Here is a 111,308-nt window from a genome sequence, read left to right as displayed (position 1 = left end):
TGCGCTTCGGCGTGATGCGCCTGCATGAAGCCCAGAAATCCCAGAACGTCGGCCTGATAGGCGGTGAGGGTGTTGCGCGCGGCGCCGTTGAGCGCCCGCTCGTGGTCGAGCCAGCGCCCCATCGCGTCGGTCAGCGCGGGCGAAATCACGATAGCCAGCGCCGCATCTGCCGCTCGAACACGCCGGCGAAGAAACCCATGAGGTCGGTGGCTTGCGCCGGGGCGAAGCGAGACGCGTCAGTAGCGCCCAGCAGTAGCATGCCGGGCAGGCGGCCCGGACCGAAATCGAGCCGGAGGCAGGCCTCGGACAGGATCTCCGGGGCGCGGGCGCCATAGGGCCCGGCCTCCTGCGGCTCGACCGCGCGCAGCGAGACCTGGCGCGGCGGCACGTTGCGGCCCTGGGTGACGTAATCGGCAACGAATCCCGGCTCGGCCACCGACAGCACGTCCGAGAGCCGCGCGATCGCGGGGTCGTCCTCGGGCCGCGCGGTTTCCAGCACCAGCCGGACGACATCCACCCGCAGCATGTCGGCCACCTCGCCGGAGAGGTCCTGCAGGAAGGTCTCGAACCGGGTGGCATCCATCATCCGCAGCACGGCGCGGTGGATCTGGTTGGTGCCGGCAAGATTCTCGTAGGCGGCGGCGATCACCGAGCGATGCGTGTCTTCGAGCCGGTCGAGCCGCGACTGCAGCCGCTCCATCGCGAGGCCGCGCAGATCGACCACGTTGGAGCCACGGGCCCCGGCATCGGCCTCGACCAGCGCCCGCATGATCGCCGGGTCGTCGAGCAGCCGGGCAGGGTCGGCGAGGATGCGCTCGCGCAGCCCGTCATCGGGGGAGGTGTCGTCAGTCATCTGGGCAGATCCGGGCAGTCGCATCGCCGCGAGCATAGCAGCCCCAGCGGGGCGATGCGCCCCGGTGTGGCGAAAATGCGGCGGGGCGCGGCGCGGAAGGCACAGCGCCCCGCTGGGTCATCAGACGATCTTCTGACCGGTCGAGGCCCAGTCCTTGAGGAAGGCGTCGAGGCCCTTGTCGGTCAGCACGTGGTTGGCCATGGCCTTGATCACCGCCGCCGGGGCGGTGGCGACGTCGGCGCCGATCTTGGCGGCCTCGGACATGTGGTTGGCGTTGCGGATCGAGGCGGCGAGGATCTGCGTCTCGAAGCCGTAGTTGTCGTAGATCTGCCGGATGTCGGCGATCAGCTCCATGCCGTCGAGGTTCAGGTCGTCGAGCCGGCCGATGAAGGGCGAGATGAAGGTCGCGCCGGCCTTGGCGGCCAGAAGCGCCTGGTTGGCCGAGAAGCACAGCGTCACGTTGACCATCCGGCCTTCGTCGGTGAGCGTCTTGCAGGCCTTGAGGCCGTCCCAGGTCAGCGGCACCTTGATCGCGATGTTATCGGCGATCTTGGCCAGTTCGCGGCCCTCGGCGATCATGCCTTCGGCGTCGAGCGCCACGGTCTCGGCCGAAACCGGGCCGTCGACGATCGAGCAGATCTCCTTGGTCACTTCCTTGATGTCACGGCCCGACTTCATGATCAGCGACGGGTTGGTGGTGACGCCGTCGACCATGCCCAGATCGTGGAGTTCGCGGATCTGGTCGATCTCGGCGGTATCGACGAAGAATTTCATGGGTCTCTCCCTGTCAGATGTCGCGCGCCCGTGGGGCGCAATGTGGTGACGCGGCGCCCCGGCGCGGGGCGGCTTCGCGCCCGGTCTAGCAAGCGACGCGGCGGTGGAACAGCGCCTTTCCCATATGGGGGCGACAGGCATCGGGATGAAGCCTGCGACGCGCTGCTCACTTGAAGCCCCGGCGCGCGCGGCGCATGTTGACGGCTCCGCCGCGCCAGAGGTGCCTGACAGCCCATGACCACGTCCCGCTTCGAGGAGGGCGCGCTGATCGGCGTGCTGACCACCCAGCCGCTCGACCGGGTGCTGGATTACCGCGCGCCGCGAGGCGGCTGCGCGCCGGGGGACCATGTCGAGGTGCCGTTCGGCCCGCGCAAGGTGAACGGGGTGGTCTGGGGTCCGGGCGCGGGCGATTACGACCCCGCCAAGGTCAAGAGCGCGATCCGCGTGCTCGACCTGCCGCCGATGCGCGCCGTGATGCGCGAATTCCTCGGCCGGGTCGCGGATTACACGCTCACGCCGATGCCGGCGATGCTCCGGTTGGCGACCCGCGCGCCTGGCCTCACAGACCCGCCGGGCATGCGCAAGATCTACCGGCGTGGCCACGGCCAGCCGGAGCGGATGACGCCGGCGCGCGCCCGGGTGCTCGACCTGCTGGAAGAGCATGACGGGCTGGCCTTTCTTCTGGGAGAACTGGCCGAGCTGACAGGGGTCGGCTCCTCGGTGATCAAGGGTCTCCTGACCTCCGGCGCGGTGATCGAGGAGGAGGCGCCGCGCGACGTGGCCTATCCAACCCTCGATCCGCACATGCCTGGCAAGCCGCTGACCGGCGACCAGGCGGCGGCGGCCGAGGCCCTGCGCGCGGGCATCGCGGGCGGGCGGTATGGCACGACGCTGCTCAAGGGCGTCACCGGTTCGGGCAAGACCGAGGTCTATCTCGAGGCGGTGGCCGCCTGTCTGGCCCGCGGCCGGCAGGCGCTGGTGCTGTTGCCGGAAATCGCGCTCACGGCGGAGTTCCTGACCCGGGTCGAGGCGCGCTTCGGCGCCAAGCCCGCGGAGTGGCATTCGGGCGTCACCACCACCGAGCGGCGGCGCTGCTGGAAGATGGTGGCCGAGAACGGCGCGCAGCTGGTGGTCGGCGCGCGCTCGGCGCTGTTCCTGCCGTTCCACGACCTTGGGCTCATCGTCGTCGACGAGGAGCACGACACCTCCTACAAGCAGGAGGACGGGGTGCTCTACAACGCGCGCGACATGGCGGTGCTGCGCGCCTCGCTCGAAAGGGCGCAGGTGGTGCTGGCCTCGGCCACGCCGTCGCTGGAGAGCTGGGTCAACGTGCAGCAGGGCAAATATGCCCGCCTCGACCTCGAAAGCCGCTTCGGCCCCGCCGTGATGCCCGAGATGCGCGCCATCGACATGCGCACGGAGGAGGTGCCTTCGGGCAGCTGGATCTCGCCCGCGCTCAAGGGCGCGGTGATGCAGCGGCTGGAACGTGGCGAGCAGTCGCTCCTGTTCCTCAACCGCCGTGGCTACGCACCGCTGACCCTGTGCCGCGCCTGCGGCCACCAGATCGGCTGCAAGCATTGCGACGCGCGGATGGTCGAGCACCGCTTTCTCAAGCGGCTCATGTGCCACCAATGCGGCGAGACCGCGCCGATGCCCGAGACCTGCCCGAACTGCGAGGTGGCGGGCAAGCTCGCCGCCGTGGGGCCGGGGGTGGAGCGGATCACCGAAGAGGCGCAGGCGCTGTTTCCCGACGCGCGGGTGACGGTGCTCAGCTCGGACCTGTTCGGCTCGGCCCGCGCGCTCAAGGCCCGCATCCTCGAGATCGCCGAGGGTGCGGCGGACATCGTCGTCGGCACCCAGCTCGTCGCCAAGGGACACAATTTTCCCAAGCTGACGCTGGTGGGGGTGATCGACAGCGATCTCGGGCTGCAGGGCTCGGACCTGCGCGCGGCCGAGCGGACGTTCCAGCTGATGCGGCAGGTGGCGGGGCGCGCGGGGCGCGCCGAGGCGCGCGGCACCGCGCTCTTGCAGAGCTTCCAACCCGAGCATCCGGTGATCCGCGCGATCCTGTCCGGCGACGAGGAAGGGTTTTGGGCCGCCGAGGCCGCCGCGCGCCGCGCCGCCGGCGTGCCGCCCTATGGGCGGATGGCCGGCATCGTGATCTCGTCCCCGGACATGCAGCAGGCCTTCGATCTCGGCAATCGGCTGGCCCGGCTCGACGCGCCGCTGCGCCGGATCGGGGCGCAGCTGTTCGGACCGGCCCCGGCGCCCATCGCCCGGGTGCGCGGACGGCACCGGGTGCGGCTTCTGGTCAAGGCGGAGAAGACCGCGCCGCTGCAGGCGGCGCTCGCGCAATGGGCGGCGCAGGTGAAGGTGCCGGCCAATGCCCGGCTCGCCATCGACATCGACCCGCAAAGCTTTCTGTGACCCGTTGACCGGGCCCTCCGCGCCGGAAAAGGATCGGGCGGGGAGGGGCGGATCATGGACGACGACGCGAGAATCGAGGCGTTTTATGCGCGCGAAGGGCGCTGGAAGGCGGAGAAATCGGCGCTCAGAGCGATCCTGCGCGATACCGACGGTATCGAGGAGGTCTGGAAGTGGCGCGCGCCCTGCTACACCTGCGCGGGCGGCAACACCGCCATGGTCGCGGGCTATGCCGAGCGCTGCGGCATCTCCTTCTTCAAGGGCGTTCTGCTCTCCGACCCCGAAGGCATGCTGGTGGCGCCGGGGCCGAACTCGCGCGCGGTGCGGATGATGGTGTTTCGGGATCTGGCCGACATCGCGGCGCGCGAGACGGTGCTGCGCCGCTACATCACCGAAGCGGTGGAGCTCGACCGCGCCGGGCGTCGGGTGGTGCTGCCCAAGGACGATATCGACCTCCCCGAGGAGCTGGTCGCGGCGCTCGACGCGGACCCCGCCCTGGCCGAGGCCTTCGCCGCGCTGACCCCGGGGCGGCAGCGCGGCTATGCGCTGACCATCGCGGGTGCCAAGCAATCGGCGACGCGGTATGCCCGCATCGAGAAATGGACGCCGCGGATCTTCGAAGGCAAGGGCATCCACGACCGCTGACCCGTCGCGGCCGCGCCGCCTGCCGAACCCCCCGCCGGCGATTTCGGTGCGCATGACCTCTCGCCAAGCGGCGCGGCAGACCGTAATGCTTGCGCATGACACGTATTCCGATGCCGCTTTCCGAGGCCCGGACCCTGCCGATCTGGCGCAGGCCTGTGGCGCTCCTCTTCCTGATGGCAATGGCCATGCCGGTGGCCTTCGCCACGTGGTCGGCGCTCCTGAACAACTTCGTCATCGAGGCAGCGGGCTTCGACGGCTCGGATATCGGTTGGCTCCACACGGTGCGCGAAGTGCCGGGCTTTCTCGCCATCGGGGTGATCGCGATCCTGCTCTTCGTGCGCGAGCAGTCGCTGGCGCTGATCTCGCTGGGGCTGCTCGGCATTGCCACCGCGCTCACCGCGCAGTTCCCCTCGATGGGCGGCATCCTGACCATCACCATGCTCTCCTCGATCGGCTTTCACTACTACGAGACGGTGAACCAGTCGCTGCAGCTGCAATGGCTGCCCAAGGACCGCGCGCCGCAAATGCTGGGCTGGCTGGTCTCGGCCGGGGCGGGGGCGACGCTGGTGGCCTATCTGGCGATCGTGCTGACCTGGGAGAGCCTCGGGCTGTCCTATGATTTCGTCTACATGGTCTCGGGCGGTTTCTGCGCCGCGGTGGCGCTCTATTGCTGGTTCGCCTTCCCGGCCTTCCGCGAGCCGCATCCCCAGACCAAGAGCTTCGTGCTGCGCCGCCGCTACTGGCTCTACTACGCGCTGCAGTTCATGGCCGGCGCGCGGCGGCAGATCTTCGTGGTCTTCGCGGGTTTCATGATGGTCGAGAAGTTCGGCTACGACGTGCATGAGGTGACGGCGCTGTTCCTGATCACCCTGCTGACCAACATCTTCGGCGCCCCACTGATCGGGCGGGCGGTCGCCCGCTGGGGCGAGCGCAAGGGGCTGATGGTCGAGTATGCCGGGCTGATGGGCGTGTTCCTCGCCTATGGTGGGCTCTACTGGTTCGGCTGGGGCGTCGCGGTCGCCGCCGCGCTCTACGTGATCGACAACGTGTTCTTCGCGTTGGCGCTGGCGCTCAAGACCTATTTCCAGAAGATCGCCGATCCGGGCGATATCGCCCCGACGGCGGCCGTGGCCTTCACCATCAACCACATCGCCGCCGTGTTCCTGCCGGCCGCGCTGGGCTATCTCTGGCTGGTCGCGCCGGATGCGGTCTTTTTGCTGGCCGCCGGCATGGCAGGGGTGTCGTTCACATTGGCGCTGATGATCCCGCGCCACCCGGCGCCGGGTCGCGAGACGGTGTTCGCGCGGGCTCGGCTTCCGGTGGCGGCCGAGTAGAACTCGGCGCCGTCAGTGCCTATATCGCGAGCCAATACACCAGACGAGGAGAAGGCAATGTTCGGCCTGAGTTCGACCAAGACCGAGATGGTCACCCCCGAGAACGCGCTGCCGGGCCGCCCGGAGCCGATCCCCACCGCCACCACCCATACCGTGCTGGGCACGGCGCTCGACCCCGAGGCCCCCGAGGGGTTCGAGGTCGCGATGTTCGGCATGGGCTGCTTCTGGGGGGTTGAGCGGATCTTCTGGAAGCTGCCGGGCGTGCATTCGACCATGGTGGGCTATGCGGGCGGCTACACGCCGAACCCGACCTATGAGGAGGTCTGCACCGGCCGCACCGGCCATAACGAGGTGGTGCGCGTGATCTATGACCCCGCGAAGACCAGCTATGACGAACTGCTGCGGGTCTTCTGGGAGAACCACGACCCGACCCAGGGCATGCGGCAGGGCAACGATCGTGGCACGCAGTACCGGTCGGGCATCTATACCTTCAGCGAGTTGCAGAAAGAGGCGGCCGAAGCCTCGCGCGAGGCGTTTTCGCTGCGGCTGACCGAGGCCGGCTACGGCGCGATCACAACCGAGATCACCGACGCCCCGGCCTTCTACATGGCCGAGGATTACCACCAGCAGTATCTCGACAAGAATCCCGCCGGTTACTGCGGGATCGGCGGCACCGGCGTGACCTGCCCGATCGGCGTGGGCGCCTGAACGCGCCCGGGCCCGGGGCATCGTCCCGGGTCTGATCGGTTGATGTTGAAGGGGGCGGCGATTGACCGCCCCCTTCGCCTGCGCCTATGCCGCGCGAGGCCCCTTGTTCCGGAGAACCCCGATGCCCGTCTTCACCGCGATCACCCAGCTCGACGACCAGCGCCGCGGCGAACGGCTGGCGGAGGCGCTCGAGGAGCTTGAGCCCACGCCCTACGGCACCGGCGTGTTCGAGATCGAGGATGGCTCGGGGCTGTTCGAGGTGACCGCCTATTTCGAGGAGACGCCCGACGCGGTCGAACTGGACCTGCTGGCGGCGAGCCATGGCGCGCGCGGCTTCGTCGTCTCGGAGGTGCCCGACGAGGATTGGGTGGCCAAGGTGCGCCGCGATCTCGCCCCGGTCGAGGCGGGGCGGTTCTTCGTGCATGGCAGTCACGACGCCGACAAGGTGCCGCAGGGCAGCATCCCGCTGCTGATCGAGGCGGCGATGGCCTTCGGCACCGGGCATCACGGCACGACGCTGGGCTGCCTGAAGGCGCTCGATGCGCTGGCGAGCGAAGGCGCCGCACCGGCGCGGGTCGTCGATATCGGCTGCGGAACCGCCGTTCTAGCGATGGCGGCGGCGCGGGTCTGGCCCGAGGCGCGGGTGATGGCGTCGGACATCGACGAAGTGGCGGTCGAGGTGGCCGAGGCCAATCTCGCGGCCAACGGCATGGAGGGGCAGGTGGAGTGCCTCGAGGCGGCAGGCTTCGAGCATTCCGCGCTCGAGGCGGCGGCACCCTTCGACCTCGTCTTCGCAAATATCCTCAAGGGACCCCTCGTCGCACTCGCGCCCGAAATGGCGCGAAAAGTGGCGAAAGACGGGCGGGTGATCCTGTCGGGCATCCTCAACGAACAGGCCGATGCGGTCGAGGCGGTCTATGTGGGGCAGGGCTTTGCGCGCGCCGCCCGTACGAGCCATGGCGAATGGACCACCCTCGACATGCGGCGCGACTGAGGCGCGGTGGGGCGGTCATGTGGCGGGCTGCCGGGTTTTCGCCGGAAAGTGGGTCGCCTGCCACATTTTCGCCATGATGCGGGTCTAATCTTGACACCGTGAGGTGGGGGCACCTTGCCAGGATCGCCGACCATGACTTGCGTCTCGCCGAGCTTTGAAACCCGTCTTCGCAAGATCGACTGCCAGCAGCGCCGCACCGCGGGCGAGCCGGAGTGCTACGTTCTCGAGGACGATCTGGTCGTGGTGATGCCGCGGCGCGAGGGCAATGCCGCCCTGGCTGCCCTGATTCTCGTGATACTTCCGATCATGTCGGCGCTGGGCGCCAAGAGCCTGCTGATGGCGCGGCTCGACGCCGTGGCGCTGGGCGAGATGCTGTCGCGGCTGGATGGCTCGGGCCCGTTCGGCCGGGCGGTGGCCTGGGCGCTGCAGCCCGATGTGCTCACCGGGCTGCTGGCGCGGGGTCTGGCGGGGCTCCTCGGCTGAGGGCCCGCCACAGTCCGCCTCAATCGGCGGTGTACATGCCTTCATAGATCGGCGTCAGCGTCTCGTGCTCGAAGAGCGAACTGACGCTGGTGCCGTTCCAGATGTTGAGGATCGCCTGCGCGAACATCGGCGCGGTCGGCACGATGCGGATGTTGGGCGCGTTCTTCACCGCCTCGGTCGGCTCTATCGAATCGGTGATCACCAGCGATTTCATGACCGATTTCTCGATGCGGCTGACGGCGGGGCCGGAGAGCACGCCGTGGGTGATGTAGCTGTGCACCTCGGTGGCGCCGGCCTCCATCAGCGTCTCTGCCGCCTTGCACAGCGTGCCGGCGGTGTCGCAGATGTCGTCGACGATGATGCAGGCCTTGCCCGAGACGTCGCCGATCACGGTCATCTCGGCCACTTCGCCGGCCTTTTCGCGGCGCTTGTCGACGATGGCGAGCGGCGCGCCGATGCGCTTGGCCAGCTCGCGCGCGCGGGCGACGCCGCCGACATCGGGGCTCACCACCATCACGTCGTCGCGGCGGTCCTTGAAGTGGTGCGCGACGTCGAGCGCGAAGATCGGCGCGGCGTAGAGGTTGTCGACGGGAATGTCGAAGAAGCCCTGGATCTGGGCGGCGTGCAGATCCATGGTCAGCACCCGCTCGATCCCGGCCTCGGCGATCAGGTTGGCGACCAGCTTGGCCGAGATCGGCGTGCGCGCCTTGGCGCGGCGGTCCTGGCGGGCATAGCCGAAATAGGGGATCACGGCGGTGATGCGCGCGGCCGAGGACCGGCGCAGCGCGTCGGCCATGATCAGCAGCTCCATCAGGTTGTCATTGGCCGGGTTCGAGGTCGGCTGGATGATGAACATGTCCTCGCCGCGGACGTTCTCGTAGACCTCGACGAAGATCTCCTGGTCGTTGAAGCGCTCGATCCGGGCGTCGACGAGGCCGACATTCATGCCCCGGTGCATCGACATGCGACGGGCGACCGCGCGGGCCAGGGTCTGGTTGGCGTTGCCGGCAATCAGCTTCGGCTCGTTCAAGGTGGGCATCAAGGGGCATCCTCGGCAGGCTCGGGCCGCCTCGCAGCGGGCGGCGGAAAGATTGACACCGCCTAGCACAGCCCTAGCATGGCGCAAACCTGCCCGATGGGGGTGGCGTGCGAAGAGGGGCTTCATGCCGAAAATCGACTACTTTTTCGCGACATTGTCGCCCTATGTCTACATCGCAGGGACCCGGCTCGAGGAGATCGCCGCCAAGCACGGGGCCGAGATCGTCTACAAGCCCATGGACGTGATGGCGCTGTTCCCGCGTTCGGGCGGGCAGCTTCCCAAGGACCGGCATCCGAGCCGGCTCGAATATCGTCGCCAGGAGATGCGCCGCCAGGCCAAGAAGGCGGGCCTGCCGCTCAATCCGCGTCCGGCGTTCTGGCCCACCAACGGCGCGCCCGCCGCCTATGCGATCATCAACGCCCAGCGGGCGGGTGGCGGCGACATGGGGCGGCTGGTGCACGCGATCACCCGCGCCTGCTGGGCCGAAGAGAAGGACATCGCCGTCGAGGAGGTGATCCGCGCCGCGCTCGAGGAGGCGGGCTTCGACCCCGGCCTGGCCGAGAGCAACATGATGGGCGCGGCCGACGAATACGCGCAGAACCTCGAGGAGGCGGTGCAGCGCGGCGTCTTCGGCTCGCCCTTCTACATCACCGACACCGACGAGCGGTTCTGGGGGCAGGACCGGCTGTCGGATCTCGACCTGCACCTGTCGGGGCAGCTCTGAGCGGCCTCAGCCGAGCAGCGCCAGGAAACGGTCGACCTGCTCGGCGCCCAGTGACCAGTCGCAGACCAGCCGGGCGGTGAGCCGCTCGGCCGGATCGCCGGTCATCGGATCCCCATCCATGACGTAGAAATCCGCGCCGCCATCGCTCAGGCGGCGCAGCGTGGCGCGCGGCAGGGTGACGAAGACGAGGTTGGCCCCGGCCGGGTAGAGGATCTCGGCCTCGCCATGCGCGCGCAACCCGGCGACGAGGCGGGCGCAGGCCTCATTGGCGCGGCGCGCGAGATCGAGCCACAGGTCGTCGTCGAGATAGGCCTGCATCTGCGCCGAGAGAAACCGGTGCTTGGAAAAGAGATGGCCGCCGCGCTTGCGCCGGATCTCGAAATCGCGGGCGAGGTCGGGGTCGAAGAACACCGCGGCCTCGACGCCGAGGCAGCCATTCTTGGTACCGCCGAAGCTCAGCGCGTCGATGCCCGCCTTCCAGGTCATCTCGGCCGGGCTGCAGCCCAGCGCCGCGATCGCGTTGGCGAAGCGGGCGCCATCCATGTGCACCTTCTGGCCGCGCGCATGCATGATCTCCGACAGCGCGGCGATCTCGGCGAGGTCGTGGACCGCGCCGGTCTCCGTCACCTGGGTGATGCTCAGCGGGCCGAGCTGGGCATTGTGAAAGCTGCGCGCCCCCTCGGGCAGCAGCGCGCGCTCCAGTGCTGCGGGCGTCATCCGCCCGTCGGGGGCGGGCACCAGAGTCAGCTTGGCGCCGCCGGTATAGAATTCGGGCGCGTTGCCCTCGTCATGCTCGACATGGGCGTGCTCCGAGCAGAACACCGCGTCCCAGGGGCGGGCCATGCACCCCAAAATCAGCGCATTGGCCGCGGTGCCGGTGGCGACGAGATGCACCTCGGCCTGCGGCGCCTCGAAGATGTCACGGATGCGGTCGCGCACCCGCGACATCGCGCTTTCCGAGCCATAGGCGCGCTGGTGGCCGTCATTGGCGCGCGCGATCGCCTCGAGGATTGCGGGGTGGGCGGGACCGGCATTATCGGAGGCGAACTGCATCAGACGGGCTCCTCGATGATATGGTCCTCCCAGTCGTCGTCATCGACTTGGGTTTCGGGTACGGTGCGGCCTGCCATGGACACGCCCGCGCGGTGCACGGCCTGACGGTCGCCGGAGATCAGATGGTGCCAGCCGTAGAGCGGGCGCCCCTCGGCGCGCAGCCGGTAGGCGCAGGTTGCGGGCAGCCAGTACATGGTCTCGGCGATCTTGTCGGGGGTGAGCACGATGCATTCGGGCACGTATTTGTGCCGGGTCGCGTATTTCGTGCACAGGCAGGTCGCGCCGTCGAGCAGGCGGCAAGCGACACGGGTCAACGCGACCTCTCCGGTGTCCTCGTCCTCGATCTTGTTGAGGCAGCACTTGCCGCAACCGTCGCAGAGCGCCTCCCACTCGGCGCGATCGAGCTCCTCGAGAGGCAATTGCCAGAAACGTTCACGCATCGGCCAGAACCTCACGGGCGCGGGCGCAGTCGGCCTCCATCTGCGCGATCAGGGCGTCGAGCCCGTCGAACCTTTCCTCGCCACGCAGGTATTCGACCAGCGCCACCGAGATTTCGGCGCCGTAGAGATCGCCCTTGAAGTCGAACAGGAAGGTTTCGCAATTCGGGTGGTTCTCGCCGAACATCGGACGGGTGCCGATCGAGGCGGCGCCGTCATAGGTCCCGGCATGCGGGCCGGTGAGCACGTCGACCTTGACGGCATAGACGCCGAAGCGTGGCAGGTGCAGCCCGTCGATGGTCATGTTCGCGGTCGGAAAGCCCAGCTCGCGGCCGCGCTTCTCGCCATGGATCACCTCGCCTTCGAGCCGGTGCAGGTGACCGAGCATGGCGGCGGCGTCGCGGGGGCGGCCCTCGGACAGGGCGCGGCGGATCGCGGTTGAGCTGACCTCGCCCGCGTCGAGCGCGACGAGCGGCGAGACGGTGACGCCGAAGCCATGCGCGCGGCCCAGCGCCTCGAGCATCGCGGCATCGCCGGCGCGGCCCTTGCCGAAGCGGAAATCGGCGCCGATCACGACGTGGCGCAGGCCGAGGCCCTCGGCGATCACCTGGTGGGCGAAGCCCTCCGGGGAAAGCGCGGCGAGGCCCGCATCGAAGCGAAGCTCGAACAGCCGCTCGACACCGATCTTCTCGAGCCGGTGGGCGCGGGCGGTCCGGTTCATCAGCCGGAAGGGCGGGGCATCGGGCGCGAAATACTCGCGGGGATGCGGCTCGAAGGTCATCACGCCCAGGGGCGCACCGAGTCGCGCGGCCTCGGCGCGGGCGAGGTCGATAACCGCGCGATGGCCGAGATGCACGCCGTCGAAATTGCCGATGGAGGCGACGGCGCCGCGGTCGGCGGGGGGAATGTCGGTGAAATCGCTGAAGCTGCGCATGGCGCCTTGCGTAGCGGCGGGGCGGGGCGCGCGCAAGCAGGCGCGCGCCCGATAGGTCTAGCGCAGGAAACCGATGGAGAAGGTCGGGGCCTGCCCCTCGTCGCGCAGATAGGCGGCGAGCTTCTCGGCGTCGGGCTGGCCGCCCGACCGGGTCGCGGTCTCGGCGGCGGCGAGGCCGCCGGTGATGAACAGGCAGTCGAGATCCTCGCCAGCCGCACCCGACACGTCGGTATGCGGCCCGTCGCCGATGCAGATGATCCGCTCGTCGGCGATGCCCGGCGCGATCTCGTGCAGCCTGCGGCGCGCGAGGTCGTAGATGGGCGGGTGCGGCTTGCCGAAATAGAGGCTTTCGCCGCCCATCTCGGAGTAGAGCCGGGCCAGCGCCCCGGCGCACCAGACCCGCTCCTCGCCGCGATCGACGATGATGTCGGGGTTGGCGCAGAGCAGCTTCAGGCCGCGCGCCACCGCCGTCTCGAAGGCGGGGCGGTAGACCTCCGGGTCGGCATGCTCGTCCTCGGGGCCGCAGCAGACGATGCCCTCGGCCGCGTCGAGATCGACGCGCGCCACCTCGACCGGATCCTTGATGATCCGCAGCGGCTCGAAGAAGGCCTCGTCACGCTCGTCGCCGATGAACCAGACTTTCTCGCCAACCGCGCCCTGATACATCGCGGCGCGGGCCGAATCGCCTGAGCTGGCCACGCTGTCATAGCAGTCGCGCGGCACGCCCAGCCCCTCGACCTGCGCCTCCACGGAGGCGCGCGGCCGCGGCGAGTTGGTGACGAGGATCACCTTGCCGCCCGCCGCCCGGAAGCCGCGCATCGCGGCCACCGCCTCTTCATAGGCCCGCACGCCGTTATGCATGCAGCCCCACAGATCGACGAAGGCGGCGTTGTAGCTGCCCGAGATGTCGGCGAAACGCTCGATGATCCGCGTCATCCGGATCAGGCCTTCAACACGGGGATGATCTGCTTCTTGCGGCTCATCACGCCGGGCAGCACGACGCTGTCGCCCGAGACGGTGGCGTCGAAGCTCTTCTCGGCGATCGCCTTGACGGTGTCGTTCTGCACCAGCAGCGTCGCCTGCTCCTTCAGGATGTCGACCACGAAGAGCAGCACCTCGTCGGCGCCATCCTCGGCCGCGACCTTGGGCATCGCCTCGAGAAGCGCGTCCTTGCGCGACAGCACCTGGTCGGGGGAGGTGGTCTCGAGCACGCTCACGCGCAGCTTCTTGCCGTCGACGGTGGTCTCCTTGCTGTCCATGCGCAGCAGCTCCGCTTCGGAGAAAGCCGAGACGTCGGACTTGGCGGCGAACATCTCGCCGGCATAGTCGGAGACATCGATGCCGAGATCCGCGGCCAGCCGCTCGGCCAGCGCCTTATCGGCGGGGGTGGTGGTCGGCGAACGGAACTCGAGCGTGTCCGACAGGATGCAGGACAGCATCAGGCCCTTGATGCCCTCGGGCATCTCGGTGGCCACATGGCCCATCAGGTCGTGCATGATGGTCGCGGTGCAGGCCAGCGGCTTGATAGTGATGTCGATCGGGCCCTTGGTCTCGATGCCGCCGAACAGCTTGTGGTGGTCGATGATCGCCTGGATGTCGGCTTGGTTGATCGAGGCCGGCAGCTCGGCGGGGTTGTTGGTGTCGACGATGACGACCTTCTGGCCCGGCTCGACGTCGTCGATCACCTGCGGCAGCTCGAAGCCCCAGCGCTCTGCCACGAAGGCGGCCTCGGTGTTGGGCTGGCCCAGCAGCCGCGCTTCGGCCTCCTGGCCCTGGCGGTTCAGATACCAGGCCCAGATCAGCGGCGAGCCGGTGGAATCGGTGTCGGGCGCCTTGTGGCCGAAGACGAGCGTGGTCATGGGATTATCCTTCGGGAGGTCGATGAAACTGTCGCGCGCCTTATAGGCAGGGCCGCGCGCCTTGTCACCCGCCCGGAGGGGCCGGCAAGGGGCGGCGCGGTCCCCCGCGCCGCCCCCCGTCTCACCGCGCCGGCTCCGCGCGCGGGCGTTTGGTGACCAGCGCCCGGATGCGCGGCCAGAAGCCGCCCGCCCCCGTGGCGCGGGGCGCGGCCGGGGGGTCGTCCCTGGCGGCGCGCAGCATGGCCAGGCCGGTGCCGACATGCGGCGGGTTCAGATCGAGCCGCTCGGGCGCGCCCCGGCGCATGCGGGGGCGTTCCTCCCAGGGGGGCGGGGCTGTCGGGCTGGGCGCGGTGGTCGACGATGTAGAAAGGCGGATGCATGATGTGTTCCTTATTCATCCTTGGGTTGAGTTTCCGGGCATGGAGAGGCCTTGCCCGGCGGCTGAAACGGCCATGACTTTCCCGGCCGGCGACGCGGGCTGCGCGTCGTCGGGTCGGGAAGACCGGCACGGGTGCGGGCTCGCCCCTAGAGGGGTGAGGCGCGCGGGGGGTGGGCGATCGGAGCGCCGCTGACGCCATGATGCCGCTGCGACCGCCCGAGGGCGGTGCGGCGGAATCGGAGGCGTTGCGAGGCGGGTCGCGCAAGGCGACGGCCGGCGGCGACCGGATGATCGGCCACGACGATACGGGGGGTCATGGACTGGGCCCTGAAACTGGCAAGATCAACAGGCGGAGGCGGGGGCAAACCGGCCTTCCGCGACAGGCGGCGGCGCGGCATTCAGCCGTGTGAGAAATAACCTCGAGTCATAAGCCGCTCTCCCAATCCGGGGTTGTCCTGCGCGCCATCATGCACGAACAGGATGCGCTGAGAACCCCCTTTTTCGACTTACTTACGCGGGCGCGCGAGATGTGACATTTCCGCGCCGCGCGATGCTTGACAGGGGCGTGAGCGCTCCTTACCTGTCTCGTCGTTGGCACTCACCGAGGGAGAGTGCTAATGCCCCGCCGGGGCATGAGAACATACATACTGCTGAGGAGCTGCAGAGATGGCATTCAAACCGCTTCACGACCGGGTCCTGGTGCGCCGCGTCGAAGGTGAAGAAAAGACCAAGGGCGGTCTGATCATCCCCGACAACGCCAAGGAAAAGCCGGCCGAGGGCGAAGTGATCGCCTGTGGCGAAGGCGCCCGCAAGGACAGCGGCGAGCTGATCGCCATGGCCGTCAAGGAAGGCGATCGCGTCCTGTTCGGCAAGTGGTCGGGCACCGAAGTCACCGTCAACGGCGAAGAGCTGCTGATCATGAAGGAAAGCGACATTCTCGGCATCATCGCCTGAGATCGCTGACTTCAATCACCCCATTCAAGATCAAGGAGCACTGACATGGCTTCCAAGGACGTCAAGTTCGACACCGATGCCCGCAACCGCATGCTCAAGGGCGTCAACACCCTCGCCAACGCGGTGAAGGTGACCCTCGGCCCCAAGGGCCGCAACGTCGTCATCGACAAATCCTTCGGCGCGCCGCGCATCACCAAGGACGGCGTCACCGTCGCCAAGGAGATCGAGCTCGAGGACAAGTTCGAGAACATGGGCGCGCAGATGGTGAAGGAAGTCGCTTCCCGCACCAACGACGAGGCGGGTGACGGCACCACCACCGCCACCGTGCTGGCCCAGGCCATCATCAAGGAAGGCCTGAAGTCGGTCGCCGCCGGCATGAACCCGATGGACCTCAAGCGCGGCATCGATCTCGCCACTGCCAAGGTCGTCGAGGCGATCAAGGCCGCCGCGCGTCCCGTCAACGACAGCGACGAAGTTGCCCAGGTCGGCACCATCTCGGCCAACGGCGAAGCCGCCATCGGCCGCCAGATCGCCGACGCGATGCAGAAGGTCGGCAACGAGGGTGTCATCACCGTCGAGGAGAACAAGGGCCTCGAGACCGAGACCGAAGTCGTCGAGGGCATGCAGTTCGACCGCGGCTACCTGTCGCCCTACTTCGTGACCAACCCCGACAAGATGGTCGCCGAGCTCGAAGACTGCATGATCCTGCTGCACGAGAAGAAGCTCTCCTCGCTGCAGCCGATGGTCCCGCTCCTGGAGCAGGTGATCCAGTCGCAGAAGCCGCTGCTGATCATCGCCGAGGACGTCGAGGGCGAAGCCCTGGCCACGCTCGTCGTCAACAAGCTGCGTGGCGGCCTGAAGATCGCCGCCGTCAAGGCGCCGGGCTTCGGTGACCGTCGCAAGGCCATGCTGCAGGACATCGCGATCCTGACCGGCGGCCAGGTGATCTCGGAAGATCTCGGCATGAAGCTCGAGAATGTCACCATGGACATGCTCGGCACCGCCAAGAAGATCCGCATCACCAAGGACGACACCACGATCGTCGACGGCAACGGCGAGAAGGCCGAGATCGAGGCGCGCGTCGCCCAGATCCGTCAGCAGATCGAGGAGACCACCTCGGATTATGACCGCGAGAAGCTGCAGGAGCGTGTGGCCAAGCTCGCCGGTGGCGTCGCCGTCATCCGCGTCGGCGGCATGACCGAGGTCGAGGTGAAGGAGCGCAAGGACCGCGTCGATGACGCGCTCAACGCGACCCGCGCCGCGGTGCAGGAAGGCGTGATCGTCGGTGGCGGCGTCGCTCTGGTCCAGGCTGGCAAGTCGCTCGAAGGTCTGACCGGCGAGAACTCCGACCAGAACGCCGGTATCGCCATCATCCGCCGCGCGCTGGAAGCGCCGCTGCGTCAGATCGCCGAGAACGCCGGCGTCGACGGCGCCGTGGTTGCCGGCAAGGTCCGCGAGTCGACCGACCTGGCCTTCGGCTTCAACGCGCAGACCGAAGAATATGGCGACATGTTCAAGTTCGGCGTGATCGATCCGGCCAAGGTGACCCGCACGGCTCTCGAGGACGCGGCTTCGGTCGCCGGCCTGCTGATCACCACCGAGGCGATGATCGCCGACAAGCCGAAGAAGGACGAGCCGGCCGGCGCCGACATGGGCGGCATGGGCGGCATGGGTGGCATGGGCGGCATGATGTAATCTGCCGGATCACCACCGATCCAACGGGGAAGGGGGCCGCAAGGCCCCCTTTTTCCGTTTGCGCAAACCCTCTTGCGGCGGGTCCATGCGCACGGCATGGATCGGACGGCCCCGGTCGGGCCGCCGGGAGGCCGCATGCTGTTCTTCGTCACTCTCACCGTCGCGGGCATCCTTGCCGGGGCGCTCAACGCCATCGCGGGGGGCGGCACCTTCCTGACCTTTCCGGCGCTGGTCTGGCTCGGCCTGCCGCCGATCATGGCCAACGCCACTGCCACCATCGGCGCGCTGCCGGGCTATGCCAGCTCGGCCTGGGGCTACCGCGCGGATGTCGGTGCCGAAGGCGCGCTGGGACTGCGGGCGATCATCGGGCTTGGCGCCTTGGGTGGCCTGCTCGGGGCGGGCCTGCTGCTGGTGACGCCGGGCGCGGTGTTCGACGGGCTGGTGCCGTGGCTGCTGCTGGTCGCCACGCTGCTCTTCGCCGCCGGGCCGCGCATCCTGAATTTCGTGCGGGCGCGGGGGATCGGCCCGGCGGGTCCGGTCCTGTCGGGGGCCGCGGTGCTCGCGGTGTCGACCTATGGCGGCTATTTCAATGGTGGTCTGGGCATCCTGCTGCTGGCGATGCTGGGGATGATCGGCTTCGTGAACCTGCACGGCATGAACGGCCTCAAGGTGCTGCTTTCGGCGGTGCTCTCGCTGGTTTCGGCGGTGGCCTATGCCGCCGCGGGGCTGATCGACTGGCGCGCGGCGCTGATCATGGCGGTGGCCACGACGATCGGCGGCTATCTGGGCGCGCGCGGCGCCAAGCTCATCCGCATGGATCACCTGCGCATCGGCATCACCGGCGTCGGGCTGGTGATGACGGTGCTGTTCTTCGCGCTCTAGAGGATGATCGGCTCGAGCGGGTCGTAGCTTGGCGCGTCTGCGTCGCCCCAGGCCACCGCGGCGAGGCTGTCGGGCTTGACCCTGAGCATGGCCATCTCGTGTCGCGTGACCCAGCGGCGATGGCTGACGATCCCCTCCGGGTCGACCCAGTCGCCATCCGGGTCGCCCGAGACGATCTCGCAGCGGAAATAGAGGTCGACCTGATGGAAGCCGCGCCGCTCATGGTGAAACTCGTTGACCAGGCAGGGCGCGCCCACCGCGATCTCCAGCCCGCATTCCTCGCGCAGCTCGCGGGCGAGGTTGTCGGGCAGCGAGACATGCGGATCGACCCCGCCGCCGGGCGCGCACCACAGATCCTCGCGACCCTTGTAGGCATTGACCAGAAGCAGCCGGTCGCCACGCATCAGGATCGCGCGGACGGCAAGACGGACGGGGCGGGGCGTGGTCATGACGGGCAACATGACGCCGCCGTGAGGCGGGTGCAAGCGGGGCTGTGCGGGCGTCGACGCGCCGCTATGTAAATCACATGACCCGCCCCCTTGCCCTCGTGACCCTGTGCCTGCTGCTGCTGTCGGGCTGCGCCCGCGCCGCGCCCGAGCCGAGCGCAGATTGCGTGGTCTTCCTGCACGGGCTGGCGCGCACTGATCTGAGCCTCGCGCCTATGGCCGAGGTGCTCGAAGCCAATGGCTACGCGGTGGTCAACCGCGGCTATCCCTCGACCGAGGCGCGGATCGAGGAGCTGGTCGATGCGGTGCCCGAGGACGTGGCGGCCTGCGGCGACCGCCGGGTGCATTTCGTCACCCATTCGATGGGCGGCATCCTCGCGCGGCTCTGGCTCACCGATCACCGCCCCGCGCGGATGGGCCGGGTGGTGATGCTCGCGCCGCCCAACAAGGGGTCCGAGCTTGTCGACGTCTTCGGCGGCTTCGAGCCCTTCGAGTGGATCAACGGTCCGGCCGGGCTGCAGCTCGGCACCGATCCGCAGAGCTTGCCCAACCGGCTCGAGCCGCTGCCCTCCTACGAGGTCGGGATCATCGCCGGCGACGCCTCTCTCAACCCGGTCTTCTCGGCGCTGATCGAGGGTCCCGATGACGGCAAGGTCTCGGTCGCCTCGACCCGGCTCGAAGGGGCGACGGATCACATCGTCCTGCCGGTCAGCCATACCTTCATGATGAACAACCCGCTGGTGATGGCGCAGGTGCTGGCGTTCCTGCGCGAGGGGCGGTTCGACCGCTCGCTCAGCCTTGGCAGCGTTTTGTTCGGCTTCGACTGACCGCTAGCTTGGGCCTTCGGTGCTGCGCCGGGCCTGCACCTCGCTGCCCAGATCCACGAGAGCGGGGCCCGGATCCTTGCCTTCGAGCCGGGCGCGGATCATCTCGGCGGCCCTGGCTCCCATTTCGAAGCGGTTGGTGCGCACCGAGGTGATCGGCGGCTCGGCCGCGCGCATCATTTCCAGATCGTTGAAGCCGCAGATGCCCAGATCGCCCGGCACCGCGCGCCCCAGCCGCATCGCCTCGAACAGGGCACCCAGCGCGAGGTCGTCATTGTTGCAGAACACCGCGTCGGTATCGGGGCGCCGTTCCAGCAACCCGCGCAGGAGCGCCGCACCCATGCCGACATTGGACGGCGTCTCGGTGGTCTCGCAGCGGTCGGCATCGAAGATCCCTGCCGCCTCGGCCTCGGCGCGGAAGCCGGCGAAGCGGCGACGGGTGCGCGGGTCCATCCGGGCGCCGAGAAAGCCGGGCCGGCGGTAGCCCTGCGCGATCAGGTGCCGTGTCGCCGCCGCCGCCGCGTCGTGATGCGAGAAGCCGACCATCATGTCGACCGGGTCTGCGCCGATCTCCATGACCTGCACCACCGGGCAACCGGCCCGGTCCAGCAGACGCCGCGCCGCTGCCGTCTGGTCGATGCCCGCGACGATCAACCCGGCCGGGCGCTGCCGCAGGAACACCCCAAGCAGGCTTTCCTCCGTGCCCGGATCGTAGCGGGTGATGCCGTACTGGACGTCGAAACGGCTCTCGGCCAGCCGGTCGTAGATCCCCGACAGCACGTCGGTGAACACCGCGTTGGTGGCCGACGGAATCAGCACGCCGATCACGTCGGAGCGGCCGGTCGCCAGTGCCCGCGCCGCCGGATCAGGGACGTAGCCCAGCGCCGTGACGGCGGCGTCGATCCGGGCGCGGGTTTCCGGCTGCACCGTGTCGGGCCGCCGCAGCGCACGGCTGACCGTTATCGGCGACACCCCCGCCTGTGCCGCCACCTCGGCCAATGTCACCCGCTTTGCCATGCCACGCTCCCTCTTGACGGATGACAGCGCTGTCATCTAATGATAGCGCTGTCATCGTAGCCGCGGGGAGCGGCTGCGACAAGGGAGGCGGCATGACGGTCAGGCGCGAACCGATCCTGGTGATGGGGGTGAGCGGCGCGGGCAAGAGCACCGTGGCGCGCGGCCTCGCCGACCGTCTGGGCGGCGTCTATGTCGATGCCGACGACCTGCATCCCGGGGAGAACGTCGCTGCCATGTCGCGCGGCGAGCCGCTGACCGACGCGATGCGCTGGGGCTGGCTCGACCGAGTGGCCGAGGTGGTCGAGCGGACCGAGCCTTTTGCCGTCTTCGCCTGCTCCGCGCTCAAGCGCGCCTATCGGACGCGGCTGCGCGATCATCTGGGCGATTTTCCCATCATCTATCTCGACGGCGACTACACGCTGCTGCGCGAGCGCATGGCGCGGCGCAAGGGGCACTACATGCCCGTCTCGCTGCTCGACAGCCAGTTCGAGGCGCTCGAGCCGCCCGTGCCCGAGGAGGGCGCGATCGCCGTTTCCGTCGCGCCGCCACCCGAAGAGGTGGTCGACGCGGCGCTGCGCGAACTTTCATCCCGCCTGCAGGGAGGGCCCGAGCAATCCGGTCAGGCAGGCAACACACCGAGGAGGACTTCATGACCAGAACTTTCACCATCACCCTCGCCGCCGCGCTGACGCTTTCGGGCGCGGCCGTGGCGCAGGATTACAGCTTCCGCTTCCAGTCCTCGGACCCGGCGGGCAACCCGAACTTCGCGCTCCAGAAGGAGTGGGCCGAGAGCGTCTCGGAGATGTCCGATGGCCGCATCGAGGTGGAGATGCTCCCCGTCGAATCGATCGTCGCCCATAACGAGACGCAGGATGCGATCGCGGCCGGCATTCTCGACGGCCACATCACCGACACCTCGTACTTCTCCGGCAAGGACCCGGCCTTCGGCCTGATCGCCAACCCCGTCGGCGCCTGGAGCGATCCGCAGCAGATGTTCGACTTCATGGAGGCCGGCGGCGCCGAGCTGATGAACGAGCTGGTCGAGCCCTACGGCCTGCACTTCATCGGTGCGACCACCCCAGGCCTCGAGGCCTTCGTATCGAAGGTGCCGCTCGAGGGCGTCGACGACCTCAAGGGGCTGAAGCTGCGCGCGCCCGAGGGGCTGGTGCAGCAGGTCTTCGCGGCCGCCGGCGCGGCGCCGGTGAACCTGCCCGGCTCTGAGGTCTTCACCTCGCTCGACAAGGGCGTGATCGACGCGGCCGACTACACCGTGTTCTCGACCAACCAGGCGCAGGGCATGCACGACGTCGCCCCGCACCCGGTCTATCCGGGCTTCCACTCGATGCCGCTGGTCGAGGTGTCGATGAACCTCGAGAAGTGGAACGCGCTGCCCGACGACCTCAAGCAGGTCATGGAAGAGTCGGTCAAGCAGTTCGCTCAGGACCAGGTCGCGGCGCTCAAGGCCGCCGACGAGGCCGCGGTCGAAGAGGCCAAGGCGGGCGGTGAGATCACCGTGCATGACTGGTCCGACGAGGAGCGCGCCAAGTTCCGCCAGATCGCCATGGGCGAGTGGGAGAAGGTGGCCGAGCGTTCCGAGAATGCGGGCCGGGTCTACGAGACGCTGACCAGCTACCTGCGCGAAAATGGCCTGATCGCCGAGTAACAGGCGCGGCACGAGGGATGGCGACGCCCGGGCCGCAGGTCCGGGCGTCTTCGCTTCAACCATGACGAGGGACAAGGGCAAGTGACCGAAGATCACACCGACATCGCGCCGCCCCGCGACGAGGGCGCGCCGATCGCCGAAGCGGGCTGGCTCGGTCGCGCCATCGACCGCGCCGGCATCGTCTTTGCGATCGGCATCATCATCGCCATGCTGATCCTGATCCAGGAAGTGGTGCTGCGCTACTTCTTCAACCGGCCGACGATCTGGGCGCACGAGACCACCGTGTTCCTCTCTGGGCTCGCCTTCATCTTCGGCGGTCTCTACTGCACGGCCCGCGACCGGCACATCCGGGTGGTGCTGATCTACGACATCCTCGGGCCGCGCATGCGCCGCGCCTTCGACGTGGCGATCTCGATCATCTGCGGCCTTTCGGCGGCGATGTTCACCTGGGCCGCCTGGATCATGGTCAGCCGCGCCGCCTTCACCCCGACCGGTGATTTCAGGCTCGAACGCTCGGGCAGCGCCTGGGACCCGGTCTATCCCGGCGCGATCAAGATTTTCCTCATGCTCGTGCTGGGCATCATGACGGTCCAGTTCGCGATCCTGGCCGTGAACTACGCGCGGGGGCGCCGCTGATGGATTTCTTCGGATCGATCCAAGGGCTCGGGATCGAGGGCGCGACCGCGCTGATGTTCGCGATGCTGCTGGTGCTTCTTGTCACCGGCATCCCGCTGGCCTTCGTCACGCTGCTGGTGGCGCTGGTCTTCGCGCTGGGCTGGTTCGGCCCGATGGCCGTGCCGCTGATCACCAGCCGGGTCTATTCTTTCGTTTCCAGCTTCGTCTTCGTCTCGGTACCGATGTTCGTGCTGATGGCGGCGATCCTCGACCGCTCCGGCATTGCGCGCGACCTGTTCGACGCAATGCGGCTCGTCGGCGGGCGGCTCAGGGGCGGCATCGCGATCCAGACCATCCTGGTGGCCGTCATCCTCGCCGCGATGTCGGGGATCATCGGCGGCGAGGTGGTGCTTCTGGGCCTGATCGCGCTGCCGCAGATGCTGCGGCTCGGCTATGACCGCAACCTCGCCATCGGCGTGGTCTGCGCAGGCGGCGCGCTGGGCACCATGGTGCCGCCCTCGATCGTGCTGATCATCTATGGCCTGACCGCCAACGTCTCGATCGGCGACCTGTTCACCGCGGCCTTCGTGCCGGGGCTGATGCTGGCGGGCTTCTACGTGGCCTATGTGCTGATCCGCGCCTATCTCAACCCGGCCATGGCGCCGGTGGTCGAGGGGCCGCGCGCCACCACGGCCGAGAAGCTGCGGTTGCTGAAGGGTCTGTTCCTGCCGATCCTCGTCGTCATCGGCGTGCTCGGCTCGATCTATGGCGGCATCGCCAGCGTGACCGAGGCTTCGGCGGTCGGCGTGCTGGGCGTGACGCTGTCGACCATGATCCGGGGCGAGTTCACCTTCGGCCTGATGCGCGATGCGGCGCTACAAACGCTTCAGACCGTGGGCATGATCGTCTGGATCGGCATCGGCGCGACCGCGCTGGTGGGCGTGTTCAACCTGATGGGCGGGATCAAATTCGTCTCGGCGATGATCACCGGCATTTCGGACGAGCCGGTCATCGTGCTGCTGTTCATGATGGCGCTCCTGTTCGTGCTGGGCATGTTCCTCGACTGGGTCGGGATCGCGCTGCTGACCATGCCGATCTTCGTGCCGATCATCACCTCGATGGGCTACGACCCGGTCTGGTTCGGGGTGGTGTTCTGCATGAATATGCAGATGAGCTTCCTGTCCCCACCCTTTGGACCGGCCGCCTTCTACCTCAAATCGGTAGCGCCGCCCGAGATCTCGCTGGGCGACATCTTCCGCTCTCTGCTGCCCTTCATCGGCATGCAGGCGCTCGCCGTCGCGGTGCTGATCATCTTCCCGGCGATCGCCATCTACTGAGGCACGCCGCGCGGATGTGATGGCCCGCCCCTTGCCAGGCAGGGGGTGGGCCCTTTCTATATGTGGTACCGCAACGCCGAGGCGCCACCATGGACATCCACCTCGAAAAGATCGACGCGGCCCGCAACTGCTATCGCTTCTACGAGATCAGCCTCGCGCCCGATCTCTTTGCCGAGGCGGCGCTGGTGGTGCGCTGGGGCCGGATCGGCGGGCGGGGTCGGGTGCGGGTGGCCGGCTCGGGCTCGCTGCGCGAGGCGCAGGACATGGCGACCCGGCTGCTTCGGCTCAGGCTGCGCCACGGCTACGCGCTGCGCTGAGCCTCAGCGCCGAAGCCTCAGGGCCAGAGCGCCCAGAGATAGACGCCGTAGCCCGCCAGGAGCGCCGCACCCTCGCGGCGCGAGATTCGCAGCCCGGTCCAGGCCAGCGTCACCACCGCGAGCGATGCGGCGATCATGACCAGGTTGTCGAAGGTGAGGATCTCGGTCGGCACATCGCCGGGCGATACCATGGCGGTGACGCCGGCGATGCCGAGGATGTTGTAGATGTTGGAGCCGATGATGTTGCCGAAGGCCATGTCGGCCTGCTTGCGGATCGCCGCCATCACCGAGGTGACCAGCTCCGGCAGCGAGGTGCCGATGGCCACGACCGTCAGGCCGATCACGGTCTCGGAAATGCCGAGGCTGCGCGCCAGCGTGGTCGCTCCCTCGACCAGCAGGTAGCCGCCGAGCACCACCAGCGCCAAGCCGCCCAGCGCGGTCAGGAGCGAAACGGGCAGGGAGGTCGTGCCATTCGGCGCCAGCGCGGGATCGGTGGCCTGCGCGGCCTCGGCCTTTTCGCGCACTGCGCCGCGGCTTTCCTGCCGGAAAGCCATGTAGATGTAGAGCGCGAGCGCCAGCACGAAGGCCAGACCGATGCCGAGGCCGAGGGACATGGTGGTGCTCAGCGCGGCGAAGCCCAGCGCCACCGCCACCATGACGCCGCCATCGCGCTTGAGCGCGGCGGACTGCACGGCGATCGGCGTGATCAGCGCGGCCGCGCCCATGATCAGCAGGATGTTGGCGATGTTGGAACCGACGACGTTGCCATAGGCGATGCCCGGCACGCCCTTGAGCGCCGCCTGCACCGAGGTGACGAGCTCGGGCGTCGAGGTGCCGAAGCCCACCAGCGTCAGGCCGATCACCAGCGGCGACACGCCCAGCCTCTCGGCCACCCGCACCGCGCCGCGCACCAGGAACTCACCGCCGAGCACGAGCAGCACCAGCCCTGCCATCAGCGACAGCCACATCTCCATCACGTTTCCCTTTTCACCGTCCCTTGGCCGCGTTCCGGCCCCGGCTGAAATGGGATGACAGGGAGGGGGACGACAAGCGGTCGTCGGTCACGGCGCGCAAATATATTCGCGCCATGACCGGTCGGGCAGGGTGATCAGGCGGCGCGCAGGCGCGCCGGCATCAGCCCGGTCTCCTCCATCGCCACGGCCCGGCCCTCGCGGATCGACATCTGTGCCGCGAGGCCCATGGCGACGGCGGCCCAGCCATCCTCGAGCGTGACCTCCGGGCGGCCGCGCTGGCCGCGCACCAGTTCGAGGAAGCGCGCATGCTGGTAGAAGGTCGAGCCATTATGGTCGCCCGCCTCCAGCAGCGCCGGGTCGACCGGGATTTCCCGGATCTCCGGGCCCTTGGGCTCGCGCGGGCTGACGATGAGCTGCGGCACCGGCGGCGCGCCCAGATGCTCGGGCCAGAACCGGCCTGGCCCCGGCACCAATGCTTCGATCCGGGCCCGCGGGCCGACCGCCGTCACCTCTTCCTGGTAGCGCGCGCCCTCGGCGAACATGCACAGCTCCAGCATGGCGCGGCCGCCGCGTGCGAAGTCGACGATGACATAGCCGTTGTCGAGCACGTCGGGGGCCACGCCCTCGTAGTTCTCGTCTTGGTGATTCACCGCCTGGCTGCCGGAGGCCATCACCCGCACCGGCTCGTCGCCCAGCGTCAGCCGCATCAGGTCGAAGAAGTGGCAGCACTTCTCGACGAAGGTGCCGCCGGTGTAGCGGTTGAAGCGGTTCCAGCCGCCGACCTTGTGCAGGAAGGGGAATCGGTGCTCGCGGATGGTCAGCATGCGGATGCCGCCGGTGGTGGCCTGCGCCTCCTTCAGAAAGGCGGCGATCGGCGGCATGTAGCGGTATTCCATCGCCACCCAGACCGGTGCCGGGTAGCTGTCGCGGAAAGCCGCGAGACGCGCCGTCTCGGCCGGGTCGGTGAAGAGCGGCTTCTCGACGAGGAGCGGCAGCGGTTTGAGCCGGGCGATCTCCTCCATCTGTTCGAGATGGCGGAAGTTCGGGCTGGCGATCAGCAGGCAGTCGAGCTCTTCGGTCGCCATCAGGTCGGCGACCGAGTCGCACATGCGGGCCTCGGGTGCCAGCGCCTGCGCCAGCATCGCCATCTCGGCGTCGGGCTCGAAGATGGCGGCGACCCGGGCGCCGGGCAGCAGCGCGATGTTGCGCAGGTGCTCCTGTCCCATCATGCCGCAGCCGATGATGCCGTAATTGGTGACCGTGGTCATGTGACCTCCCTCAGATCAGGCGCTGCACGTAATGGGCGCGCGCCGTGTCGAACCATGTGCGCGAGAATTCGACCGGGGCGGGGCCCTGCGCCCAGCTCAGCCGCTCGATGTAGCCGGTGATCGTGCCGGGGCGCAGCGTGAACGCCTCCGGCGCCCATTCGGGCACCGCGCCGACCGTTACCCGATCCTCGGCCCGGGTGATCCAGAAGCCGAGCCGGGTCTTGTAGTAGAGGTAGAGGGAGTCGCCCAATTTCTCCGGGTCGATCGTCCCGACCGCACCGTCGAGCCAGATCTCCTCGACCGCGATGATCGTGTCGTTGAGCCGCCGCAATCGGCGGATCCGACTCGCTTCCGACGCGGCGCCGAATTCCGGCAGGTCGGCGGGCTTCTGCATGCGCGCCAGATCCAGAAGCTGGGCACGCGGCAGCCCGCCCCCCTCCGGCAGCTCCAGCCGGAACATCGAATAGACGCTCTCGGCCCGAGCGTTGCGGCGCACGTAGTTGCCGGAGCCTTGGACCCGCTCGAGCAGCCCCTTCTCGGTCAGCTCGGCCAGCGCCTTGCGGAGCGTGCGTACCGAGGTGCCCAGCCGCGCCGCATAGTCCCGTTCGGGCGGCAGGCGTTCGCCCTCGACCAGCCGTCCCGACGCGATCTCGCGGATCAGGAGTTCGGCGATCTGCTGGTGCAGGGGCAGGGCGGCGGGGGCGTCTTGCATCGGGTCGAAAACCGGTGGCTCGAAATTGATGCACCATTGATTTGCATTTGGCGGGCTGCTAGGCAAGAGGAAATCGCCGCCCCCGGAGGAGCCCTGCATGACCGTCGTCCCCATCACCTCGCCCGATCTCGACGCGGTCGAGCTGTCGTGGTTCGCAGCGCTCTGCTCGGATGATTACCGGCTTCTGGGCAAGCCCGAGGGCGATCTGCGCTCCTCTTGGGCGCATTGCTCGGAGATCGTGAAGACCGCCGAAGCCCAGGGCTTTCGCAACATCCTCTGCCCGTCGTCGTACCAAGTGGGGCAGGACACGCTGAGCTTTGTTGCGGGCTGCGCGCCGATCACCTCCAAGATCAACCTGCTGGCCGCGATCCGCTGCGGCGAGATGCAGCCGATCATGTTGGCGCGCACCGTCGCCACGCTCGATCACATGCTGGAAGGCCGCCTGACGCTGAACGTCATTTCCTCGGATTTCCCGGGCGAAAAGGCCGAGAGCAGCTTCCGCTACCAGCGGTCGCGCGAGGTGGTGGAGATCCTCAAGCAGGCCTGGACCCGCGACGAGATCAACTACAAGGGCGAGGTCTACGACTTCCAGGGCCTGACCACTGACCCAGCCAAGCCCTACCAGGAAGGCGGCCCGCTCCTGTATTTCGGCGGCTACTCTCCCGACGCGCTGGAGCTGTGCGGCCAGCATTGCGACGTCTACCTGATGTGGCCGGAGAAGAAGGAAGACCTCGCCGACCGGATGCGGGCCGTGCACGCGGTGGCCGAGAAATACGACCGCACACTCGATTACGGCCTGCGGGTGCATGTCATCGTCCGCGACACCGAGGCCGAGGCGCGCGAATACGCGCAGCATCTCGTCTCCGAACTCGATGACGATCAGGGCCGCGCGATCCGCGAGCGCGCGCTCGATGCCACCTCGCTCGGCGTGTCGCACCAGGCGCGCAACCGCGAGCTCGCGGACATGGAGGGCTTCATCGAGCCCAACCTCTGGACCGGCGTCGGCCGGGCCCGCTCGGGCTGCGGCGCCGCTCTCGTCGGTTCGACCGACCAAGTCTATTCGAAGCTCGAGGAATACCGGAATATGGGCATGCGGGCCTTCATCCTGTCGGGCTATCCGCATATCGACGAGGCCAAGCATTTCGGCGCCCGCGTGCTGCCGATGATCAAGACCTGCTCGCTGCCGGAGGCCTATGGCCGCGTCCCGGCGGGCACCCCGAAGACGCCGCTCGGCGCAGGAGAACGACGCTGATGGATCGTATCGAGATTTCGCGCGACGTGGCGCTGAGCCGCCTCGTCTATGGCATGTGGCGCATCGCCGACGATTCCGACACCACGCCCGCCCATGTCCGGGCCAAGATCGACGCCTGCCTCGAGCAGGGCATCACGACGATGGATCAGGCCGACATCTATGGCGGCTACGGCGCCGAGGCGGTGCTGGGCGCGGCGCTGAAGGAGGATCCTTCGCTGCGTGACCGGATCGAGATCGTCAGCAAATGCGGCATCGTCGCGCCGATGGGTCGCCATGCCGACAAGACGGTCAAGCATTACGACACCTCGCGCGCCTATATCGAGCAGGCGGTCGAGACGAGCCTGCGCGACATGGGCACCGAGTATCTCGACCTGCTGCTGATCCACCGCCCCAACCCGATGATGGACCCCCGCGAAACCGGCGCCGCGCTGGACGGGCTGGTGGCCTCCGGCAAGGTTCGCGCCGTCGGCGTGTCGAACTTCCGCCCCTGGGACGTGGAGCTGCTGGAATCGGCAATGGAGACACCGCTCGCCACCAACCAGATCGAGATCTCGCTCAAGGAGCTGTCGCCCTTCACCAATGGCGATCTCGCCTTCCACCAGCGCCGCAATATCCCGCTGATGGCCTGGTCGCCGCTGGGCGGGGGCGACCTGATGACCGGGCAGGGGCCGGTGGCCGAGCGGCTCGATCGCATCGCCCGCGCCCAGGGCGTCGATCGCGCCGCCGTCGCGGTCGCCTTCCTGCTGGCGCATCCGGCGGGCATCCTGCCGGTGCTGGGCACCAACAATCTCGAGCGGATCGCGAAGATTTCCGACGCGCTCAAGGTCGAGCTCGACCGCGAGACCTGGTTCCTGCTCTACGAAGCCGGTCTCGGCACCGAAGTGCCATGAGAGCGGCGGCCGAAATCACCGGCTTCGTGCCGGACGCGGAGAACACGCGGCTCTTGCGCGATGCTTTCGGCCGCTTCGCCACCGGCGTCACCATCGTCACGGTAGCTGGCGAGGACGGTCCCGTGGCGATCACGGCCAACAGCTTTTCGAGCCTGTCGCTCGATCCGCCGCTGGTGCTGTGGTCGCCCGACAAGGGCTCGCGCCGCTTCGGGCATTTCGCCAACGCGACGCATTACGCGATCCACGTGCTGTCCGCCGACCAGGCCGATCTGTGCTTCGGCGTCAGCAAGGACGCCTGGAAGCTCGGCGACCACGACCTCGAGCGCAACGCCTCCGGCGTGCCGGTGATCCCCGGCGCGCTGGCCCGCTTCGATTGCACCCGCGAGGCCACGCATGACGGTGGCGATCACGTGATCGTGGTCGGCCGCGTCGACCGGGCCGAGCTTCGCGACGGCGCGCCGCTGGTCTTCTACGCCGGCAAGCCGGTGCGGCTCGCGCAGGACTGAGACACGCCGTCTCCGGGGGAGGAGCGGCGACCCGAGAGGGAAGGGGAGAGGAATGGGAGGAGTTCTGGCCGTGCTGGGGCCGCTTGGGCGGCTCAATGCGGCGCTCTGTACCGCGGGCCGCGCGATCGGCGTCGCGGCCATCGCGGTGATGGTGGCGGTGACGCTGCTGCAGGTCGTCATGCGCTACGTCTTCAACAACGCGCTGCCATGGCCCGACGAGGCGGCGCGCTTCTGCATGCTCTGGATGACCGGGCTGATGGCGCCGACCGCGCTGCGCCATGGCGGCTTCGTCGCCATCGACAGCCTGCTGATGGCGCTGCCGGTGCGGCTGTCGTCGCTGCTGTCGCTGATCCTGCTGTCGATCGCCATGCTGGTGCTGGTGATGGGGCTCAGCATCGGCTGGGCAGAGGTGAACGGTCTGGGCGGGCGTTTTGATACCGCTTCGCTCTATCTGCCGACCTCGTGGGGTTTCGACAGCTGGTACCGCATCCCGCGCAGCTGGATGATGCTGTCGCTGGTGGTGGGCTTCGCGATGCTGATCCTCGTCAATCTCGAGCTGATGCTGCGCGCCCTGATGGGGCTCTTCGGCGCGGCCGACCGGCTGCCCATGGTTCGTAATCCCGTGCTGGGGAGCGCCGAATAATGCTGGTCCTGTTCCTTCCGGTCTTCCTGTTCTTCCTGATGGTCGGCCTGCCGGTCTTCTTCGGCCTGCTCTTCGCCCCCGGCATCCTACTGTGGCTGAACGGTCAGGAGCGTGACCTCACGCTTCTCTACCGTAACCTCTACAACGGCATGGACAGCTTTCCGCTGATGGCGATCCCGTTCTTCATGCTCGCGGGCGAGCTGATGAATCGCGGCGGCATCACGCTACGCCTTGTCGAGTTCAGCCAGGCGATGATGGGCCATTTCCGCGGCGGCCTCGCGCATGTGAACATCCTGTCATCGATGCTCTTCGCTGGCCTCTCCGGCTCGGCCGTGGCCGACACCTCGGCGCTGGGCTCGATGCTGATCCCGGCGATGGAGAAGCAGGGCTACACCCGCCGTTTCGCCGCCGCGATCACCGCCGCCTCATCGGTCATCGGTCCGATCATCCCGCCCTCGGGCATCATGATCATCTACGCCTATGTCATGGGCGAGAGCGTCGCCGCGCTGTTCCTCGCGGGCATCGTGCCGGGCATGCTGGTCGGCGTCGGGCTGATGGTCCTGGTGAAGATCATGGCCGATCGCTACGACTTTCCGGTCGCCTCGCGCCGTCACAGCTGGGGCGAGCGCGGGCAGGCCTCGCTCAAGGCGTTCTTCCCGCTGCTGACGCCGGTGATCATCCTCGGCGGCATCCTGTCGGGCGTCTTCACCCCGACCGAGGCCGCCGCCGTGGCCGTGGCCTATGCGCTGATCATAGGGCTCTTCGTGCTGCGGACGCTGAAGTTCTCGGAACTCGGTGACGTGCTGTCCAAGGCAGGCATCACCTCGGCGGTGGTGCTGCTGCTGGTCGGCGCGGCGATGTCGTTCAAGACCGTGGTGTCGCTCTCCCACGCGCCGGAGATGCTGGCCGACTTCATCCTGACCCTGACAGAGAACCCGCTGCTGCTGCTGTTCCTGATCAACCTGCTGCTGTTCGCGGTGGGCATGTTCCTCGACGCGGGCCCGGCGATCATCATCTTAGGTCCGATCCTCGGGCCGGTGTTCACCGGGCTGGGCGTCGATTCGGTGCATTTCGCGATCATCATGTGCGTGAACCTGACCGTGGGGTTGGCGACACCACCGATGGGGCTGGTGCTCTTCGTCGCGGCCTCGGTCTCGGGCGAGAAGGTCGAGACCATCTCCAAGGCGATCCTGCCCTTCCTCGCGGTCGAGATCCTGGTGATCATGCTGATCACCTTCGTGCCCGAGATATCCATGACGATCCCGCGCCTGACGGGCTTCGCCGACTGAACGACGACAAGAACAAAGACGACCAGAGCAAAAGGGAGGACACCATGCTCAGCACCACATTCAAGGCCGCCGGCCTCGCCGCGCTTCTGGCCGGGACCGCGCTGCCCGCCATGGCGCAGGACATCAAGCTGCGCGCCACCGCAAACTCGAACGAGAACGACGAGGATTACGACGGTCTCGTGGTGTTCAAGAACTACGTCGAGGCGGCCTCCAACGGCGCCATCGAGGTCGAGATCTTCATGGGCACGCAGCTGTGCTCGAACGGCGCGGAGTGCCTGCAGGGCGTGGCCGACGGGTCGATCGACATCTACATCTCGACCTCGGGCGGCGCCTCGGGCCTGTTTCCCTACGTGCAGGTGCTCGACCTGCCCTACGTGATGGCCGACGACCGCGTGGCCGAGGCCGTGCTTTCGGGCGATTTCACCCGCACCATGCGCGACATGGCGCTGGAGGATTCGGGCGACTCGATCCGGCTGATGACGATCGGCAACACCGGCGGCTGGCGCAACTTCGCCAACACACAGCGCCGGATCGCGGAGCCCGCCGACATCGAAGGGCTGAAGATCCGCACCGTGGTCGCCGACCTGCCGCAGGAGCTGGTGCGCGCGCTGGGCGCCTCGCCGACGCCGATCCCGTGGCCCGAGCTGTTCACCTCGCTGCAGACCGGCGTGGTCGAGGGCACCAAGAACGGCATCACCGACATCATGTCGATGAAATTCCCCGATGCGGGCCTGCAATACGTCACGCTCGACGGCCACGCCTACATGGGCGCGCTGTGGTGGATGTCGAACCAGCGGTTCCAAGAGCTGCCCGACGACATGAAGCGCGTCGTGGTCGACGGCTTCTACCAGCTGCAGCAGGCCACCTTCGCCTCGCCTAAGCGCAAGTCGATCCAGGCCTATGAGGACTTCGTGGCCGGCGGCGGCGACCTCTACGTGCCGACGCCCGAGCAGAAGGCCGCGTTCGCCGAGGCGGCCCAGCCAGTCTACGAGTGGTTCACCGCCAATGTCGAAGGTGGGCCGGAAATCTACGAGGCGCTGACCGCCGCCGTGGCCCAGGCCGAGAGCGAGCTCGAGGCCGCCCGCGCCGCCGACATGGAATGATGCGCGGCCAATGATCCGAAGGGGGGCGGCACGCCGCCCCCTGACCCGGCCCCTTCGGGGGCCGTTTTCGCACCCCCACCACGCCGGAGACCTCCACCGTGCAGAACGCCCTCGCCCTGCCGCGCCTGACCGACTCCGCGCGGACGCTGTTTCCCGGACTGGCGCTGGCCGCGCTGGTGGCGATGGCGGCGCAATTCCTGTCCGAGCATTACGGCGCGCCGGCGATGCTGATGGCGATCCTTCTGGGCATCGCTCTTGCCTTCCTGTCCGAGGAGCCGCGCAGCGCGCCGGGCATCGCCTTCGCATCGCGGGGGTTGCTGCGGATCGGCGTGGCACTCTTGGGCGTGCGGATCTCGACCGGCATGGTGCAGGAGCTGGGGCCGGGCTTGCTGGGGCTGATCGCCGGCGGGGTTCTCGCCACCATCGGCGCCTCGATCCTCGCAGCATGGGTGCTGGGCCGCGACCGGCTCTTTGCCTTTCTGTCGGGCGGCGCGGTGGCGATCTGCGGCGCTTCGGCCGCGATGGCGATCTCATCCGTCCTGCCGAAGCGCGACGAGGGCGAGCGCGACCTGATCTTCACCGTGGTCTCGGTCACCATGCTCTCGACCCTCGCCATGATCGCCTATCCGATCCTCGCCGACCGGCTCGGCTTCGACGCCCGCCAGACCGGCGTGTTCCTCGGTGGCACGATCCACGACGTCGCGCAGGTGGTGGGGGCAGGCTACTCGGTCTCGGAGGAGACTGGCGACCTGTCGACCCTGGTCAAGCTGATCCGCGTGACCATGCTGGCGCCGATCGTGCTGGTCGCGGCGGTAGTGATGCGCAGCCGGACCCCCGAGGGGGCGACGCGCCCGCCGCTGGTGCCGGGCTTCGTGCTGGGCTTTCTGGCGCTGGCGGCGCTGAATTCGGCCGGGCTGCTGCCCGGCTGGTTCGCTGAGGCCGCGAGCGCGGTGTCGCGCTGGGCGCTGCTCACCGCCATTGCCGCGGTCGGCATGAAGACCTCGCTCAAGCAGCTGCTCGATGTCGGCGGCCCGGCCATCGCCATGGTCGCGGCCCAGACCGCTTTCATCGCCGTGGTGCTCGGCGTCGGGGTCGCGCTGATCGGCTAGGTGGTAATATTTGTTGACCGGACCCGGAGCGGGGTTCATCTTTCCCTAACGTAAAGTGAGGGAGGACACGATGCGTATTCAACGAGTGACGACCGCCTTGCTGATGGCGACCGCCTTGCCATTGGTGGCGCTGGCGCAGGGCAGCGATGACAGCCTGCAGAAGATGCGCGAATTCCGGACCACGGGTACCTCGCTCGACATTCCGCAGATCGAGCAGACCGGCGAAAAGGCCGAGCGGCTCAAGGCCATCCTCGAGAACATCGAGATGCCCGAGGGCTTCGAGATCGACCTTTTCGCGATAGTGCCTGACGCGCGCCACATGGCGCTGGGCAACTCGGTCCCGGTGGTCTTCGTCGGCACCCGCAAGGACAAGTTGTGGGCGGTGACCGATCGCGATGGCGACCGCGTCGCCGACGAGGTCAAGGAATTCGCCCCGGCGCTCGATCTCGCCGTCCCCAACGGGCCCTGCATGACCCCCGACGGCTTCCTCGTGCTGGCCGAGCACAACCGCGTGCTGATGTTCCCGGCGGCCGAGTTCTTCTATGAATCGCCCGACGTGGCAGTGGCCGAGGTGGTGCCGCAGGGCGAGCTGATCCCGGTCGCGGAAGAGAGCTTCAACCATGGCGCGCGGGTCTGCGATATCGGCCCCGACGGCATGCTCTACATCGCGCTGGGCCAGCCGTTCAACGTGCCCGCCAAGGAGAAGATGGACCTCTACAACGAGCAGGGGATCGGCGGCATCATCCGGATGAACCTCGACGGATCGGGGCGTGAGGTCTATGCGCGCGGCATCCGCAACTCGGTCGGCATGGACTTCAATCCCGCCAATGGCGAGCTGTGGTTCACCGACAACCAGGTCGACGGCATGGGCGACGACATCCCGCCGGGCGAGATCAACCGGATCACCGCGGCCGGGCAGAACTTCGGCTTCCCCTGGTATGGCGGCGGCACTACCCGCACCAACGAGTACATGGACGAGGAGATCCCCTCGGACGTGGTGAACCCCGAGGCCGAGTACACCGCCCATGCCGCCGATCTCGGCATGGCCTTCTACGCGGCCGACAGCTTTCCGGAGAAATACCGGGGCGGCATCTTCTCGGCCCAGCACGGGTCGTGGAACCGCACCGAGCCGGTCGGCGCCCGGGTGATGTTCACGCCGGTGAACGAGGATGGCTCGGCCGGTGAGCCGGAGGTCTTCGCCGAGGGCTGGCTGACCGAGACAGGCGAGTATCTCGGCCGGCCGGTCGACGTGGCGGTGATGAAGGACGGCTCGCTGCTGGTGTCCGACGACTTCGCCGGGGCGATCTACCGGATCTCCTACAGCGGCAGCGAGGGCGGCTCCGGCGGCTCGGCCATGCCGGGCGGTGCCATGGACGGCGCGATGCAGGGGAACATGGAAGGCATGGACGGCATGGGTGAGCACATGGAGGGCATGCAGGAGGGCATGGAGAACATGGAAGAGCACATGGACGACATGCAGGAAGGCATGGAGGGCGAGGCGGACGACGCTTCGAGCAACTGATCCACTTGCGCCCCCCGCGGCCATCGCCGCGGGGCCATCCCCGGAGAACCTGATGACGAGATACCTGATCGGGCCGATCCTGGCCGGACTCCTGCCCGTGGCCGCGATGGCCCAGGGCGACCCCCAGGCCGGCAAAACCGCGAGCGGGGCCTGCGCCGCCTGCCATGGTCGCGACGGCATCGCCATGGCGCCCGACGCACCCAACCTCGCCGGACAGCCGGCCGATTACCTCGCCGAACAGCTGCGCGCCTATCGCGACGGCGACCGGACGCATGAGCAGATGAGCCTGATCGCCAATGGGCTCGAGGAGGCGGAAATCGACGACATCGCCGCCTATTTCGCCGCGATCGAGGTCACGGCGACGATCCCCGACGACCCGCAGTGAGGGTCAGGGCGCGGTGCCCCCCGTTTCAGGGAAGGCATCGCGCCAGCGGGCGCGGAACAGCGCGCGCTTGTGCGTGTCGAGCGCGATCAGCAGCGCCGGGGTGAGCGCGATCGGCCGCTGCAACGTCTCGGCCGTGCCGCTGATCTCGAGCGCGGTGCCGTCCTCGCCGTCGAGCCGCACCAGAAGCCCCGCGCGCTCCAGCGCCGCGCGGCCCTCGGCCGAGAGCAGGAAGTCGAGGAACTGCGCCGCCGCGCGCGGCTGGCCGGCCTCGCGCGGGATCATCGCGGCGCGCGCCAACACGAGAGTGTAGTCCTGCGGCGCCACCACGCCGAGGCGCGGATCGCGGCGCGCGCGCACCAGCGCATAGGAGCCGAGCACGTTGTAGGCGACGAGGTAGCGCCCCTCGGCCACGCCGTCGATGATCTCGGCCGAGCAGCAGGTGGCCACGGCGCCCGAGCGTCCGAAACTTTCCATCAGGCCGCCGAAGGTGGTGGCCTCGAGCGAGTCCGCGAAGGCGAAGAGGAAGCCCAGACCCGAGCGCTCGATGTCATAGGTGGCGACACGGGTCCGGAACGGGCTCTCGGTCGGGCGCAGCAGGTCCAGGAGGTCGAAGCGCGATCGCGGCACCTGCGCGGGCGGCACGAGATCGCGGTTGTAGACCATCACCGCAGGCTCGCGGGTGACGCCCCACAACTCGTCGCGCCAGACCAGCGCGTCGGGCAGGGTGGCAGTCGCGGCAGAGCGGTGCGGCCGGGCGCAGCCCTCGTTGACCAGATCGACCATCTGATGGACTGCCGAGGAGATCACCAGATCCGCGCCGACCCGCGCCGCCGTGCAATCCGCTGCCTGCAGCCGGTAGAGCGCGTTCGACCCCCATTGCTCGTAGGCGACGTGCAGGCCCGGCCGGGTTTCGAGAAACCGCTCGATCACCGGACCCAGCACCGCGATGTCGGTGGTGGAGCGCAGCCGCAACGTCTCGGTCGCGGTGGGCGCCCCGAAGTCGCGGATCAGCTCCTGTCCCGCGGCGGGCGCGGCCAAGAGCGTCAGGGCGAGGAGCGCGGCGCGGATCATGCGCCCGCCTTCGGCAGCGAGAGCGCCGCCTCGAAGCCGTCCTCGCACAGGCCGAGCCTCAGCGTCCCGCCATGGCTCTGCGCCACCTCGCGCGCGATGGCGAGGCCGAGCCCGGCGCCCCCCGGCGCGTGCGACGCGAAGCGTGCCCCCATGCCTTCGAGGATCGCGGCGCCCGGTCCCGGCCCGGCATCGCGCACATAGAGCCGCACGGCCCGGTTGTCGCGCGCGACGCCGATCCGGATCGGCGCGCGGCCATGGGCGAGGGCGTTGGCGGCGAGGTTCTTGCCGGCCTCGACCAGCGACAGCGCGTCGCCCCGCACCACCACCGGCGCGGGCGGCAGTTCGAGCCGCATCATCGTCCCGCCCGGCATGTCCTCGAGCGCCTCGTAGATCTCCAGCGCGACGTCGCGCAGGTCGACCGCGGCGCGCGGTGCGGTGTCGGTGCGGTGGATGATCATCGCCCGGTCGAGCATCCGGTCGAGTAGCTGCGACAGCCCGATGCTGCGCTCGTGGATCCGCGCCAGAAGCCGGGCGCGGCGTGCGGGGTCCTGCTCCTCCTGCGCGTCCTGCGCCTGGGCGCGGATCGCCGCCACTGGCGTGCGCAGCTGGTGCGCGGCGTCGCCGATCAGGTTTCGCGTGGCGGCCACCTGCCGGTCGAGCCGACCCATGAAGCCGTTGAGCGCGCCCAGCACGGGTGCGATCTCGGTCGGCATCGGCAGGGTGATCGGGGTGAGATCGGTCGGGTCGCGCCGGGCCAGCGCCGCGCCCAGCCGCTGCAGCGGGCGCAGCGCCGAACGGGTGGCCAGCCAGGCAAAGAGCCCGATGGCGAGGCCGGCCGCCGCCAGAACTGCCAACGCGCCTCCGGCGATGTCGCGTGCCAATGCCTGCCGCGCCCTGAGCGTCTGTCCGACCATCACCCGCACCGGTCCGGAAAAGCTGCGCTCGGCAAAGCGGCGGGTGACCGCGACGTAGCGCCCCGGCTCGGCGCCGAGATCGCCGTCATAGAACACCGGCCCGCCGCCGGCGCGCCGCTCGGGCGGGGGCGGGGCGTCCTCCGAGCCGGTAAGCGTCGCGCCGTCCGGGCCGGTGACGCGGTAGCGGATCCGGTCCTCGGGGGCGAGCGCCAGCATCTGGAAGGCCGAGGCAGGCATGTCGACCAGCGCCGCGCCGTCGCGGATGGTGATCGCGGCGGCGATGTCGTTGGCCGCGCCCAGGAGCAGCCGATCATAGGCCTCGCGGGCCGCGCGCCCGCCATAGGAAAGCGCCACCGAGAGCACGACGACGCCGCCGAGGATCAGCACTGCGCCGACCGCCAGCGCCACCCGTGCCTTGAGCGACCAGGTCCGGCTTTCAGCCATCGAGATCGAGCCGGTACCCCAGCCCCCGATGGGTCTCGATCGACACCCCGGAGCCGGCCAGCTTCTTGCGCAGCCGCGCCACGTAGAGCTCGATCGTGTTGGTGCCGACATCGGCGTTCTCGAAGCCGAACAGCCCGTCGAACAGCCGGTCCTTGGGCATGATCCGGCCGCGATTGGCGATCAGCAGGTTCAGGAGCGCCAGCTCGCGCCGTGTCGCGGTCACCGCCGCGCCGTTGACCCGCAGGCTCTGCGCGCCGGGATCGAAGTCGAGCCCGCCCAGCACCATCCGGTTTTCGGCCCGCCCGGCCTCGCGGCGGGTGAGCGCCCGCAGCCGGGCCTCTAGTTCGCGCAGGTCGAAAGGCTTGACCAGATAATCATCCGCGCCGTCGTCGAGCGCCGCCACCCGCTCATCGACCGAGAATTGCGCGGTCAGCACCAGCACCGGGGTCCGGTCGCCGGCGCGGCGCCGCTCGCGCAGGAAGTCGCGGCCCGAACCGTCCGGCAGGTTGAGGTCCAGCACGATCGCCGCGTAGCCGGTGATCCCGGCGCAGGCATGGGCATCGGCCAGAGTCGGCGCGACGTCGCAGGCGAATCCCGCGCGGCCCAGGCTCGCGCTCGCGGCCTCGGCGACGTCCGGCGTGTCCTCGACGATCAGTATCCGCATGCGATCCTCCGGCTGCCCAGCATAGGGGCAGGGCGGCGCGGAAAGAAGCCCGCGCCGCCCGCATGACAGCTTGATGACAGCTTGGCGCGGCACAAGGGCGGACGAGGTTGCCGGAGAGCGCTCCGGACGGCCAAGACCACAGGGAGGACAGACATGACCACCACGTTCCGCCGCGGCCTGATCGCCGCCGCTCTTCTGGGCACCGCGCCCGCCGCGCTGATGGCGCAGGACTTCACGCCCGAGAACCCCGAATGCATCGCCCCCGCCAACCCGGGCGGCGGCTGGGACTTCACCTGCCGCCAGGTCGGCAAGACGCTGCAGGATCTCGACTTGATCCCCTCCACCATGCAGGTCGTCAACCTCGCCGGCGGCGGCGGCGGCGTGGCCTTTGCCGAGGTCGTCAACAAGCGCAAGGATGACAACGACCTGATCGTTGCGGCCTCTTCGGCCACCGCCACCCGGCTGGCGCAGAACGCCTATCCCGGCAACACCATGGACCAGGTGCGCTGGCTGGGCTCGGTCGGCGCCGATTACGGTGTGATCGCGGTCTCCGCCGACAGCGAGGTGCAGGACCTGCCGCAGCTGATGGAGATGATCAAGAACGACCCGACCTCGATCTCGATCGGCGGCGGCTCGGCCGTGGGCGGCTGGGATCACCTCAAGGTGCTGATCGCGGCGCAGGAAGCCGGCATCGAGGATGTGCGCGGCGTCAAGTACATCGCCTTCGACGGCGGCGGCGAGGCGGTGACGCAGCTGCTGGGCGGCTCGCTGCAGGCCTTCACCGGCGACCTGTCGGAATCGACCGGCTTCATCGAATCGGGCGACATCCGCGTCCTCGCCGTTCTGGCGCCCGAGCGGCTCGCCGGCGAGTTCTCGGAGATCCCGACCGCCAAGGAGCAGGGCATCGACGCGGTCGGCGCCAACTGGCGCGGCTTCTACGGCCCGGGCGAGATGTCGGACGCGGCCTATGACTACTGGTCCGGCGCGATCGACCAGCTCTATTCCAGCGAGGAATGGCAGGCGATCATGGAAGCCAACGGCCTCGCGCCGCTCGACCTGCAGGGCGAGGAATTCCAGGCCTTCGTGCAGGAATCGGTGAACGAGATCACCGAGCTGTCGAAAGAGATCGGCATCATCCAGTAACCGCCCCAAGGGGCAGGAACGGGGCGCCACCTACCGGCGCGCCCCGTTCCGCAATTCCGGGAGGGTCGCATGAGCGATCGCATCTTCGGCGGCATCGGTCTGATGCTCTCGCTTCTCTACATATGGCGCGCCACCCTGATCCCCGACAGCTTCATGTCCGACGCGGTCGGGCCGCGCGCCTTTCCCTATGGCATCGCCGCCGTCATGGCGCTGGCCTCGATCTGGTTCCTGATCAAGCCCGATCCCGAACCGGAATGGCCCCGCCTCGGCCGGCTGGCCGAGATCGGCTTCGCGGCGCTGGTGATGATCGCCTACGCGCAGCTGCTGCCCGAGTTGGGCTTCGTCATCTCGACCGCCTTCGCCGCCGCCTATCTGACCTGGCGGCTCGGCTCGTCGCCGCTGCAAAGCGTGCTGATCGGCGTCGGCACCTCGCTCGGGATCTACGCCATCTTCCATCTCGTCCTCGGGCTCAGCCTCGCCCGCGGGCCCCTGGGCTTCTGAAGGAGCGATCATGGAACTGCTCGCATCACTTGGCGACGGCTTCGCCGTCGCCCTCACCTGGCAGAATCTCGGCCTTGCGCTGATGGGCTGCTTTCTCGGCACGATCATGGGCGCGCTGCCCGGTCTCGGGCCGTCCAACGGCGTCGCCATCCTGATCCCGCTGGCCTTCACGCTGGGCCTTGGCGCGACGCCCTCGCTGATCCTGCTCACTTCGGTCTATTACGGCGCCATGTATGGCGGGCGGATCTCGTCGATCCTGCTCAACATCCCGGGCGACGAACCGGCGATGATGACCTGTCTCGACGGCTATCCGATGGCCCGCAACGGTCGCGCCGGCGAAGCGCTGGCGCTGTCGGGCGTCGCCTCCTTCGTCGGTGCCTTCTTCGCAACGTGGGGCCTCGTGCTGCTGGCGCCGCAGCTCGTGAAGGTGGCGCTGCTGTTCGGCCCGGCGGAGTACTTCGCGCTCTTTGCGCTCGCCTTCATGACGCTGGGCGGCGTGTCCTCGACCAACCAGGCGAAATCGGCCTTCGCCGCGGCGCTGGGCCTCGGCCTCGCCATGGTCGGCGTCGACACCCAGACCGGCGTGCCGCGCTTCACCTTCGGCGAGGTGCACCTCTATGACGGCATCGACTTCCTCGTCGCCATCGTCGGCCTGTTCGCGCTGTCGGAAGTGTTCATCTTCCTCGAGCATCGCGGCACCGACAAGGACGCCAGCACGGCGCCGAAGCTCGATATCGGCCGCATCACCCCGTCCTGGAAAGTGCTGAAATCCTGCACGCCGACGATGATCCGCACCACGATCCTGGGCTTCATCGCGGGCGTGCTGCCCGGCGCAGGCGCCTCGCTCGGCTCCTTCATCTCCTACTCGATGGAGAAGAAGCTGGTCGATCGCGACAACACCTTCGGCACCGGCGACCCGCGCGGCGTGGCGGCCCCCGAGGCTGGCAACAACGCCGCCGCCGGCGGCGCGCTCGTGCCGATGTTGGCGCTGGGCGTACCCGGTTCTGGCACCACGGCGGTGCTGCTGGCGGTGCTGCTGTCGCTCAACATCACGCCCGGCCCGCTGCTGTTCACCCAGAACCCCGACGTGGTCTGGGGCCTGATCGCGGCGCTGTTCATCGGAAACTTCATGCTGCTGGCGATGAACATCCCGATGGTGGGGCTGTTCGTGCGGGTGCTGATGGTGCCGCCGCGCATCCTGATGCCGATCGTCGCGATGGTCTCCTTCGTCGGCATCTACGGCATCTCCGGCTCCAGCTTCGACCTGATGGTGATGATCGCCTTCGGCGTGGCCGGCTGGCTGCTGCGCAAGCTCGACGTGCCGCTGGTGCCGGTGATCCTCGGCACGCTTCTGGGCAACGCCATGGAGGTGAACATGCGTCGCGCGGTGACCATCGCCGATGGCGACTACTCGGTGCTGTTCGGCTCTTGGCTGACCTTGGCGCTCTGGGCGGTCGCGATCGTCGGCTTCGTGCTGCCGATCTTCGTGGGTGGCGTGGTCAAGGCGCGGATGCGCGGCGCGGCCGAGCGCGAGGCGGCCATCACCGATTGATGGTCATTAGCTGGGCGGGGCAAAGAGCCCCGAACCGAGCAAGCGACAGGACAGGGGCCGCGCCGCGAGGCGCGGCCCCTTCGCGTTCAGCTCCCGCCCACGGCCCGCAGCAGCGCCTCCTGCCCGAAGGGCTTGGTCAGCACGCGCGCCTGCGGCAGATCCTCGGAGCCCGGCACGCTCTCGCGGCCGGTGGCGAAGATCACCGGAAGGCCGGGCTGCAGCGCCACCGCGGCGCGCGCCACGTCGAGGCCGGAGCGATCCGGCAGACCGACATCGATCAGCAGCCGATCGGCCGGGGCCTCTTCGAGGAGCGCCAGCGCTTGCGCGCCGGTCGCGGCCTCGCGCACCTCGGCGCCTGCGGCGGTCAGCATCTCGACCAGATCGAGGCGGATGAAGGTGTCGTCCTCGCAGACCACCACCCGCAGCCCGCCAAATCCCGGCCGCGCGTCGTCGGGCGCGGAGGGCGAGGCGGTCGTGGTCTCCGGGACGGAAGGCGACGCCGCCTCGGCGGCGTCGAGCAACTCGCGCAGCCGCCGGGCCAGCGTCTCGCGGCGATAGGGCTTGGGCAGCAGCTGGATGCCCCGGTCCAGCCGCCCGTCATGCATGATGGCGTCGCGCGAATAGCCCGAGGCGAACAGCACCGGCAGGCCGGGCCGCAGCTTTTGCGCCCGCTCCGCCATCTCGCGGCTGGTCACCTTGCCGGGCATGACGACGTCCGTGAGCAGCAGGTCGAAGGGGCGCCCCGCTTCGATCAGCTCCAGCCCGGCATCGGCATCGCCGGCCTCGATTACCTCGTAACCCAGCTCGCGCAGCATCTCGGCCGCGACAGCGCGGACGTCGGCGTCGTCCTCGACCAGAAGGACGGTCTCGTCGCCGCCGGTCACCGGCCCCGCGGCGCGCAGCGTCGCCGGCGCCTCGCTCCGGAGGGAGCGGGGCAGGTAGAGCCGCACGGTGGTGCCGCGACCCGGCGCGCTCTCGATCGCGACATGCCCGCCCGACTGCTTCACGAAGCCATAAACCATCGCCATGCCGAGCCCGGTCCCCTTGCCCTCGGGCTTGGTGGTGAAGAACGGCTCGAAGATCTTCTCGATCACCTCGGAGGTCATCCCCGCGCCTTCGTCGGTCACCGTAAGCCGGACATACTCGCCCGGCACCACGTCGGTCATCGCGCGTGCGGCTTCGGCGTCGATCATCGCGTTGTCGAGCGCGATGGTCAGGCGGCCCTGGCCCTCCATCGCGTCGCGGGCGTTGACCACCAGGTTGAGAAGCGCGTTCTCGAGATTGGCGGCGTCGACCAACGTATTCCACAGCCCGTCGGTGAGCCGGGTTTCGATCCGCACGCCTTCACCCACCGCCGAGCGCAGAATCGGCGCGATCTCGTCGAGCATCCGGCGCAGATCGACCGCGCGCGGCTCGAGCGGCTGGCGCCGGCCGAAAGCCAGCAGCTGTGCCGCCAGAGTGGCTCCGCGATCGACCGCGCGCATCGCCTGTTCGATCCGGGCGCGGCCCGGCGTGCCGGAGGGCAGCTCGCGTTGCGCCAGCTGCAGCGAGCCGGTGATCGCCTGCAGCAGGTTGTTGAAGTCGTGCGCCACGCCGCCGGCGAGGTTGCCGATGGCCTCCATCTTCTGGCTCTGGCGCAGCGTCGCATTGATTTCCTCGAGCGCCCGGTTGCGGTTCTCGACCCGCTCCTCGAGCGTGGCGTTCAGCTCGGCCAGCGCGGCCTCGGTCGCTCTGCGGTCCTCGATATCGGTGTTGGTGCCGATCCACTGCGCGATCCGCCCCTCGGCGTCATGCACCGGGACCGCGCGTACGAGGAACCAGCGCCAGACGCCGTCCACCCGCCTTATGCGGAACTCGGTTTCGTAGGTCTCGCCGCGCGCGATCGAGCTTTCCCAGACCGGCACGACCCGCGGGAGATCGTCGGGATGCACGATCCGGCCCCAATCCTCGCCGAGGAGCTGGCCGTCTTCGGTGCCGGCATAGGCGTGGATCGGGTCGCTGACCCAGTCGAGCATCCCGTCCGGTCGGGCGGTCCAGACATGGGCAGGCATGTTCTGCGCCAAGGTGCGGAACCGCTCCTCGGCATTGCGCAGCTCGGCCACCGCACGGTGCTGGGCGGTGACGTCATGTCCCTGCACCAGGATGCCGATGCTGCGGCCGTTCGGCCCGAACAGCGGCTGGTAGACGAAGTCGACGAAGATCTCGGTCGGCGGGCCGTCTTCGTTGTAGATGAAGGCCTGTACGTCGCGCAGCGTCACCGGCTCGCCGCTGCGATAGACGTTGTCGAGCAGGTCGAGGAAACCCTGATCGGCCAGTTCCGGCAGCGCCTCGCTGGCGCGTCGGCCGATCAGATCGCGATGCTCGCCCACGATCCTGCGATATTCGCGGTTGGCGAGACGAAAGACGTGCTCCGGCCCCGAGTGGATCGCGATGACGCTCGGGGCCTGATCGAACACGGTTTCGAAGAACCGGGTCGCCATGCCAAGCTCGAGGTTCTGCTGCGCCACGCTCTCGGCCCGCATCAGCACTTCGCCCTCGTCGAGATCGGCGCGCTTCGCGACCTCGGCCTCGGCCTGATGCGCCCGCATGTAGAGGTCGGTCACGTCGTGGGTGTTTTGCAGCAGGTACTGCACCCGGCCGTCATCGCCCGGGATCGGCGTATGGGTGGCGCTCCAATAGCGGTGCTCGATCTCTCCGCCCGCCTTGGCGATCGGGTAGGGGATGAAGGGCAGATGATCGGTCCGCCCGTTCTGGAAGACCCGTTCGAAGGAGGCGTGCAGCATCGCTTGGGCTTCGCCTTCGGCCGGAAACACGTCGGGCAGGTACTGGCCCACCAGCTGCTCCGGCTTGCGCCCCGTGACCTCGCAATAGGCCCGGTTCACCCAGACATAGCGCAGGTCGCGATCGATCAGCATGTAGGCTGTCGCGGCCGATTCGAAGACTGCGCTGATGTCGAGCGTCATCGGGAAATTCCTGCGATTGCCAGCCCGCCAGATATATCGGCATTGCGGCCGCGAGCAAGCCGGGGGCGGGTCTAGACGCAGCGGCCATCTGGTCAAGAATAATTACCAGTTGCGTTTACGTGGCTGAACCACAATGATCGAGGTGGCCGCGCGGGGGAGCGTCGGCCCGAGAATGACATTCTGGGAGGAGTTCATGACAGTTACCCCGAAGAAGACCGCGCAGGTGTCGCGGCGTTCGTTCCTGCGCAAGGGAGCCCTAGGCGCCGGCGTCACCGCAGCCGGCGGTCTCGCCGCGCCCGCCGTGCTCGCCCAGAGCCCGATCGTCGTGAAGCTGCAGACCTCGTGGCCGGCCTCGGACATCTGGCAGGAAATGGCGCAGGCCTATGCCGACCGCGTCGAGGCGATGTCGGGCGGCCGGCTCAAGGTCGACGTGCTGCCCGCCGGCGCCGTGGTCGCGGCGTTCCAGGTGATGGACGCGGTCAGCGACGGCTTGATCGACATGGCGCATTCGGTGCCGGTCTACTGGTACGGCAAGAACAAGGCCGCTTCGCTGTTCGGCACCGGCCCCGTCTTCGGCGGCTCGGCCGACACCATGCTGGGCTGGTTCTATGCCGGCGGTGGCAAGGAGTTCTACGCCGAGCTGATGGACACGATGGGCCTCGACGTCGAGGGCCTGCTCGGCTTCCCGATGCCCGCCCAGCCCTTCGGCTGGTTCAAGACCGAGGTCGCCTCGGTCGACGACATCAAGGGTCTCAAGTACCGCACCGTCGGTCTCGCGGCCGACCTGATGCAGTCGATGGGCATGTCGGTGGCACAGCTGCCGGGCGGCGAGATCGTACCCGCCATGGAGCGCGGCGTGATCGACGCCTTCGAGTTCAACAACCCGACCTCCGACAGCCGTTTCGGCGCGCAGGACGTGGCCAAGAACTACTACCTGTCGTCCTATCACCAGGCGTCCGAGAGCTTCGAGTTCCTGTTCTCCAAGAGCTTCCTCGAGAGCCTCGACCCCGACCTGCAGGCGATCCTGCGCCACTCGGTCGAAGCGGCGTCCACCGCCAACTCGGCGACCGCGCTCGACCAGTACTCGCGTGACCTTCAGAAGCTCTCCGAGAGCGGCGTGACGATCCACCGCACGCCGCAGGCGATCCTCTCGGCCCAGCTCGACGCGTGGGACGCGCTGATCCCCGAGCTCGAGCAGGACGAGTTCATGAAGCGCGTGCTCGACAGCCAGCGCGAATGGGTCGAACGCGTGACCTACTACACGCTGATGAACTCGCCGGACTACCAGCTCGCCTACGAGCACTACTACCCCGGCAAGCTGGCGCTCTGAGCCAAGCCTGACCGCCCGGCGGCGCGATTGCGTCGCCGGGCCCGCAACCATACGGGACGCGAATGCTCGGATACATCAAATTCGCCGACGCCCTTTCCGCCGCCTTCGGCAAGGTCTTCGGCTGGCTCATCGTGCTGATGACCTTCGGGGTCAGCTACGAGGTCTTCGTGCGCTACGTGCTGGGCTCCCCCACGCCATGGGCGCTCGACATCTCCTTCATCATGTACGGCACGCTGTTCATGCTCGGCGGCGCCTACACACTCTCGCGCGGCGGCCATGTGCGCGGCGACTTCCTCTACCGGCTCTGGCCGGTCAGGGTGCAGGCCGCCGTCGACGGACTGCTCTACATCCTGTTCTTCTTTCCCGGCGTCTTCGCGCTGATCTTCGCGGGCTGGAAATACGCCTCGCGCTCCTGGCAGTACGGCGAGGTTTCGGTCAACAGCCCCGCGGGCGTGCCGATCTACCAGTTCAAGACCGTGATTGTCGTCGCCGGCGTGCTGCTGGCGATCCAGGGGGTCGCGCAGGTCTTCCGCTGCATCTTGGCGATGCGCGACGGCGTCTGGCTGGCCGCGGCCGAGGATGTCGAAGAGACCGAGCAGTTGCTGATGAAGCAGATGACCGCCCCCAGCGATCACCCGGACATGAAATGACGCGCTGCCCCCGCGTTGAATTGATACGGAGCGCACGCACGTGACCGAACCGCAAATCGCCCTGATGATGCTGGGCGTCTTCATCAGCCTGGTCTTCCTGGGCTTCCCCATCGCCTTCACGCTGATGGCGCTCGGCATCGGCTTCGGCTATTTCGCCTATTACGATGCCGGCCGCATGTGGCGCGACTTCGACCGGCTCGATCCCGAGATCGCCAGCTGGTGGGAAAGCACCTCGTCCTGGATCGACGGCTTCTTCAACAACCGCGTCTTCGACCTCTTCATTAACCAGACCTACACGGTGATGTCGAACGAGGTGCTGACCGCGGTGCCGCTGTTCCTGTTCATGGGCTACATCGTCGAGCGCGCGAACATCGTCGACCGGCTGTTCACCACGCTCAACATCGCCTCCAAGAACGTGCCCGGCTCGATGGGCGTCGCCGCCCTCGTGACCTGCGCGCTGTTCGCCACCGCTACCGGCATCGTCGGTGCCGTTGTGACGCTGATGGGCCTGCTGGCGCTGCCGGCCATGCTCAAGGCGCGCTACGAGCCCTCCTTCGCCGCGGGCATCATCTGCGCCGGCGGTACGCTGGGCATCCTGATCCCGCCTTCGATCATGCTGATCGTCTATGCTGCGGCCTCGGGCGTCTCGATCGTCCGTCTCTATGCCGGCGCGCTGCTGCCGGGCCTCGTCCTCGTCGGCCTCTACCTGACCTACGTGGTCGGCCGCTCGATCCTCCAGCCCTCGGTCGCACCGCGCCCGACCAAGGAAGAAGTGCCGGACGTGCCGCTGGGCAAGCTGCTGTGGATGCTCTTCACCTCCTTCTTCCCGCTGGCGGTGCTGATCCTTTCGGTGCTGGGCTCGATCCTGTTCGGTCTCGCAACCCCGACCGAAGCGGCCGCGATCGGTGCGCTGGGCGGCATGGTGCTGGCGGTGATCTACCGCGCGATGACCTTCCAGCGGCTGCGCGAGAGCGTCTATCTCACGGTGCGCACGACGGCGATGGTGTGCTGGCTCTTCGTCGGCTCCTACATCTTCTCGTCGGTCTTCTCCTATCTCGGCGGCGAGCATCTGATCTCGGAATTCGTCTCGGGGCTCGACCTGACCCCGGTGCAGTTCCTGATCCTCGCGCAGCTGATCATCTTCCTGCTTGGCTGGCCGCTCGAATGGTCGGAGATCATCATCATCTTCGTGCCGATCTTCCTGCCGCTGCTGGAGATTTTCGGGGTCGATCCGCTGTTCTTCGGCATCCTCGTGGCGCTGAACCTGCAGACCTCGTTCCTGACGCCACCGATGGCGATGTCGGCCTACTACCTGAAGGGCATCGCACCGCCCGAGGTGCGCCTGACCCAGATCTTCAAGGGCATCATGCCGTTCCTTGGTATGGTCGTGGTCTCGATGGTGCTGGTCTACATCTTCCCGAACCTGGTCTTCGGCCTGCCGGAGCTGTTCTATGGGCGCTGAGATGACCACCAAGCCGATGCCCAAGGGCCATATCGCGATGCTCGATCTCTCGGCGCGCGAACTGCGCGACCGGATGGCGAGCGGCGCGCTCAATGCCACCGATCTGGTGCAGGCCTGCCTTGACCGTATCGCCGCGCTCGAGCCCGAGATCCAGGCCTGGGCCTGGCTCGACGGCGGCTACGCGATGAGCCAGGCGCAGGCGCTCGACGCGGCGCGCCGGGCGGGGCGGCCCACCGGCCCGCTGCACGGGCTGCCGGTGGCGCTCAAGGACGTGATCGACACCGCCAAGGTGCCGACGCAGAACGGCACCGCGCTCGACGAGGGCAGGGTGCCCGAGCGTGACGCCGCTCTGGTCGAGCGGCTGCGCGCCGCGGGCGCCATCATCATCGGCAAGACGGTGACGGCGGAACTGGCCTTTCTGCATCCCGGCAAGACCCGCAACCCGCACGATCCTGCCCGCACCCCGGGCGGCTCATCCTCGGGTTCGGCGGCCGCGGTTGCAGCGGGCATGGTGCCGCTGGCGGTGGGTACCCAGACCGGCGGTTCGGTGATCCGGCCGGCCTCGTTCTGCGGCACGGTGGGGTTCAAGCCGAGCTTCGGCGCGATCCCCCGCACCGGCGTGCTCAGCCAGTCGCCCAGCCTCGACACGGTCGGGGTCTTTGCCCGCAACGTCGAGGACGCGGCGCTTCTGGCCGAGGCGCTCTACGGCCACGACGCCAAGGACCGGGCGACCGTGCTCGCCCCGCCGCCGCGGCTGCATTCCGTCGCGATGACCAAGCCGCCGGTGCGGCCGACGCTGGCCTTCCTGCGGCTTCCGGGCTGGGACCGGGCCGACGCCGACACCCATGCCGCCTTCGCCGAGTTGGTCGAGGCGCTAGGTGAGCAGTGCTTCGAGACGGCGCTGCCGGGGATCTTCGACGAGGCCGCCGAGATCCGCGAGCGGATCAACCTCGCCGAGATGGCCAAATCCTACTTCGCCTACGAGAAGAAGGGTCGCGACGCGCTGTCGGAGGAGATGCGCGCGGCGCTCGATCGCGGCAAGGCGATCCTGGCGCGCGACTACATCGCCGCGCTCGACTGGTCCGACGTGCTCTATGCGGGGCTCGACGAGATCTTCGAGCGCTGCGACGCGATCCTGTGCCCCGCCGCGCTCGGCCCTGCCCCGCAGGGCCATGCCAGCACCGGCGACGCAATCTTCAACGGGCTGTGGACGCTCACCGGCATGCCGGCCGTGAGCGTGCCGATCCTGCAATCCGAGACCGGCCTGCCGATGGGCGTCCAGCTGGTCGGACGGCGCGGCGACGATGCGCGGCTGCTGCGCACCGCGCGCTGGCTCGAAGGGCTTCTGGCCGAGGAGGAGACCGAATAATGCTCAACCGTATCATGACGATCGTGGCTCTGGTCTTCTTCCTGAGCTTCCTGTGGATCCTGTTCTCGCATATCCCGCGCCTCGACCTGGCCGGGGTGCTGGGGGTGACGGTGGCGCTGGTGCTGTGGGACGTCTTCACGAGCTTCCGCGACAGCTGACCCGCCCCGAGGCGCAAACGAAAAGGCCCCCGCGCAGAGCGCGGGGGCCTTTGCCGTTCCGAGGGGCGGCGATCAGACGCCGTGGCCGTGCCAGGGGCCGTGCTTGTCCTCGATGCCGTCGGTCCGCTCGAAGCCGTGCTCGCCGAAATAGTCGCGCTGTGCCTGGATCATGTTGGCGGTGCCGCGCGCGGTGCGCATCGTGTCGAAGTAGCTCAGCCCCGAGGACAGCGCCGGCATCGGGTGGCCGTAGCGCGCGCCGATCGCGACCAGCTCGCGCAGCGCGACGTGGCCCTCGCGCAGATGCCGTGCGAAGACGGGCGCCAGCATCAGGTTGCGATCCTCGTCCTCGGCCAGCGCGGCCGCCATGTCGTCGAGCATCGCCGAGCGGATGATGCAGCCCTCGCGCCAGACACGGGCAATGGCGGGCAGCGGCAGCGCCCAGCGGAACTGCTCGGAGGCGGCGGCGATCATGTCGAAGCCCTGCGCATAGCACAGCACCTTGCCGGCGATCAGCGCCCGCTCCAGCATCTCGTCAGACACCTTGCCCTCGGGGATTTGCTGCGGCGCCGCGCCGAACAGATCCTCGCCTTCCTTGCGCGCCGCGACACGGCTCGACAGGTTGCGGGCCACGACGGCGGCCTCGATCGCCGGGATCGGGGCGGCGAGATGCTGTGCCTCGATCGCGGTCCAGCGGCCGGTGCCCTTCTGACCCGCCTTGTCGAGGATCAGGTCGATCATCGGCTGACCGGTATGCTTGTCGGCGGCCTTGGTGACGATCGAGGAGATCTCGATCAGGTAGGACTTCAGCGCGCCCTCGTTGAACCGCGCGAAGGCGTCGCCGATCGCGTCGGCATTGAGCCCGAGGCCGTCACGCATCACGCCATAGACTTCGGCGATCATCTGCATGTCGGCGTATTCGATGCCGTTATGCACCGCCTTGACGAAGTGGCCCGCGCCCTCGCGGCCCATCCAGTCGGCGCAAGGCTCGTCGCCGAACTTCGCGGCGATGGCGGTCAGGATCGGTGCGACCCGGTCCCAATGCGCCTTTTCGCCGCCGCCCATGATCGCCGGCCCGTGCCGCGCGCCGGCCTCGCCGCCGGAGACGCCGATGCCGAGGAACGGCTTGCCTTCGGCTTCGCGCGAACGGCGGTTGGTGTCGTGGAAGTTGGCGTTGCCGGCATCGATGATCATGTCGTCATCGTCGAGCAGCGGCCGCAGCGCCGCGATCTGCTCGTCGACGGGCTCGCCGGCCGGCACCATGAGGATGATCGCGCGCGGCTTGGCGATGGCGGCGACGAGTTCCTCGTAGCTCTCGGTCGGGATCACCCGGTCGGCTAGCTCTCCGGCTTCGGCATGAAAGGCGCGGGTCACGTCCGCGCGGCGGTTCCAGACCGCGATGGGGAAGCCCTTTTCGGCAATGTTGAGCGCCAGCGCGCTGCCCATGGTGCCAAGGCCGATGAGGCCAATCTTCGCTTTGTCCTGTTGTGCCATCGCGGCGCCTCCCGTTGCGGTATCGGGCCCGCTTTACCCGCGCGCGCGAACAGGAACAACCGAGCATCAGGCTCAGGCCACGGTGGTTGGCGCGAGGGCAGGGGAGGAGGAAGGAGGCGTCGTGGCAGCCCGTAGGGGAATCGAACCCCTCTTTCCAGGTTGAAAACCTGGCGTCCTAACCGATAGACGAACGGGCCACTCTGACGACGGAACCGGTTTCCCGAAAGGGACCTCGAACCGTAAACCGATGGCAGCCCGTAGGGGAATCGAACCCCTCTTTCCAGGTTGAAAACCTGGCGTCCTAACCGATAGACGAACGGGCCGCTCGTCGGTGAGCCGGTGTTTAGGGAAACCGCTCTGGCCCCGCAAGGGGAAAATAGACGATCCGTGAAATTGCCGTGGGGGAAAAACCGCCTGCGCTCAACGCGCCGGCGCGGCGTCGTCGAGCCGCAGCTGGACGGTGCGGCGGCCCTTCCAGATGTTGAGGTCGAGCTTGCCTGCGAGGTGGAAGCGCGCGCCGCCATGGCGCATCAGCGCGGCCCCCATCGGCCCGTCCATCGCGCCGAAGGCGATGCCGTCGAGCCGCGCCCCGAGACCATCGCCGAAGCCGATCTTGAGGTGGCCTTGGCCGACCTCGCGAACGTGCTGGATCGCCATGTCGGGAAAGGCGAAGCGCGGCGCCGGCGCGGCGGCGCCGAAGGGGCCCGCCGCCTCGATCCGCTCGATCAGTTCGAGCGTGGCGGCACCGGGCATCAGCACCGAATCGAGCCGCAGGTCGCGCGGCCCGCCGGCCCCCGCGCCCTGCTTCTCCAGAAGCTCGGCGAGGCGCGCCATCGCGGGTTCGATCATGGCCTCCTCGACGGTGAGCCCGGCCGCCATCTTGTGGCCGCCGCCACGAAGCAGCAGCCCCTCGGCCGCGACGCGGTGGATCGCGGCGCCTAGATCGATTCCCGGCACCGATCGGGCCGAGCCCTTGCCGATCCCGTCCTCGATGCCGATCACCACGGCGGGGCGGTTGGTCGCCTCCTTCATCCGCGCGGCCGCGATGCCGACCACGCCGGGATGCCAGCCCGCGCCGGCGGCCCAGGCGAGGGGCCCCTCGGTGCCGCGTGCCTCGGCCTGTTCGAGGGCGGCGTCGCGCACCCGCGCCTCGATCTCGCGCCGCTCGCGGTTGAGGTGGTCGAGCTTCTCGGCCAGAGCGGCCGCCTCGTGCGGATCATCGGTCGCCAGCAGCCTTGCGCCGAGGTCGGACTTGCCGATCCGGCCGCCGGCGTTGACGCGCGGGCCGAGCAGGTAGCCCAGATGATAGGCAGTGGGCGGCACGTCGAGTCCCGCCACGTCGGCGAGCGCCACGAGGCCGGGGCGCTGGCGGCGCGCCATGACCTGAAGCCCGGTGCGCACCAGCGCCCGGTTGACGCCGGTGAGCGGCGCCACGTCGGCCACGGTGGCCAGCGCCACGAGGTCGAGCATCGCCATCAGGTCCGGGCCGGGCCTGCCATCCTCGCGCAGTCGCCGGTTCAGCTCCACCAGAAGCAGGAACACCACGGCCGCGGCGCACAGATGCGCCAGATCGCCGCTCTCGTCCTGCCGGTTGGGGTTCACCACTGCCACCGCGTCGGGGAGGGTCTCGCCGCCCAAATGGTGATCGAGCACGACGACATCCGCGCCTTGCGCGGCGGCGATCGGCTCGTGACTCAACGTGCCGCAATCGACGCAGATGATGAGGTCGTGGTCCCGCGCCAGCCGCGCCATCGCCGGGGCGTTGGGGCCATAGCCCTCTTCGATCCGGTCCGGAATGTAGAGCGTGGCCTGCAGCCCCATCCGGCGCAGCCAGACCAACAGCAGCGCGGCCGAGGCACCGCCATCGACGTCGTAATCCGCGAAGATGGCGATCCGCTCGCGGCCCCGCACGGCCTGCATCACGCGATCCGAGGCGGAGCCCATGTCACGCAGAGACAACGGGTCGGGCAGCAGTTCGCGCAAGGTCGGGGAGAGGAAGCCGGCCACCGCCTCGGCGGCGACGCCGCGCCCTACAAGGGCGTGGCATAGCGGCAGCGGCAGGTCGCAGCCCTGGGCCATGGCCTGGGCGAGGCGGTCGGCCTCGGCGGCGGGACCGACCCAGCGGCGGCCGGTCAGCGAGGCGGAGACGTCGAGAAAATCGGGCATGGCGCGGGTGTCGCCCGAAAGCGGGCGCGATGGCAAGCCCGGAGACGATGCCGCCTGCTCACGCGGGCGCGATCCGCCCGTGCCGGTCTCCGAAGAGGCGGCGGGGGGGGTATGCCCCCCGCCGCGGCGTCGGTTCAGCGGCCGGGCTGGCTGCGGTCGATCGGGTTGCGGTAGAACATGCGCCTCACCGAGCCGGTCTTGGACCGCATCAGGATCGTCTCGGCGGTGAGGTAGCCGCCATCCCGGCGGATGCCCGGCACGAGGTTGCCGTCGGTGACGCCGGTGGCTGCAAAGATCACGTCCCCAGTGACCAGCTCGTCGCGCGAATAGATCCGGTCGAGATCCTCGATCCCGGCCTTGCGGGCGCGGCCCACCTCGTCGTCGTTGCGGAACAGCAGCCGGCCGTAGATCTGGCCACCCATGCATTTCAGCGCGGCAGCCGCCAGCACACCCTCGGGCGCACCGCCCGAGCCCATGTACATGTCGATGCCGGTCTTGGCCGGTTCGGCGCAATGCATGACGCCGGCCACGTCGCCATCGGTGATCAGCCGGATCGCCGCGCCGGTCGAGCGCAGCTCGTCGATCATCTCCTGGTGGCGCGGGCGTTCCAGCACGCAGACGGTGATGTCGCCCGCATCGGTGCCCTTGGCCTTGGCCAGCGCGGCGACGCGCTCGGCCGGGCTCATCTCGAGCGTCACCACGCCGGGAGCGAAGCCCGGCCCGACCGCGAGCTTGTCCATGTAGACGTCGGGGGCGTGCAGCATCGAGCCGCGCGGACCCATGGCAATCACCGTAAGCGCGTTCGGCATGTCCTTGGCGGTCAGCGTCGTGCCCTCGAGCGGGTCGAGCGCGATGTCCACCGCCGGGCCCTCGCCGGTGCCGACCTCCTCACCGATATAGAGCATCGGCGCCTCGTCGCGCTCGCCCTCGCCGATCACCACGCAGCCGGCGATGTCGAGCATGTTGAGCTGGGTGCGCATGGCGTTGACGGCGGCCTGATCGGCGGCCTTCTCGTCGCCGCGACCGATCAGCGGCGCGCAGGCGATGGCCGCGGCCTCCGACACCCGGGCGAGGCCGAGCGACAGCATGCGATCATGGAATTCGGGGGCTTGGGGCATGGGAGGCGTCCTCGGGCAATCGTGAGCGTTGCCTCGACCTAACCGGCCCTCCGGCGCGGTGACAAGCGCGCCGGGAGATGTTTGCGCAAACGGCGCGAGATGGGCGGCGGCGGGCTCGGGCGCCGCCGCCGGAATGGGCGTTTTCGGGGGTGGGGAAGGGGCGCCGCCCCTTTCCGTCAGACCTGCTCGATGCGGATCGCGACCGGCGCGCCCTGCACTACGCCGGTGGCCTCGAAGCCTGCAAGCGCGTCCTCGAGGGCGGCACGGGTCGTCTTGTGGGTGACGATCAGCACCGGGGCAGAGGTGTCCTCGTGGTCGTATTGCCGCATCCGGTCGATCGAGATCCCGGCTTCGCCCAGCACTCGCGCGACCTTGGCGAGCGCACCCGGTTTGTCCAGCAGACGCATCCGCAGGTAATAAGGGGCGGGCACCGCCGCCTGCGCTGCGCGCGCCGCGCGCAGCCCGGAGGCGGGCTGGCCGAAGACCGGCAGCCGGATCCCACGGGCGAGATCCATCACGTCGCCCATCACCGCGCTCGCCGTGGGGCCCGCGCCCGCGCCGGGGCCGCGCAGCACCACTTGGCCGATCGCGTCGCCCTCAAGCACCACCATGTTGGTGCCGCCTTCGAGCTGGCCCAGCGGCGAGGAGGCGGGCACGAGGCAGGGCGACATGCGCTGCTCCAGTCCGCGTCCGGTCATCTGCGCCACGCCGAGAAGCTTGATGCGGAAGCCCATATCGGCGGCGTGGTTGATGTCCTCGATGGTGATCGCGCCGATGCCCTCGAGTTCGACACCCGAGAAGTCGACCTTGGTGCCGAAGGCGATCGCGGCCAGCAGCGCCAGCTTGTGACCGGCATCGATGCCGCCCACGTCGAGCTGCGGGTCTGCCTCAAGATAGCCGAGATCGGCGGCCTCCTGAAACACCGCGTCATAGGGCAGCCCGGCGCTCTGCATCCGCGTCAGGATGTAGTTGCAGGTGCCGTTCATCACCCCCATCACGCGGGTCATCTCGTTGCCAGCCAGCGACTCGGTGAGCGCCTTGATGACCGGGATGCCGCCGGCAACGGCCGCCTCGAAGCGGATCACCCGGCCTTGCGCCTCGGCCCGCTCGGCCAGCGCCTGGCCGTGATGGGCGAGCAGCGCCTTGTTGGCGGTGACCACGTCCTTGCCGTTGTCGAGCGCGATCTCGACGACCGACTTGGCGATGCCCTCATGGCCGCCCATCAACTCCAGCACCACGTCCACGTCGTCGCGGGCGGCGAGAACGGCCGCGTCGTCCTCCCAGGCATAGGCCGAAAGATCGACGCCACGGTCCCGGGCGCGGTTCCGGGCCGAGACCGCGGTGATTTCCACCGCGCGACCGGCGCGGGCCGCGAGAAGTTCGGGATGCTCCTGCACGATGCGCACGACCCCTGCGCCGACGGTTCCGAGACCGGCGATTCCGAGGCGAAGGGGAGAGGTCATGGGAGGCTCCGGTCTGTCTTGGCTGCGCGCGACTGTTAGCCCGAGCGGGGGATCACTGCAACGCGGCAGGGGTCGTCACGCCCGCCTCGATGCGGGCGCGTGTCTGGGCGTCGATCACCGGTGCGCTGCGCAGCGCCTCGGCCCGCGCCGCGAGATCGCGCAGCCGGGCCTCCGGCAGCGCGGCGCCCGGGGTCCCGGAAACCTGCCGGCGGGACAGGGCCTCGGCGCGTTGTGCCAGCGCCGTGCCGCTGGCCTCGGTCAATCGCGGCGACGCCTGTGCGGCGTCGGCGCGTGCCAGCAGCGGCACGACGTCGACGAGCGGGGGCGGCGGACCGTGGCGTTCGGCCTCGGGCACGCGGGCGTCGATCTCGGGGAACTGGGCGCAGCCGGCGGCGAGCAGCAGCGGCACGAGGAAAAGGAGGCGGGGCATTGGGTTCCGGATCTGGGGCTGCGCTCAGGTTACGGGGCGCCGGCCGGGGCGGCAATGGCATCCCCGCGCGGGGGTGACGGCCGATGGTGGCCGGGCTATGCCCGACCGGGCAACAGCCGGGGACGGAATGATGGAGTTCGAATTGCGCGCGGCGCCCGCCCGCCGGGCGATGGCGGTCGGGGTGCTCTATGTCTTCGGCGGTCTCGCGGTTTACACCGCGCTGACGCAGGCCGACGGGGCGCTGTGGGTGGCTGCGCTGCTGGCGCTGGGTACCGGGGGGCTGGTAGCGGGCGAGGCGCTGCGCCGGGCGACGCGCCTCGTGCTGCGGCTCGACGAGACGGGGCTATCGGCCAGCGACGGCACCTTGCTAGCGGGCTGGCAGGACATTGCCGGGATCGACCGCGGCAGCTTCTCGCTCAAGCCGTCGAACGGCTTCACGCTGCGGCTGACGCGGCCGATGGCGCGGGGCTGGCGGCCGGGCATGTGGTGGCGGCTCGGGCATCGGCTGGGAATCGGCGGCGTGACCCCGGCGCCGCAGACCAAGGCGATGGCCGAGGCGATCGAGTCGCGGCTGGCGCAGCGGAGCGGCACCTAGCACCCCGCACCTAGTCCCCAGCACCTAGCACAGCGCGTCGGACACCGTCCCGGTCACGCTGTAGCAAAGCTGGCCGGCGAAGCGCAGCCGGGTCACGACCCGATCCTCGAAGGTGAAGGGCGCCAACCCGACATCGAAGATGGGGGTGTAGTCCGTCCAGGTTTCGACCAGCGTCGCCACCTCGAGATTCGGCATGTCGGGCAGCTCCGCCCGCACCTCGTTGAGCGCAGCATCGGTCAGAGCGGACACGCCGGTGCCCCGCGCCGTCGACCAGCGGACACGGTAGCTGCTGGTCGGCGCGTCATATGTGAAGACGCTGACCCGGATGCGCGGTGCCCGCGATTCCGGCATCAGGACGCCCTGCAGCGCGGAGATGCTGTTGACGAAGGTCGGCGTGATGTAACCCGACTCCCGGCTCAGCACGTCGCCGACCGTGTAGGCCGCGCGGGTATTGATCGATTTCGCGCGATAGGCGTCGAAGAACACCCAGCTGCCACCGAAGACCCAGAGCAGCAGCGGCATCATCAGCACCGCCTCGACCGTCATCGAACCCGCTTCGCGGTCGCGATCGCGCCAGAACCGCGCCAGCCCCGCACGGGCGATCTGCCAAGCCCGCCTCATGGTTCGACCACGAAGGCGGAGGCGGAGGTCAGCGCATAGGCGCCGCCCGACTGGCGGGGCAGCCGCGCGCCCAGCCCGCTGGTGGGGAAGTACGGATCGAACAGGGAGCAGGCACGCAGAAGCATCAGTTGGTTCTCCACTCCGGCGGTAAAGCGGCGCAGCGGCACGGTGATGTCGGCGCGGTCGACGCAATCCGCCTGTTCGGGGGGCGTGACCCAGGATCGAAGGTCGAGCGGGCGCATTTCGAGCCGCAGGTTGCTCGCACAGTCCGGCAGCAGCAGCGCGTGGTTGCAGATCGAGGCGCTGACCGTGGCGTGGTCGACCGGGGTGATCTGCCCCAGCCGGACCTCGCGCACGGTCAGGTCGAGGCCCCGATCCAGCATCACCTGGCGCAGCGTGACCATGCCCAGCTCGAAGCTCGACAGGATCACCAGCATCAGCACCGGGAAGATCAGCACGAACTCGACCGAGGCGGCCCCTTCGCTTGCGCGCAGCAAGGCGGGACGGCGCCGCAGCGCATGCAGGAAGCGACGCAGACCGGTCATTGGATCAGCCTCAGTGCGTTGATCTGGGTGGCGATCGAGGTGAAGGCGGAGGCGATCTGCAGCCCTTCGACGCGGTAGAAATGCGAGGGCGAGGAGGCGCAGCCGGCCATCGCCTCCATGGCGCCGGGCTCGTTGATCTCGAAGCCGATGGTGAAGATCACCACGCCCTTGGCCTTGGCCGCGGAGCAGATCTGGCTCAACCGGGTATCCTTGGTGATGGTCCAGTCGGTTTCGACGATCGAGGTCCAGGTGGCAAAGGTGGTGTCGAAGGCCGCAGTGCCTTGATCGAACTGCATCGCCCGCAGGTGATGGGCGTGCTCCCGCACTGTCATTCGGGCGAAGAGCTCGTTCCAGCGCAACCGGGTCGCAAGCGCCGGACGTGTCGCCACGATCGTACGATCCGATGCCCTGAAGTAGTCACCGGTCAGCCGCTTTACGTAGTAGTCGTTCGAGCCGAGCACCCAGACATCGGACAGGCCATTTTCACGGTAGGGCGACTTGAGCCGGTAATTGACGGTATTGGCGCCGTCGGTCATCACCACCAGCACCTTCATCCCCTGCGAGATGCCGAAGTCGCGCGGCCAGCCGGTCAGACCGGAGGCCAGACCCGTCACCGCGGAGAACTGGTTGAGCGCGGTGCGCACGGTCGGGTCGAGCAGCGCGGCACCCCAGTTCACGCCCATCTCGATCGAGGTCCAGCCTTCGGCGCTGAGCCCGGCGATCCGGTTCTTGAGCGCGGTGCGGCTGGTCGACCAGGGCAGCACTTCAAAGCCGTTGCCGGTCCGGCAGGTCGAGGACCGCATCCGCATGTTGGCATAGCTGCTGATCCCGCCCGAGGAGGGGGAGTAGCCGCTGCTGTCGAAATGCCCGGCCTGCACCAGCGGCAAAGGCGAGGCCACGGTGGTCAGGTAGGCGGTCGCGGGCAGATCCGCGCAATAGCTGAAGTTGTGCAGCCGGGGCATGCCGAGCGCGGTGGCGAGATCGAGCCCGAGGTTGACCTGGGTCGAGTAGGGCACCAGCGAAATCGCCAGATGGCCCGGTTCGACGGTGTTGAACATGGTGTCGATGAACTCGGCGCCGGCGGTCTTGAGGCGCGGCAGGCGGTTGTTGCTGTTCATCGAGCCGGAGACGTCGAGCACCAGCCCGATCTCGATGTCGTTCACCGATTCGGTGGCCGAGGCTGCCGCCGGGGCGGCCAGCGACGTCATGCCGGCGAATTTCAGCATCATGGTCGGCACCGTGGAGCGCGCCTCGGCCCGGACCGTGCGCATGTTGAGCGCTTGCACCACTTCGACCGCGCCGAGGCTGTCGGACATCCCGGCCTTGGCGACATAGTCACGCACCACCGTCTCTGGGTCGCGGGTCTGTTGCAGGTCGGCGGCGGCGAGGACCGCCCGGTCGAGCGTGGCCTGCAGCTCGGTACGCCGGGCTTCGGTCCGCATGATGTCGACGCCCAGGCCCCCGATCATCAGCATGATCACCATCACGAAGAGCGAGAAGACGATGATCGAGCCGCTCTCGTCGCGACCAAGCGTATCTGGGGCGCCCTCTTGGCGAGGGGGACGCTGCGGGCGGTTTCGGTGCGGGGCAGGGTGCCGGTTCACGGGCGTATTCTCCTTTCGGACGAGATCAGGGAACCGTGCCGAGATGGCCAATTTGCGGCGTGACTCCGGCGCGGGCGGGCCTTTCCCCCACGCCACGGCTTCCACTGCTGTCGATTATTGGGGGATTGGGTCTAGGATCGGGCAGGAGAGCCGGCGCCGGCCGGCCGCACAGGGAGACCAAGATGACCGAGCACAACCCACATCAACCCGAACCGGGATTCCGCGATTCCGTCGACATGATGTTCAACCGCGCCGTGGCGCTGATGGACCTGTCGCCCGGCCTCGAAGAGAAGATCCGCGTCTGCAACGCCACCTATACCGTGCGCTTCGGCGTGCGGCTGCGCGGCCAGATCCACACCTTCACCGGCTACCGGTCGGTGCATTCCGAGCATATGGAGCCCGTGAAGGGCGGCATCCGCTACGCGCCGTCGGTGCACCAGGACGAGGTCGAGGCGCTGGCGGCGCTGATGACCTATAAATGCGCTCTTGTCGAAGTGCCCTATGGCGGCTCCAAGGGCGGACTTCGGATCGATCCGCGCGACTGGGACGAGCATGAGCTGGAGCAGATCACCCGCCGCTTCGCCTATGAGCTGGCCAAGCGCGACCTGATCAGCCCTTCCCAGAACGTGCCCGCCCCCGACATGGGCACCGGCGAGCGCGAGATGGCTTGGATCGCCGACCAGTACGCGCGGATGAACACCACCGACATCAACTCCCGCGCCTGCGTCACCGGCAAGCCGCTCAATGCCGGCGGCATCCACGGCCGGGTCGAGGCGACCGGGCGCGGCGTGCAATACGCGCTGCGCGAGTTCTTCCGTCACCCCGAGGACGTGGCCAAGGCTAACCTGTCGGGCAAGCTGGCGGGCAAGCGGGTCATCGTCCAAGGCCTCGGCAATGTGGGCTACCACGCCGCCAAGTTCCTCTCCGAGGAGGACGGTGCCAAGATCACCGCCATCATCGAGCGCGACGGCGCCATCACACAGGAGAACGGCCTCGACGTCGAGGCGGTGCACCAGTGGATCACCAAGCATGGCGGCGTGAAGGATTACCCCCACGCCACGCATCATGCGGACGGCGCGGCGCTGCTTGAGGCGGAATGCGACATCCTGATCCCGGCGGCGCTGGAGGGCACGATCAACCTCGCCAATGCCGACCGCATCAAGGCGCCGCTGATCATCGAGGCCGCCAACGGCCCGATCACGGCCGGGGCCGACGAGATCCTGCGCGAAAAGGGCGTGGTCATTATTCCCGACATGTATGCCAACGCCGGCGGCGTGACGGTGTCCTATTTCGAATGGGTCAAGAACCTCAGCCATATCCGTTTCGGCCGGATGGAGCGCCGCGCCGACGAAGCCCGTGCGCAGGCCATCGTCGACGAGCTTGAGCGGCTGTCGGCTGACGAGGGGCTGGGCTGGAGCCTGTCGAAGAACTTCAAGGAGCGCTATCTCAAGGGCGATGACGAGCTGGAGCTGGTGCGTTCGGGTCTCGATGACACGATGCGCACCGCCTACCAGTCGATGCGCGAGATCTGGCACGCGCGCGATGACGTGCCCGACCTGCGCACCGCCGCGTATCTCGTGGCGATCGGCCGGGTGGCGCTGAGCTACCGTTCCAAGGGTCTCTGAACCGCGGATCTGCCCCAGCCCTTCCCCGCCGGCACCGGAATCGTGCCGCAATCGCCGGTTACCCTTCCGTTAATCAAAACGGAATCGGAGGCGGGGGCAGATGCGCCAGACGACCGGACCAGAACACCGCAGCGCGCGCCTCCGACGGGCGCTGCGGTGGCTGGGCCATGACAGCACCGGCTCGATGTCGATCGAGGCGGTGCTGTGGATTCCGCTTTTCACTTTCCTGCTGATGTTGGTGGTGGATGTTTCCAACATCTACCTCAAGCAGAGCGAAGCGCTGCGGATCGTGCAGGAGGGCAATCGCGCCCTTTCGGTCAATCGTCTGAGCTCGCCGCTGGAGGCGCAGCTCGCCATCGCCGAGCGGCTGGACGGGGCGGTGGCTGGCGCGAAGGTGACGACGGCGATCAGCGGCGATGTCATTGTCACCACCGTGAAGCTGCCGCTCAGCGCGATGACCTTGAGCGGCAGCCTGCCGCTCATCGGCAATACCGAGCTCACGCTCAGTTCGCGCCACCGGGTGGAGTACTGATCATGGCCCGCGGATGGGGATGCCTTGCGCTCCTGCGCCGTCTTCTCCGGGACGCGAGCGGCGGTGGCACGATGTTCGGGCTCTTCATCTTCGTGGCGATGGCGGCCATGGGCGGCGTCGCCATCGACGTGAGCCACGTCCATGCCGAGCGGGTCAGGCTGCAAATCATGGCCGATTCCGCCGCTCATGCGGCGCTGGTCGCTCGCCGCCGCATGCCCGCCGACGAGGCCAAGTTGGCAGCGGTCGCGATGGTGCGGGCGAACGAGGCCGACGCGCGGCGTGGCAACCTGGTCCTCGCCTCCGATATCGCCTTCGGCACCTTCGACTATGACACCGGCAAGTTCACCGCCGATCCGAGCAAGACCGACGCGGTGCGGGTCACCACCGCGCGCCGGGCTGCACGGGGCAACGCGGTGACGAGCTTCGTGACGCAGATCATCGGGATCGATAGCTGGGACATCTCCCGCGACGCGGTCTTCATCGCCTACAACCCAGGCTGCGCCGATCAGGGCTTTCTGGCCAATGGGGCGATCGACGTGCAGTCGAACAACGCCTATCTCAACGGCTTCTGCATGCACTCCAACTCCTGGGTTTCGATCAACAACAACAACAGCTTCGAGCCGGGCACGGTGCTGTCGATGCCTAATATCGACCAGCTGCGGATGCCCGCCTCGGGCTTCACCAAGAACGAGGGGCTGCAGGCGGCATTGCGGCCGGCGGAGGTCGAGATCCGCGAGCTGCGCGACCTGTCCGAAATCATCGCGCAGCTTGAGAGCTACGGCTCCTGGCACATGCCCGATTACGTGACCTCGGGCAGCGTGATCCAGCTTTCGGGCTCAAGCTTCGACCCCTCCCATTTCACGCCGGGCCGAATCCACCGGCTTGCCTGCAAGGGCAAAAAGGTGACGCTGGGCACGAAGGGGGCGCTCACCACGATCCGCAAGGCGGTGATCGTCACAGACTGCGAAGTGAGCCTCGGCTCGGGGCTCGCCTTCGAGGACGCGGTCGTCGCCACCACCGATACGAGCGTCAAGTCGATCACCGGCAGCGCCGGGGTGCGTCTCGGGCGCGTCGATGCCTGTCTGCCCGGCGGCAGCGCGCAACTCCTCACGATGGGCGGGGTGGACCTCCCCTCGGGCTTCAACCTGCATGGCAGCCAGGTCATCGCCAAGGGCGATATCAAGTTCAGCGCGAACGCCGTTGGGATCGGTGTGTCGCTGATCTCGGGCGGTCGGATCGACAGCACGTCGAACATGACCATGTATCGTTGTGCCGACGGTCTCGATGGCAACTTCCAGGTGGATCACTACCGGCTCGCGCTCTAGCCTCGGGCCATGGATTGGACCGCCCCGATCGATGCCTATTGCGAACGGCTGGGCCCCGGGTTCTGGGCCGAGCCGCTCAATCTCGTTTCCAACGCCGCCTTTCTGATCGCCGCGATCTGGTGCTGGCGCCGCGCGGGCGGGCTGGCCCTGCCGCGTGTACTGTCCGCGATCCTCTTCACCATCGGCATCGGCAGCGGGCTGTTTCATTCGGTGGCCAGCTTCTGGGCGATGCTGGCCGACGTGATTCCGATCGCGGTCTTCATCCTCGCCTATGTCTATGCCGCGAACCGCGCGTTCTGGCATTTGCCCGTCTGGGCCTCGGCGCTGGGCGCGGCGGCTTTCGTACCTTGGGCGATGATCCTGACGCCGGTCTTCGCTGCGCTGCCATTCTTTGCCATTTCCGCATTCTACTGGCCGGTGCCGTTGCTGATCGCGATCTACGCCGTAGCCCTGTGGCGGCGCTGGCCGATGGTGGGGCGGGGCATGGGGTTGGGCGCCGCGCTGTTGTGCCTGTCGCTGGTGTTCCGCTCGCTCGACGAAACGCTCTGCCCGGGCTGGCCCGCCGGCACGCATTTCGCCTGGCACGTGCTCAACGGGGTCATGCTCGGCTGGATGATCGAGCTGATCCGCCGGGCGCTGCTTGCGGGACCGACCCGCGCCCGCTAAAGCCGGGATCGACCAGACAGGAGAGCCCCATGTCGATCGATACCGACACCGCCCGGCGGGTGGCCAAGCTGGCCCGGATCCGGGTCGAGGAAGAGGCGCTGCCCGCGCTCGCCGCCGAGTTCAACACCATCCTTGGCTTCATCGAGCAGCTGCAGGAAGTGGATGTCGAGGGGGTCGAGCCGATGACCGGCGTGACGCCGATGCATCTCAAGCGGCGCGAGGACGTGGTGACCGACGGCAGCCAGCAGGACAAGGTGCTGGCCAATGCGCCCGATGCCCGCGAAGGCTTCTTCGCGGTGCCCAAGGTCGTGGAATGAGGGGCGGGAAATGACCGAACTGACCAAGCTGACCATCGCCGCCGCCCGCGACGCGCTGCGCAAGGGCGAGATCTCGTCCGTCGAACTGACCGGTGCGCTCAATGCCGCCGTCGACGGCGCGGACAAGCTCAACGCCTATGCTCACAAGACGCCCGAGATCGCCGAGGCGCAGGCCAAGGCGGCCGACGAGCGGCTCAAGGCCGGTGACGCGCCCGACCTGTGCGGCGTGCCACTGGGCATCAAGGACCTGTTCTGCACCGAGGGCACGGCGAGCCAGGCGGCCAGCCGCATCCTCGAGGGCTTCCGCCCGCAATACGAATCGACCGTGACCACGCAGCTCTTCCGCGACGGCGCGGTGATGCTGGGCAAGCTCAACATGGACGAGTTCGCCATGGGCTCGTCGAACGAGACCTCGGCCTACGGCCCCGCCGTGAACCCATGGCAGGCCGATGACGGCGTTGCGCTGACGCCGGGCGGCTCCTCGGGCGGCTCGGCCGCCGCCGTGGCCGCCGATCTGTGTCTCGGCGCCACTGGCACCGACACCGGCGGCTCGATCCGCCAGCCGGCCGCCTTCACCGGCATCACCGGGATCAAGCCGACCTATGGGCGCTGCTCGCGCTGGGGCATCATCGCCTTTGCCTCCTCGCTCGACCAGGCTGGGCCGATGACCCGCGACGTGCGCGACGCCGCGATCATGCTGCGCGCCATGTCGGGCCACGACCCGAAGGATTCGACATCGGCCGACATCCCGGTGCCCGACTTCGAGGCGATGCTCACCGGCGACATCCGCGGCAAGGTGATCGGCATCCCGCGCGAATATCACGTCGACGGCATGCCGGGCGAGATCGAGGCGCTGTGGAGCCGTGGTACCGAGATGCTGCGCGACGCGGGCGCTCTGATCCGCGACATCTCGCTGCCGCACACCAAATACGCCCTTCCGGCCTATTACGTGATCGCCCCCGCCGAGGCGTCGTCGAACCTCGCGCGCTATGACGGCGTGCGCTTCGGCCACCGCGCCAAGCTGGCGCAGGGCGACGGCATCACCGAGATGTACGAGAAGACCCGCGCCGAGGGCTTCGGCTCCGAGGTGCAGCGCCGGATCATGGTCGGCACCTACGTGCTCTCGGCCGGCTTCTACGACGCCTACTACAACCGCGCCCGCAAGGTCCGCGCGCTGATCAAGCGCGATTTCGACCAGGTCTTCGCCGAAGGGGTCGACGCGATCCTGACGCCGGCGACGCCGTCCTCGGCGTTTGGCCTCGGCGCGATGAAGGATGCCGACCCGGTGCAGATGTATCTCAACGACGTGTTCACCGTGACGGTGAACCTCGCCGGTCTGCCGGGCATCTCGGTGCCCGCCGGTCTCGATCACAAGGGGCTGCCGCTGGGCCTCCAGCTGATCGGCCGGCCGTGGGAGGAAGGCGATCTGCTCAACACCGCCTATGCGCTGGAGCAGGCCGCCGGTTTCGTTTCCAAGCCCGCGAAATGGTGGTAACGGGCGCAGTCGAACAGATCAGGGCCCGGAGTGTCGCCGTGAAACCGCTTGCTTCTCGAACCAAATTTCTGGTCCTGGCCTGCGCCGGGCTGACGCTGGCCGCCTGCGCGCCGCGCGTTCCCGACAGCGGGGCGGCGATGCGCGAGGCGCAGCTGACCGGTCGCTACCAGGACCAGCCGGCCACCTTCGGGGCGCCTGCGGGTGGCACCATCGCCAGCTCCGAGCTGGCCGCCGCCGGGATCGACCTCGACCGCCGTGGCGGTGTGCAGGCCAGCCCGACCAACGCCGCGCCGATCGCTTCTGGCGGTGCGGCGATCTCGGACGAGCAGAGCTTCGAAGCGGTCGCGAACCGCGAGACGATCCAGTCCGACGCCGAACGTCGTGCCCAGCAAGCGGCGGCCTACCAGGTGATCCAGCCGACCGCGCTGCCGCAGCGCACCGGCGAGACCGGGCCGAACCTCGTGGAATACGCGCTCAACGCGCCGAACAAGCGCGGGCAGGAGTGGTATTCGCGGTTCATCCTCGGGACCATGGGCAACCGGTTCGAGCGCAACTGCGCTTCCTACCGCTCGCCTGACGACGCGCAGCGCGACTTCCTGCTGCGCGGCGGCCCGAACCGCGATCCGAAGGGAATCGACCCCGACGGCGACGGCTTCGCCTGCGGCTGGGACCCGGCGCCCTTCCTCGCGGCGGTCGGCCGCTAGGGGCGATGCCCGAAGCGCTGTCACCGAATCACGGGCCGCGACGCCTTGGCGCGCGGCCCGATCTCGTGGTGATCCACTTCACGGCGATGGACAGCCACGAGGCGGCACTGACGCGTTTGTGCGACCCGGCGGCCGAGGTCTCGGCGCATTGGCTGATATCGGGTGCGGGCCGGGTCACCGCGCTGGTGCCCGAGGAGCAGCGTGCCTGGCACGCCGGCGCCGGGCGCTGGGGCATGGTCGAGGACGTCAATTCGCGCTCGATCGGCATCGAACTCTACAATCGTGGCGACCATCCCTTCGCGGGGCCGCAGATGGCAGCGCTCGAATCGCTGCTGTCGGAGGTCATGGCGCGCTGGGCGATTCCACCCGAGCGGGTGATCGGCCATTCCGACATGGCGCCGGGCCGGAAGACCGATCCCGGTCCGCGATTCGACTGGCACCGGCTGGCGCGGCACGGCCTGTCGGTCTGGCCCCGGCCGGAGCAGGGCGCGGCGGTCCCCTCGGCGCGGGCCTTCGACGAGCTGGCCCGCCGCTTCGGCTACACCGCCGCCGTGTCCCATGACCTGCGCCTCGCTGCCTTTCGCCTGCGATTCCGGCCACGTGCCACGGGGCCGGTGGATGCCGTCGACATGGCCCTCATCGCCGACCTCGCCGCGCGCTTTCCCGTTGACCGGGGCGTGACGGCGGCATAGGGCAGCCGGGCGCGGATGGCTGGATGGCCGCGGGCCTTCGGGCTCGAGGAAAGTCCGGACTCCACAAGGCACGGTGCCGGGTAACGCCCGGCCGGGGCAACCCGAGGGAAAGCGCCACAGAGAACAGTCCGCCCGGCATGTCCGGGTCAGGGTGAAACGGTGGGGTAAGAGCCCACCGCGGGACGGGCAACCGGACCGGCACGGCAAGCCCCACCGGGAGCAATGCCAAATAGGGACCTCGCGCGTGTGCTGATCCGGTTCGCCGGATATCGCCGCAGGGACGCCTGACCCCGAGAGGTCCGGGTTGGCAGCTTCAGATGCCCTGGCAACAGGGTGTCGAGATGAATGGTCATCGCCGGGGGCGACCCCGGGACAGAATCCGGCTTATAGGCCATCCGCGCATATCTTCCCGGCCCGTTTCGCGGTTGACAGCGCGAAGCGCGCGGTTAAAAGCCGGGGCTCAGACGTATTCACGCGGGCGCCGTCAACGCGCACGCCCCGCGAGCAGGAGAGACGACCATGGCGAAGCCGACGACGATCAAGATCCGCCTGAACTCGACCGCGGGGACCGGCCACTTCTACGTGACCAAGAAGAACGCCCGCACCATGACCGAAAAGATGGTCGTGCGGAAGTACGACCCGGTCAAGCGCGAGCATGTCGAGTACAAGGAAGGCAAGATCAAGTAATCTTGCCCGTTCCGACGGAATTGGAGGCCGTGTCCCGAGCGGGGCACGGCCTTTCTCGTTCCGGCATGGCTGGATCGATCGGTGATAAGGAAGCTCGGCCGACTGCCGGGAAGGACAGGAGCGAAGGGGGTTCCGCGAACGGGCTTGAAGGCCGACGCGGCGAGACGCGTGCACCTTTCGCTTCGCATTTCACGAGTGGTCCTGGCCGGGGCAGCGACACGTACTGGCGGGGTTGAGGCCATCATTGATGGAGCGAGCGATCGCTTTGCGGGCCGGGCCATGTCTGTGAAAAATAAGGCGCAAACGCAGGCCACCATGGCCCCGAACTCTCGTCTCGGACGTGGTGTCGATGATGAGGGGGGCTTGGTAGCGGAGGAGGGACTTGAACCCCCGACACGCGGATTATGATTCCGCTGCTCTAACCAACTGAGCTACTCCGCCTGAAGCGAGGCCGGAAGTATGACAGCGGCGCGGGGGCGTCAAGAGCGAAATCACGGGTTTCTCGAACCGCGTTCGATGACCGGGCGTTGTCTCGCCACAGGGGGCGTGGTTGAGTGGAACGCCCCGCCGCCGAGAGAGCTGCAAACCGAATGTCTGACCGCCCGACCGATACGGATTCCGCGGCCCCGCCGATGCCGGTGCTCTGGCTCCTGGGCAAGACCGGGGCCGGAAAGTCGTCGCTGGTGCGTGCCCTCACCGGGGTGGAGGCGGTCGAGATCGGCACCGGGTTCGCGCCCTGCACGCGAGGTATCGCGTCCTTCGACTTTCCCCCCGATCGGCCGCTGATGCGGTTCCTCGACACGCGTGGCTTGGGCGAGGCCGGGTATGACGCGACCGAGGATCTGGCGCGCTGCGAGGCGCAGGCCCATGTGGTGCTGGCCATGGCCCGGCTCGACGACCCGGCGCAGGGCGATCTCGAATCGGTGCTGCTCGACCTGCGTCGGCGGCGTCCGGACCTGCGGGTCATCGTGCTGTACATGGCGGCCGCCGAGCTGCCCGACGCCGCGACGCGGGCACGGGCCCGCAGCGCGATGCAGCGGCGGCTGGAGCGCGCAGCAGGCGGCTCGCTGCCTTGGGTCGAGATGTCGCTCGGCAGGGACGAGACGGCCGGTCTCGACGCGCTGTGCGAGCTGCTGGGGGAGACCATGCCCGCGGTGGCGCTGCTGCTCGGCGGCCGGTCCGGTGGCGACGGCTTCTCGGAGGTGCGCGCCGAGGTGCTGCGCTATGCCGGCGCGGCGGCGGCGGCCGATCTCGCGCCGGTGCTGGGTGCGGTCGGCGTGCCGGGCCTGCAGGCGGCGATGCTGCGCGCGCTCGCGCGGCATCACCGGGTGGACTGGACCGGGGCCCGGGCGGCCGAATTCGCCGCCGCGCTCGGGCTCGGAGCGGCGCTGCGACTGGGGGCGGGCTACGTCATCCGGCAGGCGGCCAAGCTGGTGCCGGTGGCGGGTCAGACGCTGGGCGCGGCGGCGGCAGGGGCGGCGAGCTTCGCCACCACCTATGCACTGGGCCGCGCCGCACATCGCTGGCTGGCCGGGGAGGCGTTGGGCACACCGGTCCCTGAGGCCGAGCTGCGCGCGCTCTACCGCGACGCGCTAGCCCGGGCGGGGCGGCGGTGAAGCGGCGGCCCTGGGCGCGGCTGCGCGGCGCGCTGCTGCGCTGGGACCGGCTGCTGATCGCGGTGTCGCTGGCGCTGCCCTTTATGGTGCCGTTCCTGCTCGGCTTCCTGTGGCTGACCGAGCATAACTGGCTGCTGCCCTATCTCGGCGTGTCGATCGCGGTGGCGGGGCTGGCCTTCGGGATGCGCTGGCTGGCCCGCCGGCGGCCCGGCGGCGGCCGCGCGACCTCGGCGCTGATGGAGGAGATGAAGGTCGAATCGGACCCGGTCTGGACCGATACCGAGCGCCGCGCCTTCCGCGCCGCGCGCAGCCGGATCGAGCGCGAGACCACCGAGCCTGTGGCTTGGGGCGAACTGCCCGATCTCGCGCTGTCGGTGATCGACGACATCGCCAAGGGGATGGGCCAGGCGGACCGCAAGGCGCTCGACTTCACGCTGCCAGAGGCGCTGCTGCTGACCGAACGGGCAGCGGCCCGCTACCGCGATCACCTGCGCCGCCACGTGCCGTTCTCGGACCGGGTGTCGCTGCACACCATCCACTGGATCTGGAAGCATCGCGGCCGGGCGCAGCTGGCGATGGAGGCGGCCTTTGCCGGGCACCGTGTGCTGCGCTTTGCCCTGAACCCGGCCAAGGGCGTGCTGCGCGAGGTCGAGTGGCTCATGGCGGGCGGCAACAGCGCCTATCTCGGCACCCAGATGATGGGCGTGCTACAGGCGGTGCTGCTCGAGGAGGTGGCCCATGCGGCGGTCGAACTCTACTCGGGACGACTGCGATTCTCGGACGCGGAGCTGCTGCAGTTCCAGCTCGACGAAAGCCGTGCCGACCGGGCGCGGCTGGCGCAGCCCGATGCGCCGCTCCGGGTGCTGGTGGTCGGACAGGTCAGCGCCGGCAAATCGACCCTGATCGACGCCCTGCTGGGTGAGGAGCGGACCGAGACCGACATGGCTCCCACGACCGAGGGGGTGATGGCCTATGAGGCCATGATCGACGGCACCGACTGCCTCCTGCTCGACACGCAGGGACTCGATGGTGACGAGCGGCGGCGGGAGGTGCTGCTCGAGGAGATGACCCGCAGCGACATCGTGCTATGGGCGCTGCGCGCCAATCGCCCTGGCCGGGCGTCGGATGCCAAATTGCTCGAGGCGTTCCAGGCATGGTTCGCCGAGCATCCCGATCGGCGTCGTCCGCCGCTCATCCTCGTCGGCATGGCCGCGGACCGGCTGGCGCCCGGCTGGCCCTATCCAGAGCACGAGCTGCCCGCCGAGGCGCGCGAACGGATCGGGGCGGCGATGGAGGCGATTGCCCAGGACATGGACGGGATGCGGCCGCGCCCGGTCTGCGCGGTCGAGCCCGAATGGAACATCGACGCGGTGCGCAGCGCGCTTTCGGGCGCGGTGAGCGAGGGGCTGCTGGTGCAGCGCAACCGTCTGCGGCTGGCGGCGGCGCGTCATGCGCGCTCGCACGACACCCAGATCGCGCGCTCGGGGCGCGGATTGTGGCAGGGGGCCAAACTGATCGGCGGGCGCCTGCTCAGGCGCATGGGCGGAAACGAAGACGCCCGGCCGGAGGCCGGGCGCCGTCGAGGCAAGGAGCCGGAGGCCCCGGACGATCACTCGCCGTAGGGCACCCAGATGTTCTTGATCTGCGTGGCGCGGTGCAGGAAGCCGCGGCCCTGACCGTCGCGGCCGGTCCAGTCGCGCGCGGCGCCGTCCTCGACCCAGCTCTGCTTGAGATTGCCGGCCGATGCCTCCTGGATCATCCGGCCGCCATCGCGGGTGCCGAAGTACCAGATCCCTTCCACGTCGTCATGCTCGGCCAGCGTCTTGGCCAGGACATCGCGCTCGCCGGCGACGATGTTGACGACCCCGCCCGGCAGGTCGGAGGTGTCGAACACCTGGTAGAGATCGGTCGCGGCGAGCGGGTGGCTCTGCGACGGGATCGCGACCACGGCGTTGCCCATGGCGATCGCCGGCAGCACGAGGCTGACGAAGCCCAGAAGCGGCTGCGCGACGGGGCAGGCGATGCCGATCACGCCCAGCGGCTCGTGCATGGCCAGCGTGACATGCGCGCTCTTGGTCTGGTGCACCGCGCCGTCGAACTTGTCGGCCTGCGCCGCGTACCAGAAGGTGCGGCGGATCGCGGTCTCGACCTCGGCCTGCGCGGCCGACTGTGCCGCGCCGAAGGAGACGAGCCGTTCCGCGAACTCGGCCTTCCGCGCCGACAGGTTCTCGGCGAGGTAGTAGAGCACCTGAGCACGGTTGTGCCCGGTGGCCTTGCCCCAGCCCTTGGCCTTGTGGGCCGCCTCGACCGCGTTACGGATGTCCTTGCGGTTGCCCAGCCCCGCGAGGCCGACCGGGCCGTCCGAACCCTGCACCGGGTAGGCGTAGCCCGAGTCGGGGCGGGCCTGCTTGCCACCGATGTAGAACTTGGCGGTGCGGTCGATCCGGGTGCCTGCGCCTTCGCCCGGGCCGCCGGGCTGACCGGCGGGGGCGGGCAGCGCCGCCTCGGGACGACGGGCCTGCGGCGCGGGATGGGCGAGATAGGCCATCATCCCTTCGCGCCCGCCCTCGCGGCCGAAGCCGCTCTCGCGGTAGCCGCCGAAGCCGGCACCGGCGTCGAAGACGTTGGTGCAGTTGATCCAGACCACGCCCGCCTTCACCTGCGCGGCGATGTCGAGGCAGAGGTTCACGTTCTCCGACCAGATCGAGGCGGCGAGGCCGTAGCGGGTGTTGTTGGCCAGCGCCACCGCGTCCTCGGGGGTGCGGAAGGTGGTCACGGTCGCGACGGGGCCGAAGATCTCCTCGGTCGCCAGCGTCGAGGCAGGCTCGACCTTCATGGCGATGGTCGGCGGGAAGAAGCAGCCCTCGGGGGCGGTGCCCTGCACCAGCTCCGCGCCTTCCTTCACGCCCTGGGCCACGAGCTCCTTGATCCGGTCGAGCTGCACCGGATGCACGATCGCGCCCATGTCGGTGTTCTTGTCGAGCGGATCGCCGACGCGCAGCGTGCGCATCCGCTTCTCCAGCAGCGTCTCGAAGCGCTTCGCCACGCTCTCGGCCACCAGCACCCGTGCGCCGGCGCAGCAGACCTGGCCCGCGTTGAACCAGATCGCGTCGACGACGCCCTCGACGGCGGCGTCGAGATCGGCATCGGCGAAGACCACGAAGGGCGACTTGCCGCCGAGCTCGAGCGTCAGCGACTTGGGCGTGCCGGCGGTCTCGCGCCGGATGCGACGGCCCACCTCGGTCGAACCGGTGAAGGCGATCTTGTCGAGCCCGTCATGCGCGACGATCGCGGCACCGGTCGCGCCGTCGCCGGTGACGATGTTGAGCACGCCTTCGGGCAGGCCGACCTCGGCCGCAATCTCGGCGAAGGCCAGCGCGGTGAGCGGCGTGTACTCCGCGGGCTTCAGCACCACGGTGTTGCCGGCGGCGAGCGCCGGGGCGACCTTCCAGGCCAGCATCAGCAGCGGGAAGTTCCACGGGATGATCTGGCCGCAGACGCCATGCGGACGGGCGCCGGGGAACTCGTCCTCCATGATCTCGGCCCAGCCGGCATGGTGGTAGAAGTGGCGCGCCACCAGCGGCACGTCGGCGTCGCGGCTCTCGCGGATCGGCTTGCCGTTGTCGAGGCTTTCGAGCACGGCGAGGAAGCGCGCGTGCTGCTGGATGTGACGGGCGATGGCATAGAGGTACTTGGCCCGCTCATGGCCCGGCAGCGCGGCCCAGCCGGGCTGGGCGCGACGGGCGGCCTGCACGGCGGTGTCGACATCCTCCTCGCTGCCCTGGGTGACCGAGGCCAGAAGCTCGCCCGAGGCCGGCGAGCGCACCTCGAACAACTCGCCCGGCGCGGTGAAGGCGCCGTCGATGAAGTGGCCGAAGCCCGCTTCGTTCTTCTTGAGCCAATCGCGCACCGTGGCGCTGTCCTCGGGGGCCTTGCCGTAATCCATGGTCGCGAGAATGTCCGTGATCGTGTTCATGACGCGCTCTCCCTCAGGCCAGCGAATGACGGTGGGCGGCGGCGTAGCGCCCGGTGACGTGGTGCTCGAGCTGACGCTCGATATCGCCCAGCATCGACGAGGCGCCGAGCCGGAACAGGTCGGGCTGCAGCCACTCGTTGCCGAGCTCTTCCTTCATCAGGTACTGCCAGGCGAGGGCGTCCTTGGCGGATTTCATGCCGCCGGCGGGCTTGAAGCCGACCTGCTGGCCGGTGACATCGCCATAGTCGCGCAGCGCGCGCACCATGGTGAGCGACACGGGCAGGGTGGCGTTGACGCCTTCCTTGCCGGTCGAGGTCTTGATGAAATCGGCGCCCGCCTGCATCGCCACCATCGAGGCCGAGTAGACGTTGCGCAGCGTGGCGATGTCGCCGGTGGCGAGGATCGCCTTCAGATGCGCCTCGCCGCAGGCCTCGCGCATTGCCGCGACCTCGTCGTAGAGCGCGGCCCAGTCGCCCTTGAGCACGTGCTCGCGGGTGATGACGATGTCGATCTCGTCGGCGCCCTGGTCGACGGTCCAGCGGATCTCCTCGAGCCGCAGATGCAGCGGCATGAGACCGGCCGGAAAGCCGGTGGCGACCGACGCCACGGGGATCGAGGTGCCGCGCAGCGCCTTGACGGCATGGGGCACCATGGTGGGATAGACGCAGACTGCGCCGGTGGTCAGGCCCATATCCTCGATCCCGAGGCCTTGGGCGATGCGCGGCGCCAGCGGCTGGCGGGCCTTTGCGCAAAGCCGCTGCACGCGGCCCTCGGTATCGTCGCCCGCCAGCGTCGTCAGGTCGATGCAGCGGATGGCATTGATCAGCCAGGCGGCCTGATGGGTCTTCTTGACCGAGCGCCGCGTGGTCAGCGTCGCGGCGCGGCGCTCCGCGGCCGAACGGTTGACGGAATGGCCCTCGAACATCGCCACGTCCAGCGGCGTGCCGAGGTTGCGGGCGTGGTTCGACAGGCTCTCGGGCTGGTCTGGCAGCGCGGCTGTGGTCATCGGTCGGGCTCCGGCCAAGTGGTGGATCCCGATTGTCTAACAGATAACGGTGACCTGCCTAGGGCGTCGCGACGGCACCTGTCGAAAGGTCAGGCGGCGTCCGGCTGCCGGGGCGACACCGCGGCGTCGCGCTCGGGCGGGGCGATCCCCTTCTTCGCGCAGCGTTTGGCATAGGCCACCTCCCAGTGCCGGTAGCCGCCCATCGCCGCCTGCTGCGCCATGACGAGCGTCACCAGCGCGCGCCGTGCCTTGGGCTTCTTCGCGAGCTTCGACAGCGATTTCTGCTCCTTGGTCATGGAGCAGCCGATGCAATGATCGTGGCGCCGGAACTTGCACACGCCGATGCAGGGGGAGGGCAGCTTGGGCATCGGCTACTTGGTCAGGATCAGCTTGCCGGCGCGGGTAATGCGTAGCGTGTAGTCCTGCCCGTCGAGCCGGATCCGTGCGCGGATCCCCTCATTGGTCAGGGCACGGGCATCGTGGACGGGGATGTCGACCTCCTCGGCACGGGTCGGGCGGGGCAGGGGATGCGGCGTCATCATGGTCATCGGAACCCTCGATAGCTGTGGCATGGCGGGCCCCGCCGGGGCTGGCTAGCGATCGAGGGTGAAGTTGACCAAATGAATCGGGTTTGTCAATCGAGCGGCTCATCCCGCGCGAAGCGCCATTCGGTCACCTGACGGAACGGTGCCTCGGGCGTGATGCGAAAGCTCGGAAAAGCGGGGTGGTGCGGCGCGTCGGGCCAGCGCTGCGCCTCGACCGCAAGCCCGGCATAGGGCGCGAGCCCTGCCGCGTCGCTGTCGCGTCCGTCATAGATTTGCAGCCCCGGCACCGTGGTCGCCACGCGCATCGTCACCCCGCCCCCCGCGAGTTCCATGACTTCGCGCAGCGGCGTGTCCTCCAGAGACAGGCAGAAATTGTGGTCGAGCGGCGGCGCGCCCGGTGTCAGGTCGCGCGGCGCCCGGAAATCCATCTCGCCGCCGGCGGTCGGGGCGATCTCTCCGGTCGGCAGCGATTCCGAATCGGTCGGCAACCAGTGCTCCGCTGCGACCCGCAGGCGATGGCCGGTGATGTCCGGGCGGCCGGTCAGGTTCCAGTAGCTGTGATTGACCGGGTTCATCAGGGTCGGCTCATCGGTTGTCGCGGTCAGCTCCAGCCGAAGCGTCGCGGGGGGCTGCAGCGACCAGCGGGCGATGATGCGGCGATTGCCGGGAAAGCCGTCCATGCCGTCGGGCAGATCGACCGCGAGGGTGGTGGCGTCTGCGCTCTCCTCGATCACGTCCCAGATCCGGAACTGCGTCCCATGCCGCCCCGAATGCAGGACCGCCCGGTGATGGTTGGCGCTGAAGCGGTATTCGGCGCCGTCGATGGTGGCCCGGGCCCCGGCGAGACGGTTGGCCACGGGGCCGATTATGGCGCCGAAATACTTCATCGCGCCGTCGTAGTCGGCCAGATCGTCCGAGCCGAGCGTCAGGTTGCGCTCCAGCCCGTCGAGCCGCAGGGCGCGCAGGATCGAGCCGCGCGTCAGCAGATCGACCGACAGCCCGTGCCCGGCGAGCGTAAGGCGGTGCACGCTGTTGCCGGTGCCATCGGTGGCGAAGGGGGTCACAGGATCACCCGGTGTTCTTTCTGCCCCGGCGCGGCGGCGCGGGTGCGGAAGGTGCGGCCCGAATCCGGGGCGTCGGCGATCTCTGCCTCCGACAGCCCGGCGGTGGCCGAGGTAACGAACATCGTCTTCATGTCCTCGCCACCGAAGGCCGGGCAGGTGAGTTGCGGCGCGGTTGGACAGTCGAGCGCCGCGATCTCGCGCCCGTCGCGGTCGTATCCCGCGACGCGGGAGGAGCCCCATTGCGCGTTCCACAGCATGCCTTCGGCGTCGATCACCGCGCCGTCGGGGTTGTGGCCCGACCGCTTGCAGTCGACGAAGACCTCCGCCTCGCCCACCGGCCAGCCCGCCTCATCGGTGCGCTGCCGCATGATCATCCCGGTCGGCGTGTCCGAGTAATGGAAGAAACCGCCTTCGGGCGGGAAGCAGATAGCGTTGGGGATCGTCATGCCCGAGCGGACCTGCCGCAGTTCGCCGCGATAGTAGCGGTAGAGCGCGCCGGCCCCGGGCTCGGTATCGATGCCCATGGTCGAGACGTAGAAGCCGCCATGGGGGTCGGCGCGACCGTCATTCGAACGGGTCACCGGGTTGGCGCTGTCGAAATCGCACAGCCGCTCCTGCGCGCCGGTCTCGATGTCGAGGATCACGAGCGCGGTATTGGTCGCGACCAGAAGCCGGTCGCGGTCGATCCAGCCCGCGCAGGAGGGCATGTCCTCGAAGGCCCAGTGCCTTCCGGGCGCGTGCAGCCTGCGACCCAGAATGTCGAACCAGAACAGCTCGGCGCGTTCGGGGTGCCACAGCGCGCCCTCGCCGAGCACGCAGGAGGTGTCGTCGAAGATCTCGAAATCGCCCGTGCTCATGCCGTGGCCTCGTCATAGGCGGTGACGATCTCCCGCGCCCGCCGCGCCACCTCTTCGACCGACAGGCCCGGCGTGTAGAGCGCGGTGCCCAGGCCGAAGCCGTCGGCGCCCGCCTTGATCCAGGCGCCGAAATTGGACGCGCCCGCGCCGCCCACGGCATAGATCGGGGTTTCGGGGGGATAGACCGCGCGCATCGCCTTGAGCCCGTCAGGTCCGATGAGGCTTGCCGGGAAGAGCTTGAGCCCGGTGGCGCCGGCCTTAAGCGCCGCGAACCCTTCGGTCGGGGTCATCACGCCGGGCCAGCTCTGCATCCCGGCCGCGATGGTGGCGCGGATCACCTCGGCGTCGGCATTCGGCGAGACGACCAGTTGCCCGCCGGCGCGCCGCAGCTCCTCGACCTGCTCGACCGTCAACACGGTGCCGGCGCCAATCAGGGCGCGGTCGCCGCAGGCCTCGGCCATGGCGCGGATGCTGTCGAAGGGGCGCGGCGAGTTGAGCGGCACCTCGATCACCGTGATGCCCGCCGCGATCAGCGCCTCGGCCACGGCCACGGCGTCGTCGGGGGTGATGCCGCGCAGGATGGCGATCAGCGGTCGGGTCATGATGACGTCCTTTGTTTCCAAGCGGCGGTGAGCCCCGCCAGTGTCGTCGCGGTGGCATTGGCCTGCGTGGCCGGCGCGCCCTGCGCCGCCAGCGCGCGCACGTAGAGCGAGGCCAGCCCGCCCGCACCGATCACGCCGATCTGCTGGCCCAGCCAGTAGGGCTTGGCCGCCGCCAACTCGGCGCCGATCAGCAGGCCCGAGAGGCGCGACCGGGCGCGGGCGCCGTCCTGTCCGTGCAGGATGTCCTTGGCGCGGATCGTGAATAGCGCCGAAGCCAACCGTTCCGGGCGCGAGAGCGTCTCGGCCACGGCGGCGTCGAAGGCGTCCTCGTCCCAGCCCTCGGCCGGGACCGAATGGCGCAGGACCGTGCGGGTCGCGAGGGCGGCGAACAATTCGCCGGTCATGAAGCTGCGGAAGCTCACCACTTCACCGGCGCTCAGATGCGCCCATTTCGAATGGCTGCCGGGCATGCACAGCACCCCGTCCCAGCCGGGGTTGAGCGCGAGGAACCCGGCCGCCTGCGTCTCCTCGCCGCGCATCACGTCGGCGGGGTCGGCCTGCGACAGGCCGGGGATGATCGACACGTCCAGCGCGCCGGGCACGCGGGTGAGGCTGGGCGACAGCGGCGGGCAGGGGACGCGGGTATAGGCGGCCTCGACCCAGCCCTGGCGCGCGCCGACCATGCCGCAGGCGATGATCGGGACAGTGCCGTAATCGAGCCAGCCCGCGCAGATCTCGCGCAGCGCCGCCTCGAAGGTCTCGGGCCCCAGTGAGCCCATGCCGCGGTCGGAGGTCCGCGCCTCGATCACCGAGCCGTCGCGGCGCATCGCCCAGCCGCGCAGGTTGGTCGTGCCCCAGTCGAGGGCGATCCAGTCGGGGCGGCTCATCCGGTCACGCTGACGCCGGCGTCGATCACCAGCATCTGGCTGGTCATCATCCGCGACGCTCCCGAGGCGAGGAACAGCACCCCGCCCACCAGATCCTCGGGCTGCATCATCTCGGGCAGGCATTGCTGCGCGCGATGCCGCTCCTGCGCCTCCGGCGTGGCCCAGAGTTCCTTTTGCCGTTCGGTCATCACCCAGCCCGGCGCCACGGCGTTGACGCGGATGCCTCGCGGCCCCCATTCGCGCGCAAGGCTGCGGGTCAGCCCCATGATCGCGGCGTTGGAGGCCACATAGGGGGCAAGGCGGGCCACCCCCATCAGGTAGCTGCCAGAGGACATGTTGACGATCGCGCCGCCGCCCGCCGCCTCCATCATCGGCGCGACCTTCTGCGCCGCGAAGAAATAGGGTTTGAGGTTGACCGCGAGGCAGGCGTCCCACTCGGCCTCGGTCAGAGCCTGCGCGTCGAAGCGCGTGTCGTCGGCGGCGTTGGAGACCTGCACCGTCACCGGGCCATGAGTGGTGGCGGCGGTATCGATTGCCGCCATCAGCGCGGGCGTGTCGGTCACGTCGCCCTGGATGAAGAGGGGGCGGTTGCCGGTGCGCGCTTCCATTTCCTCGACCGCCGCGGCCGCGTCGGCCCGGTCATAGAAGGCCACGCGCGCGCCTTGGTGCAAGAAGCCCTCGACCAGCGCGGCGCCGATGCCGCTTGCGCCGCCCGTCACGAAGACCGAAGCCTCCTTGAGGTCGGGATGGATCGCCTCTGCACCCCTCATCGTGGTCCCTCTTTGCTGCGTCGCGCCGCGCGTAGAGTGTCACCACACCCCGGTCGGGCACAAGAGGCCGTACCACATTTCGGACCACGGTTTCATATTGTGAGACCTAGTAGCAGAGCACCGTATCGGCGGCATCGGCCAGATCGATCAGGGCGTCGGGCATGGCGAAGGCGGCCGGATGGCCTTCGAGCAGCGCCTCGTCATAGCCGCGGGCCTTGGCCGACATGCCGGAGACACGGAACCGGGCCCCGGCCTCGGCCAACGCGACGAGATGCTCGCCGAGCCGGCCGGTACCCTGTCCCTCGATCCCGGCATGCTGGGGCGAGAGCAGGTGCACGCCGTCGGCTGCGAAGAACAGCGTCACGTCATGGCCCTTGCGCGCCGCCTCGAGCGCCACGAGGCAGCCCAGCGTCGCCTTGTTCGGCCCTTCGGGGCCGGTGTGTATGTGAACGAGAAATCGGGACATGGCAGCCTCCTTTGCGCCAAGACGGCATCTTCAGCAAACGACCGAGGCCGGCCGCCGGTCAAGCGGCGCGGACCGGACCCGCGAAACCGTGTTCGCGCGCTGCCCATAATTTACCGTTTGGAAAAAAATGAAACCGTGGCAGGCTCGGGGCAAGGGAACGCCACGGGGGACACTGCATGCCTGCCCAGCCACAGACCGGCCCGATCGCCGGACGCCTGCCCGCCGAGACGCTGGCCGCGAACTTCGCCGATCTGCACCCGCCGCTGAGCGCGCATGAGGCCCGGGTGGCCGCCGATCGCTGCTACTTCTGCCACGACGCGCCCTGCGTGACCGCCTGTCCCACGAGCATCGACATCCCGCTCTTCATTCGCGAGATCCAGGCCGGGCGACCGGAGACCGCGGCGCGCGAGATCTTCGAGGCCAACATCCTGGGCGGCATCTGCGCCCGGGTCTGCCCGACCGAAGTGCTGTGCGAGGGGGCCTGCGTGCGCGAAGCGGCCGAGGGCAAGCCGGTAGAGATCGGGCTCCTGCAGCGCCACGCCACCGACAGCCTGATGGCCCGCCAGGGGCATCCCTTCACTCGGGCGGCGCCCACGGGCCGGCGCGTCGCGGTGGTCGGCGCCGGGCCCGCCGGGCTGGCCTGCGCGCATCGGCTGGCACGATACGGCCACGAGGTGGTGATTTATGAGGGCGCGCCCAAGCCGGGCGGCCTTAACGAATACGGCATCGCCGCCTACAAGGCGGTGGATGATTTCGCCGCACGCGAGGCTGCCTGGATCATGGGGATCGGCGGCATCGAGGTGCGACACGGGCAATGGCTCGGCCGCGAGGTCACGCTGGAAGCGCTCAGGGCCGAATACGACGCCGTGTTCCTCGGCATCGGGCTGTCGGGGGTCAACGATCTCGTCGTGGAGAATCCGGCGCTGGAGGGGGTGCACGACGCCGTCACCTTCATCTCGGCGCTGCGCCAGACGCGCGATCTCACGACCCTTCCGATCGGCCGCGAGGTGGTGGTGATCGGCGGCGGGATGACGGCGATCGACTGCGCGGTGCAAGCGCGCGCGCTGGGCGCCGAGAGCGTCACGCTGGTCTATCGTCGTGGCCGCGACCGCATGGGCGCGAGCCGCTGGGAGCAGGATCTCGCGGCGCAGCGCGGCGTGCGGCTGCTGTTCGAGGCGGCGCCGGTCGCGCTCGAAGGCGAGGGGCGGCTGACCGGCGTGGTGTTCGAGCGGATGGCGGAGGGACCCGAGGGTCTTCGGCCCACGGGAGAGCGCTTCACACTGCCGGCCGACCAGATGTTCCGCGCCGTGGGACAGCGCATCGGTGAGACGAGTGGCGTCGAAACCGCTCATGGCAAGGTTGTGACGCAGGGTTGCGGCCGCACCACCATGGACAAGGTCTGGGCCGGCGGCGACTGTGCCGCGGGTGGCGACGACCTGACCGTCACGGCCGTGGCGCAAGGTCGGGATGCCGCCGAAGACATCCACGGCTCACTCACGGAATAGACAAATGGCATTCACCGGTATCTTCCTCCTGCCGCTTCCGGTCGACGATCAGGACCGCGCGCTGGCCTTTTATCGTGATACGATCGGCATGGAGGTCGCGCTCGATGCCGAGCTCGATGACGACTGGCGCATGATCATGATGCAGCTGCCCGGCACCCGCACCAAGATCCAGTTCGCGCGGCGCCACGAGCTGAGCTTCTCCGAGGAGGTGCCGGCGCTCTACCTCGAATGCGAGGATGTCGATGCCGAGGCCGCGCGGCTGAAGAGCGAAGGGGTGCGCTTCGTGTCCAACCCCACCGAGCTGCCTTGGAGCGATACCGAACGTTTCGCGATGTTCCTCGACAGCGAGCGCAACACCGTCGTGATGCACGCGGCACCACCGAAAGGATGACGAGATGGCCGACCTGACCACCCGGTTCCTGGGCATCGAGAGCCCCAATCCGTTCTGGCTCGCCTCGGCACCGCCTACGGATAAGGAATACAACGTCCGCCGCGCCTTCGAGGCCGGCTGGGGCGGGGTGGTCTGGAAGACGCTGGGGGCCGAAGGACCGCCGGTGGTCAACGTCAACGGCCCGCGCTACGGCGTGCTGCACGGGCCCGACCGCCGGGTGCTCGGGCTCAACAACATCGAGCTGATCACCGATCGCGATCTCGAGACCAACCTCGAGGAGATGGCGCGGGTCAAGGCGGACTACCCCGACCGCGCCCTGATCGCCTCGATCATGGTGCCCTGCGAGGAGGCGGCCTGGAAGGCGATCCTGCCGCGGGTGGCGGAGACCAATGCCGACGGGATCGAGCTCAACTTCGGCTGCCCGCATGGCATGAGCGAGCGCGGCATGGGCTCGGCGGTGGGGCAGGTGCCCGAATACATCGAGATGGTCGCGCGCTGGTGCAAGCAGTATTACGACCGCCCCGTCATCGTGAAGCTGACGCCCAACATCACCGACATCCGCAAACCGGCCGAGGCGGCGCGGCGCGGCGGTGCCGACGCGGTGTCGCTGATCAACACCATCAACTCGATCACGGCGGTCGATCTCGACCGGATGGCGCCCGAGCCGACGATCGATGGCAAGGGCAGCCATGGCGGCTATTGCGGCCCTGCGGTGAAGCCGATCGCGCTGTCGATGGTTTCCGAGATCGCCCGGGCCGAGGCAACCCGCGGCATGCCGATCTCGGGCATCGGCGGCATCACCACCTGGCGCGACGCGGCCGAGTTCATGGTGCTCGGCGCCGGCACAGTGCAGGTCTGCACCGCGGCGATGACCTATGGCTTCCGCATCGTCGAAGAGCTTTGCGCCGGCCTGTCGGACTGGATGGACGAGGAGGGCTACCGCTCCACGGCCGATTTCGTCGGCGCCGCGGTGCCGAACGTCACCGATTGGAAGAACCTCAACCTGAACTACGTCGCCAAGGCGCGGATCGACCAGTCGCTCTGCATCAAGTGCGGCCGCTGCTACACTGCCTGCGAGGATACCAGCCACCAGGCGATCGCGATGACCCCGGACCGGGTCTTCGAGGTGATCGACGCCGAATGCGTTGCCTGCAACCTGTGCGTCGATGTCTGCCCGGTCGAGAGCTGCATCGACATGGTGCCGATGGCACCGGGTAGCCTCGACCCACGGACCGGTCGCGTGGTGTCGGGCGAGCATGGCGACTGGACCACCCATCCCAACAACCCGATGGCGCAGGCCGCCGAATAGGTCTCAGAGGCTGATCTGCTGCCCCAGTTCGATCACCCGGTCGGAGGGCAGGTGGTAATGGTCATGCGCTGCCGAGGCGGTGCGGGTCAGGCCGATGAAAATCTTCTTGCGCCAGCGGGCCATGCCGGGCCGGTCCGACAGCAGCACGCTGCGCCTGTTGAGGAAGAACGAGGTGGCGTTGATGTCGAAGCGGAGCCGGCGGCGCAGCGCCCGGGCGATGTTGGGCGGGTCCATGTAGCCGAAGGTGACATGCACCCGGGTGATCCCCTCGGCCAGCGGCTCGACCACCAGCGAGGATTGCGCGTCGAGATGCGGCCGGTCGGCGATCGCGACGGTCACGACATAGGTACGCTCGTGCAGCACGCCGTTGTGCTTGATGTTGTGCAGCAGCGCCGGCGGCGCCATGACCGGCTCGGCGGTCAGGAATACGGCCGTGCCGTGGACGTGCCGCAGCCGGCTGGACCGGGAGAGCGACGTCACAAGCGATTCCATCGTCACGCCTCGCGCGCGCGAGCGGTCCTGCACGATGATCGAGCCACGCAGCCACGAGGCCATGATGATGCAGAGCACCACGGCGACGCCGAGCGGCACGTAGCCGCCATCCGCGAATTTGGTCATGTTGGCCGCGAACAGCGCCGACTCGACCACGAGGATCACTCCGGTCAGCGGCAGCGCGACGCCGCGCGACCAATGCCAGACCCGTCGCATCACCACATAGGCCAGCATGGTGGTGATCAGCATCTCGCCGGTCACTGCGATGCCGTAGGCGGCGGCGAGGCGCGAGGAACTGCCGAAGCTCAGCACCAGGATCACCACGCAGACCAGCAGGATGACGTTGATGCGCGGCAGGTAGATCTGGCCGCGCTGGGTCTCCGAGGTATGGCGCACCGCCATGCGCGGCAGCAGCCCCAGCTGCATCGCCTGGTAGGCGAACGAGAAGGCGCCGGTGATGACCGCCTGGCTGGCGATCACCGTGGCCAGCGTCGCAAGGCCGACCAGCCCCGGCAGCGCCCAGTTCGGGGCCAGCAGGAAGAAGGGATCGCGCGCCGCCGCCGGGTCCGACAGCACCAGCGCGCCTTGCCCGGCATAGCTCAGCAGCAGGCAGGGCAGCGCGATCCCGGTCCAGGCGAGGCGGATCGGCCGGCGGCCGAAATGGCCCATGTCGGCATAGAGCGCCTCCGCCCCGGTCACCGCCAGGAAGGCCGCGCCGAGGATCGGCACCACCGCGCCGCCGCCATGCCAGAGCAGCGTCAGCCCGGGCAAGGGGCTCAGCGCGGCGAGGATCTCGGGGTGACGCGCCACCGAGGCCGCGCCGAGGCCCCCGAGGGTCAGGAACCAGACCAGCATCACAGGCCCGAACCATCGCGACACGCCGCCCGTGCCGCCGCGCTGGGCCCAGAACAGGGCGCAGAGGATCAGCAGCACGGTCGGGATCACCCAAGGCGCGAAGTCCGGCGCGAGCAGGGTCACCCCCTCCACGGCCGAGAGCACCGAGATCGCGGGGGTGATCATCGCGTCGCCGAAGAACAGCGCGGTCCCGAGGATGCCCAGCGCCATCAGGACGCGGCCGCGCCGCCCGACCGCACGGGTCGCGAGTGCCAGAAGAGACAGCGTGCCGCCTTCGCCGTTGTTGTCGGCGCGGAGCATCAGCACAACGTATTTCAGCGTGGCGACCCCGACCAGCAACCAGATCAGGAGCGAGACCGTGCCGATGACGGCTTCGTCCGGGGGGATGCCCCGTTCGCCGCGCGCGGCGCTGAGACCCTCGCGCAGGGCATAGATCGGCGAGGTGCCGATATCGCCCACAACGACGCCGAGGGCGCCGAGGGTGAGGGCTGCGGTGGCGGAGGGGGCGGAGCCGCGCGGAGCGGCGTGTGTCGGGGCATGCATGGAAGCGGCCAAGATGACGATGCGCCTAGATGCGCCCGCCGAAGTTCGACTTCAAGGGCCGTGATGCGGAATGTCCAGAATGGCGCCGAATACGCGCTCCAGCCAGGCCTCGGCGCCGGGGTAGGGGTCGGTGTCGCCCATAATGGCGCGCACCTGCACTTCGAAATCGGCGTAGTGCTGGGTGAGCGCCCAGATCGAGAAGATCAGGTGGTGCGGGTCGACCGGGCCGATCCGGCCGGCCGCGGACCAGCCGGAGATCACCGCCGCCTTTTCGTCGACCAGCGCCTTCAGCTCGCCCTCGAGAACGGGCCGCGCGCGCGGCGCGCCCTGCAGGATCTCGTTTGCGAAGAGCCGGCTTTCGCGCGGGTGGTCCCGGCTCATCTCCAGCTTCTTGCGTACATAGCCCATGATCTGCGCGCGCGGCTCGCCCTCGGGGTCCATCGCGCGCAGCGGGGCCAGCCATAGCTCCAGCAGATCCTGGAGGATCGCCAGATGCAGCGCTTCCTTGGAGCGGAAGTAGTAGAGCAGGTTCGGCTTGGACAGGCCCGCCGCCTGCGCGATCCGGTCGAGCGTCGCGCCGCGAAACCCGCGCGCCGCGAAGACCTCGAGCGCGGCTTCGAGAATGGCGGCGCGGTTGCGCGCCTGAATCCGGGTCTGCGGGGGGGTGTCGGTCATCGCCGCTCCTGCCGATCGGGCGGACCGGACCGCCAGCTGCCACGTTTCGCATCGTTTCGCGCGCGGCGTCGCCTGGTGCCACCCGAAACTTGACTGACGTCGCGGCTTTGATAGCGTGATTTTGACCGAGCGGTCAAATCGGTCCCGGACCGGTGCCGCGCGATCCAGCAGACGAGGAGACCCCCATGTCCGCACCCGGCGAAAACCTCAGGATCGACGGCACGCGGTTGTGGGACAGCCTGATGCGGATGGCCGAGATCGGCCCCGGCGTGGCGGGGGGCAACAACCGGCAGGCGCTGACCGATGTGGATGCCGAAGGCCGGGCGCTCTTCGCTGAATGGTGCGCCGCCGCCGGGCTGACGATGGGCGTCGACGCGATGGGCAACATGTTCGCCCGCCGCGAGGGGACCGATCCCGATGCCGCGCCGGTCTATGTCGGCAGCCACCTCGATACCCAGCCCACGGGGGGCAAGTATGACGGCGTGCTCGGCGTGCTCGGCGGGCTCGAGATCATCCGCACCCTCGACGACATGGAGATCCGGACCCGCCGGCCGATCGTGGTGGTCAACTGGACCAACGAGGAGGGGACGCGCTTCGCGCCGGCGATGCTGGCCTCGGGCGTGTTCGCGGGACGGCACGATCTCGACTGGGCCCATGCCCGCGAGGATGCCGAGGGGAAACGCTTCGGCGACGAGTTGGAGCGGATCGGCTGGAAGGGCGAGGAGGAGGTCGGTGCGCGCGACATCCACGCGCTGTTCGAGCTGCATATCGAGCAGGGCCCGATCCTCGAGGCCGAGGGCCGCGATATCGGCGTCGTCACGCATGGGCAGGGGCTGTGGTGGCTGGAGATCCGGCTGACCGGCAAGGAGAGCCACACCGGCTCCACGCCGATGCACATGCGGGTCAATGCCGGGCTGGGCATGGCCCGGATCACCGAGGCCGTGCACCGCATCGCCATGGAGCATCAGCCCGACGCGGTCGGCGCGGTCGGACAGGCCAATGTCTGGCCCAATTCGCGCAACGTGATCCCGGGCCGCGCGGTGTTCACCGTCGATATCCGCTCCCCCGACCGCGCCAAGCTAGACGCGATGCGCGCGGCGGTCGAGGCGGAGGCGGCCCGCATCGCGGCCGATCTCGGCCTCGGGATCGAGATCGAGCCGGTGGGCCATTTCGATCCGGTCACCTTCGACCCCGGATGTGTCGGCATGGTCCGGGCCGCGGCCGAACGGCTGGGCTATTCGCATCGCGACATCGTGTCCGGTGCGGGGCACGATGCCTGCTGGATCGCCGGAGTCGCGCCGACCGCGATGGTGATGTGCCCGTGCAAGGACGGGCTGAGCCATAACGAGGCCGAGGAGATCACCCCGGACTGGGCGACCGCGGGCTGCGACGTGCTGTTTCACGCCGTGATCGAGGCGGCGGAGGTGGTTTCATGAGGCGCCGGGGCTTGACCTACCCCCCGACCGGCCTCTCTGGATCGACAAGCCAGAGTTTCAGGAGAGCCCGATGACCAGAATGCCCCGACTGCTGCCCGCGCTGGCGGTGCTGCCGCTTCTCGCAGCCTGCGCCGAAGTGCCGACCACGGCGGTGGTTCAACCCGCGCCGGTGTTCCCGGCCCCCACCACGCAGGCCGCCCCGGCGCCCGCGCCGCGGCCCGCGCCCACGCCGCTGCAGGCGCCCGCTCAGGTGACCACCGCGCCGCTGTCTTCGGGCGCCTCATCGAGCAACTCGAGCTCGACGTCGAGCGCCGCCGCCGCACCGGCCCCCACCGCCGGCGCCATCACCGCCAGCAATCCGCGCGAGCTGGGCACGCCTCCCGAGCAGGTGACCTCGGCGCTGCTGCCGGGCACGCCGCCCTCGGCGGTGTTCCAGAACGGTGACGGCTGCTACCTGTTCTCGATCGAGCGCACGGAGCCGCTCAGCGGCTACCCGGTGCGCGACGAGAACGGCGTGCCGATCTGCGAGAACGACGACGGAAGCGTCGGGCCGCGGCCGTCGAGCTGATCCAGGGCAGGGGGCGATGCCGGCCGAGACCGCGCCGCCGCCCCCGATCGCCCAGACACCCTTTCGAGCCGGGGCGCGCGCGTTTTGCGCGCGGGCTCCGGGATGCGCCACGACCCCATGAAAAGGGGCCGGGCATGACGGAGAGGGAACGACATGGGCTCAACGGTCATCAGAAACGGCACGATCGTCACCGCCGATCTGACCTACGAGGCGGATCTGCTGATCGAGGATGGCCGCATCGCCGCGATCGGGACGGGACTGACCGGCGACGAGACGCTGGATGCGAGCGGCTGCTACGTGATGCCCGGTGGCATCGATCCGCACACGCATCTCGAGATGCCCTTCATGGGCACCCATTCGACCGATGATTTCGGTTCCGGCACCCGCGCCGCGCTGGCAGGCGGCACCACCATGGTGGTCGATTTCGCGCTGCCCAGCCCGGGGCAGAGCCTGCTCGATGCGCTGAAGGTCTGGCACAACAAGTCGGGGCAGGCTGCCTGCGACTATTCCTACCACATGGCGGTGACCTGGTGGGATCGGCAGGTCTTCGACGAGATGGAAACGGTGGTGCGGGAGCATGGCATAACCACCTTCAAGCACTTCATGGCCTACAAGGGCGCCTTGATGGTCAATGACGATGAGCTCTTCGCCAGCTTCCGCCGCTGCGCCGAACTTGGGGCGATCCCGCTCGTGCATGCCGAGAACGGCGACGTGGTGGCCGAGTTGCAGGCCAAGCTCCTGGCCGAGGGCAACACCGGCCCCGAGGCGCATGCCTATTCGCGGCCCAGTTCGGTCGAAGGCGAGGCCACCAACCGTGCGATCATGATCGCCGACATGGCGGGCGTGCCGCTCTATGTCGTGCACGTCTCCTGCGAGGAGGCGCATGAAGCGATCCGCCGCGCCAAGATGCTGGGCAAGCGGGTCTGGGGCGAGCCGCTGATCCAGCACCTGACCCTCGACGAGAGCGAATATGCCCACCCCGACTGGGACCATGCCGCGCGCCGGGTGATGTCGCCGCCCTTCCGCGACAAGCGTCACCAGGACAGTCTCTGGGCGGGGCTCGCCTCGGGCACGCTGTCGGTGGTGGCGACAGACCACTGTGCCTTCACCACCGAACAGAAGCGCAACGGCGTGGGCGACTTCACCAAGATCCCGAACGGCACCGGCGGGCTGGAAGACCGGATGCCGATGCTCTGGACGCATGGGGTGGTGACCGGGCGGATCACGATGAACGAGTTCGTGGCCGTGACCTCGACCAACGCGGCCAAGATCCTCAATTGCTACCCCCGCAAGGGCGCGATCTTGGTCGGCGCGGATGCCGATATCGTCGTTTGGGATCCCGAAAAGACGAAGACGATCACCGCCGGGAGCCAGGTCTCGGCGATCGATTACAACGTGTTCGAGGGGCAGCAGGTGAAAGGTCTGCCGCGCTATGTCCTGAGCCGTGGCCATGTCTCGGTGATGGATGGCGAACTGCATGCCCGCGAAGGGCACGGCGCCTTTGTCGCCCGGCCGCCGCAGGGGCCGGTGAACCGGGCGCTGTCCTCGTGGAAGGCGCTCACCGCGCCGCGCCCGGTGGAGCGGACGGGCATCCCGGCAAGCGGCGTCTGAGCCGCGACTTCGGACGGAGGCGGACCGGCAAAGCCGGGCCGCCCCTTCTCGTCGCCGCGACTGCTCGGCTCTGTCGATGGCCCGAGCCGATGTTCGCCTGCAGCACTGCGCAGCGAGCGGGCCAAGGGGATGCCACAATCCTGGGCAGCACCGCCATATCCGCCTCGACCGACACCCGGCTTCTGGTCACCCCCGAGCCGCTCGGCTACAGCTTGGGCAGCAATTTCGGAGTTGGTGCATGCGAGTTCTGGTGACGGGTGGGGCGGGCTATATCGGCAGCCATACGCTGGTTGAGCTTTTGGAGCGGGGTCACGAGGTGACCTGTGTCGATAATTATTCGAACGGCGCGCCCGAGGCGCTGCGCCGGGTCGGAGAACTCGTGCCGCAGGGGGCGCTGCAGGCCTTTGAACTCGACATCAGGGACGAGGCGGCGCTAGGTCGTGTCGTGGCCGAGGTTCGGCCCGAGGCGGTGATCCACTTCGCCGGGCTCAAGGCGGTGGGCGAGAGCGGCGAGAAGCCGCTGGAATATTACGACGTCAACGTCTCCGGCACGCTGTCGCTGCTGCGCGCCATGGAGACCGTCGGCTGCGAGCGCATCATCTTTTCTTCCTCGGCCACGGTCTATGGCGAGCCGCAGGCGCTGCCCTGCACCGAGGATCACCCGCTAGCGCCGACCAACGTCTATGGCTGGACCAAGCGGATCGCCGAGCAGGTGCTGAGCGACTGGGCCCGCGCCAACGCCGCGGCGTCGGTCGTTCTGCTGCGCTACTTCAACCCGGTAGGCGCTCATGCCTCCGGGCGGATCGGCGAAGATCCCGCCGGCATTCCCAACAACCTGATGCCCTATATCGCGCAGGTCGCGGCCGGGCGGCTCGAGCGGCTGCGGATCTTCGGCGACGACTATCCGACGCCGGACGGCACCGGCGTGCGCGACTACATCCACGTGGTCGACCTGGCGCGGGCGCATATCGCTGCGCTTGAGCACAGCGTCGGGACCACCGGCACGCAGGCCTTCAACATCGGGACAGGTCAGGGATACTCGGTCCGGGAAATGCTGCAGGCCTTCTGCATGGCAGCGGGACGTGATCTGCCCTACGAGATCGCGCCGCGCCGCTCGGGCGATATTGCCGCGATCCATGCCGATCCGGCCCGCGCCACGCGGGCCCTCGGCTGGCAGGCGGAGCACGGGCTGCGGGAGATGGTGGAAAGCCACTGGGCTTGGCAGTCGCGCAATCCGAACGGCTATCGCAACTGAGGGATTGGTCCGAAGCCTGATGACATGGGTGGCTCGCGAGAGCCGCCCATCAGGTCGATCGGTGTCAGCGGCTCGCGGCCTGCCGGCGGTTCTTCTGGGACCACTTCGCCCGCCGGCGCCGCGGGCGCACCACGTTCAGCGCCGTCTCGCCGATCAGGCGCAGATCCATCCAGATGGTCCGGCGCGCTTGGTAGATCAGGTCGAGCCGGGCCTTGCGGTGGATGCAGCGGCGCCGATAGACGCGGTCGGTCGCGCTCGCCGTGGTGCAGGTCGCGAGGATGGCCTCCTCATGCGCGTGGAAGCGCAGCGTCGCGAGGCCGGTGATCCCGGGGCGCGACTTCAGCACCTCGGCATAAAGCTCGGGATAGGCATCGACATAATAGGGCATCGGCGGGCGCGGCCCGACCAGCGAGATGTCGCCCTTCAACACGTTCCACAGCTGCGGCAGCTCGTCGGCACGGCTGCGCCGGAGAAAGCGCTGCAGTTTCGAGATCCGGTCCGCCTTGTCGCCCCCGGTCACGCCGCCATTGGTCCCATGGCAGCGCATGGTCCGGAACTTGATCAGCTTGAAACGGCGGGTGGGGGTGCTCATCCGGTCGTGCAGGAAGAAGATCGGTCGACCCTCGGCTACCAGCAGCAGCGCGCAGAGCCCCAGCATGATCGGCCAAAGGAGGGCGATGAGCAGCAGCGCCATCGACAGGTCGAGCGTCCGCTTGGCCAGCGTCATCCCGCCTTCGGGGCGCGGCGCGGCAGCAGGAATGGCCGGTGCGGCGACGGAGGTTCCGGCGACCACTTCGGTCAAGGCGGGGGTTCTGGCCGCGGGACCCGCCGGGGCAGCATAGATCGCCCGGGTGTCTTCCCAAACTGCCTCGGAGACGGAAGTCATAGTTCGGCGCTCCTCAAAGATCACTGGTCCCGGGGCGATTCCGCCACGGAGCCCTTCGACTGAAGGTCCATCCTACCGGTGCCAGTTTAATCTCACGTCCGGAACAGGGCTCTTGCTCCAATAATCCGAACTGTGCCGCTGATGTAACACAAAGGGGCAAATATTGCCGCAAGTGGCGGAAAACCGCCGGGAAACAGGCAGATCAGCACGAAGAAGGCGATCGTCTCGGTGCCTTCAAGCAAGCCGTTCGAGAAGTAGAGCGACTTGATGCCCTGCGCGCGGGTCTGCATGCCCCGCTTTTCGGCGAGGATCGCGTAGCCCAGGAACGTCGTGCCGTTGAAGTAGAAGGCCGCGAGTAGGAACGCCCCCGCCAGGCCGTTCGCCTCCGGATCTGCCAGGACAAAGCCGAGCGGCACCGCGCCGTAGAAGGCGAAGTCACAGGCGATGTCGAGATAGCCACCCCAGTCGCTACGCCGCGTGGCCCGCGCCACCGCCCCGTCGAGCCCGTCGGCCACGCGCGACGCGAGAAGCGGCAACAGCGCCCAGCCCGGCGCCCCCAGCGCAATCAGCGCCGCTGCCAGAAGACCGAGCGCGAGCCCGGCCAGCGTCACCGCGTCGGCCGTGGCACCCAGCGCCGCGAGACGCCGGCCTGCCCTGTTCAATGCGGGATCGATCAGGCGGCGGGCAGCGGAGTCGAGCATGCGAGGGGCTTTCCTGAAGACGGCATATCATCGCGTCTGCCGCTCCGGGCGTCCATCACGCGGCGCCGCGATGACGCGATGGTGAGCGATCACATCGTGTCGTCGATGATCGGCTGCATCGAGACATAGGTGGAGGTGCCCGCCACCCCGGGCAGCGCCGAGATCTTGCTGCCCAGTACCTCGCGGTAGCTGCGGATGTCGCGGGTGCGGACCTTGAGCAGGTAGTCGAAGCTGCCGGCGATCAGGTGGCACTGTTCGACCTCGGTGATCATCCGGACCGCCGCGTTGAAGGCGGCGAGCGATTTCTCGGTGGTGTCCATGAGCCGCACCTCGACGAAGGCCACGTGGTCGAGGCCGAGCTTGGCGGGATCGATCACCGTTCTAAAGCCGCGAATCACGCCCTTTTCCTGCAGCCGTTTCAGCCGCACCTGGCAGGGTGATTTCGACAGGCCGACCCGCGCGGCCAGTTCGGTGACCGGAAGCCGAGCATTTGCTGCCAATTCGGCGAGTATGCGGTAGTCGGTGCGGTCGAGATGGCTGCCGGTGTCGGAATTGCTCATCGTTCGTCCCGCAAAAGTAGAGGAAATCAGCGCAAAAGGCGCGTTTTCCGTCGATCTTCGGGAAACGCGCCTTAGCTGTTCAGGAATAGGATGGAGAGGACACATGCACAAGAGGGGACCGCCCATGAGCGAGCTTGACGATCTGCGCCAGCGCATCCGTGCCGATCATCGACGCGACGAAGCGGAGGTGCTCGCGGATCTGATGGCGCGCGACCCGATCACGCCCGAAACCCGCGCCGCGGCCACCCGGCGCGGCGCCGCGCTGGTGCGCGCGATCCGCACCGACACCCGCCCCGGGATCATGGAGGCCTTCCTCGCGGAATACGGGCTTTCGACCCGCGAGGGCATCGCGCTGATGTGCCTTGCCGAGGCGCTGCTGCGCGTGCCGGACTCCAAGACCATCGACGCGCTGATCGACGACAAGATCACGCCCTCCGACTGGAGCGCCCATCTCGGCCGTGCCGCCTCGCCGCTGGTCAATGCCTCGACCTGGGCGCTGATGCTGACCGGCAAGGTGCTCGACGAGAAGGGCGATGGGCTGGGCCTCGTGCTGCGCCGCGCCATCAAGCGTCTGGGCGAGCCGGTGATCCGTGCCGCGACCCATGCCGCGATGCGTGAGATGGGCAAGACCTTCGTGCTCGGCCGCGACATCGACGAGGCGATCAAGCGCAGCCAGGGTCCGGCCAGGAAGGGCGTCACCTATTCCTACGACATGCTGGGCGAAGCGGCGCTGACGGCCAAGGATGCCGCCGGCTTCATGCGAAGCTACGAGACCGCCATCGCCCGGATCTCGCGGGAAGCGACGTCGAAGGACATCCGCGACAATCCCGGCATCTCGGTCAAGCTTTCGGCGCTGCACCCGCGCTACGAGGAGGCCCAGCGCGAGCGGGTCATGGAGGAGCTGGTACCGCGGCTGGCCAAGCTCGCCCGCGCCGCCAAGGCGGGGAACATGGGCCTCAATGTCGACGCCGAGGAGGCCGATCGCCTCGACCTGTCGCTCGACATCATCGAGGCGGTGCTGTCCGACCCCGAGCTGGCCGGTTGGGACGGCTTCGGCGTCGTGGTGCAGGCCTATGGCCGCCGCGTCGGCGGCGTACTCGACTGGCTCTACGCGCTTTCCGAGAAGCTCGACCGCAAGATCATGGTGCGGCTCGTGAAGGGCGCCTATTGGGACACCGAGATCAAGCGGGCACAGGTCGAGGGGCTGGAGGATTTCCCGGTCTTCACCGAGAAGGCCGCGACCGACGTGGCCTGGCTGTCCTGCGCGCACCGTCTGCTGGGCATGACCGACCGGATCTATCCGCAGTTCGCCACCCACAACGCCCATTCCGTCGCCGCCGTGATGGAGATGGCGGGCGAGCGCCGGGATTTCGAGTTCCAGCGCCTGCACGGCATGGGCGAGGCGCTGCATGACAAGCAGATGGAGGCGGGCACCCGGCTGCGGATCTACGCCCCCGTCGGCGCGCATCGCGACCTGCTGGCCTATCTGGTGCGCCGCCTGCTCGAGAACGGCGCCAACTCCTCCTTCGTCAACCAGATCGTCGACGAGAACGTGCCCGCCGAGGTGGTCGCCGCCGATCCGTTCGAAAAGCTGGGCGGGCCGCGCCCGAAGGAGCTGCGCGATCCGCGCGCCCTGTTCCAGCCCGAGCGCGAGAACTCGCGCGGCTGGGACCTGACGGCGGTAGACGCGCTGGCCGAGTTCGACGCCGGTCGCGCGGCATTCCGCGACACCAAGTGGCGCTCCGAGCCGATCCTCGCCACCGAGGAGGCGCCCGAGGGCGGCGAGACCATCCCCGTCACCAACCCGGCCGACCCGTCGGACGTGGTGGGCGAGGTGATGATGGCCTCGGAAGCTGATGTCGAAACGGCAATCGCCCATGCGCGGCGCTGGCAGGCCCCGGCCTCGACCCGCGGGGCGGCGCTGCGCAAGGCGGCCGACCTGTTCGAGGAGAACGCCCACGAGTTCTTTGCCCTTACCGCGCGCGAGGCGGGCAAGACCCCCAAGGATGCCGTGGCGGAGCTGCGCGAGGCGGTCGACTTCCTGCGCTACTACGCCGCGCGCGGCGAGGAGCTGAAGGACCCGGCGCGGGGCACCTTCGCCTGCATCAGCCCGTGGAACTTCCCGCTGGCGATCTTCACCGGCCAGGTCGCCGCCGCTCTCGCGGCCGGCAATGCCGTGCTGGCGAAGCCGGCCGAGGCGACGCCGCTCACCGCAGCGCTGGGCGTGCGGCTGTTGCACGAGGCGGGCGTGCCGCGCGACGCGCTGCAGCTCCTGCCCGGTGCGGGCAAGGTGGTGGGCGCCGCGATTACCTCCGACCCGCGCATCGCGGGCGTGTGCTTCACCGGCTCGACCGAGACCGCGATCGGCATCGATCGCGCGATGGCCGCCAACATGGACCCGACCGCGCCGCTCATCGCCGAGACGGGCGGGCTCAACGCGATGATCGTCGATTCCACCGCGCTGCCCGAGCAGGCGGTACGCGACATCGTCGCCTCGGCCTTCCAGTCGGCGGGCCAGCGCTGCTCGGCGCTTCGGATGCTCTACCTGCAGGAAGACATCGCCGAGCATTTCCTCGAAATGCTCAAGGGCGCGGCCGAGGAGATGGGGATCGGCGATCCGTGGAAGCATTCCACCGATGTCGGCCCGGTGATCGACGCGCGCGCCGAAAAGGGCATCGTCGAGCATATCGAAAAGGCCCGCGCCGAGGGCCGCCTGATGTGGCAGCTCGGGACGCCCGAAACCGGCTTCTATGTCGGCCCGGCGCTGATCCGGTTGAACGGCATCGAGGAGCTCGAGCGCGAGATCTTCGGCCCGGTCCTGCACGTCGCCACCTTCAAGGCGGGCGAGATCGACGAGGTGATCGATGCGGTCAACGCCACCGGCTACGGGCTGACCTTCGGGTTGCACACGCGGATCGACGAGCGGGTCGAGCAGGTGACGCGGCGGGTGCATGTCGGCAACCTCTACGTCAACCGCAACCAGATCGGCGCCATCGTCGGCTCCCAGCCCTTCGGCGGCGAGGGGCTTTCGGGCACCGGGCCCAAGGCCGGTGGACCGCGCTACGTCGCGCGCTTCACCGAGCCGATGCGGATCGCCTCGCCGGCCGCCAATGGTCGCGCGGTTCCCAGCAGGAAGGTGCAGGCGCTCCTCGACGTCGTCACGCCGGACCCGGATCGGCGCGACACCGTCACCCTGCCGGGCCCGACCGGCGAGTCGAACCGCCTTTCGGTGGTGCCGCGCGGCACGGTGCTCTGTCTCGGCCCATCGGCCGAGGAGGCGCAGGCGCAGATCGAGACGGCCATGGCCGCCGGATGCGCAGCCGTCGGCGTGGCGCCGGGGCTGTCTGGTGAAGGCTGCCTCGACGGGGTGCTGGAGGCGGAGGCGCTCGGCACGCTGATGGGCTTCGACGCGGTGGCGTTGCGCGGCGGTGCCGAGGCGCTGCGCCCGGTGCGGGCGGCGCTGGCCGGGCGCGAGGGTCGTCGGATTCCGCTCCTGTCCGAGGAAGACACGCCGTCGCGGCTCTTCCTAGAGCGTCATGTCTGCGTCGACACCACCGCGGCGGGCGGCAATGCGAGCCTGCTCGCCAGCGTCGGCTGAGACACGAATCGAGGCGCGCGCCGGGCCGAACCGGCGCGCGTCTGCATTTCCCGTTTTTCCATCAAACAGGCCGTTTGGCTTGAAGCGGAAGGCACCGAGCCGCGTCTGTGATCACCGGCAGGATCTATGCCGCCGAAGGATGCCTAAAGAGGATCCAAGGCCCTCTTGGTGACATGGTTCTCTTGGAGCGTCTGATTGGGTGACGGTGTCACGCCATTTTGCACAACCTCTTGAAAAAACGGTGACCGTGTTTCGCCGAAGCGGCGCTAGACTTTCCCTGTCATAAGCCAGGGGAGGGGCGCATGACCGCGCTAATGTCGCTCGACGACAAATACACGGCCGAAACCGGTCATGTCTTCATCACCGGAATCCAGGCGCTGGTGCGCCTGCCGATGACCCAGATGCGGCGCGACCGCGCCGCGGGGCTGAACACCGGCACCTTCATCTCGGGCTATCGCGGCTCACCGCTGGGCGGCTACGACCAGCAGCTGATGGCGGCAAAGAGGCATCTCGACCCGCTCGACATCAAGTTCCAGCCCGGTGTGAACGAGGATCTCGCGGCCACCGCCGTCTGGGGCAGCCAGCAGCTGCACCTGTCGCCCGGCGCCCGCAAGGACGGCGTGCTCGGGATGTGGTACGGCAAGGGCCCCGGCGTCGACCGCTCCGGCGACGTGCTCAAGCATGCCAATGCCGCGGGTACCTCGGCGCAGGGCGGCGTCCTCGCCATCGCCGGGGACGACCATACCTGCAAATCCTCCTCGATCCCGCACCAGTCCGACCACGCCTTCATCTCGGCGCTGATGCCGATGCTCTACCCCAGCTCGGTGCACGAGTTCCTCGAACTCGGGCTGCTGGGCATCGCCATGTCGCGCTATTCGGGCTGCTGGGTCGGCTTCAAGGTGATCTCCGAGACGGTCGAGACCTCCACCGTGATCGATCTCGGCCAGGAGCGGCGGCAGTTCCTCCGGCCGACCGATTTCGAGATGCCCGAGGGTGGGCTCAACCTGCGCTGGCCCGATCCGCCGCTGGTGCAGGACGAGCGGCTGCAGGAGCACAAGGGTTTCGCCGCGCTGGCCTTTGCCCGCGCCAACCGCGTCGATCAGGTGACGATCGACACGCCCGATGCCCGCTTCGGCATCGTCGCTTCCGGCAAGGCCTATGAGGACGTGCGCCAGGCGCTGGCCGAGATGGGGCTGGGGCCGGAGGAATGGAAGGCGATCGGCCTGCGTCTCTACAAGGTGCGCATGCCCTGGCCGCTGGAGCCCGAGGGCATCCGGCACTTCTCCGAAGGCCTCGATGAGGTGCTGATCGTCGAGGAGCGCCGCGAGATCATCGAGAACCAGATCAAGCAGCAGCTCTTCAACTGGCGCGCCGACGTGCGGCCCCGCATCATCGGCAAGCATGACGAGAAGGACCGGCCCTTCCTGTCGCTGAGCCAAGGCCTCACCGTGGGTTCGGTCGGCCGCGCCATCGCTGACCGGCTCTTGCATATCGACCTGCCCGAGGGGCTGCACGACCGCATCGAGGCCGAGCTGCGCCGGCTCGAGGCGGGCCATGCGCGCGGTGCCGCGCATGAGGCGCCGATCACCCGGCTGCCGCATTACTGCCCGGGCTGTCCGCACAACACCTCGACCAAGGTGCCCGAAGGCTCCAAGGCGATGGCCGGGATCGGCTGTCACTACATGGTGCAGTGGATGGACCGGAATACCGAGACCTTCACCCATATGGGCGCCGAAGGGGTGCCCTGGACTTCGATCGGCCTGTTCACCGACGAGAAGCACCGCTTCGTGAACCTCGGCGACGGCACCTTCTTCCATTCGGGCCATCTCGCGATCCGCCAGTCGGTCGCGGCAAAGGCCAATATCACCTACAAGATCCTCTACAACGACGCCGTCGCCATGACCGGCGGCCAGAAGGTCGACGGCCCGCTTTCGCCTGAGCAGGTGACGCACCAGGTCGCGCATGAGAACGTGGCCAAGATCGTGCTGCTCTCGGACCATCCCGAGAATTACGACCGCGTCGACCTCGCCCCCGGCACGGAGATCCGCCACCGCGACGATGTCGACGCGGTGATGAAGGAGCTGCGCGAGATCGAGGGCGTCACGGTCATGGTCTATGTCCAGACCTGCGCCGCCGAACTGCGTCGTCGCCGCAAGCGCGGCAAGGCCCTGGACCCGGACATGCGCGTGCATATCGATCCGGCGGTCTGCGAAGGCTGCGGCGATTGCTCGGTGCAGTCGAACTGCATCGCGGTCGAGCCGCTGGAAACCGAGCTGGGCCGCAAGCGCCAGATCAACCAGTCGGCCTGCAACAAGGACTTCTCCTGCCTCAAGGGCTTCTGCCCCAGTTTCGTCACCGTGCGCGGCGGCAAGCTGCACAAGCGCCCGGCCGCCGACGGCCCCGACGTCTCGGGCCTGCCCGAGCCGACGCTGCCCGAAATTACCCGCCCGTGGAACATCGCCGTCACCGGCGTCGGCGGCACCGGCGTGCTGACCATCGGTGCGCTTCTGGGCGTGGCGGCGCATATGGAGGGTCTGTCGCCGATGATCCTCGACATGGCCGGTCTCGCGCAGAAGGGCGGGGCGGTGCTGAGCCATATCCGCATCTCGACGCATGAACGTCCCGCGACGGCGCCGCGTATCGCGACCGGCACCGCCGACCTGCTGCTCGCCGCGGACAGCGTCGTGGCCGCGTCGAAGGACGGCATCACGCTATGCGACGCGGAGCGGACCCATGCAGTGATGAGCACCAAGCTATCGCCCACCTCCGACTTCGTGCGCCAGCGCGACTTCGACTTCCGCTCGGCGGGCGTCATGCGCGCGGTGGAGAAGACGGTGCGCTCCTCGGAGCACTTCCACGATTTTGCCCATGTCGCGCGCGAGCTGTGCGGCGACGAGATCGCGGTCAACATCATGATGCTGGGCTATGCCTGGCAGCAGGGCTTCATCCCGGTGGGTCGCGAGGCGATTGCCGAGGCCGTGCGCCTCAACGGCGTGGCGGTGCAGTCCAACCTCGATGCCTTCGACTGGGGCCGCGTCATGGCGGCGGACCCGGCGCGGGTGATCCGCGAGATGGGCGAGACCGATGAGCCGCCGCATCTGCCGCAGGCGCAGATGTCGCTCGACCAGCTCGTGGCGCATCGCACCGGCCACCTGACCGATTACCAGGACGCGAAGCTGGCACGGCGCTACACCGACCGCGTGGCGCAGGTCCGCGCGGGGGTGGAGGGCCATGCGCAGGCCGACAAGATCGCCCGCGCGGTGGCGCAGAACTACGCCAAGCTGCTCGCCTACAAGGACGAGTACGAGGTGGCGCGGCTCTTCACCCGGCCCGAGTTCTCCGAAAACCTCAGGAAGCAGTTCGACGGCGACTACAAGATCGCCTTCAACCTCGCGCCGCCGATGTTGCCCGGCGTGGATGCCGAGGGTCGGCCGAAGAAGCGCGAGTTCGGGCCGTGGATCCTCAAGGCGTTCGGTTTTCTGGCGCAGGGCAAGCGGTTACGCGGCACGGCGCTTGACGTCTTTGGCCGTACCGAAGAGCGTAGGCGCGAGAGGGCGCTGATCCGCGCCTACGAGGAGGACATGGATCTGGCGCTCGCGCGATTGGGAGAAGGGCGCGACGCTGAGATCCTCAAGCTTCTGGAGCTGCCGGACCAGATCCGTGGCTTCGGGCCGGTGAAACTCGCGGCGATGGAGCAGGCGGCGCCGATGCGCGACGCGCTGCGCGCCGCGATCATGAATGACACGCCGCAACAAGTCGCGGCGGAATAGGGAGGTAGAGATGTTCGATCACGCGATGAGGTTCGATCTGGGTGAAGACGGCGACAGCCTGCGCGAGACGGTGCATCGCTGGGCGCAGGAGCGGGTGAAGCCCCGGGCCGCCGAGATCGACGCATCCAACCTGTTTCCCGCCGACCTGTGGCGCGAGATGGGCGATATCGGACTTCTGGGCATCACCGTTCCCGAGGAGTATGGCGGCGCGAACATGGGCTACCTGGCCCATGTCGTCGCGGTCGAGGAGATCGCCCGCGCCTCGGCCAGTGTCGCGCTGAGCTACGGCGCGCATTCCAACCTCTGCGTCAACCAGATCGTGCTGAACGGCAACGAGGCGCAGAAGCAGAAGTACCTGCCCAAGCTGGTTTCGGGCGAGCATGTCGGCGCGCTGGCCATGTCCGAGGCGGGTGCGGGCTCCGACGTGGTGTCGATGAGCCTGCGCGCCGATCGCATCGACGGCGGCTATCGGCTCAACGGCACCAAGTACTGGATCACCAACGGCCCCGATGCCGAGACGCTGGTCGTCTATGCCAAGACCGACCCCGAGGCGGGCTCCAAGGGCATCACCGCCTTCATCATCGAACGCGGCATGAAGGGCTTCTCGACCTCCGAGCATTTCGACAAGCTCGGCATGCGCGGCTCCAACACCGCCGAGCTGGTGTTCGAGAATGTGGAAGTGCCCGACGAGAACGTTCTGGGCCAGGTCGGCGGCGGCGTGCGCGTGCTGATGTCGGGCCTCGACTACGAGCGCGTTGTGCTGTCGGGCATCGGCACCGGCATCATGGCCGCCTGCCTCGACGAGATCATGCCCTACCTTGCCGAGCGCAAGCAGTTCGGCAAGCCGATCGGGGATTTCCAGCTGATGCAGGGCAAGATCGCCGACATCTACACCAAGCTCGGCTCGGCCCGCGCCTATGTCTATGCCGTGGCCCGCGCCTGCGACGAGGGCCGCGTGACCCGTGCCGACGCCGCTGCCTGCGTGCTCTATGCCTCCGAAGAGGCGATGGTGGTCGCGCATCAGGCGGTGCAGGCGATGGGCGGCACCGGCTTCATGAATGAAAGCGCGGTGAGCCGGATCTTCCGCGACGCCAAGCTGATGGAGATCGGCGCCGGCACCTCCGAGATCCGCCGCATGCTGATCGGGCGCGAGCTGATGGCGAAGGTGCGCTGATGGCGGTGCTGCGTTCGGCACTGTCGCCCTCCTCGGAAGCCTTCGGAGAAAACCGGACCGCGCAGCATGCCGCGCTCGAAACCGTGCGCGAGGCCGTCGAGGCCGCGCGCGCGGGCGGCGGCGCGAAGGCCCGCGACCGGCACGTTTCGCGCGGCAAGCTGCTGCCGCGCGACCGCGTGACCCGGTTGCTCGATCCGGGCAGCCCGTTTCTGGAGATCGGCGCCACGGCGGCGCATGGCCTCTATGACGGCGCGGCGCCGGGCGCCGGCATGATCGCCGGCATCGGCCGGGTCGAGGGGCAGGAGGTCATGGTGGTATGCAACGACGCCACCGTGAAGGGCGGCACCTATTACCCAATGACCGTCAAGAAACACCTGCGCGCGCAGGAGATTGCCGAGCAGAACCACCTGCCTTGCGTCTACCTCGTCGACTCGGGCGGCGCGAACCTGCCCAACCAGGACGAGGTGTTCCCCGATCGCGATCATTTCGGCCGGATCTTCTACAACCAGGCCCGGATGAGCGGGAAGGGCATCCCGCAGATCGCCGTTGTGATGGGTTCCTGCACCGCGGGCGGCGCCTATGTCCCCGCCATGTCGGACGTGACCATCATCGTGAAGGAGCAGGGCACCATCTTCCTCGCCGGCCCGCCGCTGGTGAAGGCCGCGACCGGCGAGGTCGTCTCGGCCGAGGATCTCGGCGGCGGCGACGTGCATACGCGGCTGTCGGGCGTGGCCGACTACCTCGCCGACAACGACGCCCATGCGCTGGCGCTGGCGCGTCAGGCGGTGGCCGGGCTCAACCGTCGCAAGCCCGACAGCGTGGTGCTGCGCGCCGTCGAAGAACCGCTCTACGACCCCGAGGAGATCCTCGGCGTCGTCCCGGCCGATCCGCGCAAGCCCTACGACATCCGCGAGCTTCTGGCCCGCGTGCTCGACGGCTCGCGCCTCGACGAGTTCAAGCCGCGCTACGGCGAGACGCTGGTGACGGGTTTCGGGCACATCATGGGCATGCCGGTGGGGATCATCGCCAATAACGGCGTGCTGTTCTCCGAGGCCGCGCTCAAGGGCGCGCATTTCGTCGAGCTGTGCTCGCAGCGGCGCATCCCGCTGGTGTTCCTGCAGAACATCACCGGCTTCATGGTCGGTCGCAAATACGAGGCGGGCGGCATCGCCAAGGACGGCGCCAAGCTGGTGACGGCCGTGGCCTCCACCGAGGTGCCCAAGGTCACCATGATCGTCGGCGGCTCCTACGGGGCCGGCAATTACGGCATGTGCGGCCGCGCTTATTCACCGCGGTTCCTGTGGACCTGGCCCGCGAGCCGGATCGGCGTGATGGGCGGCGAGCAGGCGGCGGGCGTCATGGCACAGGTGCGCGGCGAGGCGCTGGCACGTCAGGGCAAGCCCTGGACCGAGGAAGAGGAGTGGGCCTTCAAGCAACCCTTGCGCGACACTTTCGAAGAACAGGCGCATCCGCTCTATGCCTCGGCCCGGCTTTGGGATGACGGCATCGTCGATCCGCGCAAGACCCGCGAAGTGCTCGCGCTCTCCCTCTCTGCCGCGTTGAACGCGCCCATTCCCGACACGCGCTTCGGCGTGTTCCGGATGTGAGGCGGCAATGGTGACGATGGAGGAATTGAAGGCTCGGGACCCGGATCTCGTGAGCTTCCGCTTCGGTGACGGCCCTGAGCTTTCCGCCGAGCTGATCGCATTGGTTCGCTCCGGCGCCAAGACGGGGACCTGCAGCGCGCTGCGCGACTTTGACGAGGAGCCGATGCCGGTGGTTGGCCGCCGCGATGTGGCACTGAACTGGGATGGCAGCCCGGCGCTGATGATCGAAACGACCGAGGTTACGCAGCGCCGTTTCTGCGACGTGGACGCCGAGTTCGCCTTGGCCGAGGGCGAGGACGAGACGCTGGAGAGCTGGCGGGAAGGGCACCGCCGCTACTTCGAGCGCAACGGGGGCTGGGACCCCGAAATGATGCTGGTCTGCGAGAGATTCCGGCTGGTGGAGGATTTCGCCTGATGTTCGACAAGATACTGATCGCGAACCGCGGCGAGATTGCCGCACGTGTCATCACGACCGCGCGCCGGATGGGGCTGAAGACCGTCGCCGTGCATTCCGACGCCGATGCCGAGGCGGTGCATGTCCGGCTCGCCGACGAGGCGGTGCGGATCGGCCCGGCGCCGGTGGGCGAAAGCTACCTGCGCGCCGAGGCGATCATCGAGGCCGCGCGCGCAACGGGCGCCCAGGCGATCCATCCGGGCTACGGCTTCCTCTCCGAGAACCCCGATTTCGTCGAGGCGGTCGAGGCGGCCGGGCTGATCTTCGTCGGTCCGCCCGCTGGCGCAATTCGGGCGATGGGCCTGAAGGACGCCGCCAAGAAACGCATGGAAGAGGCCGGCGTGCCGGTCGTGCCGGGCTATCACGGCGAGGGGCAGGACACCGCGATGCTGGCGGCGGAAGCCGAGCGCATCGGCTACCCGGTGCTGATCAAGGCGCGCGCGGGCGGCGGCGGCAAGGGAATGCGCCTCGTCGAGCGGGCCGAGGATTTCGCCGATGCGCTCGAAGGTGCGCGGGCCGAGGGCAAGGCGAGCTTCGGCGACCCCGCCGTGCTGGTCGAGAAATACGTGACCGCGCCCCGCCATGTGGAGATCCAGGTCTTTGCCGACAGTCACGGCAACGTCGTGCATCTGTTCGAGCGCGACTGCTCGCTGCAGCGTCGGCACCAGAAGGTGATCGAGGAGGCTCCCGCGCCGGGCATGCCCGAGCATGTCCGCGCGGCGATGGGGCAGGCTGCGGTCGAAGCCGCGCGCGCGATCGGCTATGTCGGTGCGGGCACGGTGGAGTTCATCGCCGACGGCTCCGAAGGGCTGCGCGAGGACGGGTTCTGGTTCATGGAGATGAACACCCGTCTGCAGGTCGAACACCCCGTGACCGAGGCGATCACCGGGCTCGATCTGGTCGAATGGCAGATCCGGGTCGCGCGCGGCGAGACGCTGCCGCTGTCGCAGGACCAGCTGACGATCGACGGTCACGCCTTCGAGGCGCGGCTCTATGCCGAGGATGCGGAGCGCGGGTTCCTCCCCGCGACCGGGCGGCTGGAGCGGCTGCGCTTTCCCGACGCGTCGAACTTCGAGCTGGGCGCGCTGCGCGTCGATGCCGGCGTCGTCGAAGGCGATGCCATCACCCCGCATTACGACCCGATGATCGCCAAGGTCATTGCCCATGGCGCCACGCGCGAAGAGGCGATGGCGCGGCTCTTGGGCGCGCTGGAGGCCACGCAGGTCGGCGGCACGGTGACCAATCTCGGGTTTCTCGCGGCGCTGCTGCGGCATGAGGGGTTTGCCTCGGGCGAAGTGGATACCGGCTTGATCGGTCGCGATCTCGATGCGCTGACCGCCCGTCCGCCGATGCCTGATCACGTGCCGGTGCTGGCCGCGCTCGCCGCAGCCGGTCTCGACCATCCGCCCGCGGGCGACGATCCCTGGGACGCGCTCAGGGGCTTCCGCCACTGGGGCGCCTCCGAGATCCACGTGACGCTCGAGCGCGAGGGCGAGACGCTCGACGTCGCACTCCTGCGCGACGGGCCGGGAAGCTGGCATCGGGAAGGCACGGAAACCAGCGTTTCACGTGACACCAAGGGCTTGGAGGTGACCGTGGCCGGCCGTCGCTTCCGCGCCGAGGCCGCCAAGCATGGCGCCGCCGTCACCGTGTGGGACGCGGGTCGGGCCTGGGTGTTCACGCTGCCCGATCCGCTGGCCGCCGCCGATGCGGCCGGGGCGGGCGGCAACGCCATCGCCGCGCCGATGCCGGGCCTCGTGAAACGGATGCGCGCCACGGCGGGGCAGACGGTCGAAAAGGGCCAGCCGCTCGCCATCCTCGAGGCGATGAAGATGGAACACACCCTCACCGCGCCGCGCGACGGGGTGGTGGCCGAAATCCTCGCACAGGAGGGATCGCAGGTTTCCGACGGCGACCTGCTGCTGACGCTGGAGCCGGAAGATGAGTGAGCGCGCCGAGATCGTCGAGGTCGGGCCCCGCGACGGGCTGCAGAACGAAAAGCGGATCATTCCCGTCGAGACCAAGATCGCGCTGGTCGACCGGCTCTCGGCCTGCGGCTTCTCCCGCATCGAGGTGACGAGCTTCGTGAACCCCAAACGGGTGCCGCAGATGGCCGATGCGGCCGAGGTATTGGCGGGCATCGCGCGCGACCCCGCCATCCGCTACGCGGCGCTGACTCCGAACCTGCGGGGCTTCGAGGCCGCGCGTGAGGCCAGGGCCGAAGAGGTCGCGGTCTTCGCTTCGGCCTCCGAGGGCTTCAGCCAGGCCAATATCGGCTGCTCCATAGCCGAGAGCATGGAGCGCTTTGCCCCGCTCATGGAGGCTGCGAAAGAGACCGGGCTGCCGGTGCGCGGCTACGTCTCCTGCGTGACCCATTGCCCATATGACGGCAAGGTCGACCCCGAAGCCGTGGCCGATGTGGCAGCGTGGCTGCTGGAGGTGGGCTGCTACGAGATCTCCTTGGGCGAGACGCTGGGCCGGGCGCTGCCCGAGGACACGGACGCAATGCTCGACGCGGTGCTCGCGCGCGTGCCGGCCGAAAAGCTCGCCGGGCATTTCCACGACACGTTGGGCCGCGCGCTCGACAATGTGGAGGTTTGCCTCGAACGCGGGCTTCGCGTCTTCGATGCCAGCATCGGCGGTCTGGGCGGCTGCCCCTTCGCGCCCGGCGCGGCGGGCAACGTCGCGACCGAGGCGCTTGCGCTGATGCTGGAGGATCGCGGCTACGAGACCGGCCTCGACGCGAAGCGGCTGGCCGAGACGGCGGCTTTTGCAAAGGAGCTGCGCGCATGAGCTACGAGACACTAAAGCTGGATGCGGATGGTCGCGGCGTCCTGACGGTCACGCTGAACGCGCCCGAGCGGCGCAACGCGCTTTCGGCGCAGATGATGGACGAGCTGACGGCGCTGGCCTCGGCCGAGGGCGCGCAGGCGCGCGCCGTGGTGCTGCGAGGGGCGGGCGAGGTGTTCTGCGCTGGTGGGGATCTCACCTGGATGCAGGCGCAGATCCGGGCTGACCGCGAGGGGCGGCGCGCCGAGGCGCGGCGTCTGGCCGGGATGCTGGACGCGCTCAACACCATGTCCAGCCCGCTGATCGGCCGGGTGAATGGCGGTGCCTATGGCGGCGGCGTCGGCATGGCCTGCATCTGCGACGTGGTGGTGGCCGCCGACACGACCCGCTTCGGCTTCACCGAGACCAAGCTCGGCATCATCCCGGCGACGATCTCGCCCTATGTCCTCGCGCGGATGGGCGAAGGCCGGGCGCGACAGGTGTTCATGTCGGCGAGGATCTTCGGCGCGGAGGAGGCCGTGCGGCTTGGCATCGCGACGCGAGCGGTGCCCGAGGCCGATCTCGACGCCGCCGTTGAGGCCGAGGTAGCGCCCTATCTGAAGATCGCCCGCGGGGCTGCGGCGCGGGCCAAGGCGCTGGCCCGCTCGCTCGGTCCGCGCATCGACGAGGCGGTGATCGAGGCCACGATCGACCGTCTGGTCGAGGCATGGGAAAGCCCCGAAGCCGAGGAGGGAATCGCCGCGTTCCTCGAAAAGCGCCCGGCGCGCTGGGCATGAAGGGCGCGCCCATTGACGCCACCCCCGGCGGGCGAGAGGATCGCCGCCGGGGATGGGGCGCAATGGGCGAAACGATCACACTCGACGAGACCGACCGCCGCCTGCTGCGGCTCTTGCAAGCCGAGCCGGATCTGACCTTGCGCGAGGTCGGTGAGCGGCTGGGCCTGTCGCACACGCCCTGCTGGCGCCGTCTGACGCGGATGCGCGAGGCCGGGGTGATCGAAGAGCGGCGACATATCATCGACCCGGTGGCGGCGGGATTCGACATCACCGTGTTCTGCGCGGTGCGGATGAACGGACATTCGCGTGCCCATCTCGAGGAGTTCGAGGCTGCCGTGGTGCGCATCGCCGAAGTGGTGCAGTGCTACACGGTGTCGGGCGATCACGACTACCTGCTGCGGGTGCTGGCACGGTCGATCCGCCATTACGAAAGCACGGTAAAGAACGCGCTGGTCCAATTGCCGCACGTGCTGTCGATCTCCACCTCGGTGACGCTGCGCGAGATCAAGAACACCACCGACGTCCCGCTTTGAGCCGCTGCGACCTCGCGCCGCCGGAACCCTGCTCGCGCGGGTCCGGTTGGGCCGCGAAGGAGCGCCGCATGACCCAGCCAACCCCCGAGACCACCCGGCCCGATGGCGCCGCCGCCGCCAACCAGGTGCCGATCCGCGATCTGGGCGTGATCGGCGATCGCCGTACGGCGGCGGTGATCGACCGCATGGGCCGCATTCTGTGGTACTGCCCCTGCCGCTTCGACGGGCCGAGCCTGCTGGCCGGGCTGCTCGATCCGGCGGGTGGCGACTGGCGGATCGAGATCGACGGCGCCCGCCCCGGGTCGCGACGTTATCTCGACGGCAGCGGCATGCTGGAGACGCGGCTGGAGGTGGCGGAAGGCGAACTGGTGGTGCTCGACTGGATGACGTCCGGTCCGCAGGCCCCCGTGGGGGTGCTGGTGCGAGAATTCGGCGAAGCACCCACGCCGCTGCGCGTGGTGATCGACCCGCACCCCGATTACGGTCGCAAGCCCGCGCGCGTCTCGGCCGACGCCGATGCCGTGACGATCGAAGGGATGACCCTCTACGGTTCGCACCCGCTGCGCGTCGAAGAGGGCAGGGCGGTGATGGAGCTGCCCGCCGGAGAGCGGGGCTGGATGGCGCTGTCGGATGCGCCTCTCACCCGGCCCGATCCGGCCACGCTCGACAACTGGCGCGGCCACACGCTGGGCCATTGGCGCGGACTGGACGAGGCGGTGGATTACGACGGGGTCTTTGCCGAGGAACTCCGGCAGTCGCTGCGTGCGATCCGGCTGTGCACCCACGAGGAGAGCGGTGCCACCGTGGCCGCCGTCACCACCTCGCTGCCCGAGATCGCCGGGGGCGGGCGCAATTGGGACTATCGCTATGTCTGGCTGCGCGACGCCGGCATGATCGTCTCGGCCCTGTTGCGGCTGTGTCAGAAGGACAGCGAGGGCGAGCAGTACCTGAAGTTCATCTGCCGCTGCACCGGCACTTCCGAGAAATACCCGATGGCGGTGTTCACCGACCTCGATTGCGAAACCGCGCCGGGCGAGACCGAGCTGCCCTTCGAGGGCTGGCGCGGCTCGCGCCCCGTGCGGATCGGCAACGGCGCCGCAGACCAGCTCCAGCTCGACGCCTATGCCAACGTGGCGCTGGCGGCCAAGCTGCTCTACCGCGAGGGCCGCTCGGATGGCCGGGCGCATTGGGACGTGGTCTCAGACATCTGCGATTTCCTGGCCGACAACTGGCAGGAGCCCGATCACGGCATCTGGGAGGAGACGCCGCCGAAGCCCTATGTCTCCGGTAAAGTCGTCGCCGCCTGCGCGCTGGAGTCGGCGGCGGACTATGCCGACGAGGCCGAAGCCGCGCGTTGGCGGGCGGCGGCGGGCGAGATCCGCGACTGGGTCGCGCGCAACGGCCTGACCTCGGAGGGCGCCTACGCGGTCTATCCCGGCTCGGAAGAGGTCGACGTCACCGCTGCGCTGTTCCCGGTCTGGGACTACAGCGCCGCCGACACGCCCGAAATGCGCGCCACCATGGCGGCGCTGGAACGGGAGTGGAGCCCGGACGGCAAGCTGTTCCGCCGCCGCCTTGAATGCGCCGACGGGCACGAGGAAGGCGTCTTCGTTACCGCCGGATTCTGGGTCGCGCAGTACTGGGTAATGCGGGGCGAGCTGGAGCGGGCGCGGGCGATCATCGAAGCGGGGATCGCGCAGGCCAACGATCTCGGGCTCTTCGCGGAGGAGGCCGATCCGGCCACCGGCGAAATGCTCGGCAACATCCCGCAGGGCTTTGCCCATGCCGCGCTGATCGGTGCCGTGATCGATCTCAACCGGGCGCTTGAGGCGCAGGCGAAGGAGAAATCGAACGGCTGAGGCTTTCGCGGGTTGTGTCACCGACAGTTGCAACACCAGCCGCGGAGACCCGCCCATGACATCGACAAGCGACTACGTCTACGACCACGTCGAGGCCAGCACCCTGCGCCGCGACATGGCCTTCGAACCCGGGGTGCCGGGACCGGGCGACCGGTTGCCCGTCTTCGATCTGCCCGCCGCCACCGGCGGGCGGATCCGCAGCCACGCGATCACCGGCAACAAGCCGATGCTGCTCGTCACCGGGTCGTACACATGCCCGATGACGGCCTCGTCCGTCCCGGCGCTCAAGAAGCTGCATCGCCGCTATGGCGGACAGGTTGTGTTCGTCATGCTGCATGTGCGCGAGGCGCATCCCGGCGAACGCTTCGACCAGCCGCACGACATGGACGCCAAGATCCGCAACGCCCGCATTCTGAAGGCGCGCGACAACCTGCCTTGGCCGGTCGCGGTGGATGACACGCAGGGCACGCTGCACCGCCAGTTGGGCGAGAAACCCAACGCGGTCTGGCTCACCGACCGCGAGGGCACGATCGTCTATCGTGGGCTCTGGGCGGGCGATACCGAGACACTGGGCGATGCGCTAGAAGCGGTGTCGCGCGGTCGACTGCCGAAAAAGCGCGAAAGCACCGCGCGGGTCGGCCCCATGGCGGCCGGGATCGGCGTGATGCGTGAGGTCACGCAGCGCTCGGGCAAGCGCGCCGAGGCCGATTTGTGGAAGGCCGCGCCGCCGGTCGCCGCGCTGGCACGGGTCGCGGATCTCTACCGTCCGCTGCCACCCGCCTGGCGCACCTATGCCGCCGCCGCCACTATCGGTCTGGGCGCCACCGCGCTGATCGGGGCGCTGAGCCGGGCCGGCCGCAAGACGGTCAAACGGCGCTGAGTCGCCGGGCCCCGCCCCGGACGCCGGGGCGGGGTGGCGCTTTGCCCCGCCCCATGCATTATGCCGCCCGAGGAGGGCAGGGTGTCATGACCCTGTCGCCGGGCCGTGCGAGGCCCGGGGCGTCTAGCAAGGGGGCACATCATGAAGATCGCGATTCTCGGCGGCGACGGTTTCGTCGGCTGGCCGACCTGCCTGCATCTGTCCGAGCAGGGCCACGAGATCCACATTCTCGACAATCTCAGCCGCCGCTGGATCGACACCGAGCTGGGCGTGCAGTCGCTCACGCCGATGGACTCGATCCAGGAGCGCTGCCGGATCTGGCACGAGGTGACCGGACGGCGGCTGAACTTCCACCTGATCGATCTCGCCAAGGAATACGAGCGGCTGAAGTCTTGGCTGGCCGAGGAAAAACCCGACGCCGTCATCCATTTCGCCGAGCAGCGCGCCGCGCCCTATTCGATGAAATCCGACCGTCACAAGGTCTACACCGTCAACAACAACACCAATGCGACGCACAACCTGCTCGCCGCGCTGGTGGAGACGGGCATCGACGCGCATCTGCTGCATCTCGGCACGATGGGCGTCTACGGCTATTCCAGCGTCGGCGCAGCGATCCCCGAAGGCTATCTCGACGTCGAAGTCGAAACGCTTTCGGGTGACAAGGCAAAGCAGGAGATCCTCTATCCGACCAAGCCCGGCTCGGTCTATCACATGACCAAGAGCCTCGATCAGATCCTGTTCCAGTTCTACGCTCAGAACGACGGGCTGCGGATCACCGACCTGCATCAGGGCATCGTCTGGGGCACCCATACCGACCAGACCCGCCGCCACGAGCAGTTGATCAACCGCTTCGACTATGACGGCGATTACGGCACCGTGCTCAACCGTTTCCTGATCCAGGCGGCGATCGGCCACCCGCTCACCGTGCACGGCACGGGCGGGCAGACGCGC

At 68.7% G+C, this 111,308-nt stretch carries 106 protein-coding genes, 3 tRNA genes and 1 other RNA gene (2 of these 110 only partly in view); 65 read left to right on the top strand and 45 right to left on the bottom strand.

Annotated features, from left to right (window positions below):
- The 3 genes from FHS00_RS09920 to fsa all read right to left on the bottom strand — a co-directional run.
- Positions 1–149: the 5' end (the start) of a tyrosine-type recombinase/integrase gene (locus FHS00_RS09920; RefSeq protein WP_183472474.1), read on the bottom strand. The gene continues 766 nt to the left of window position 1, outside the view; only the first 149 of its 915 coding nucleotides appear in the window; it begins with the start codon at positions 147–149; its stop codon lies beyond the left edge, outside the window.
- Positions 146–853: a DUF484 family protein gene (locus tag FHS00_RS09915; RefSeq protein WP_183472471.1), complete on the bottom strand. Its 708-nt coding sequence runs from the start codon at positions 851–853 to the stop codon at positions 146–148. Before FHS00_RS09915 ends, FHS00_RS09920 begins: the two co-directional genes overlap by 4 nt.
- A 120-nt stretch (positions 854–973) precedes the next feature.
- Positions 974–1,627 carry a fructose-6-phosphate aldolase gene (fsa, locus tag FHS00_RS09910; protein WP_183472468.1) on the bottom strand — a complete coding sequence of 218 codons (654 nt, stop codon included), beginning with the start codon at positions 1,625–1,627 and terminating at the stop codon, positions 974–976.
- 234 nt (positions 1,628–1,861) lie between these two features.
- Here fsa and FHS00_RS09905 point away from each other — a divergent pair, with 234 nt between their 5' ends.
- The 6 genes from FHS00_RS09905 to FHS00_RS09880 all read left to right on the top strand — a co-directional run bounded on the left by FHS00_RS09905 (position 1,862) and on the right by FHS00_RS09880 (position 8,215).
- Complete coding sequence (locus FHS00_RS09905; protein WP_183472466.1) at positions 1,862–4,054, top strand: primosomal protein N'; 2,193 nt, start codon at positions 1,862–1,864, stop codon at positions 4,052–4,054.
- A gap of 54 nt (positions 4,055–4,108) precedes the next feature.
- Complete coding sequence (locus tag FHS00_RS09900; RefSeq protein WP_221188781.1) at positions 4,109–4,696, top strand: YdeI/OmpD-associated family protein; 588 nt, start codon at positions 4,109–4,111, stop codon at positions 4,694–4,696.
- 95 nt (positions 4,697–4,791) lie between these two features.
- Positions 4,792–6,030, top strand: coding sequence for an MFS transporter (locus FHS00_RS09895; protein ID WP_183472463.1), 1,239 nt, complete (start codon positions 4,792–4,794; stop codon positions 6,028–6,030).
- 57 nt (positions 6,031–6,087) lie between these two features.
- Positions 6,088–6,738 (top strand): peptide-methionine (S)-S-oxide reductase MsrA, encoded by a 651-nt coding sequence (msrA, locus tag FHS00_RS09890; protein ID WP_183472461.1) that lies wholly within the window; start codon positions 6,088–6,090, stop codon positions 6,736–6,738.
- Positions 6,739–6,859: 121 nt separating this feature from the next.
- A complete protein-coding gene (locus FHS00_RS09885; protein WP_183472459.1) occupies positions 6,860–7,732 on the top strand; it encodes a 50S ribosomal protein L11 methyltransferase in 873 nt (290 codons plus the stop codon).
- 132 nt (positions 7,733–7,864) lie between these two features.
- Complete coding sequence (locus tag FHS00_RS09880) at positions 7,865–8,215, top strand: hypothetical protein (protein ID WP_183472457.1); 351 nt, start codon at positions 7,865–7,867, stop codon at positions 8,213–8,215.
- A 19-nt stretch (positions 8,216–8,234) separates the two neighbouring features.
- Here the strand turns inward: FHS00_RS09880 and FHS00_RS09875 are convergent, their stop codons facing one another.
- Positions 8,235–9,254, bottom strand: coding sequence for a ribose-phosphate pyrophosphokinase (locus FHS00_RS09875; protein ID WP_183472455.1), 1,020 nt, complete (start codon positions 9,252–9,254; stop codon positions 8,235–8,237).
- A 124-nt stretch (positions 9,255–9,378) separates the two neighbouring features.
- Between FHS00_RS09875 and FHS00_RS09870 the strand changes: the two genes are divergently transcribed.
- Positions 9,379–9,978, top strand: a complete 600-nt coding sequence (locus FHS00_RS09870) for a 2-hydroxychromene-2-carboxylate isomerase (protein WP_183472453.1) — start codon at positions 9,379–9,381, stop codon at positions 9,976–9,978.
- Between the two features lie 6 nt (positions 9,979–9,984).
- Here FHS00_RS09870 and FHS00_RS09865 read toward each other — a convergent pair whose 3' ends face one another.
- The 6 genes from FHS00_RS09865 to FHS00_RS09840 all read right to left on the bottom strand — a co-directional run bounded on the left by FHS00_RS09865 (position 9,985) and on the right by FHS00_RS09840 (position 14,565).
- Entirely contained in the window at positions 9,985–11,031 is a 1,047-nt protein-coding gene (locus FHS00_RS09865) for a threonine aldolase family protein (RefSeq protein ID WP_183472451.1), read from the bottom strand.
- The gene (locus FHS00_RS09860; RefSeq protein WP_183472449.1) at positions 11,031–11,471 is read right to left on the bottom strand and encodes a YcgN family cysteine cluster protein; all 441 of its coding nucleotides are present in this window, start codon (positions 11,469–11,471) and stop codon (positions 11,031–11,033) included. The genes FHS00_RS09865 and FHS00_RS09860 overlap by 1 nt, the downstream gene beginning before the upstream one ends.
- On the bottom strand, positions 11,464–12,402 hold the full coding sequence (locus tag FHS00_RS09855) for a bifunctional riboflavin kinase/FAD synthetase (RefSeq protein ID WP_183472446.1): 939 nt from the start codon (positions 12,400–12,402) through the stop codon (positions 11,464–11,466). Before FHS00_RS09855 ends, FHS00_RS09860 begins: the two co-directional genes overlap by 8 nt.
- 57 nt (positions 12,403–12,459) lie before the next feature.
- Positions 12,460–13,338 carry a TIGR01459 family HAD-type hydrolase gene (locus FHS00_RS09850; protein WP_183472443.1) on the bottom strand — a complete coding sequence of 293 codons (879 nt, stop codon included), beginning with the start codon at positions 13,336–13,338 and terminating at the stop codon, positions 12,460–12,462.
- Positions 13,339–13,343: 5 nt separating this feature from the next.
- The gene (locus FHS00_RS09845) at positions 13,344–14,261 is read right to left on the bottom strand and encodes a manganese-dependent inorganic pyrophosphatase (RefSeq protein ID WP_183472440.1); all 918 of its coding nucleotides are present in this window, start codon (positions 14,259–14,261) and stop codon (positions 13,344–13,346) included.
- Between the two features lie 121 nt (positions 14,262–14,382).
- Positions 14,383–14,565, bottom strand: a complete 183-nt coding sequence (locus tag FHS00_RS09840) for a hypothetical protein (protein WP_183472437.1) — start codon at positions 14,563–14,565, stop codon at positions 14,383–14,385.
- Between the two features lie 741 nt (positions 14,566–15,306).
- Here FHS00_RS09840 and groES point away from each other — a divergent pair.
- From groES to FHS00_RS09825, 3 genes are all read left to right on the top strand, one after another.
- A complete protein-coding gene (gene groES / locus FHS00_RS09835; protein WP_183472434.1) occupies positions 15,307–15,594 on the top strand; it encodes a co-chaperone GroES in 288 nt (95 codons plus the stop codon).
- A gap of 45 nt (positions 15,595–15,639) precedes the next feature.
- Positions 15,640–17,289, top strand: a complete 1,650-nt coding sequence (gene groL, locus FHS00_RS09830; RefSeq protein WP_183472431.1) for a chaperonin GroEL — start codon at positions 15,640–15,642, stop codon at positions 17,287–17,289.
- A 135-nt stretch (positions 17,290–17,424) separates the two neighbouring features.
- On the top strand, positions 17,425–18,171 hold the full coding sequence (locus FHS00_RS09825; RefSeq protein WP_183472428.1) for a sulfite exporter TauE/SafE family protein: 747 nt from the start codon (positions 17,425–17,427) through the stop codon (positions 18,169–18,171).
- Here FHS00_RS09825 and FHS00_RS09820 read toward each other — a convergent pair.
- Positions 18,168–18,620, bottom strand: coding sequence for an NUDIX domain-containing protein (locus tag FHS00_RS09820; RefSeq protein WP_183472425.1), 453 nt, complete (start codon positions 18,618–18,620; stop codon positions 18,168–18,170). The genes FHS00_RS09825 and FHS00_RS09820 overlap by 4 nt on opposite strands.
- Before the next feature lie 77 nt (positions 18,621–18,697).
- Between FHS00_RS09820 and FHS00_RS09815 the strand changes: the two genes are divergently transcribed.
- Positions 18,698–19,444: an alpha/beta hydrolase gene (locus FHS00_RS09815; RefSeq protein ID WP_183472422.1), complete on the top strand. Its 747-nt coding sequence runs from the start codon at positions 18,698–18,700 to the stop codon at positions 19,442–19,444.
- Between the two features lie 3 nt (positions 19,445–19,447).
- On the opposite strand, the gene gntR is transcribed toward FHS00_RS09815, so the two are convergent.
- Positions 19,448–20,458 carry an HTH-type transcriptional regulator GntR gene (gntR, locus tag FHS00_RS09810; RefSeq protein WP_183472419.1) on the bottom strand — a complete coding sequence of 337 codons (1,011 nt, stop codon included), beginning with the start codon at positions 20,456–20,458 and terminating at the stop codon, positions 19,448–19,450.
- 92 nt (positions 20,459–20,550) lie between these two features.
- Between gntR and FHS00_RS09805 the strand changes: the two genes are divergently transcribed.
- From FHS00_RS09805 to FHS00_RS09785, 5 genes are all read left to right on the top strand, one after another.
- On the top strand, positions 20,551–21,111 hold the full coding sequence (locus FHS00_RS09805) for a gluconokinase (protein WP_183472416.1): 561 nt from the start codon (positions 20,551–20,553) through the stop codon (positions 21,109–21,111).
- Complete coding sequence (locus FHS00_RS09800; protein WP_183472413.1) at positions 21,108–22,121, top strand: TRAP transporter substrate-binding protein; 1,014 nt, start codon at positions 21,108–21,110, stop codon at positions 22,119–22,121. Before FHS00_RS09805 ends, FHS00_RS09800 begins: the two co-directional genes overlap by 4 nt.
- An 81-nt stretch (positions 22,122–22,202) precedes the next feature.
- Positions 22,203–22,757, top strand: coding sequence for a TRAP transporter small permease subunit (locus FHS00_RS09795; RefSeq protein ID WP_183472410.1), 555 nt, complete (start codon positions 22,203–22,205; stop codon positions 22,755–22,757).
- A complete protein-coding gene (locus FHS00_RS09790; RefSeq protein WP_183472407.1) occupies positions 22,757–24,073 on the top strand; it encodes a TRAP transporter large permease in 1,317 nt (438 codons plus the stop codon). Before FHS00_RS09795 ends, FHS00_RS09790 begins: the two co-directional genes overlap by 1 nt.
- A gap of 89 nt (positions 24,074–24,162) precedes the next feature.
- On the top strand, positions 24,163–24,390 hold the full coding sequence (locus FHS00_RS09785; protein WP_183472404.1) for a WGR domain-containing protein: 228 nt from the start codon (positions 24,163–24,165) through the stop codon (positions 24,388–24,390).
- Between the two features lie 17 nt (positions 24,391–24,407).
- Here FHS00_RS09785 and FHS00_RS09780 read toward each other — a convergent pair whose 3' ends face one another.
- From FHS00_RS09780 to FHS00_RS09770, 3 genes are all read right to left on the bottom strand, one after another.
- Positions 24,408–25,364 (bottom strand): calcium/sodium antiporter, encoded by a 957-nt coding sequence (locus FHS00_RS09780; RefSeq protein WP_183472401.1) that lies wholly within the window; start codon positions 25,362–25,364, stop codon positions 24,408–24,410.
- A 134-nt stretch (positions 25,365–25,498) separates the two neighbouring features.
- Positions 25,499–26,632: a Gfo/Idh/MocA family protein gene (locus FHS00_RS09775; RefSeq protein ID WP_183472385.1), complete on the bottom strand. Its 1,134-nt coding sequence runs from the start codon at positions 26,630–26,632 to the stop codon at positions 25,499–25,501.
- Between the two features lie 10 nt (positions 26,633–26,642).
- A complete protein-coding gene (locus tag FHS00_RS09770) occupies positions 26,643–27,344 on the bottom strand; it encodes a GntR family transcriptional regulator (RefSeq protein WP_183472382.1) in 702 nt (233 codons plus the stop codon).
- Between the two features lie 97 nt (positions 27,345–27,441).
- Here FHS00_RS09770 and FHS00_RS09765 point away from each other — a divergent pair, with 97 nt between their 5' ends.
- The 9 genes from FHS00_RS09765 to FHS00_RS09725 all read left to right on the top strand — a co-directional run bounded on the left by FHS00_RS09765 (position 27,442) and on the right by FHS00_RS09725 (position 36,043).
- A complete protein-coding gene (locus FHS00_RS09765; protein WP_183472379.1) occupies positions 27,442–28,596 on the top strand; it encodes an LLM class flavin-dependent oxidoreductase in 1,155 nt (384 codons plus the stop codon).
- Complete coding sequence (locus FHS00_RS09760) at positions 28,596–29,486, top strand: aldo/keto reductase (RefSeq protein ID WP_183472376.1); 891 nt, start codon at positions 28,596–28,598, stop codon at positions 29,484–29,486. The genes FHS00_RS09765 and FHS00_RS09760 overlap by 1 nt, the downstream gene beginning before the upstream one ends.
- Positions 29,483–29,992 carry a flavin reductase family protein gene (locus FHS00_RS09755; RefSeq protein WP_183472373.1) on the top strand — a complete coding sequence of 170 codons (510 nt, stop codon included), beginning with the start codon at positions 29,483–29,485 and terminating at the stop codon, positions 29,990–29,992. The genes FHS00_RS09760 and FHS00_RS09755 overlap by 4 nt, the downstream gene beginning before the upstream one ends.
- Positions 29,993–30,044: 52 nt before the next feature.
- Positions 30,045–30,635 carry a TRAP transporter small permease gene (locus FHS00_RS09750; protein WP_183472371.1) on the top strand — a complete coding sequence of 197 codons (591 nt, stop codon included), beginning with the start codon at positions 30,045–30,047 and terminating at the stop codon, positions 30,633–30,635.
- The gene (locus tag FHS00_RS09745) at positions 30,635–31,924 is read left to right on the top strand and encodes a TRAP transporter large permease (RefSeq protein WP_183472368.1); all 1,290 of its coding nucleotides are present in this window, start codon (positions 30,635–30,637) and stop codon (positions 31,922–31,924) included. Before FHS00_RS09750 ends, FHS00_RS09745 begins: the two co-directional genes overlap by 1 nt.
- A gap of 44 nt (positions 31,925–31,968) precedes the next feature.
- Positions 31,969–33,027 carry a TRAP transporter substrate-binding protein gene (locus FHS00_RS09740; RefSeq protein ID WP_183472365.1) on the top strand — a complete coding sequence of 353 codons (1,059 nt, stop codon included), beginning with the start codon at positions 31,969–31,971 and terminating at the stop codon, positions 33,025–33,027.
- A 98-nt stretch (positions 33,028–33,125) separates the two neighbouring features.
- The gene (locus tag FHS00_RS09735) at positions 33,126–34,136 is read left to right on the top strand and encodes a YeiH family protein (protein WP_343064599.1); all 1,011 of its coding nucleotides are present in this window, start codon (positions 33,126–33,128) and stop codon (positions 34,134–34,136) included.
- A 76-nt stretch (positions 34,137–34,212) separates the two neighbouring features.
- The gene (locus FHS00_RS09730; protein WP_343064601.1) at positions 34,213–35,658 is read left to right on the top strand and encodes a PQQ-dependent sugar dehydrogenase; all 1,446 of its coding nucleotides are present in this window, start codon (positions 34,213–34,215) and stop codon (positions 35,656–35,658) included.
- 52 nt (positions 35,659–35,710) lie between these two features.
- Entirely contained in the window at positions 35,711–36,043 is a 333-nt protein-coding gene (locus FHS00_RS09725) for a c-type cytochrome (protein WP_183472359.1), read from the top strand.
- A 3-nt stretch (positions 36,044–36,046) separates the two neighbouring features.
- Here the strand turns inward: FHS00_RS09725 and FHS00_RS09720 are convergent, their stop codons facing one another.
- Genes FHS00_RS09720 through FHS00_RS09710 form a run of 3 tightly spaced genes read right to left on the bottom strand, consistent with a single transcriptional unit; the run spans position 36,047 to position 39,136 of the window.
- Entirely contained in the window at positions 36,047–37,114 is a 1,068-nt protein-coding gene (locus tag FHS00_RS09720; RefSeq protein WP_183472355.1) for an ABC transporter substrate-binding protein, read from the bottom strand.
- Positions 37,111–38,472, bottom strand: coding sequence for a sensor histidine kinase (locus FHS00_RS09715; RefSeq protein ID WP_183472352.1), 1,362 nt, complete (start codon positions 38,470–38,472; stop codon positions 37,111–37,113). Before FHS00_RS09715 ends, FHS00_RS09720 begins: the two co-directional genes overlap by 4 nt.
- Positions 38,465–39,136 (bottom strand): response regulator, encoded by a 672-nt coding sequence (locus tag FHS00_RS09710; RefSeq protein WP_183472350.1) that lies wholly within the window; start codon positions 39,134–39,136, stop codon positions 38,465–38,467. The genes FHS00_RS09715 and FHS00_RS09710 overlap by 8 nt, the downstream gene beginning before the upstream one ends.
- A gap of 153 nt (positions 39,137–39,289) precedes the next feature.
- On the opposite strand from FHS00_RS09710, the gene FHS00_RS09705 reads away from it, so the two are divergent.
- The 3 genes from FHS00_RS09705 to FHS00_RS09695 all read left to right on the top strand — a co-directional run bounded on the left by FHS00_RS09705 (position 39,290) and on the right by FHS00_RS09695 (position 42,332).
- Positions 39,290–40,279 (top strand): Bug family tripartite tricarboxylate transporter substrate binding protein, encoded by a 990-nt coding sequence (locus tag FHS00_RS09705; protein WP_183472347.1) that lies wholly within the window; start codon positions 39,290–39,292, stop codon positions 40,277–40,279.
- Positions 40,280–40,348: 69 nt separating this feature from the next.
- Positions 40,349–40,780, top strand: coding sequence for a tripartite tricarboxylate transporter TctB family protein (locus FHS00_RS09700; RefSeq protein ID WP_183472344.1), 432 nt, complete (start codon positions 40,349–40,351; stop codon positions 40,778–40,780).
- A 10-nt stretch (positions 40,781–40,790) separates the two neighbouring features.
- The gene (locus FHS00_RS09695) at positions 40,791–42,332 is read left to right on the top strand and encodes a tripartite tricarboxylate transporter permease (RefSeq protein WP_183472341.1); all 1,542 of its coding nucleotides are present in this window, start codon (positions 40,791–40,793) and stop codon (positions 42,330–42,332) included.
- An 86-nt stretch (positions 42,333–42,418) separates the two neighbouring features.
- On the opposite strand, the gene FHS00_RS09690 is transcribed toward FHS00_RS09695, so the two are convergent.
- Positions 42,419–45,295: a PAS domain-containing protein gene (locus FHS00_RS09690; protein ID WP_183472338.1), complete on the bottom strand. Its 2,877-nt coding sequence runs from the start codon at positions 45,293–45,295 to the stop codon at positions 42,419–42,421.
- 193 nt (positions 45,296–45,488) lie between these two features.
- On the opposite strand from FHS00_RS09690, the gene FHS00_RS09685 reads away from it, so the two are divergent.
- The 5 genes from FHS00_RS09685 (at position 45,489) to FHS00_RS09665 (ending at position 50,264) form a co-directional block, all read left to right on the top strand.
- Positions 45,489–46,625 (top strand): TRAP transporter substrate-binding protein, encoded by a 1,137-nt coding sequence (locus tag FHS00_RS09685; RefSeq protein WP_183472324.1) that lies wholly within the window; start codon positions 45,489–45,491, stop codon positions 46,623–46,625.
- Positions 46,626–46,687: 62 nt separating this feature from the next.
- Entirely contained in the window at positions 46,688–47,275 is a 588-nt protein-coding gene (locus FHS00_RS09680; RefSeq protein WP_183472321.1) for a TRAP transporter small permease subunit, read from the top strand.
- A 40-nt stretch (positions 47,276–47,315) separates the two neighbouring features.
- A complete protein-coding gene (locus FHS00_RS09675) occupies positions 47,316–48,737 on the top strand; it encodes a TRAP transporter large permease (RefSeq protein ID WP_183472318.1) in 1,422 nt (473 codons plus the stop codon).
- Positions 48,727–50,106, top strand: coding sequence for an amidase (locus FHS00_RS09670; protein WP_183472315.1), 1,380 nt, complete (start codon positions 48,727–48,729; stop codon positions 50,104–50,106). Before FHS00_RS09675 ends, FHS00_RS09670 begins: the two co-directional genes overlap by 11 nt.
- A complete protein-coding gene (locus FHS00_RS09665; protein ID WP_183472312.1) occupies positions 50,106–50,264 on the top strand; it encodes a hypothetical protein in 159 nt (52 codons plus the stop codon). The genes FHS00_RS09670 and FHS00_RS09665 overlap by 1 nt, the downstream gene beginning before the upstream one ends.
- 72 nt (positions 50,265–50,336) lie before the next feature.
- On the opposite strand, the gene gndA is transcribed toward FHS00_RS09665, so the two are convergent.
- The 7 genes from gndA to FHS00_RS09630 form a co-directional block, all read right to left on the bottom strand.
- Positions 50,337–51,755, bottom strand: coding sequence for an NADP-dependent phosphogluconate dehydrogenase (gene gndA, locus FHS00_RS09660; protein WP_183472309.1), 1,419 nt, complete (start codon positions 51,753–51,755; stop codon positions 50,337–50,339).
- A gap of 122 nt (positions 51,756–51,877) precedes the next feature.
- A tRNA-Glu gene (locus FHS00_RS09655) sits at positions 51,878–51,952 on the bottom strand.
- 51 nt (positions 51,953–52,003) lie between these two features.
- Positions 52,004–52,078: transfer RNA gene (locus FHS00_RS09650), tRNA-Glu, on the bottom strand.
- A 97-nt stretch (positions 52,079–52,175) separates the two neighbouring features.
- Positions 52,176–53,921, bottom strand: a complete 1,746-nt coding sequence (recJ, locus tag FHS00_RS09645; protein WP_183472306.1) for a single-stranded-DNA-specific exonuclease RecJ — start codon at positions 53,919–53,921, stop codon at positions 52,176–52,178.
- Between the two features lie 134 nt (positions 53,922–54,055).
- Positions 54,056–55,039: a class II fructose-bisphosphatase gene (gene glpX / locus FHS00_RS09640; RefSeq protein ID WP_183472303.1), complete on the bottom strand. Its 984-nt coding sequence runs from the start codon at positions 55,037–55,039 to the stop codon at positions 54,056–54,058.
- Between the two features lie 176 nt (positions 55,040–55,215).
- A complete protein-coding gene (locus tag FHS00_RS09635) occupies positions 55,216–56,502 on the bottom strand; it encodes a homoserine dehydrogenase (protein WP_183472300.1) in 1,287 nt (428 codons plus the stop codon).
- A gap of 52 nt (positions 56,503–56,554) precedes the next feature.
- On the bottom strand, positions 56,555–56,932 hold the full coding sequence (locus FHS00_RS09630; protein ID WP_183472297.1) for a hypothetical protein: 378 nt from the start codon (positions 56,930–56,932) through the stop codon (positions 56,555–56,557).
- A gap of 130 nt (positions 56,933–57,062) precedes the next feature.
- Between FHS00_RS09630 and FHS00_RS09625 the strand changes: the two genes are divergently transcribed.
- Entirely contained in the window at positions 57,063–57,527 is a 465-nt protein-coding gene (locus tag FHS00_RS09625; RefSeq protein WP_246391225.1) for a hypothetical protein, read from the top strand.
- Positions 57,528–57,551: 24 nt separating this feature from the next.
- On the opposite strand, the gene FHS00_RS09620 is transcribed toward FHS00_RS09625, so the two are convergent.
- From FHS00_RS09620 to FHS00_RS09610, 3 genes are read right to left on the bottom strand one after another with little or no spacing between them, the layout of a single operon-like run.
- Positions 57,552–58,148: a TadE/TadG family type IV pilus assembly protein gene (locus FHS00_RS09620; protein WP_183472293.1), complete on the bottom strand. Its 597-nt coding sequence runs from the start codon at positions 58,146–58,148 to the stop codon at positions 57,552–57,554.
- On the bottom strand, positions 58,145–58,693 hold the full coding sequence (locus FHS00_RS09615) for a TadE/TadG family type IV pilus assembly protein (RefSeq protein ID WP_183472290.1): 549 nt from the start codon (positions 58,691–58,693) through the stop codon (positions 58,145–58,147). Before FHS00_RS09615 ends, FHS00_RS09620 begins: the two co-directional genes overlap by 4 nt.
- Positions 58,690–60,297 (bottom strand): pilus assembly protein TadG-related protein, encoded by a 1,608-nt coding sequence (locus FHS00_RS09610; RefSeq protein ID WP_183472287.1) that lies wholly within the window; start codon positions 60,295–60,297, stop codon positions 58,690–58,692. Before FHS00_RS09610 ends, FHS00_RS09615 begins: the two co-directional genes overlap by 4 nt.
- A gap of 182 nt (positions 60,298–60,479) precedes the next feature.
- Here FHS00_RS09610 and FHS00_RS09605 point away from each other — a divergent pair, with 182 nt between their 5' ends.
- The 10 genes from FHS00_RS09605 (at position 60,480) to rpmG (ending at position 68,340) form a co-directional block, all read left to right on the top strand.
- Positions 60,480–61,922: a Glu/Leu/Phe/Val family dehydrogenase gene (locus tag FHS00_RS09605; RefSeq protein ID WP_183472284.1), complete on the top strand. Its 1,443-nt coding sequence runs from the start codon at positions 60,480–60,482 to the stop codon at positions 61,920–61,922.
- A gap of 100 nt (positions 61,923–62,022) precedes the next feature.
- Positions 62,023–62,454: a TadE/TadG family type IV pilus assembly protein gene (locus tag FHS00_RS09600; protein WP_183472281.1), complete on the top strand. Its 432-nt coding sequence runs from the start codon at positions 62,023–62,025 to the stop codon at positions 62,452–62,454.
- 71 nt (positions 62,455–62,525) lie between these two features.
- The gene (locus tag FHS00_RS09595; protein WP_183472278.1) at positions 62,526–63,779 is read left to right on the top strand and encodes a pilus assembly protein TadG-related protein; all 1,254 of its coding nucleotides are present in this window, start codon (positions 62,526–62,528) and stop codon (positions 63,777–63,779) included.
- Positions 63,780–63,788: 9 nt separating this feature from the next.
- Entirely contained in the window at positions 63,789–64,445 is a 657-nt protein-coding gene (locus FHS00_RS09590; protein ID WP_183472276.1) for a ceramidase domain-containing protein, read from the top strand.
- 29 nt (positions 64,446–64,474) lie between these two features.
- Positions 64,475–64,762: an Asp-tRNA(Asn)/Glu-tRNA(Gln) amidotransferase subunit GatC gene (gene gatC / locus FHS00_RS09585; RefSeq protein WP_183472274.1), complete on the top strand. Its 288-nt coding sequence runs from the start codon at positions 64,475–64,477 to the stop codon at positions 64,760–64,762.
- A gap of 10 nt (positions 64,763–64,772) precedes the next feature.
- Complete coding sequence (gatA, locus tag FHS00_RS09580) at positions 64,773–66,257, top strand: Asp-tRNA(Asn)/Glu-tRNA(Gln) amidotransferase subunit GatA (RefSeq protein ID WP_183472272.1); 1,485 nt, start codon at positions 64,773–64,775, stop codon at positions 66,255–66,257.
- A gap of 38 nt (positions 66,258–66,295) precedes the next feature.
- On the top strand, positions 66,296–66,961 hold the full coding sequence (locus FHS00_RS09575; protein WP_183472270.1) for a hypothetical protein: 666 nt from the start codon (positions 66,296–66,298) through the stop codon (positions 66,959–66,961).
- A gap of 5 nt (positions 66,962–66,966) precedes the next feature.
- Positions 66,967–67,653 carry an N-acetylmuramoyl-L-alanine amidase gene (locus FHS00_RS09570; protein ID WP_183472268.1) on the top strand — a complete coding sequence of 229 codons (687 nt, stop codon included), beginning with the start codon at positions 66,967–66,969 and terminating at the stop codon, positions 67,651–67,653.
- Positions 67,654–67,664: 11 nt separating this feature from the next.
- Positions 67,665–68,056, top strand: an RNA gene (gene rnpB / locus FHS00_RS09565) — RNase P RNA component class A.
- A 116-nt stretch (positions 68,057–68,172) separates the two neighbouring features.
- Positions 68,173–68,340 carry a 50S ribosomal protein L33 gene (gene rpmG, locus FHS00_RS09560; protein WP_017928995.1) on the top strand — a complete coding sequence of 56 codons (168 nt, stop codon included), beginning with the start codon at positions 68,173–68,175 and terminating at the stop codon, positions 68,338–68,340.
- A gap of 364 nt (positions 68,341–68,704) precedes the next feature.
- Here rpmG and FHS00_RS09555 read toward each other — a convergent pair.
- A tRNA-Met gene (locus FHS00_RS09555) sits at positions 68,705–68,781 on the bottom strand.
- A gap of 149 nt (positions 68,782–68,930) precedes the next feature.
- On the opposite strand from FHS00_RS09555, the gene FHS00_RS17585 reads away from it, so the two are divergent.
- On the top strand, positions 68,931–69,956 hold the full coding sequence (locus FHS00_RS17585; protein ID WP_221188780.1) for a GTPase domain-containing protein: 1,026 nt from the start codon (positions 68,931–68,933) through the stop codon (positions 69,954–69,956).
- Positions 69,953–71,578 carry a GTPase gene (locus FHS00_RS17905; protein ID WP_183472266.1) on the top strand — a complete coding sequence of 542 codons (1,626 nt, stop codon included), beginning with the start codon at positions 69,953–69,955 and terminating at the stop codon, positions 71,576–71,578. The genes FHS00_RS17585 and FHS00_RS17905 overlap by 4 nt, the downstream gene beginning before the upstream one ends.
- Here FHS00_RS17905 and FHS00_RS09540 read toward each other — a convergent pair.
- From FHS00_RS09540 to FHS00_RS09495, 10 genes are all read right to left on the bottom strand, one after another.
- The gene (locus tag FHS00_RS09540) at positions 71,566–73,932 is read right to left on the bottom strand and encodes an aldehyde dehydrogenase family protein (RefSeq protein WP_183472250.1); all 2,367 of its coding nucleotides are present in this window, start codon (positions 73,930–73,932) and stop codon (positions 71,566–71,568) included. The two genes, FHS00_RS17905 and FHS00_RS09540, sit on opposite strands and share 13 nt — an antisense overlap.
- 13 nt (positions 73,933–73,945) lie before the next feature.
- Entirely contained in the window at positions 73,946–74,938 is a 993-nt protein-coding gene (gene deoC, locus FHS00_RS09535; RefSeq protein WP_183472247.1) for a deoxyribose-phosphate aldolase, read from the bottom strand.
- An 89-nt stretch (positions 74,939–75,027) separates the two neighbouring features.
- Entirely contained in the window at positions 75,028–75,306 is a 279-nt protein-coding gene (locus FHS00_RS09530; protein ID WP_183472242.1) for a DUF1289 domain-containing protein, read from the bottom strand.
- A 3-nt stretch (positions 75,307–75,309) separates the two neighbouring features.
- Positions 75,310–75,477, bottom strand: coding sequence for a hemin uptake protein HemP (gene hemP / locus FHS00_RS09525; RefSeq protein WP_407660137.1), 168 nt, complete (start codon positions 75,475–75,477; stop codon positions 75,310–75,312).
- 95 nt (positions 75,478–75,572) lie between these two features.
- On the bottom strand, positions 75,573–76,547 hold the full coding sequence (locus tag FHS00_RS09520) for an aldose epimerase family protein (protein ID WP_183472236.1): 975 nt from the start codon (positions 76,545–76,547) through the stop codon (positions 75,573–75,575).
- Entirely contained in the window at positions 76,544–77,404 is an 861-nt protein-coding gene (locus FHS00_RS09515; protein ID WP_183472233.1) for an SMP-30/gluconolactonase/LRE family protein, read from the bottom strand. Before FHS00_RS09515 ends, FHS00_RS09520 begins: the two co-directional genes overlap by 4 nt.
- The gene (locus FHS00_RS09510) at positions 77,401–78,006 is read right to left on the bottom strand and encodes a 2-dehydro-3-deoxy-6-phosphogalactonate aldolase (RefSeq protein ID WP_183472231.1); all 606 of its coding nucleotides are present in this window, start codon (positions 78,004–78,006) and stop codon (positions 77,401–77,403) included. Before FHS00_RS09510 ends, FHS00_RS09515 begins: the two co-directional genes overlap by 4 nt.
- Complete coding sequence (locus FHS00_RS09505) at positions 78,003–78,893, bottom strand: 2-dehydro-3-deoxygalactonokinase (RefSeq protein WP_183472228.1); 891 nt, start codon at positions 78,891–78,893, stop codon at positions 78,003–78,005. The genes FHS00_RS09510 and FHS00_RS09505 overlap by 4 nt, the downstream gene beginning before the upstream one ends.
- The gene (locus FHS00_RS09500; RefSeq protein WP_183472225.1) at positions 78,890–79,663 is read right to left on the bottom strand and encodes an SDR family NAD(P)-dependent oxidoreductase; all 774 of its coding nucleotides are present in this window, start codon (positions 79,661–79,663) and stop codon (positions 78,890–78,892) included. The genes FHS00_RS09505 and FHS00_RS09500 overlap by 4 nt, the downstream gene beginning before the upstream one ends.
- A 106-nt stretch (positions 79,664–79,769) precedes the next feature.
- Positions 79,770–80,129, bottom strand: a complete 360-nt coding sequence (locus FHS00_RS09495; RefSeq protein WP_183472222.1) for a DsrE family protein — start codon at positions 80,127–80,129, stop codon at positions 79,770–79,772.
- Between the two features lie 176 nt (positions 80,130–80,305).
- Between FHS00_RS09495 and FHS00_RS09490 the strand changes: the two genes are divergently transcribed.
- From FHS00_RS09490 to preA, 3 genes are read left to right on the top strand one after another with little or no spacing between them, the layout of a single operon-like run.
- Entirely contained in the window at positions 80,306–81,634 is a 1,329-nt protein-coding gene (locus tag FHS00_RS09490; RefSeq protein ID WP_183472219.1) for an NAD(P)-dependent oxidoreductase, read from the top strand.
- Between the two features lie 4 nt (positions 81,635–81,638).
- Entirely contained in the window at positions 81,639–82,025 is a 387-nt protein-coding gene (locus tag FHS00_RS09485; protein WP_183472216.1) for a VOC family protein, read from the top strand.
- Between the two features lie 4 nt (positions 82,026–82,029).
- Positions 82,030–83,334, top strand: coding sequence for an NAD-dependent dihydropyrimidine dehydrogenase subunit PreA (gene preA, locus FHS00_RS09480; RefSeq protein WP_183472213.1), 1,305 nt, complete (start codon positions 82,030–82,032; stop codon positions 83,332–83,334).
- A 3-nt stretch (positions 83,335–83,337) separates the two neighbouring features.
- Here preA and FHS00_RS09475 read toward each other — a convergent pair whose 3' ends face one another.
- Together FHS00_RS09475 and FHS00_RS09470 are read right to left on the bottom strand one after the other, a co-directional pair.
- Complete coding sequence (locus FHS00_RS09475; RefSeq protein WP_183472210.1) at positions 83,338–85,224, bottom strand: potassium transporter Kup; 1,887 nt, start codon at positions 85,222–85,224, stop codon at positions 83,338–83,340.
- 51 nt (positions 85,225–85,275) lie between these two features.
- Positions 85,276–85,899 (bottom strand): TetR family transcriptional regulator C-terminal domain-containing protein, encoded by a 624-nt coding sequence (locus FHS00_RS09470; protein ID WP_183472207.1) that lies wholly within the window; start codon positions 85,897–85,899, stop codon positions 85,276–85,278.
- A gap of 185 nt (positions 85,900–86,084) precedes the next feature.
- On the opposite strand from FHS00_RS09470, the gene FHS00_RS09465 reads away from it, so the two are divergent.
- From FHS00_RS09465 to galE, 4 genes are all read left to right on the top strand, one after another.
- On the top strand, positions 86,085–87,335 hold the full coding sequence (locus FHS00_RS09465) for a Zn-dependent hydrolase (protein ID WP_183472203.1): 1,251 nt from the start codon (positions 86,085–86,087) through the stop codon (positions 87,333–87,335).
- A 70-nt stretch (positions 87,336–87,405) separates the two neighbouring features.
- Complete coding sequence (locus FHS00_RS09460; protein WP_183472201.1) at positions 87,406–87,903, top strand: hypothetical protein; 498 nt, start codon at positions 87,406–87,408, stop codon at positions 87,901–87,903.
- Positions 87,904–88,056: 153 nt separating this feature from the next.
- Positions 88,057–89,514 carry a dihydropyrimidinase gene (gene hydA, locus FHS00_RS09455; protein WP_183472198.1) on the top strand — a complete coding sequence of 486 codons (1,458 nt, stop codon included), beginning with the start codon at positions 88,057–88,059 and terminating at the stop codon, positions 89,512–89,514.
- 238 nt (positions 89,515–89,752) lie between these two features.
- Complete coding sequence (galE, locus tag FHS00_RS09450) at positions 89,753–90,769, top strand: UDP-glucose 4-epimerase GalE (protein ID WP_183472195.1); 1,017 nt, start codon at positions 89,753–89,755, stop codon at positions 90,767–90,769.
- 64 nt (positions 90,770–90,833) lie between these two features.
- Here galE and FHS00_RS09445 read toward each other — a convergent pair whose 3' ends face one another.
- The 3 genes from FHS00_RS09445 to FHS00_RS09435 form a co-directional block, all read right to left on the bottom strand.
- Positions 90,834–91,496: a sugar transferase gene (locus FHS00_RS09445; protein WP_183472582.1), complete on the bottom strand. Its 663-nt coding sequence runs from the start codon at positions 91,494–91,496 to the stop codon at positions 90,834–90,836.
- Positions 91,497–91,747: 251 nt separating this feature from the next.
- Entirely contained in the window at positions 91,748–92,356 is a 609-nt protein-coding gene (locus tag FHS00_RS09440) for a CDP-alcohol phosphatidyltransferase family protein (protein WP_183472193.1), read from the bottom strand.
- Positions 92,357–92,445: 89 nt separating this feature from the next.
- Positions 92,446–92,916, bottom strand: a complete 471-nt coding sequence (locus FHS00_RS09435) for an Lrp/AsnC family transcriptional regulator (RefSeq protein WP_183472191.1) — start codon at positions 92,914–92,916, stop codon at positions 92,446–92,448.
- A 124-nt stretch (positions 92,917–93,040) separates the two neighbouring features.
- Here FHS00_RS09435 and putA point away from each other — a divergent pair, with 124 nt between their 5' ends.
- The 12 genes from putA to FHS00_RS09375 form a co-directional block, all read left to right on the top strand.
- A complete protein-coding gene (putA, locus tag FHS00_RS09430; protein WP_183472189.1) occupies positions 93,041–96,514 on the top strand; it encodes a bifunctional proline dehydrogenase/L-glutamate gamma-semialdehyde dehydrogenase PutA in 3,474 nt (1,157 codons plus the stop codon).
- Positions 96,515–96,816: 302 nt separating this feature from the next.
- Positions 96,817–100,284, top strand: a complete 3,468-nt coding sequence (locus tag FHS00_RS09425; protein WP_183472187.1) for an indolepyruvate ferredoxin oxidoreductase family protein — start codon at positions 96,817–96,819, stop codon at positions 100,282–100,284.
- Between the two features lie 10 nt (positions 100,285–100,294).
- Positions 100,295–101,458 carry an isovaleryl-CoA dehydrogenase gene (locus FHS00_RS09420; protein WP_183472185.1) on the top strand — a complete coding sequence of 388 codons (1,164 nt, stop codon included), beginning with the start codon at positions 100,295–100,297 and terminating at the stop codon, positions 101,456–101,458.
- Positions 101,458–103,065: a carboxyl transferase domain-containing protein gene (locus FHS00_RS09415; protein ID WP_183472183.1), complete on the top strand. Its 1,608-nt coding sequence runs from the start codon at positions 101,458–101,460 to the stop codon at positions 103,063–103,065. The genes FHS00_RS09420 and FHS00_RS09415 overlap by 1 nt, the downstream gene beginning before the upstream one ends.
- A 7-nt stretch (positions 103,066–103,072) precedes the next feature.
- Positions 103,073–103,480, top strand: coding sequence for an ASCH domain-containing protein (locus FHS00_RS09410; RefSeq protein ID WP_183472181.1), 408 nt, complete (start codon positions 103,073–103,075; stop codon positions 103,478–103,480).
- A complete protein-coding gene (locus FHS00_RS09405; protein ID WP_183472179.1) occupies positions 103,480–105,468 on the top strand; it encodes an acetyl/propionyl/methylcrotonyl-CoA carboxylase subunit alpha in 1,989 nt (662 codons plus the stop codon). Before FHS00_RS09410 ends, FHS00_RS09405 begins: the two co-directional genes overlap by 1 nt.
- Positions 105,461–106,312, top strand: coding sequence for a hydroxymethylglutaryl-CoA lyase (locus FHS00_RS09400; protein WP_183472178.1), 852 nt, complete (start codon positions 105,461–105,463; stop codon positions 106,310–106,312). The genes FHS00_RS09405 and FHS00_RS09400 overlap by 8 nt, the downstream gene beginning before the upstream one ends.
- The gene (locus FHS00_RS09395) at positions 106,309–107,085 is read left to right on the top strand and encodes a crotonase/enoyl-CoA hydratase family protein (RefSeq protein ID WP_183472177.1); all 777 of its coding nucleotides are present in this window, start codon (positions 106,309–106,311) and stop codon (positions 107,083–107,085) included. Before FHS00_RS09400 ends, FHS00_RS09395 begins: the two co-directional genes overlap by 4 nt.
- 62 nt (positions 107,086–107,147) lie before the next feature.
- Positions 107,148–107,618: an Lrp/AsnC family transcriptional regulator gene (locus FHS00_RS09390; protein ID WP_183472176.1), complete on the top strand. Its 471-nt coding sequence runs from the start codon at positions 107,148–107,150 to the stop codon at positions 107,616–107,618.
- A gap of 68 nt (positions 107,619–107,686) precedes the next feature.
- On the top strand, positions 107,687–109,477 hold the full coding sequence (locus FHS00_RS09385; RefSeq protein WP_183472175.1) for a glycoside hydrolase family 15 protein: 1,791 nt from the start codon (positions 107,687–107,689) through the stop codon (positions 109,475–109,477).
- A 55-nt stretch (positions 109,478–109,532) separates the two neighbouring features.
- Positions 109,533–110,357 (top strand): TlpA family protein disulfide reductase, encoded by an 825-nt coding sequence (locus FHS00_RS09380; protein ID WP_183472174.1) that lies wholly within the window; start codon positions 109,533–109,535, stop codon positions 110,355–110,357.
- 141 nt (positions 110,358–110,498) lie between these two features.
- Positions 110,499–111,308, top strand: the 5' portion of a protein-coding gene (locus tag FHS00_RS09375; protein ID WP_183472173.1) for an NAD-dependent epimerase/dehydratase family protein. 411 nt of this gene lie beyond the right edge of the window; 810 of the gene's 1,221 nt are visible here — the first part of the coding sequence; the start codon lies at positions 110,499–110,501; the stop codon falls past the right edge of the window.

It is taken from the genome of Limimaricola variabilis (genome assembly GCF_014195545.1).
Taxonomy (GTDB): domain Bacteria; phylum Pseudomonadota; class Alphaproteobacteria; order Rhodobacterales; family Rhodobacteraceae; genus Limimaricola; species Limimaricola variabilis.
Note: the sequence above shows the minus strand (reverse complement) of the source record. Positions and strands in the feature narration are given on the sequence as shown.

Excerpts from the sequence above, each read along its gene's own strand:
- FHS00_RS09780 (WP_183472401.1), bottom strand. The coding sequence starts at position 25,364 with ATGGAGATGTGGCTGTCGCTGATGGCAGGGCTGGTGCTGCTCGTGCTC.
- recJ (WP_183472306.1), bottom strand. The coding sequence starts at position 53,921 with ATGCCCGATTTTCTCGACGTCTCCGCCTCGCTGACCGGCCGCCGCTGG.
- FHS00_RS09685 (WP_183472324.1), top strand. The coding sequence starts at position 45,489 with ATGACAGTTACCCCGAAGAAGACCGCGCAGGTGTCGCGGCGTTCGTTC.
- FHS00_RS09790 (WP_183472407.1), top strand. The coding sequence starts at position 22,757 with ATGGATTTCTTCGGATCGATCCAAGGGCTCGGGATCGAGGGCGCGACC.
- FHS00_RS09465 (WP_183472203.1), top strand. The coding sequence starts at position 86,085 with ATGTCCGCACCCGGCGAAAACCTCAGGATCGACGGCACGCGGTTGTGG.
- FHS00_RS09750 (WP_183472371.1), top strand. The coding sequence starts at position 30,045 with ATGGGAGGAGTTCTGGCCGTGCTGGGGCCGCTTGGGCGGCTCAATGCG.
- glpX (WP_183472303.1), bottom strand. The coding sequence starts at position 55,039 with ATGCCCCAAGCCCCCGAATTCCATGATCGCATGCTGTCGCTCGGCCTC.
- FHS00_RS09425 (WP_183472187.1), top strand. The coding sequence starts at position 96,817 with ATGACCGCGCTAATGTCGCTCGACGACAAATACACGGCCGAAACCGGT.
- FHS00_RS09635 (WP_183472300.1), bottom strand. The coding sequence starts at position 56,502 with ATGACCTCTCCCCTTCGCCTCGGAATCGCCGGTCTCGGAACCGTCGGC.
- gatA (WP_183472272.1), top strand. The coding sequence starts at position 64,773 with ATGACCGAACTGACCAAGCTGACCATCGCCGCCGCCCGCGACGCGCTG.
- FHS00_RS09620 (WP_183472293.1), bottom strand. The coding sequence starts at position 58,148 with ATGAGGCGGGCTTGGCAGATCGCCCGTGCGGGGCTGGCGCGGTTCTGG.
- FHS00_RS09775 (WP_183472385.1), bottom strand. The coding sequence starts at position 26,632 with ATGACCACGGTCACCAATTACGGCATCATCGGCTGCGGCATGATGGGA.
- hydA (WP_183472198.1), top strand. The coding sequence starts at position 88,057 with ATGGGCTCAACGGTCATCAGAAACGGCACGATCGTCACCGCCGATCTG.
- FHS00_RS09850 (WP_183472443.1), bottom strand. The coding sequence starts at position 13,338 with ATGACGCGGATCATCGAGCGTTTCGCCGACATCTCGGGCAGCTACAAC.
- hemP (WP_407660137.1), bottom strand. The coding sequence starts at position 75,477 with ATGACGCCGCATCCCCTGCCCCGCCCGACCCGTGCCGAGGAGGTCGAC.
- FHS00_RS09815 (WP_183472422.1), top strand. The coding sequence starts at position 18,698 with ATGACCCGCCCCCTTGCCCTCGTGACCCTGTGCCTGCTGCTGCTGTCG.
- FHS00_RS09670 (WP_183472315.1), top strand. The coding sequence starts at position 48,727 with ATGGGCGCTGAGATGACCACCAAGCCGATGCCCAAGGGCCATATCGCG.
- FHS00_RS09745 (WP_183472368.1), top strand. The coding sequence starts at position 30,635 with ATGCTGGTCCTGTTCCTTCCGGTCTTCCTGTTCTTCCTGATGGTCGGC.
- deoC (WP_183472247.1), bottom strand. The coding sequence starts at position 74,938 with ATGACCACAGCCGCGCTGCCAGACCAGCCCGAGAGCCTGTCGAACCAC.
- FHS00_RS09695 (WP_183472341.1), top strand. The coding sequence starts at position 40,791 with ATGGAACTGCTCGCATCACTTGGCGACGGCTTCGCCGTCGCCCTCACC.
- FHS00_RS09845 (WP_183472440.1), bottom strand. The coding sequence starts at position 14,261 with ATGACCACGCTCGTCTTCGGCCACAAGGCGCCCGACACCGATTCCACC.
- FHS00_RS09420 (WP_183472185.1), top strand. The coding sequence starts at position 100,295 with ATGTTCGATCACGCGATGAGGTTCGATCTGGGTGAAGACGGCGACAGC.
- FHS00_RS09530 (WP_183472242.1), bottom strand. The coding sequence starts at position 75,306 with ATGCCCAAGCTGCCCTCCCCCTGCATCGGCGTGTGCAAGTTCCGGCGC.
- rpmG (WP_017928995.1), top strand. The coding sequence starts at position 68,173 with ATGGCGAAGCCGACGACGATCAAGATCCGCCTGAACTCGACCGCGGGG.
- FHS00_RS09570 (WP_183472268.1), top strand. The coding sequence starts at position 66,967 with ATGCCCGAAGCGCTGTCACCGAATCACGGGCCGCGACGCCTTGGCGCG.
- FHS00_RS09435 (WP_183472191.1), bottom strand. The coding sequence starts at position 92,916 with ATGAGCAATTCCGACACCGGCAGCCATCTCGACCGCACCGACTACCGC.
- groL (WP_183472431.1), top strand. The coding sequence starts at position 15,640 with ATGGCTTCCAAGGACGTCAAGTTCGACACCGATGCCCGCAACCGCATG.
- FHS00_RS09770 (WP_183472382.1), bottom strand. The coding sequence starts at position 27,344 with ATGCAAGACGCCCCCGCCGCCCTGCCCCTGCACCAGCAGATCGCCGAA.
- FHS00_RS09900 (WP_221188781.1), top strand. The coding sequence starts at position 4,109 with ATGGACGACGACGCGAGAATCGAGGCGTTTTATGCGCGCGAAGGGCGC.
- FHS00_RS09385 (WP_183472175.1), top strand. The coding sequence starts at position 107,687 with ATGACCCAGCCAACCCCCGAGACCACCCGGCCCGATGGCGCCGCCGCC.
- FHS00_RS09905 (WP_183472466.1), top strand. The coding sequence starts at position 1,862 with ATGACCACGTCCCGCTTCGAGGAGGGCGCGCTGATCGGCGTGCTGACC.
- FHS00_RS09860 (WP_183472449.1), bottom strand. The coding sequence starts at position 11,471 with ATGCGTGAACGTTTCTGGCAATTGCCTCTCGAGGAGCTCGATCGCGCC.
- FHS00_RS09490 (WP_183472219.1), top strand. The coding sequence starts at position 80,306 with ATGCCTGCCCAGCCACAGACCGGCCCGATCGCCGGACGCCTGCCCGCC.
- FHS00_RS09380 (WP_183472174.1), top strand. The coding sequence starts at position 109,533 with ATGACATCGACAAGCGACTACGTCTACGACCACGTCGAGGCCAGCACC.
- FHS00_RS09870 (WP_183472453.1), top strand. The coding sequence starts at position 9,379 with ATGCCGAAAATCGACTACTTTTTCGCGACATTGTCGCCCTATGTCTAC.
- FHS00_RS09460 (WP_183472201.1), top strand. The coding sequence starts at position 87,406 with ATGACCAGAATGCCCCGACTGCTGCCCGCGCTGGCGGTGCTGCCGCTT.
- msrA (WP_183472461.1), top strand. The coding sequence starts at position 6,088 with ATGTTCGGCCTGAGTTCGACCAAGACCGAGATGGTCACCCCCGAGAAC.
- FHS00_RS09390 (WP_183472176.1), top strand. The coding sequence starts at position 107,148 with ATGGGCGAAACGATCACACTCGACGAGACCGACCGCCGCCTGCTGCGG.
- FHS00_RS09445 (WP_183472582.1), bottom strand. The coding sequence starts at position 91,496 with ATGACGCTGGCCAAGCGGACGCTCGACCTGTCGATGGCGCTGCTGCTC.
- FHS00_RS09625 (WP_246391225.1), top strand. The coding sequence starts at position 57,063 with ATGGAGTTCGAATTGCGCGCGGCGCCCGCCCGCCGGGCGATGGCGGTC.
- FHS00_RS09710 (WP_183472350.1), bottom strand. The coding sequence starts at position 39,136 with ATGCGGATACTGATCGTCGAGGACACGCCGGACGTCGCCGAGGCCGCG.
- FHS00_RS09705 (WP_183472347.1), top strand. The coding sequence starts at position 39,290 with ATGACCACCACGTTCCGCCGCGGCCTGATCGCCGCCGCTCTTCTGGGC.
- FHS00_RS09915 (WP_183472471.1), bottom strand. The coding sequence starts at position 853 with ATGACTGACGACACCTCCCCCGATGACGGGCTGCGCGAGCGCATCCTC.
- groES (WP_183472434.1), top strand. The coding sequence starts at position 15,307 with ATGGCATTCAAACCGCTTCACGACCGGGTCCTGGTGCGCCGCGTCGAA.
- FHS00_RS09885 (WP_183472459.1), top strand. The coding sequence starts at position 6,860 with ATGCCCGTCTTCACCGCGATCACCCAGCTCGACGACCAGCGCCGCGGC.
- FHS00_RS09615 (WP_183472290.1), bottom strand. The coding sequence starts at position 58,693 with ATGACCGGTCTGCGTCGCTTCCTGCATGCGCTGCGGCGCCGTCCCGCC.
- FHS00_RS09875 (WP_183472455.1), bottom strand. The coding sequence starts at position 9,254 with ATGCCCACCTTGAACGAGCCGAAGCTGATTGCCGGCAACGCCAACCAG.
- FHS00_RS09755 (WP_183472373.1), top strand. The coding sequence starts at position 29,483 with ATGAGAGCGGCGGCCGAAATCACCGGCTTCGTGCCGGACGCGGAGAAC.
- FHS00_RS09630 (WP_183472297.1), bottom strand. The coding sequence starts at position 56,932 with ATGCCCCGCCTCCTTTTCCTCGTGCCGCTGCTGCTCGCCGCCGGCTGC.
- FHS00_RS09715 (WP_183472352.1), bottom strand. The coding sequence starts at position 38,472 with ATGGCTGAAAGCCGGACCTGGTCGCTCAAGGCACGGGTGGCGCTGGCG.
- FHS00_RS09415 (WP_183472183.1), top strand. The coding sequence starts at position 101,458 with ATGGCGGTGCTGCGTTCGGCACTGTCGCCCTCCTCGGAAGCCTTCGGA.
- FHS00_RS09785 (WP_183472404.1), top strand. The coding sequence starts at position 24,163 with ATGGACATCCACCTCGAAAAGATCGACGCGGCCCGCAACTGCTATCGC.
- FHS00_RS17585 (WP_221188780.1), top strand. The coding sequence starts at position 68,931 with ATGTCTGACCGCCCGACCGATACGGATTCCGCGGCCCCGCCGATGCCG.
- FHS00_RS09725 (WP_183472359.1), top strand. The coding sequence starts at position 35,711 with ATGACGAGATACCTGATCGGGCCGATCCTGGCCGGACTCCTGCCCGTG.
- FHS00_RS09595 (WP_183472278.1), top strand. The coding sequence starts at position 62,526 with ATGTTCGGGCTCTTCATCTTCGTGGCGATGGCGGCCATGGGCGGCGTC.
- FHS00_RS09855 (WP_183472446.1), bottom strand. The coding sequence starts at position 12,402 with ATGCGCAGCTTCAGCGATTTCACCGACATTCCCCCCGCCGACCGCGGC.
- FHS00_RS09470 (WP_183472207.1), bottom strand. The coding sequence starts at position 85,899 with ATGACCGACACCCCCCCGCAGACCCGGATTCAGGCGCGCAACCGCGCC.
- FHS00_RS09720 (WP_183472355.1), bottom strand. The coding sequence starts at position 37,114 with ATGATCCGCGCCGCGCTCCTCGCCCTGACGCTCTTGGCCGCGCCCGCC.
- FHS00_RS09540 (WP_183472250.1), bottom strand. The coding sequence starts at position 73,932 with ATGAACACGATCACGGACATTCTCGCGACCATGGATTACGGCAAGGCC.
- FHS00_RS09440 (WP_183472193.1), bottom strand. The coding sequence starts at position 92,356 with ATGCTCGACTCCGCTGCCCGCCGCCTGATCGATCCCGCATTGAACAGG.
- gndA (WP_183472309.1), bottom strand. The coding sequence starts at position 51,755 with ATGGCACAACAGGACAAAGCGAAGATTGGCCTCATCGGCCTTGGCACC.
- FHS00_RS09605 (WP_183472284.1), top strand. The coding sequence starts at position 60,480 with ATGACCGAGCACAACCCACATCAACCCGAACCGGGATTCCGCGATTCC.
- FHS00_RS09590 (WP_183472276.1), top strand. The coding sequence starts at position 63,789 with ATGGATTGGACCGCCCCGATCGATGCCTATTGCGAACGGCTGGGCCCC.
- FHS00_RS09495 (WP_183472222.1), bottom strand. The coding sequence starts at position 80,129 with ATGTCCCGATTTCTCGTTCACATACACACCGGCCCCGAAGGGCCGAAC.
- preA (WP_183472213.1), top strand. The coding sequence starts at position 82,030 with ATGGCCGACCTGACCACCCGGTTCCTGGGCATCGAGAGCCCCAATCCG.
- FHS00_RS09600 (WP_183472281.1), top strand. The coding sequence starts at position 62,023 with ATGCGCCAGACGACCGGACCAGAACACCGCAGCGCGCGCCTCCGACGG.
- FHS00_RS09665 (WP_183472312.1), top strand. The coding sequence starts at position 50,106 with ATGCTCAACCGTATCATGACGATCGTGGCTCTGGTCTTCTTCCTGAGC.
- FHS00_RS09475 (WP_183472210.1), bottom strand. The coding sequence starts at position 85,224 with ATGCATGCCCCGACACACGCCGCTCCGCGCGGCTCCGCCCCCTCCGCC.
- FHS00_RS09690 (WP_183472338.1), bottom strand. The coding sequence starts at position 45,295 with ATGACGCTCGACATCAGCGCAGTCTTCGAATCGGCCGCGACAGCCTAC.
- FHS00_RS09500 (WP_183472225.1), bottom strand. The coding sequence starts at position 79,663 with ATGAGGGGTGCAGAGGCGATCCATCCCGACCTCAAGGAGGCTTCGGTC.
- FHS00_RS09410 (WP_183472181.1), top strand. The coding sequence starts at position 103,073 with ATGGTGACGATGGAGGAATTGAAGGCTCGGGACCCGGATCTCGTGAGC.
- gntR (WP_183472419.1), bottom strand. The coding sequence starts at position 20,458 with ATGGCAAAGCGGGTGACATTGGCCGAGGTGGCGGCACAGGCGGGGGTG.
- FHS00_RS09805 (WP_183472416.1), top strand. The coding sequence starts at position 20,551 with ATGACGGTCAGGCGCGAACCGATCCTGGTGATGGGGGTGAGCGGCGCG.
- FHS00_RS09700 (WP_183472344.1), top strand. The coding sequence starts at position 40,349 with ATGAGCGATCGCATCTTCGGCGGCATCGGTCTGATGCTCTCGCTTCTC.
- FHS00_RS09765 (WP_183472379.1), top strand. The coding sequence starts at position 27,442 with ATGACCGTCGTCCCCATCACCTCGCCCGATCTCGACGCGGTCGAGCTG.
- FHS00_RS09825 (WP_183472428.1), top strand. The coding sequence starts at position 17,425 with ATGCTGTTCTTCGTCACTCTCACCGTCGCGGGCATCCTTGCCGGGGCG.
- FHS00_RS09820 (WP_183472425.1), bottom strand. The coding sequence starts at position 18,620 with ATGACCACGCCCCGCCCCGTCCGTCTTGCCGTCCGCGCGATCCTGATG.
- FHS00_RS09840 (WP_183472437.1), bottom strand. The coding sequence starts at position 14,565 with ATGCGCCGGGGCGCGCCCGAGCGGCTCGATCTGAACCCGCCGCATGTC.
- putA (WP_183472189.1), top strand. The coding sequence starts at position 93,041 with ATGAGCGAGCTTGACGATCTGCGCCAGCGCATCCGTGCCGATCATCGA.
- FHS00_RS09510 (WP_183472231.1), bottom strand. The coding sequence starts at position 78,006 with ATGACCCGACCGCTGATCGCCATCCTGCGCGGCATCACCCCCGACGAC.
- FHS00_RS09400 (WP_183472178.1), top strand. The coding sequence starts at position 105,461 with ATGAGTGAGCGCGCCGAGATCGTCGAGGTCGGGCCCCGCGACGGGCTG.
- galE (WP_183472195.1), top strand. The coding sequence starts at position 89,753 with ATGCGAGTTCTGGTGACGGGTGGGGCGGGCTATATCGGCAGCCATACG.
- FHS00_RS09680 (WP_183472321.1), top strand. The coding sequence starts at position 46,688 with ATGCTCGGATACATCAAATTCGCCGACGCCCTTTCCGCCGCCTTCGGC.
- FHS00_RS09880 (WP_183472457.1), top strand. The coding sequence starts at position 7,865 with ATGACTTGCGTCTCGCCGAGCTTTGAAACCCGTCTTCGCAAGATCGAC.
- FHS00_RS09800 (WP_183472413.1), top strand. The coding sequence starts at position 21,108 with ATGACCAGAACTTTCACCATCACCCTCGCCGCCGCGCTGACGCTTTCG.
- FHS00_RS09760 (WP_183472376.1), top strand. The coding sequence starts at position 28,596 with ATGGATCGTATCGAGATTTCGCGCGACGTGGCGCTGAGCCGCCTCGTC.
- FHS00_RS09505 (WP_183472228.1), bottom strand. The coding sequence starts at position 78,893 with ATGAGCCGCCCCGACTGGATCGCCCTCGACTGGGGCACGACCAACCTG.
- FHS00_RS09515 (WP_183472233.1), bottom strand. The coding sequence starts at position 77,404 with ATGAGCACGGGCGATTTCGAGATCTTCGACGACACCTCCTGCGTGCTC.
- FHS00_RS09395 (WP_183472177.1), top strand. The coding sequence starts at position 106,309 with ATGAGCTACGAGACACTAAAGCTGGATGCGGATGGTCGCGGCGTCCTG.
- gatC (WP_183472274.1), top strand. The coding sequence starts at position 64,475 with ATGTCGATCGATACCGACACCGCCCGGCGGGTGGCCAAGCTGGCCCGG.
- FHS00_RS09740 (WP_183472365.1), top strand. The coding sequence starts at position 31,969 with ATGCTCAGCACCACATTCAAGGCCGCCGGCCTCGCCGCGCTTCTGGCC.
- FHS00_RS09405 (WP_183472179.1), top strand. The coding sequence starts at position 103,480 with ATGTTCGACAAGATACTGATCGCGAACCGCGGCGAGATTGCCGCACGT.
- FHS00_RS09865 (WP_183472451.1), bottom strand. The coding sequence starts at position 11,031 with ATGCAGTTCGCCTCCGATAATGCCGGTCCCGCCCACCCCGCAATCCTC.
- FHS00_RS09485 (WP_183472216.1), top strand. The coding sequence starts at position 81,639 with ATGGCATTCACCGGTATCTTCCTCCTGCCGCTTCCGGTCGACGATCAG.
- fsa (WP_183472468.1), bottom strand. The coding sequence starts at position 1,627 with ATGAAATTCTTCGTCGATACCGCCGAGATCGACCAGATCCGCGAACTC.
- FHS00_RS09895 (WP_183472463.1), top strand. The coding sequence starts at position 4,792 with ATGACACGTATTCCGATGCCGCTTTCCGAGGCCCGGACCCTGCCGATC.